This is a genomic window from Streptococcus viridans (assembly GCF_900636365.1).
GTDB lineage: Bacteria > Bacillota > Bacilli > Lactobacillales > Streptococcaceae > Streptococcus > Streptococcus viridans_A.
Genome location: NZ_LR134266.1, coordinates 827,160 through 942,502, shown reverse-complemented (window position 1 = coordinate 942,502; position 115,343 = coordinate 827,160). Strand labels below are relative to the sequence as shown.

General features: G+C 43.4%; 115 protein-coding genes, 4 tRNA genes, 1 pseudogene and 1 other annotated feature (2 of these 121 cut by a window edge). Of the genes and pseudogenes, 22 read left to right on the top strand and 98 right to left on the bottom strand.

Translation table 11 applies throughout. The features are described from left to right. From EL081_RS05065 to EL081_RS05055, 3 genes are all read left to right on the top strand, one after another. Nucleotides 1-508 carry the 3' portion of an ECF transporter S component gene (locus EL081_RS05065; protein ID WP_125329433.1) on the top strand. 65 nt of this gene lie to the left of the window's left edge, so 508 of the gene's 573 nt are visible here — the last part of the coding sequence; its start codon lies off the left edge, out of view; the stop codon is at nucleotides 506-508. Nucleotides 509-662: 154 nt separating this feature from the next. Next, the gene (locus EL081_RS05060) at nucleotides 663-2,381 is read left to right on the top strand and encodes a phospho-sugar mutase (protein WP_126404207.1); all 1,719 of its coding nucleotides are present in this window, start codon (nucleotides 663-665) and stop codon (nucleotides 2,379-2,381) included. 109 nt (nucleotides 2,382-2,490) lie between these two features. Beyond that, a complete protein-coding gene (locus EL081_RS05055; protein ID WP_126404206.1) occupies nucleotides 2,491-2,838 on the top strand; it encodes a PedC/BrcD family bacteriocin maturation disulfide isomerase in 348 nt (115 codons plus the stop codon). A 179-nt stretch (nucleotides 2,839-3,017) separates the two neighbouring features. Here the strand turns inward: EL081_RS05055 and mutY are convergent, their stop codons facing one another. From mutY to EL081_RS05025, 5 genes are all read right to left on the bottom strand, one after another. After that, nucleotides 3,018-4,172: an A/G-specific adenine glycosylase gene (gene mutY / locus EL081_RS05045; protein WP_126404205.1), complete on the bottom strand. Its 1,155-nt coding sequence runs from the start codon at nucleotides 4,170-4,172 to the stop codon at nucleotides 3,018-3,020. 91 nt (nucleotides 4,173-4,263) lie between these two features. Further along, the gene (pta, locus tag EL081_RS05040) at nucleotides 4,264-5,238 is read right to left on the bottom strand and encodes a phosphate acetyltransferase (RefSeq protein WP_126404204.1); all 975 of its coding nucleotides are present in this window, start codon (nucleotides 5,236-5,238) and stop codon (nucleotides 4,264-4,266) included. Between the two features lie 20 nt (nucleotides 5,239-5,258). Then, entirely contained in the window at nucleotides 5,259-6,149 is an 891-nt protein-coding gene (locus tag EL081_RS05035; protein ID WP_126404203.1) for an RluA family pseudouridine synthase, read from the bottom strand. Further along, nucleotides 6,146-6,964, bottom strand: a complete 819-nt coding sequence (locus tag EL081_RS05030; RefSeq protein WP_281281320.1) for an NAD kinase — start codon at nucleotides 6,962-6,964, stop codon at nucleotides 6,146-6,148. Before EL081_RS05030 ends, EL081_RS05035 begins: the two co-directional genes overlap by 4 nt. After that, entirely contained in the window at nucleotides 6,948-7,619 is a 672-nt protein-coding gene (locus EL081_RS05025; protein WP_048690012.1) for a GTP pyrophosphokinase, read from the bottom strand. Before EL081_RS05025 ends, EL081_RS05030 begins: the two co-directional genes overlap by 17 nt. A gap of 95 nt (nucleotides 7,620-7,714) precedes the next feature. On the opposite strand from EL081_RS05025, the gene EL081_RS05020 reads away from it, so the two are divergent. From EL081_RS05020 to EL081_RS04995, 6 genes are all read left to right on the top strand, one after another. Then, entirely contained in the window at nucleotides 7,715-8,281 is a 567-nt protein-coding gene (locus tag EL081_RS05020; RefSeq protein WP_126404202.1) for a CYTH domain-containing protein, read from the top strand. A 62-nt stretch (nucleotides 8,282-8,343) separates the two neighbouring features. After that, entirely contained in the window at nucleotides 8,344-9,300 is a 957-nt protein-coding gene (locus EL081_RS05015) for a ribose-phosphate diphosphokinase (protein ID WP_126404201.1), read from the top strand. 9 nt (nucleotides 9,301-9,309) lie between these two features. Next, nucleotides 9,310-10,437 (top strand): cysteine desulfurase family protein, encoded by a 1,128-nt coding sequence (locus tag EL081_RS05010; RefSeq protein WP_126404200.1) that lies wholly within the window; start codon nucleotides 9,310-9,312, stop codon nucleotides 10,435-10,437. Beyond that, nucleotides 10,427-10,774, top strand: a complete 348-nt coding sequence (locus EL081_RS05005; RefSeq protein WP_126404199.1) for a DUF1831 domain-containing protein — start codon at nucleotides 10,427-10,429, stop codon at nucleotides 10,772-10,774. The genes EL081_RS05010 and EL081_RS05005 overlap by 11 nt, the downstream gene beginning before the upstream one ends. Continuing rightward, the gene (locus EL081_RS05000) at nucleotides 10,774-11,010 is read left to right on the top strand and encodes a DUF4649 family protein (protein ID WP_126404198.1); all 237 of its coding nucleotides are present in this window, start codon (nucleotides 10,774-10,776) and stop codon (nucleotides 11,008-11,010) included. Before EL081_RS05005 ends, EL081_RS05000 begins: the two co-directional genes overlap by 1 nt. A 93-nt stretch (nucleotides 11,011-11,103) precedes the next feature. Then, nucleotides 11,104-11,748, top strand: coding sequence for a redox-sensing transcriptional repressor Rex (locus EL081_RS04995; RefSeq protein WP_126404197.1), 645 nt, complete (start codon nucleotides 11,104-11,106; stop codon nucleotides 11,746-11,748). Between the two features lie 186 nt (nucleotides 11,749-11,934). On the opposite strand, the gene radC is transcribed toward EL081_RS04995, so the two are convergent. From radC to gyrA, 4 genes are all read right to left on the bottom strand, one after another. Further along, the gene (radC, locus tag EL081_RS04985) at nucleotides 11,935-12,618 is read right to left on the bottom strand and encodes a RadC family protein (protein WP_126404196.1); all 684 of its coding nucleotides are present in this window, start codon (nucleotides 12,616-12,618) and stop codon (nucleotides 11,935-11,937) included. Between the two features lie 61 nt (nucleotides 12,619-12,679). After that, entirely contained in the window at nucleotides 12,680-12,958 is a 279-nt protein-coding gene (locus EL081_RS04980) for a hypothetical protein (RefSeq protein ID WP_006596413.1), read from the bottom strand. Between the two features lie 309 nt (nucleotides 12,959-13,267). Next, nucleotides 13,268-14,017: a class A sortase gene (locus EL081_RS04965; protein ID WP_126404195.1), complete on the bottom strand. Its 750-nt coding sequence runs from the start codon at nucleotides 14,015-14,017 to the stop codon at nucleotides 13,268-13,270. An 8-nt stretch (nucleotides 14,018-14,025) separates the two neighbouring features. Beyond that, on the bottom strand, nucleotides 14,026-16,488 hold the full coding sequence (gene gyrA, locus EL081_RS04960; protein WP_126404194.1) for a DNA gyrase subunit A: 2,463 nt from the start codon (nucleotides 16,486-16,488) through the stop codon (nucleotides 14,026-14,028). Between the two features lie 195 nt (nucleotides 16,489-16,683). Here gyrA and EL081_RS04955 point away from each other — a divergent pair, with 195 nt between their 5' ends. After that, on the top strand, nucleotides 16,684-17,670 hold the full coding sequence (locus tag EL081_RS04955; RefSeq protein WP_117744218.1) for an L-lactate dehydrogenase: 987 nt from the start codon (nucleotides 16,684-16,686) through the stop codon (nucleotides 17,668-17,670). Nucleotides 17,671-17,820: 150 nt separating this feature from the next. On the opposite strand, the gene EL081_RS04950 is transcribed toward EL081_RS04955, so the two are convergent. The 9 genes from EL081_RS04950 to parE all read right to left on the bottom strand — a co-directional run bounded on the left by EL081_RS04950 (nucleotide 17,821) and on the right by parE (nucleotide 27,310). After that, nucleotides 17,821-17,892: transfer RNA gene (locus EL081_RS04950), tRNA-Arg, on the bottom strand. A 76-nt stretch (nucleotides 17,893-17,968) separates the two neighbouring features. Next, nucleotides 17,969-19,168: a 30S ribosomal protein S1 gene (gene rpsA / locus EL081_RS04945; protein WP_006596419.1), complete on the bottom strand. Its 1,200-nt coding sequence runs from the start codon at nucleotides 19,166-19,168 to the stop codon at nucleotides 17,969-17,971. 167 nt (nucleotides 19,169-19,335) lie between these two features. Then, a tRNA-Gln gene (locus EL081_RS04940) sits at nucleotides 19,336-19,407 on the bottom strand. Nucleotides 19,408-19,456: 49 nt separating this feature from the next. Next, nucleotides 19,457-19,537 (bottom strand) — tRNA-Tyr (locus EL081_RS04935). A 52-nt stretch (nucleotides 19,538-19,589) separates the two neighbouring features. After that, nucleotides 19,590-19,820, bottom strand: a complete 231-nt coding sequence (locus EL081_RS04930; protein ID WP_126404193.1) for a DUF2969 domain-containing protein — start codon at nucleotides 19,818-19,820, stop codon at nucleotides 19,590-19,592. Between the two features lie 142 nt (nucleotides 19,821-19,962). After that, nucleotides 19,963-20,988 (bottom strand): branched-chain amino acid aminotransferase, encoded by a 1,026-nt coding sequence (locus tag EL081_RS04925; RefSeq protein WP_126404192.1) that lies wholly within the window; start codon nucleotides 20,986-20,988, stop codon nucleotides 19,963-19,965. Nucleotides 20,989-21,162: 174 nt separating this feature from the next. Continuing rightward, nucleotides 21,163-23,616: a DNA topoisomerase IV subunit A gene (gene parC / locus EL081_RS04920; RefSeq protein ID WP_126404191.1), complete on the bottom strand. Its 2,454-nt coding sequence runs from the start codon at nucleotides 23,614-23,616 to the stop codon at nucleotides 21,163-21,165. Nucleotides 23,617-23,941: 325 nt separating this feature from the next. Continuing rightward, entirely contained in the window at nucleotides 23,942-24,760 is an 819-nt protein-coding gene (locus EL081_RS04915) for an aminoglycoside 6-adenylyltransferase (RefSeq protein WP_126404190.1), read from the bottom strand. Between the two features lie 600 nt (nucleotides 24,761-25,360). Then, nucleotides 25,361-27,310: a DNA topoisomerase IV subunit B gene (gene parE / locus EL081_RS04905; protein WP_126404189.1), complete on the bottom strand. Its 1,950-nt coding sequence runs from the start codon at nucleotides 27,308-27,310 to the stop codon at nucleotides 25,361-25,363. A gap of 188 nt (nucleotides 27,311-27,498) precedes the next feature. Between parE and plsY the strand changes: the two genes are divergently transcribed. Next, complete coding sequence (gene plsY, locus EL081_RS04900) at nucleotides 27,499-28,140, top strand: glycerol-3-phosphate 1-O-acyltransferase PlsY (protein WP_185946457.1); 642 nt, start codon at nucleotides 27,499-27,501, stop codon at nucleotides 28,138-28,140. Nucleotides 28,141-28,222: 82 nt separating this feature from the next. Here the strand turns inward: plsY and EL081_RS04895 are convergent, their stop codons facing one another. Genes EL081_RS04895 through EL081_RS04880 form a run of 4 tightly spaced genes read right to left on the bottom strand, consistent with a single transcriptional unit; the run spans nucleotide 28,223 to nucleotide 32,030 of the window. Continuing rightward, entirely contained in the window at nucleotides 28,223-29,506 is a 1,284-nt protein-coding gene (locus EL081_RS04895) for a glycosyltransferase (protein ID WP_126404188.1), read from the bottom strand. After that, nucleotides 29,475-30,122 carry a hypothetical protein gene (locus tag EL081_RS04890; protein WP_126404187.1) on the bottom strand — a complete coding sequence of 216 codons (648 nt, stop codon included), beginning with the start codon at nucleotides 30,120-30,122 and terminating at the stop codon, nucleotides 29,475-29,477. The genes EL081_RS04895 and EL081_RS04890 overlap by 32 nt, the downstream gene beginning before the upstream one ends. Beyond that, entirely contained in the window at nucleotides 30,115-31,257 is a 1,143-nt protein-coding gene (locus EL081_RS04885; protein WP_126404186.1) for a glycosyltransferase, read from the bottom strand. Before EL081_RS04885 ends, EL081_RS04890 begins: the two co-directional genes overlap by 8 nt. Further along, a complete protein-coding gene (locus EL081_RS04880) occupies nucleotides 31,254-32,030 on the bottom strand; it encodes an SDR family NAD(P)-dependent oxidoreductase (RefSeq protein WP_126405048.1) in 777 nt (258 codons plus the stop codon). Before EL081_RS04880 ends, EL081_RS04885 begins: the two co-directional genes overlap by 4 nt. Nucleotides 32,031-32,197: 167 nt before the next feature. Between EL081_RS04880 and EL081_RS04875 the strand changes: the two genes are divergently transcribed. Next, nucleotides 32,198-32,650, top strand: coding sequence for a DUF3290 family protein (locus tag EL081_RS04875; protein WP_126404185.1), 453 nt, complete (start codon nucleotides 32,198-32,200; stop codon nucleotides 32,648-32,650). Next, on the top strand, nucleotides 32,650-33,279 hold the full coding sequence (locus tag EL081_RS04870) for a DUF421 domain-containing protein (RefSeq protein ID WP_414485199.1): 630 nt from the start codon (nucleotides 32,650-32,652) through the stop codon (nucleotides 33,277-33,279). The genes EL081_RS04875 and EL081_RS04870 overlap by 1 nt, the downstream gene beginning before the upstream one ends. Before the next feature lie 695 nt (nucleotides 33,280-33,974). Here EL081_RS04870 and EL081_RS04865 read toward each other — a convergent pair. The 20 genes from EL081_RS04865 to EL081_RS04765 all read right to left on the bottom strand — a co-directional run bounded on the left by EL081_RS04865 (nucleotide 33,975) and on the right by EL081_RS04765 (nucleotide 52,908). Next, nucleotides 33,975-34,439: a hypothetical protein gene (locus tag EL081_RS04865; protein ID WP_232011397.1), complete on the bottom strand. Its 465-nt coding sequence runs from the start codon at nucleotides 34,437-34,439 to the stop codon at nucleotides 33,975-33,977. 175 nt (nucleotides 34,440-34,614) lie between these two features. Further along, the gene (locus EL081_RS10140) at nucleotides 34,615-34,806 is read right to left on the bottom strand and encodes a hypothetical protein (protein WP_232011398.1); all 192 of its coding nucleotides are present in this window, start codon (nucleotides 34,804-34,806) and stop codon (nucleotides 34,615-34,617) included. Nucleotides 34,807-34,905: 99 nt separating this feature from the next. Then, nucleotides 34,906-35,691: an L-threonylcarbamoyladenylate synthase gene (locus EL081_RS04855; protein ID WP_126404183.1), complete on the bottom strand. Its 786-nt coding sequence runs from the start codon at nucleotides 35,689-35,691 to the stop codon at nucleotides 34,906-34,908. Between the two features lie 96 nt (nucleotides 35,692-35,787). Beyond that, nucleotides 35,788-36,378 (bottom strand): 3-isopropylmalate dehydratase small subunit, encoded by a 591-nt coding sequence (gene leuD / locus EL081_RS04850; protein WP_126404182.1) that lies wholly within the window; start codon nucleotides 36,376-36,378, stop codon nucleotides 35,788-35,790. Nucleotides 36,379-36,388: 10 nt separating this feature from the next. Next, entirely contained in the window at nucleotides 36,389-37,771 is a 1,383-nt protein-coding gene (leuC, locus tag EL081_RS04845) for a 3-isopropylmalate dehydratase large subunit (protein ID WP_126404181.1), read from the bottom strand. Nucleotides 37,772-37,773: 2 nt separating this feature from the next. Next, on the bottom strand, nucleotides 37,774-38,043 hold the full coding sequence (locus EL081_RS04840) for a DUF1294 domain-containing protein (RefSeq protein WP_126404180.1): 270 nt from the start codon (nucleotides 38,041-38,043) through the stop codon (nucleotides 37,774-37,776). Continuing rightward, nucleotides 38,040-39,077 carry a 3-isopropylmalate dehydrogenase gene (gene leuB / locus EL081_RS04835; RefSeq protein ID WP_126404179.1) on the bottom strand — a complete coding sequence of 346 codons (1,038 nt, stop codon included), beginning with the start codon at nucleotides 39,075-39,077 and terminating at the stop codon, nucleotides 38,040-38,042. Before leuB ends, EL081_RS04840 begins: the two co-directional genes overlap by 4 nt. An 11-nt stretch (nucleotides 39,078-39,088) precedes the next feature. Then, a complete protein-coding gene (locus tag EL081_RS04830) occupies nucleotides 39,089-40,651 on the bottom strand; it encodes a 2-isopropylmalate synthase (RefSeq protein ID WP_126404178.1) in 1,563 nt (520 codons plus the stop codon). A 314-nt stretch (nucleotides 40,652-40,965) separates the two neighbouring features. Continuing rightward, entirely contained in the window at nucleotides 40,966-41,622 is a 657-nt protein-coding gene (locus EL081_RS04825) for a YpmS family protein (RefSeq protein ID WP_126404177.1), read from the bottom strand. Next, nucleotides 41,594-42,433, bottom strand: coding sequence for an SGNH/GDSL hydrolase family protein (locus tag EL081_RS04820; RefSeq protein WP_126404176.1), 840 nt, complete (start codon nucleotides 42,431-42,433; stop codon nucleotides 41,594-41,596). Before EL081_RS04820 ends, EL081_RS04825 begins: the two co-directional genes overlap by 29 nt. Nucleotides 42,434-42,486: 53 nt before the next feature. Beyond that, a complete protein-coding gene (locus EL081_RS04815) occupies nucleotides 42,487-43,755 on the bottom strand; it encodes a dihydroorotase (protein WP_126404175.1) in 1,269 nt (422 codons plus the stop codon). Between the two features lie 11 nt (nucleotides 43,756-43,766). Next, nucleotides 43,767-44,231: an NUDIX hydrolase gene (locus tag EL081_RS04810; RefSeq protein ID WP_126404174.1), complete on the bottom strand. Its 465-nt coding sequence runs from the start codon at nucleotides 44,229-44,231 to the stop codon at nucleotides 43,767-43,769. Between the two features lie 9 nt (nucleotides 44,232-44,240). After that, a complete protein-coding gene (locus EL081_RS04805; RefSeq protein ID WP_126404173.1) occupies nucleotides 44,241-44,894 on the bottom strand; it encodes a uracil-DNA glycosylase in 654 nt (217 codons plus the stop codon). A 130-nt stretch (nucleotides 44,895-45,024) separates the two neighbouring features. Continuing rightward, nucleotides 45,025-46,530, bottom strand: coding sequence for a glycosyltransferase family 39 protein (locus EL081_RS04800; protein WP_126404172.1), 1,506 nt, complete (start codon nucleotides 46,528-46,530; stop codon nucleotides 45,025-45,027). Nucleotides 46,531-46,798: 268 nt separating this feature from the next. Further along, entirely contained in the window at nucleotides 46,799-47,326 is a 528-nt protein-coding gene (locus tag EL081_RS04795) for a hypothetical protein (RefSeq protein ID WP_126404171.1), read from the bottom strand. A gap of 300 nt (nucleotides 47,327-47,626) precedes the next feature. Continuing rightward, the gene (pyrE, locus tag EL081_RS04785; RefSeq protein ID WP_126404170.1) at nucleotides 47,627-48,259 is read right to left on the bottom strand and encodes an orotate phosphoribosyltransferase; all 633 of its coding nucleotides are present in this window, start codon (nucleotides 48,257-48,259) and stop codon (nucleotides 47,627-47,629) included. Between the two features lie 264 nt (nucleotides 48,260-48,523). Beyond that, nucleotides 48,524-49,216: an orotidine-5'-phosphate decarboxylase gene (gene pyrF / locus EL081_RS04780; RefSeq protein ID WP_126404169.1), complete on the bottom strand. Its 693-nt coding sequence runs from the start codon at nucleotides 49,214-49,216 to the stop codon at nucleotides 48,524-48,526. A 374-nt stretch (nucleotides 49,217-49,590) separates the two neighbouring features. Beyond that, nucleotides 49,591-50,529, bottom strand: coding sequence for a dihydroorotate dehydrogenase (locus tag EL081_RS04775; protein ID WP_126404168.1), 939 nt, complete (start codon nucleotides 50,527-50,529; stop codon nucleotides 49,591-49,593). Nucleotides 50,530-50,539: 10 nt separating this feature from the next. Beyond that, nucleotides 50,540-51,346 carry a dihydroorotate dehydrogenase electron transfer subunit gene (locus EL081_RS04770; RefSeq protein ID WP_126404167.1) on the bottom strand — a complete coding sequence of 269 codons (807 nt, stop codon included), beginning with the start codon at nucleotides 51,344-51,346 and terminating at the stop codon, nucleotides 50,540-50,542. A 191-nt stretch (nucleotides 51,347-51,537) separates the two neighbouring features. After that, the gene (locus tag EL081_RS04765; protein ID WP_126404166.1) at nucleotides 51,538-52,908 is read right to left on the bottom strand and encodes a DUF6688 domain-containing protein; all 1,371 of its coding nucleotides are present in this window, start codon (nucleotides 52,906-52,908) and stop codon (nucleotides 51,538-51,540) included. 142 nt (nucleotides 52,909-53,050) lie between these two features. Here EL081_RS04765 and EL081_RS04760 point away from each other — a divergent pair, with 142 nt between their 5' ends. After that, nucleotides 53,051-53,959: a LysR family transcriptional regulator gene (locus tag EL081_RS04760; RefSeq protein WP_048689847.1), complete on the top strand. Its 909-nt coding sequence runs from the start codon at nucleotides 53,051-53,053 to the stop codon at nucleotides 53,957-53,959. Nucleotides 53,960-54,030: 71 nt separating this feature from the next. Here the strand turns inward: EL081_RS04760 and EL081_RS04755 are convergent, their stop codons facing one another. The 8 genes from EL081_RS04755 to rpiA form a co-directional block, all read right to left on the bottom strand. Then, on the bottom strand, nucleotides 54,031-54,762 hold the full coding sequence (locus EL081_RS04755; protein WP_126404165.1) for an NAD-dependent protein deacylase: 732 nt from the start codon (nucleotides 54,760-54,762) through the stop codon (nucleotides 54,031-54,033). A 10-nt stretch (nucleotides 54,763-54,772) separates the two neighbouring features. Next, complete coding sequence (locus EL081_RS04750; RefSeq protein WP_126404164.1) at nucleotides 54,773-55,531, bottom strand: hypothetical protein; 759 nt, start codon at nucleotides 55,529-55,531, stop codon at nucleotides 54,773-54,775. Continuing rightward, nucleotides 55,531-56,241, bottom strand: coding sequence for a purine-nucleoside phosphorylase (gene deoD / locus EL081_RS04745; protein WP_126404163.1), 711 nt, complete (start codon nucleotides 56,239-56,241; stop codon nucleotides 55,531-55,533). Before deoD ends, EL081_RS04750 begins: the two co-directional genes overlap by 1 nt. A gap of 407 nt (nucleotides 56,242-56,648) precedes the next feature. Beyond that, complete coding sequence (locus EL081_RS04740; protein WP_126404162.1) at nucleotides 56,649-57,914, bottom strand: chloride channel protein; 1,266 nt, start codon at nucleotides 57,912-57,914, stop codon at nucleotides 56,649-56,651. A 5-nt stretch (nucleotides 57,915-57,919) separates the two neighbouring features. Next, on the bottom strand, nucleotides 57,920-58,729 hold the full coding sequence (locus tag EL081_RS04735) for a purine-nucleoside phosphorylase (RefSeq protein WP_126404161.1): 810 nt from the start codon (nucleotides 58,727-58,729) through the stop codon (nucleotides 57,920-57,922). Between the two features lie 13 nt (nucleotides 58,730-58,742). Continuing rightward, complete coding sequence (locus tag EL081_RS04730) at nucleotides 58,743-59,285, bottom strand: DUF1697 domain-containing protein (protein WP_126404160.1); 543 nt, start codon at nucleotides 59,283-59,285, stop codon at nucleotides 58,743-58,745. A 1-nt stretch (nucleotide 59,286) separates the two neighbouring features. Then, a complete protein-coding gene (locus tag EL081_RS04725) occupies nucleotides 59,287-60,498 on the bottom strand; it encodes a phosphopentomutase (protein ID WP_126404159.1) in 1,212 nt (403 codons plus the stop codon). 126 nt (nucleotides 60,499-60,624) lie between these two features. Then, the gene (gene rpiA / locus EL081_RS04720; RefSeq protein WP_126404158.1) at nucleotides 60,625-61,302 is read right to left on the bottom strand and encodes a ribose-5-phosphate isomerase RpiA; all 678 of its coding nucleotides are present in this window, start codon (nucleotides 61,300-61,302) and stop codon (nucleotides 60,625-60,627) included. Nucleotides 61,303-61,464: 162 nt separating this feature from the next. Here rpiA and mnmE point away from each other — a divergent pair, with 162 nt between their 5' ends. After that, a complete protein-coding gene (gene mnmE / locus EL081_RS04715) occupies nucleotides 61,465-62,838 on the top strand; it encodes a tRNA uridine-5-carboxymethylaminomethyl(34) synthesis GTPase MnmE (protein ID WP_126404157.1) in 1,374 nt (457 codons plus the stop codon). 42 nt (nucleotides 62,839-62,880) lie between these two features. Here mnmE and EL081_RS04710 read toward each other — a convergent pair whose 3' ends face one another. The 10 genes from EL081_RS04710 to EL081_RS04660 form a co-directional block, all read right to left on the bottom strand. Next, nucleotides 62,881-63,693, bottom strand: coding sequence for a PrsW family glutamic-type intramembrane protease (locus tag EL081_RS04710; protein ID WP_126404156.1), 813 nt, complete (start codon nucleotides 63,691-63,693; stop codon nucleotides 62,881-62,883). A 239-nt stretch (nucleotides 63,694-63,932) separates the two neighbouring features. Next, the gene (locus EL081_RS04705) at nucleotides 63,933-64,364 is read right to left on the bottom strand and encodes a hypothetical protein (RefSeq protein ID WP_126404155.1); all 432 of its coding nucleotides are present in this window, start codon (nucleotides 64,362-64,364) and stop codon (nucleotides 63,933-63,935) included. A 380-nt stretch (nucleotides 64,365-64,744) separates the two neighbouring features. Then, on the bottom strand, nucleotides 64,745-65,107 hold the full coding sequence (locus EL081_RS04700) for a hypothetical protein (RefSeq protein ID WP_126404154.1): 363 nt from the start codon (nucleotides 65,105-65,107) through the stop codon (nucleotides 64,745-64,747). 11 nt (nucleotides 65,108-65,118) lie between these two features. Continuing rightward, nucleotides 65,119-65,631 (bottom strand): hypothetical protein, encoded by a 513-nt coding sequence (locus tag EL081_RS04695; protein WP_185946458.1) that lies wholly within the window; start codon nucleotides 65,629-65,631, stop codon nucleotides 65,119-65,121. Between the two features lie 250 nt (nucleotides 65,632-65,881). Then, nucleotides 65,882-66,526, bottom strand: coding sequence for a DUF6572 domain-containing protein (locus EL081_RS04690; RefSeq protein ID WP_126404153.1), 645 nt, complete (start codon nucleotides 66,524-66,526; stop codon nucleotides 65,882-65,884). A gap of 345 nt (nucleotides 66,527-66,871) precedes the next feature. Beyond that, nucleotides 66,872-66,943 (bottom strand) — tRNA-Arg (locus tag EL081_RS04680). A gap of 43 nt (nucleotides 66,944-66,986) precedes the next feature. Continuing rightward, entirely contained in the window at nucleotides 66,987-67,334 is a 348-nt protein-coding gene (rplS, locus tag EL081_RS04675; protein WP_003003254.1) for a 50S ribosomal protein L19, read from the bottom strand. Between the two features lie 116 nt (nucleotides 67,335-67,450). After that, a complete protein-coding gene (locus tag EL081_RS04670) occupies nucleotides 67,451-68,662 on the bottom strand; it encodes a chloride channel protein (RefSeq protein WP_126404152.1) in 1,212 nt (403 codons plus the stop codon). A 9-nt stretch (nucleotides 68,663-68,671) separates the two neighbouring features. Next, nucleotides 68,672-68,944 (bottom strand): chorismate mutase, encoded by a 273-nt coding sequence (locus tag EL081_RS04665; RefSeq protein WP_048716815.1) that lies wholly within the window; start codon nucleotides 68,942-68,944, stop codon nucleotides 68,672-68,674. Nucleotides 68,945-69,077: 133 nt separating this feature from the next. Continuing rightward, on the bottom strand, nucleotides 69,078-69,521 hold the full coding sequence (locus EL081_RS04660) for a flavodoxin (protein ID WP_126404151.1): 444 nt from the start codon (nucleotides 69,519-69,521) through the stop codon (nucleotides 69,078-69,080). 176 nt (nucleotides 69,522-69,697) lie between these two features. Here EL081_RS04660 and EL081_RS04655 point away from each other — a divergent pair, with 176 nt between their 5' ends. The 3 genes from EL081_RS04655 to EL081_RS04645 all read left to right on the top strand — a co-directional run bounded on the left by EL081_RS04655 (nucleotide 69,698) and on the right by EL081_RS04645 (nucleotide 72,282). Next, a complete protein-coding gene (locus EL081_RS04655) occupies nucleotides 69,698-70,636 on the top strand; it encodes a DHH family phosphoesterase (protein WP_126405046.1) in 939 nt (312 codons plus the stop codon). A 179-nt stretch (nucleotides 70,637-70,815) separates the two neighbouring features. Next, on the top strand, nucleotides 70,816-71,817 hold the full coding sequence (locus EL081_RS04650; protein WP_126404150.1) for a hypothetical protein: 1,002 nt from the start codon (nucleotides 70,816-70,818) through the stop codon (nucleotides 71,815-71,817). A gap of 222 nt (nucleotides 71,818-72,039) precedes the next feature. Next, entirely contained in the window at nucleotides 72,040-72,282 is a 243-nt protein-coding gene (locus tag EL081_RS04645) for a type B 50S ribosomal protein L31 (protein WP_003016441.1), read from the top strand. A gap of 100 nt (nucleotides 72,283-72,382) precedes the next feature. Here EL081_RS04645 and ldcB read toward each other — a convergent pair whose 3' ends face one another. From ldcB to hemW, 19 genes and pseudogenes are all read right to left on the bottom strand, one after another. Further along, nucleotides 72,383-73,156 carry an LD-carboxypeptidase LdcB/DacB gene (gene ldcB / locus EL081_RS04640; RefSeq protein ID WP_126405045.1) on the bottom strand — a complete coding sequence of 258 codons (774 nt, stop codon included), beginning with the start codon at nucleotides 73,154-73,156 and terminating at the stop codon, nucleotides 72,383-72,385. 10 nt (nucleotides 73,157-73,166) lie between these two features. Next, on the bottom strand, nucleotides 73,167-74,957 hold the full coding sequence (locus EL081_RS10135; RefSeq protein ID WP_232011399.1) for a TcaA second domain-containing protein: 1,791 nt from the start codon (nucleotides 74,955-74,957) through the stop codon (nucleotides 73,167-73,169). An 81-nt stretch (nucleotides 74,958-75,038) separates the two neighbouring features. Beyond that, nucleotides 75,039-76,325, bottom strand: a complete 1,287-nt coding sequence (locus EL081_RS04630) for a DUF6574 domain-containing protein (protein ID WP_126404149.1) — start codon at nucleotides 76,323-76,325, stop codon at nucleotides 75,039-75,041. A 98-nt stretch (nucleotides 76,326-76,423) separates the two neighbouring features. Beyond that, nucleotides 76,424-76,705 carry a rhodanese-like domain-containing protein gene (locus tag EL081_RS04625; protein ID WP_126404148.1) on the bottom strand — a complete coding sequence of 94 codons (282 nt, stop codon included), beginning with the start codon at nucleotides 76,703-76,705 and terminating at the stop codon, nucleotides 76,424-76,426. A gap of 21 nt (nucleotides 76,706-76,726) precedes the next feature. After that, a complete protein-coding gene (locus EL081_RS04620; protein WP_126404147.1) occupies nucleotides 76,727-77,218 on the bottom strand; it encodes a prolyl-tRNA synthetase associated domain-containing protein in 492 nt (163 codons plus the stop codon). A 24-nt stretch (nucleotides 77,219-77,242) separates the two neighbouring features. Then, on the bottom strand, nucleotides 77,243-77,845 hold the full coding sequence (locus EL081_RS04615) for a uracil-DNA glycosylase family protein (protein WP_126404146.1): 603 nt from the start codon (nucleotides 77,843-77,845) through the stop codon (nucleotides 77,243-77,245). 52 nt (nucleotides 77,846-77,897) lie between these two features. Then, complete coding sequence (pepV, locus tag EL081_RS04610) at nucleotides 77,898-79,304, bottom strand: dipeptidase PepV (protein ID WP_126404145.1); 1,407 nt, start codon at nucleotides 79,302-79,304, stop codon at nucleotides 77,898-77,900. Between the two features lie 136 nt (nucleotides 79,305-79,440). After that, nucleotides 79,441-80,010, bottom strand: a complete 570-nt coding sequence (locus EL081_RS04605) for a nitroreductase family protein (protein WP_164555453.1) — start codon at nucleotides 80,008-80,010, stop codon at nucleotides 79,441-79,443. Between the two features lie 161 nt (nucleotides 80,011-80,171). Further along, entirely contained in the window at nucleotides 80,172-81,815 is a 1,644-nt protein-coding gene (locus EL081_RS04600; RefSeq protein ID WP_126404144.1) for a hypothetical protein, read from the bottom strand. A gap of 11 nt (nucleotides 81,816-81,826) precedes the next feature. Continuing rightward, a pseudogene (locus tag EL081_RS04595) lies at nucleotides 81,827-82,674 on the bottom strand (metallophosphoesterase family protein). Between the two features lie 136 nt (nucleotides 82,675-82,810). Continuing rightward, the gene (locus tag EL081_RS04590; RefSeq protein WP_126404143.1) at nucleotides 82,811-83,284 is read right to left on the bottom strand and encodes a hypothetical protein; all 474 of its coding nucleotides are present in this window, start codon (nucleotides 83,282-83,284) and stop codon (nucleotides 82,811-82,813) included. 140 nt (nucleotides 83,285-83,424) lie between these two features. Further along, the gene (gene uvrC / locus EL081_RS04585) at nucleotides 83,425-85,257 is read right to left on the bottom strand and encodes an excinuclease ABC subunit UvrC (RefSeq protein ID WP_126404142.1); all 1,833 of its coding nucleotides are present in this window, start codon (nucleotides 85,255-85,257) and stop codon (nucleotides 83,425-83,427) included. Nucleotides 85,258-85,860: 603 nt separating this feature from the next. Then, entirely contained in the window at nucleotides 85,861-86,304 is a 444-nt protein-coding gene (locus EL081_RS04580; protein WP_126405043.1) for a hypothetical protein, read from the bottom strand. 396 nt (nucleotides 86,305-86,700) lie between these two features. Beyond that, complete coding sequence (locus EL081_RS04570) at nucleotides 86,701-87,660, bottom strand: CPBP family intramembrane glutamic endopeptidase (protein ID WP_126404141.1); 960 nt, start codon at nucleotides 87,658-87,660, stop codon at nucleotides 86,701-86,703. Between the two features lie 12 nt (nucleotides 87,661-87,672). Then, complete coding sequence (locus tag EL081_RS04565; protein WP_126404140.1) at nucleotides 87,673-88,302, bottom strand: TIGR01906 family membrane protein; 630 nt, start codon at nucleotides 88,300-88,302, stop codon at nucleotides 87,673-87,675. Next, nucleotides 88,295-89,065 (bottom strand): TIGR01457 family HAD-type hydrolase, encoded by a 771-nt coding sequence (locus tag EL081_RS04560; RefSeq protein ID WP_126404139.1) that lies wholly within the window; start codon nucleotides 89,063-89,065, stop codon nucleotides 88,295-88,297. Before EL081_RS04560 ends, EL081_RS04565 begins: the two co-directional genes overlap by 8 nt. Beyond that, nucleotides 89,055-89,759: a hypothetical protein gene (locus EL081_RS04555; RefSeq protein ID WP_232011400.1), complete on the bottom strand. Its 705-nt coding sequence runs from the start codon at nucleotides 89,757-89,759 to the stop codon at nucleotides 89,055-89,057. Before EL081_RS04555 ends, EL081_RS04560 begins: the two co-directional genes overlap by 11 nt. Further along, nucleotides 89,741-90,499 (bottom strand): acyl-ACP thioesterase domain-containing protein, encoded by a 759-nt coding sequence (locus tag EL081_RS04550; protein WP_126404138.1) that lies wholly within the window; start codon nucleotides 90,497-90,499, stop codon nucleotides 89,741-89,743. The genes EL081_RS04555 and EL081_RS04550 overlap by 19 nt, the downstream gene beginning before the upstream one ends. Before the next feature lie 3 nt (nucleotides 90,500-90,502). Further along, nucleotides 90,503-91,633, bottom strand: a complete 1,131-nt coding sequence (hemW, locus tag EL081_RS04545; RefSeq protein WP_048716760.1) for a radical SAM family heme chaperone HemW — start codon at nucleotides 91,631-91,633, stop codon at nucleotides 90,503-90,505. Nucleotides 91,634-91,951: 318 nt separating this feature from the next. Between hemW and EL081_RS04540 the strand changes: the two genes are divergently transcribed. After that, the gene (locus EL081_RS04540) at nucleotides 91,952-93,475 is read left to right on the top strand and encodes an ATP-binding cassette domain-containing protein (RefSeq protein ID WP_126404137.1); all 1,524 of its coding nucleotides are present in this window, start codon (nucleotides 91,952-91,954) and stop codon (nucleotides 93,473-93,475) included. Between the two features lie 288 nt (nucleotides 93,476-93,763). Here EL081_RS04540 and proC read toward each other — a convergent pair whose 3' ends face one another. The 12 genes from proC to EL081_RS04480 all read right to left on the bottom strand — a co-directional run bounded on the left by proC (nucleotide 93,764) and on the right by EL081_RS04480 (nucleotide 104,192). Next, nucleotides 93,764-94,579, bottom strand: a complete 816-nt coding sequence (proC, locus tag EL081_RS04535) for a pyrroline-5-carboxylate reductase (protein WP_126404136.1) — start codon at nucleotides 94,577-94,579, stop codon at nucleotides 93,764-93,766. Nucleotides 94,580-94,582: 3 nt separating this feature from the next. Further along, nucleotides 94,583-95,827, bottom strand: a complete 1,245-nt coding sequence (locus tag EL081_RS04530) for a glutamate-5-semialdehyde dehydrogenase (protein ID WP_126404135.1) — start codon at nucleotides 95,825-95,827, stop codon at nucleotides 94,583-94,585. Nucleotides 95,828-95,839: 12 nt separating this feature from the next. Further along, nucleotides 95,840-96,949 (bottom strand): glutamate 5-kinase, encoded by a 1,110-nt coding sequence (gene proB, locus EL081_RS04525; protein WP_126404134.1) that lies wholly within the window; start codon nucleotides 96,947-96,949, stop codon nucleotides 95,840-95,842. Between the two features lie 147 nt (nucleotides 96,950-97,096). Then, nucleotides 97,097-97,987, bottom strand: coding sequence for an RluA family pseudouridine synthase (locus tag EL081_RS04520; protein ID WP_126404133.1), 891 nt, complete (start codon nucleotides 97,985-97,987; stop codon nucleotides 97,097-97,099). Beyond that, nucleotides 97,977-98,438, bottom strand: coding sequence for a signal peptidase II (gene lspA, locus EL081_RS04515; protein WP_126404132.1), 462 nt, complete (start codon nucleotides 98,436-98,438; stop codon nucleotides 97,977-97,979). The genes EL081_RS04520 and lspA overlap by 11 nt, the downstream gene beginning before the upstream one ends. 3 nt (nucleotides 98,439-98,441) lie before the next feature. Beyond that, nucleotides 98,442-99,344, bottom strand: a complete 903-nt coding sequence (locus EL081_RS04510) for a LysR family transcriptional regulator (RefSeq protein ID WP_006596491.1) — start codon at nucleotides 99,342-99,344, stop codon at nucleotides 98,442-98,444. A gap of 124 nt (nucleotides 99,345-99,468) precedes the next feature. Beyond that, the gene (gene rpmA / locus EL081_RS04505; RefSeq protein ID WP_003002805.1) at nucleotides 99,469-99,762 is read right to left on the bottom strand and encodes a 50S ribosomal protein L27; all 294 of its coding nucleotides are present in this window, start codon (nucleotides 99,760-99,762) and stop codon (nucleotides 99,469-99,471) included. A 17-nt stretch (nucleotides 99,763-99,779) separates the two neighbouring features. Beyond that, a complete protein-coding gene (locus tag EL081_RS04500) occupies nucleotides 99,780-100,124 on the bottom strand; it encodes a ribosomal-processing cysteine protease Prp (protein ID WP_126404131.1) in 345 nt (114 codons plus the stop codon). Between the two features lie 15 nt (nucleotides 100,125-100,139). Then, entirely contained in the window at nucleotides 100,140-100,454 is a 315-nt protein-coding gene (gene rplU / locus EL081_RS04495) for a 50S ribosomal protein L21 (protein WP_003007734.1), read from the bottom strand. A gap of 33 nt (nucleotides 100,455-100,487) precedes the next feature. Beyond that, nucleotides 100,488-100,574, bottom strand: a sequence feature (ribosomal protein L21 leader region). A gap of 200 nt (nucleotides 100,575-100,774) precedes the next feature. After that, nucleotides 100,775-102,685 carry a fructose-1,6-bisphosphatase gene (locus tag EL081_RS04490; RefSeq protein WP_126404130.1) on the bottom strand — a complete coding sequence of 637 codons (1,911 nt, stop codon included), beginning with the start codon at nucleotides 102,683-102,685 and terminating at the stop codon, nucleotides 100,775-100,777. Nucleotides 102,686-102,738: 53 nt separating this feature from the next. Next, the gene (locus tag EL081_RS04485) at nucleotides 102,739-103,551 is read right to left on the bottom strand and encodes a pyruvate, water dikinase regulatory protein (protein ID WP_126404129.1); all 813 of its coding nucleotides are present in this window, start codon (nucleotides 103,549-103,551) and stop codon (nucleotides 102,739-102,741) included. Nucleotides 103,552-103,553: 2 nt separating this feature from the next. Further along, nucleotides 103,554-104,192 carry a helix-turn-helix transcriptional regulator gene (locus EL081_RS04480; RefSeq protein WP_123160191.1) on the bottom strand — a complete coding sequence of 213 codons (639 nt, stop codon included), beginning with the start codon at nucleotides 104,190-104,192 and terminating at the stop codon, nucleotides 103,554-103,556. 239 nt (nucleotides 104,193-104,431) lie between these two features. Between EL081_RS04480 and ppdK the strand changes: the two genes are divergently transcribed. After that, entirely contained in the window at nucleotides 104,432-107,053 is a 2,622-nt protein-coding gene (gene ppdK / locus EL081_RS04475; RefSeq protein WP_126404128.1) for a pyruvate, phosphate dikinase, read from the top strand. A gap of 128 nt (nucleotides 107,054-107,181) precedes the next feature. On the opposite strand, the gene thiI is transcribed toward ppdK, so the two are convergent. Both thiI and EL081_RS04465 read right to left on the bottom strand, forming a co-directional pair. After that, the gene (gene thiI, locus EL081_RS04470) at nucleotides 107,182-108,402 is read right to left on the bottom strand and encodes a tRNA uracil 4-sulfurtransferase ThiI (RefSeq protein WP_126404127.1); all 1,221 of its coding nucleotides are present in this window, start codon (nucleotides 108,400-108,402) and stop codon (nucleotides 107,182-107,184) included. Between the two features lie 21 nt (nucleotides 108,403-108,423). After that, nucleotides 108,424-109,566: a cysteine desulfurase family protein gene (locus tag EL081_RS04465; protein WP_126404126.1), complete on the bottom strand. Its 1,143-nt coding sequence runs from the start codon at nucleotides 109,564-109,566 to the stop codon at nucleotides 108,424-108,426. Between the two features lie 240 nt (nucleotides 109,567-109,806). Between EL081_RS04465 and EL081_RS04460 the strand changes: the two genes are divergently transcribed. Together EL081_RS04460 and EL081_RS04455 are read left to right on the top strand one after the other, a co-directional pair. Further along, nucleotides 109,807-110,370 (top strand): hypothetical protein, encoded by a 564-nt coding sequence (locus EL081_RS04460; protein WP_126404125.1) that lies wholly within the window; start codon nucleotides 109,807-109,809, stop codon nucleotides 110,368-110,370. Between the two features lie 102 nt (nucleotides 110,371-110,472). After that, nucleotides 110,473-110,871 (top strand): DUF6556 family protein, encoded by a 399-nt coding sequence (locus EL081_RS04455; protein ID WP_232011401.1) that lies wholly within the window; start codon nucleotides 110,473-110,475, stop codon nucleotides 110,869-110,871. Between the two features lie 83 nt (nucleotides 110,872-110,954). On the opposite strand, the gene rfbB is transcribed toward EL081_RS04455, so the two are convergent. From rfbB to EL081_RS04425, 5 genes are all read right to left on the bottom strand, one after another. Beyond that, nucleotides 110,955-112,001 carry a dTDP-glucose 4,6-dehydratase gene (gene rfbB / locus EL081_RS04450; protein WP_126404123.1) on the bottom strand — a complete coding sequence of 349 codons (1,047 nt, stop codon included), beginning with the start codon at nucleotides 111,999-112,001 and terminating at the stop codon, nucleotides 110,955-110,957. 202 nt (nucleotides 112,002-112,203) lie between these two features. Further along, entirely contained in the window at nucleotides 112,204-112,797 is a 594-nt protein-coding gene (locus EL081_RS04445; protein ID WP_023022979.1) for a dTDP-4-dehydrorhamnose 3,5-epimerase family protein, read from the bottom strand. Then, a complete protein-coding gene (gene rfbA, locus EL081_RS04440) occupies nucleotides 112,797-113,666 on the bottom strand; it encodes a glucose-1-phosphate thymidylyltransferase RfbA (RefSeq protein ID WP_126404122.1) in 870 nt (289 codons plus the stop codon). The genes EL081_RS04445 and rfbA overlap by 1 nt, the downstream gene beginning before the upstream one ends. Before the next feature lie 92 nt (nucleotides 113,667-113,758). After that, nucleotides 113,759-114,040, bottom strand: a complete 282-nt coding sequence (locus EL081_RS04435) for a ZIP family metal transporter (RefSeq protein WP_126404121.1) — start codon at nucleotides 114,038-114,040, stop codon at nucleotides 113,759-113,761. A gap of 224 nt (nucleotides 114,041-114,264) precedes the next feature. Further along, a protein-coding gene (locus EL081_RS04425) for an NAD(P)/FAD-dependent oxidoreductase (protein WP_126404120.1) crosses the window boundary here: on the bottom strand, nucleotides 114,265-115,343 show its 3' portion. 37 nt of this gene lie beyond the right edge of the window; the window shows 1,079 of its 1,116 coding nt (coding positions 38-1,116); the start codon falls outside the window, past its right edge; its stop codon occupies nucleotides 114,265-114,267.

Genomic DNA, 115,343 nt, shown 5'->3' with positions numbered 1-115,343 from the left:
TTTTACATCAACCATGATCTTTCAATTCTTCCCCTTTCTAATTCCACCGACCTTCGTCCATATTCCAGTGGTCATTGCCTCTATTCTTTATGGACCTCGTATTGGTGGGACCTTGGGACTCTTGATGGGACTCTTTAGTCTCACCATCAACACTATCGTTCAGCTACCAAGTAGTTATTTATTCAGTCCCTTTGTTGAAAAAGGAAACATTTACTCTCTGATTATCGTACTGGTTCCCCGTATCCTCATCGGGATCACCCCTTACTTTGTGTACAAGTTGATTCATAATAAATCCGGACTGGCAATCGCTGCAGCGGTTGGATCTTTCACCAACACTTTCTTTGTGCTTTCAGGTATTTTCATCTTCTTTTCAAAAAATTATCCAGGTGGTATCCAAGCCTTCCTCGGTGCTGTTTTAACCACCAACTCATTGATTGAGGTCCTAGCGACAGTCATTCTGACACTAGCTATCATCCCACCTCTCTCAAAAGTTAAGAATTCATTATAAGTCATTTTCGTTTATCACACTTTTCAAATGAAGGTGTGATTTTTTGTGGACACTCAACATATAAATTTGAAAACAATTGCTATTGAATCTAGTTTTTTCAGAAAAAAAATGCTATAATGTAAGCGATTAATTTATAGAAATAAGGAGTTGCACTATGACTTACCAAGAAAACTTCCAAAAATGGGCTGATTTCGCTGACCTACCAGATTATCTTCGTCGTGATTTGGAAAACATGGATGAAAAAACGAAGGAAGATGCCTTCTACACAAACCTTGAATTCGGTACCGCTGGTATGCGCGGATTGATTGGTGCTGGGACTAACCGTATTAATATCTACGTTGTTCGTCAAGCAACTGAAGGTTTGGCTCGTTTGATCGAATCTAAAGGTGGAAATGAAAAAGAACGTGGTGTAGCCATCGCCTACGATAGCCGTCACTTCTCTCCAGAATTTGCCTTTGAATCAGCAGCCGTTCTTGCAAAACACGGTATTAAATCCTATGTCTTTGAAAGTCTCCGTCCAACTCCAGAACTTTCATTTGCTGTTCGTCACCTCAACTGTTTTGCAGGGATCATGATTACAGCTAGCCACAACCCTGCTCCGTTTAACGGATACAAGGTTTACGGTGAAGATGGTGGCCAAATGCCTCCACACGACGCGGACGCTTTGACAACCTACATCCGTGCCATCGACAATCCATTCGCTGTAGAAGTTGCGGATGTTGAAGCTGAAAAAGCAGCTGGTTTGATTGAAGTCATCGGTGAAGCTATTGATGCTGAATACCTCAAAGAAGTCAAAGACGTGAACATCAATCCTGCCTTGATTGAAGAATTCGGTAAAGACATGAAGATTGTCTACACTCCACTTCACGGTACTGGTGAAATGTTGGCTCGTCGTGCTCTTGCTCAAGCAGGATTTGACTCTGTTCAGGTCGTTGAGTCTCAAGCAACTCCAGATCCAGACTTCTCAACAGTAAAATCTCCAAACCCAGAAAGTCAAGCAGCTTTTGCACTTGCTGAAGAACTTGGTCGCCAAGTAGGCGCTGATGTTCTTGTCGCAACTGACCCTGACGCTGACCGTGTTGGTGTTGAAGTCCTTCAAAAAGATGGTAGCTACCTCAACCTTTCAGGTAACCAAATCGGGGCCATCATGGCGAAATACATCTTGGAAGCCCATAAAAATGCTGGTACTCTTCCAGAAAATGCAGCCCTTTGCAAATCGATCGTATCAACTGACTTGGTAACGAAGATTGCTGAAAGCTACGGCGCAACTATGTTCAACGTTTTGACTGGTTTCAAATTCATCGCTGAAAAGATTCAAGAATTTGAAGAAAAACACAATCACACTTACATGATGGGATTTGAAGAAAGCTTTGGTTACTTGATCAAACCATTCGTACGTGATAAAGATGCGATTCAAGCTGTCCTTGTCGTTGCTGAGCTTGCTGCTTACTACCGCTCTCGTGGTTTGACACTTGCTGACGGTATCGAGGAAATCTACAAAGAGTACGGCTACTATGCTGAAAAGACAATCTCTGTTACCCTCTCTGGTGTTGACGGTGCTGAGCAAATCAAGGCGATTATGGCAAAATTCCGTGAAAACGGTCCAAAAGAATTCAATGCAACAGCAGTTTCAATCACTGAAGATTTTAAAGCACAAACATCTACTGCTGCTGATGGCACTGTAACAACCTTGACAACTCCTCCAAGTGATGTATTGAAATACACACTTGCGGATGGTTCTTGGATTGCCGTTCGCCCTTCAGGTACAGAACCAAAAATTAAGTTCTACATTGCCGTTGTTGGTGAAAGCAACGAAGATTCTCAAACTAAAATTGCTAACATCGAAGCTGAAATCAATGCCTTTGTAAAATAAGAAACCACAAAAGATGAGATCAACCAATCTCATCTTTTTTTCGTATCAAAATACAGCATTTTTTCGCCCTTTATGGCATACTAGATTTATAAGAAAGCGAGGTAATCTCATGGAACAATTTTTAGAAGATATTAAAGATCTTGAAGTAACCACTGTTGCGCGTGCGCAAGAAGCCATCGACCAAAAAGAAACAGCAACCTTCTTTATTGGACGTAAGACTTGCCCATATTGCCGTAAGTTCGCTGCTAAATTAGCAACTGTAGTAGCCGAAACTAAAGCTCATATCTACTTCATTAATAGTGAAGAACCAAGTCAACTAGACGCTTTACAAGCCTTCCGTTCAACTTACGGCATCCCAACTGTCCCAGGATTTTTACATGTCAAATCCGGCGAAGTCACTGTTCGTTGCGACTCATCCATGTCTGAAGAAGAAATCAAAGCATTCGCTCATCTATAAAAAATTGAGGCTGGGACAAAAGTCCTAGCCTCTCAATTGTTTTTGGATTGTCGAGCAAGACGCAGTGGTTGAGTGGGCTCTACTACGCTGATTTCATCTGCTTTTAAAGCCCTACTCAACTGTGCGGAGGTGGGACGACGAAATCGAATTCTAACGAATTACCGATTTCTGTCCCACTCTCAATTTTCATTTTCTGTAAAAGTCGTCCAAATCTTTTGCTGGGGTTTGGCAAAAGGATAGGCCGAAAATTCTTCTGGTTGCAACCAAACAGTCGATTCACTGGTTGCTTGTTCTCCTTCTTTTACTAGGCCGTAACGAAGTTGAACCTGCCACTTGCGATGCGAAAAGACATGCTGGACCATGGGATAAGTTCTCTCTTGCCAATCAATGACCAAGTCATAGTCCTGTTCAAAGGAGAGAATCTCTAAATTGTCCTCTGCTTGTTCTTTCTCATCCAGTAGAGACAATTGGCCCAGGTTCTCAGTTAGACTATCCACTTCAATCAAGGGAAAATGCCAGAAGCCTGACAAGAGTCCTTCCCGCTCATTTTTTTCCAGCAGGTAGCGCCCTTGACTATCCTTGATAATAAAGGCTGTAAGATAGACTGGTACTGGTTTCTTCTTAGGAGCCTTGATGGGATAGCGATCCATGGTCCCATGCTGATAGGCCGCGCTAAACTCTTTTACAGGGCTCTCTTCGGGCCGTGGATTGACTGGTGATTCAATATCTGAGCCCAGATCCATCAAAGCCTGATTGAAATCACCCGGGCGGTCTGGATCGATCAAGACTTCCATCATGGCGTGAAAAATCTTGCGATTGGTCGGGACTCCGATATCGTAGTCCACCTCAAACAAACGAGCTAAAACCCGCATGACATTGCCATCCACTGCTGGCTCTGGCAAGCCAAAAGCAATACTCGTAATGGCACCAGCTGTATAAGTTCCAATTCCCTTGAGTTTTGAGATAGCCTCATAGCTTGATGGGAAAACATCCCCATGGTCCTCCATGATTTGCTGAGCAGCTTTCTGCATGTTGCGGACCCGTGAGTAATAGCCCAAGCCCTCCCAAGCTTTTAAGAGCTTTTCTTCTGGAGCCTGAGCCAGATCCGCAATCGTCGGAAACCAGTCTAAAAAACGCTCATAATAGGGAATAACCGTATCGACACGTGTCTGCTGGAGCATAATCTCTGAGATCCATATTTTATAAGGATCCTGTGTCCGTCTCCAGGGGAGATCTCGTTTATTGGCATCATACCAGGCTAATAACTTTTCTCGGAAAGAGGCAATTTTTTCCTCCTCCCACATGATAATCCCGTAATCTTTTAAATCCATCATATTCCTAGTATACCATAGAATGACTTCTACTTTAGAGATTCTGACTCTACCATAAAAAGGCCTAGGAAACACCTAAGCCTTTCAATCATTCTTATCGTTCCACAGCTTGAGCTGCTGTGATCAAGGTCAATTTGTAAACGTCATCTGCATTACATCCGCGAGAAAGGTCGTTAACTGGTTTGTTCAACCCTTGCAAAACTGGTCCTACTGCAGCAAAGCCACCGAGACGTTCTGCCATCTTGTACCCAATGTTACCCGCCTCAATACCTGGGAAGATAAAGACATTGGCTTGTCCTGCCACCTTGCTTCCTGGAGCTTTCAATGCTGCTGTTTCTGGTACAAAGGCAGCGTCAAATTGCAATTCCCCATCAATTTCAAGGTCTGGACGAAGTTCATGAGCGATTTTTGTTGCTTCCACAACTTTATCAACACTTTCACCGAAACCAGAACCTTTGGTTGAATAGCTCAACATGGCGATTTTCGGATCGATGCCAAACATCTTGGCTGTGATAGCAGAGTTGATGGCAATTTCAGCCAAGCCTTCAGCATCTGGATTGATGTTAATCGCACAGTCTCCAAACAAGTAACGTTCAGAACCACGAACCATGAGGAAGGCACCTGAAGTGCGTTTGACATTTGGACGAGTTTTGATAATTTGAAGGGCTGGACGAACAGTTGCAGCTGTTGAGTGAATGGCACCTGATACCATACCATCAACGATTCCCAGATGTACCAACATAACACCAAAGTAGTTGACATCGTCTTGCAAAATTTGACGCGCTTCTTCTTCTGTCATTTTACCCTTCCGACGTTCTACCAAGGAAGCTACCATCTCATCAAAGCCTGCGTAAGAATGCGGGTCGATAACTTCGTATCCTTCCATAACTCCTTCAATTTCAAGGTAAATACGAATTTTATCTGGATTACCAAGCAAGACAGGTGTAACGTCTGTTTCTTTGACAATGCGTTTTGCTGCTTGCAGAATACGAGGCTCTTCCCCTTCAGGTAACACAATACGAGCATTCTTACCAACGAGGTTGGTTTTGAGGCTTTCAAAAACTTCCATGAGTTTCTCCTTTGAAAAAATTAAATATTTGATAACTGTTTTAAGACTTGGCTAAAATCATCTGGCAGAGAGCTTTCAATTCGGAGCTCCTCATCCAAAAAAGGATGATAGAAAGCCAAGGAATGGCAATGCAAGGCTTGTCGAAGAATCCCATCTTCTAACGAACCTCCATAGAGGTCATCTCCCAAAAGTGGAAAACCAATATGAGAAAAATGAACGCGAATCTGATGGGTCCGGCCTGTATGCAACTGGATATCCACCAGATGAATATCACCGAAAGACTGAACAATTTGGTAGCTGGTATGAGCATACTTACCACCTTTTGCTACTTTTCGGGTAATAATGGAGTCTTCATCACGCGCAATGGGAGCAATGATATCCCCTTTACTTTCCAACTCCCCCTTACCCTTTACCAATGCAAAGTAACGTTTTTGAATGGTCTTAGCCTGAAGTTGTTTATCTAAGCGAGCATGGGCATAGCCATGTTTGGCAAAAAGCATGATCCCACTGGTATCCTTGTCTAAACGGGTGACAATATGAACGAGCTGATTTTCATACTGATTGCGAACATAGTAACCCTTGACAAAGTTCGCAATGGTATTGGAATGAAGGGAGCTAGGAATGGATGCCACTCCTGCTGGTTTGTTGATAACCAAGAAATGATCGTCTTCGTACAAGATTTCCAAATCACGATCAATGGCTTCCAAGGCTTCATAACCTTCCTCAGAGGGAATATCAATCGTTACCTTGTCTCCGATATCCAGAAGATAAATGGCATTTTGTTCGACGCCATTGACTAAAATCTGACCTCCAGAAAACTTGATCTTGGCCAATAAGCCTTTTGAAACCTGATGTTTCTTCAGAAAGGTTTTAACCTTGACATGTTCATCTGCAATAAATTCGAACCTCATTCGTCAATATCTCCGATAAAGGCATCCTTGACCCGATTCCAGAAACTGGTATGGCTTGGGCTCGCTACGAAATTGATCTTGTGGTTATCAATCTGGTACTCGATATGGGCGATATTTCGATAGGAATAGGTTGAATTATCAACAGAGAGAATGTGAAAACCTGGCCGGCTAGGAGTGATTTCAATCTTATCTTTTTTGGGAACAATAATCGATGACCCCAAAGTTCGATAGACACGATTATTCAGACTAGCGATTTCAGCAATCTGAAGCGCTTCGATCGTCGGGTGAAGCACAGCTCCTCCCAAAGATTTGTTATAAGCTGTGCTACCTGTAGGGGTCGAAACCGTAATACCATCCCCTCTGAATCGCTCAAAATGAACGCCATTGATGGTTAAATCAGCCACCATAGTTCGATCGCTACGTTTGATTGTCGCTTCGTTAAGGGCTCGCATAATCTTCGTATCCCCATTATCAAAAGTCACTTTGACATTAAGGATTGGGTAAGATACCTTGGCACCTGTATCGAACTTGAGATTTTCTACCAACTTGTCAATCTCATCATCTAAATAGTCCGTATAAAATCCAAGATGCCCCGTATGCACCCCAACAAAACGAACCCGATCCAATTGACTCTCGTACTTATGAAAAGCCGAAAGCAACATGCCATCCCCACCGATAGAGATCACGATATCCGGATGCTTCTCAGTTAAGATAAAATTATTCTTTTTTAATTTATAACGAAGTTGTTGAAAAACCTCTTCGCTCTGGCGTTTTCGATTCCGAATAATCGAAACCTTTTTACCTGTAGTCCTCATCTGTATCATCACTATTTCCGACGCCATCGTTTAATTTACGATGCATTGGATCAAAAAGAGCTTGCGCCTCCTGAATGGCATCACGAATGGCACCCATTTCCTCATCGAGTTGATAAGCCAAATTCGCGGTGACTTCAAGACGCTTCTTAATCTCGTCCGGAAAATCTCCTTTATATTTGTAATTTAATGAGTGTTCAATGGTGGCCCAGAAATTCATAGACAAAGTACGAATCTGAATCTCTGCCAAAATCGTTTCATAGCCATTAATGGTATCTACTGGATACTCTACCACTACATGATAGCTTCGATACCCACTTGATTTCTTGTGACGAATATAGTCTCGTTCTTGAACCACGCGCATATCCTGACGCTTCCGCAAGACTTCTAGGACTTCGTCTACGTCATCTACAAATTGAACCATGATCCTCAGACCAGCAATATCTTGCATATCTTGAGCCAGGTTCTCTTCAGATATACTTCTGCGTTCCATCTTTTCGAGAATACTCTCAATCGGCTTCACACGACCGGTCACAAACTCGATTGGGGAATGCTTTTGTTGTTTGCGATACTGCTTTCTTATCCCACGAAGTTTAATCTTCAACTCCCCAACTGCTTGGATATAGGGATCTAAAAAATTTTCCCAATCAATCGCCATTGAATCACCTTGTCATCTCAAAGTTTTTTGTATAAAATAAACACATCTATTATTATATCATAAAGAGCTTGCAAACGAAAGAAAAGGACGTAGCTATGAATCATTTAGAAATTGAATTTAAAACCTTACTAACCAAAGAAGAGTACCATTCTCTAGAAGACTTTTTCAAGGACCAACCTCCTATCCGACAAACCAATCACTATATTGACACGCCCGACCAAGCTATCCGGAATCATCGGATGGCCTTGCGAATTCGTACCTTAGCTGATCGGGCTGAGCTAACCCTTAAAGTACCGCAAGATGCGGGACATTTTGAATACAATCAAGCCCTTACTTTTGAACAAGTAGAAGCCTTTCTCTCCAAGAAGAAACTCCCTCAAGGTGAGATTGCCAGCTTTCTCACTGATTTAGACATTCCACTAAATTCCTTAGATGTCTGGGGAAGTCTAGAAACAGAGAGACGGGAGAAAAGAATCCCTAAAGGATTATTAGCTTTTGACCGTAGTCGGTATAACTCTATCGAGGACTATGAGTTAGAAATGGAGGTGGATGCTGCTTCAGATGAAACTTATTTTCACGAATTTCTCAAGGAAAAACAAATTGAATACAAGTCAGCAAAAAGTAAAGTAGCAAGATTGGCTCAAAGTTTGCTAAAAAGCTGAAATTACTGAATTTTTTTGCTAAAATAAGACTAGACAAAAATATCTAAATGAGGATCAAATACATGTCAGAAAAAAACAATATGAAGCTCTTCGCACTCAACTCCAACCAAGAAATTGCACAAAAAATTTCGGAAGTTGCTGGCATCCCACTCGGAAAGCTTTCTTCACGTCAATTCTCAGATGGTGAAATCCAAATTAATATCGAAGAAAGTGTGCGTGGATATGATATTTACATCATCCAATCTACTAGCTTCCCAGTGAACAATCACTTAATGGAATTGTTAATCATGGTAGATGCTTGCCAACGAGCAAGTGCCCATACCGTAAACGTGGTCCTTCCATACTTTGGGTATGCTCGTCAAGACCGCACTGCTGCTCCTCGCGAACCAATTACAGCAAAATTAGTTGCCAACATGCTTGTCAAGGCAGGGGTAGACCGTGTTGTAACCCTCGATCTTCATGCGGTTCAAGTACAAGGCTTCTTCGATATCCCAGTAGACAACTTGTTCACGATTCCTCTATTTGCTGATCACTATATCAAACAAGGTTTAACCGGTTCAGATGTAGTGGTTGTCAGCCCTAAAAATTCTGGAGTGAAACGCGCACGCAATCTTGCAGAATATCTAGATGCCCCAATTGCTATCATCGACTACGCCCAAGACGACTCTAGCCGTGACGAGGGCTACATCATCGGGGATGTTAAAGGTAAAAAAGCAATCCTGATCGATGATATTTTGAATACAGGAAAAACCTTCTCTGAGGCTGCAAAAATTGTTCAACGCGACGGCGCTACTGAGATTTATGCCGTTTCTAGTCACGGACTTTTCGTTAAAGGAGCTGCAGAATTACTAGACCAAGCACCGATTAAAGAAATTTTAGTTACAGACTCTGTAGCAACCCAAGAACAAAAACCAAAAAATGTAAAATACATTACTGCAAGTGATTTGATTGGGGATGCCCTTGTACGTATCCAAGAGCGTAAACCAGTTAGTCCACTCTTTGCATACCACAAGAAATAAGGTGATATCGTGATTTATTTTGACAATGCGGCAACCACTCCCCTAAGCCCAGGAGTAATCAAGGTGATGACAGAAACGATGGAGACCAGTTTCGGAAATCCCTCTAGCCTCCACTCCCATGGTCGTCAAGCGAAAAAGATTCTTAGAGATGCTAGGGAATGCGTTGCAACTTGTTTAAAGACCTCTAGTCAACAGATTATCTTCACTTCTGGCGGGACCGAAAGTAATAACACTGTTATAAAGGGCTACTGTCTCAAACATAGACAGCAAGGGAAGCATATTATTACCACGGCTATTGAGCACCATGCCGTTTTGGAACCGATTGAGTACTTGGTCGAGGAGTTTGGGTTTGAAGTGACCGTTATTCAACCCGTTGATCAAAAGATTCGTCCTGAAGATATTCGTGCTGCACTTCGTCCCGATACTATTTTGGTATCCACCATGTATGCCAATAACGAAACAGGCGATCTCTTACCCATCAAGGCCATTTCTGACCTTTTAAAAGACCATCCTGCTGCTTTTCATGTCGATGCTGTCCAGGCCGTTGGTAAACTTTCTATAGCACCAGAAGAGCTAGGAATCGATTTCCTAACCGCATCCGCCCATAAATTTCATGGGCCAAAAGGGGTTGGCATCCTCTATGCTAGAAAGCCTGACTTTTTCAATCTCTTACACGGGGGTGACCAAGAAGACAAGCGTCGGGCTAGTACAGAGAACTTGATTTCAATTGCTGGAATGGCTCAAGCCCTCAAAGAAGCAACTGATCAGTTAGAAGCAAATTATCAGTATATTCAGAGCTTATCTGAACGTATCCTAACTGGTCTAGAAGATCTAGATTTCTATCTGAATAGCACAGACACTAACCTTCCTCATGTCTTAAATATTGGCTTTCCTGGTATCAGCAATGATATCTTACTGCTTCGTTTAGACATGGCAGGTATTTCAGTCTCAACCGGCTCCGCTTGTACAGCAGGAACTGTTCAACCAAGTCATGTCCTTGCAGCTTATTACGGCGAAGATTCGCCTCGCTTGAAGGAATCTATTCGCATTAGTTTATCTGAATTCAATACTTCTGATGAAGTCGATATTTTTATTACAACCATTCACAAAATTTTAGGAGAATTACATGGCATTTGAAACTTCTGTCTCATTAACAGACTGCGATTACACATACGCAATCCATCCAAATATTAAAAAATATACCCTACGCGACAATACCTTTGCCCAAACAAAGGTTGGAAACTACGAATTAAATCGTCTATTAGAAGCTGTTCCAAATAGCGGAGATGGCTTTAAGCTAAAAATTATTATCAATAAGGATTTAACAGGATTTAAAATTAACATTACTGACAAGTCAGGCCTTCGTTTGGTAAATATTTTTAAAAATCCAGAAAACAAAATCATCCAACAAAAATTCTACTTCCTCATGGACAGTTTAGTTGAGCGCGAAATCTTTGAAAGGATTGAAAAGTAATGACCAATGCTCCTCTAGTCCTCACCTATTTGGATGCATACCAAAAGGAACGTCAGATTAGCTACGATAATTTGGATCACTGTCTACTAGCTTTTTCAGGCTGTGTGACCCTTCCAGATTCCTATCAGGTTGTTTCCGTGACCTACAAGGGGCAAATTTTACCTTTCACTGGAAGAATCGGTGACTTCTATCGCTATCTGATTCAGTTTGATCAGAGTTTAAGAAATTCCAACTAACAAAGAAAAGCACCATTTTGGTGTTTTTTTAGTAGAAGATAGTTGCTTTATTCACAAACTTTTTATAAAATAGATTTGAAAGGTTGTGATATTGTGAAACAAGATAAGACTAATCCAATTCCTCGTGCTACTGCCAAACGACTCTCTCTGTATTACCGCATTTTTAAACGCTTTAATGCAGAGAAGATCGAGCGAGCAAATTCAAAACAGATTGCTGAAGCCATCGGTATTGACTCCGCGACTGTTCGTCGCGACTTCTCCTACTTCGGAGAGTTAGGACGACGTGGTTTTGGTTATGATGTCAAAAAGTTAATGAACTTCTTCGCAGATCTCTTAAATGATAACTCCATCACCAATGTTGCTATCGTCGGGATTGGAAATATGGGAAGTGCCCTGCTTCACTATCGCTTCCATGAGCGAAACAAAATGAAGATTGTCATGGCATTTGATACGGATGATCATGACTTAGTAGGTACTAAAAGTAAAGATAACATTCCGATTTACGGCATCTCAACACTAAAAGAAAAACTAGAGGGACAAGAGATTCAAACAGCTATTTTAACCGTTCCAAGTGTAAAATCTCAAGAAGTTGCAGATTTACTGGTTGAAGCTGGTATCAAGGGAATCCTTAGCTTTTCTCCAGTACACCTAACAGTTCCAAAGGATGTGGTTGTCCAATATGTCGATCTAACCAGCGAACTGCAAACCCTTCTCTACTTTATGCGCAAAAATTCATGATAAGCAAGAGAGTGGGACAGAAATTGGTAATTCGTTAGAATTCAATTTCGTCGTCTCACCTCCGCACAGTTGAGTAGGGCTGTAAAAGCTGATGAAATCAGCATAGTAGAGCCCACTCAACAACTGCGTCTTGCTCGATAATCCAAAGACAATTGAGAGGCTAGGACTTTTGTCCCAGCCTCTTTTCTATACCAATAAATCTGTCTCCTCCCGGTAGCTGTAATAATCATCAGTTGAAACAATCAGATGGTCAAGAAAAACAATTCCTAGACAATTGCAGGCTTCAATCATTTGTTGAGTGACGCCATCATCATTCTTGCTCGGATGAATGATTCCGGATGGATGGTTGTGAACTAAGATTAAGGACGTCGCCATATGCTTGATGGCATAGTGCAATATCTCTCGAGGTTCTGCAATGCTACGATTGACTGTACCGATAAAAATCACTTGTTGATGAATAATTTGATTTTGGGTATTCAGATACAATGCCAGTAAATGCTCCTGTTTCTCATGGCCTATTTTTTGTTGCATCATTTTTGCCAGCTTCTGACTACTCATGATTTGTTCCGTTTCAATCACTTGTGAGGTCTGGATTCGTTTCCCAAGTTCCATAGCAGCTAATAGCTCAATGGCCTTAACTTTTCCAATTCCTGGAACTTCCTGTAACTCCTGAAAGCTCATACTAGCCAGTTCCTTTAAACTCTTTAGCGAGCCCAACAAGTCTTGAGCAATCTCGTAGACTGTTTTATTTTTGTTCCCCGTCCGTAATAAGATGGATAGCAATTCTTGATGACTGAGCTTATCAGGGCCTTCTGTTAGCAAACGTTCTCTAGGTAAAAGACCAGATTCTTGAAATACAATATGATACATAAAAACCTCCTCAATTAATAATTCGCAATTGAGGAGGAAAATGGATGATTCTGTATAAAATTTATATAGGACAAACTACTTCCCTTAGGTTTTCAAGGATTCGATTTTCTTCGTTTGAAAAGTTAATTCTATAGCCTTCTTGCACTTGTTCCAAAGTCGCTAGGAATTGACGAATTTCGTATCGAATTAAGTGCTCTTGATTATCAGGAAGGTTTTTAATGGTTTCAAAGACCTGTTCAACCTCGTAGATCCCCTTGGTAATGAGCCCCGTTTTTGGAAAATCATTGACCAGTAAGCCATAGAAGTTTCTTAACAAAGTATAGATATCTTCTGTGTGCATTCGGTTCCTCCAAGCTTCTTTCTATCACTCTTCTATTATAAAATAGAAAGCATGCAAAAATATGTCAGTCAGGTAACATTTTATGACTATCCTCTTACAAGTTGGCAGAAAATTAACAAAAAAAGAGGCTGGGACAAAAGTCCTAGCCTCTCAATTGTCTTTAAATTTTCGAGCAAGACGCAGTGGTTGAGTGGGCTCTACTACGCTGATTTCATCAGCTTTTACAGCCCTACTCAACTGTGCGGAGGTGGGACGACGAAATCGAATTCTAACGAATTACCGATTTCTGTCCCACTCTCTTTTCGTTGATTATAATTGCATTTGATTATAAGATTCTGTGAAAGCTTCTAGTATATCTTTTGGTGCTTTTGAGTAATCTACTGAAGTTTCCAAAGTACCTTTTACAATCGTACGATAAGTTGCTGCAGCATCCTCACAGGTCACCAAGGTAATTTCATTTACCCCTTCTCTATCTGCAATGACATCGACTCGATCTGGCGTCACTGTTTCAACAGAATTGATGACATAGGTATAGACTTTATCCTTATCAGTGATATAGATTTTCATTCCAGCTTTGGCATGTTCTAATGGAGAAAAGAGCATTTCATTTGCCCCGGTCAAACCAAAGACATGGTGACTAGCCAAGGAGTAATTCCTTTGCCCCATAACTTGGTCCTCTTTCATGGTACCTGCCCCATAATAGAGTCCCACATTATCTAAGCCTTTAAAAATCGGAAGGTTCATCTTCAATTCTGGAATGGCTATCCCCCCAATAACAGGCAACTTCTGCGCCTGCCACTGGGCATTGATAACAGATTCTGTAGAAAGCGATTTGACTTCTTTAAAATCAAAGCTAGTCTTGGCATCTTTATTCTTATCGATAGTCTTTTTCGATACCTTGCTAACCTGGTACTGATTGGTATGCCAAACCATGATCATGTTCCGAATCGGAGCATTAAAGATCAGAGCGATAGACAAAAGGATCAGCAAGGTAGCAAAGATATTGATCAAGCGATTGCGTAAGCTTGTTTTCCTCTTTTTTCTTCTTCTTGAAGCCATTTTTTATCCTACCCTTCACTTTCAGTTTCAGTCTCTGACTCATCTTTTTCGTCAGCTTGAACCGTTGTAAAGGTTACGATTTGGGCATCTTGATCCAGACGCATAACTTTCACACCCATGGTCGAACGTCCAGTTTGAGAAATATTGGCAACGCTGGTACGAATCATGACGCCTGTATTGGTGATAATCATCAAATCCTCATCTCCTTTGACAGTCATGAGTCCAGCTAGAGGACCATTTTTATCAGCTACATTAGCAGTTTTAATCCCTTTACCACCACGTCCTTTTGTTGGATACTCATCTGCACGCGTGCGTTTACCGTATCCCTTTTCAGTGATAATCAATACTTCATCTTGATCTGTAATGACGCTTGCACCGACCACTTGGTCTCCTGGACGAAGGTTGACACCTCGAACCCCAGTTGCCGAACGGCCCATGTTCCGAACCACAGACTCTTTGAAGCGGACAGAATAACCAAATTTAGTCCCGATGATCACGTCCGTATTTCCGTCTGTGAGGAAGACATTGATCAGCTCATCCTCGTCTTTGAGGTTTAAAGCTTTCAAGCCATTTTGACGAATATTGGCAAACTCAGCTACACTAGTCCGTTTCACCAAACCTGAACGGGTTGTAAAGAAGAGATAAGCGTCTTCACTACGGTCTTGAGCAACGTTAATAATGGTCTGAATGGATTCTCCATCATCTAACTTAAGCAAGTTGACAATCGGAAGTCCCTTGGCTGTACGACCGTATTCAGGGATTTCATAGCCTTTGAGACGATAAACACGTCCCTTGTTGGTAAAGAAGAGCAAACGATCATGGGTACTGGTAGAAACCAATTCACGGACAAAGTCATCATCCTTGACCCCTGTACCTTGAACACCACGTCCCCCACGTTTTTGAGCAGTAAATTCATCCTGATCCAAGCGTTTGATGTAGCCTTTATTAGACAGCGTAATCAATACATTGGTCTCTTCAATCAAGTCTTCGTCTTCCAGTGAAAGAACTTCTCCCACCATCAACTCCGTGCGACGTGGATCTCCAAACTTGCGTTTTACTTCATCCAGCTCTTCCTTGATGATCGCGACCACACGCTCTGGCTTGGCTAAAATGTCAGCGAGATCAGCAATCAAAGCAATGAGATCATCGTATTCGCTTTGAATCTTGTCACGTTCCAAACCAGTCAAACGACGAAGACGCATATCCAAGATAGCTTGACTTTGACGCTCAGAAAGTTTAAACTTACTCATCAATTCAGCTTGAGCTTCTGCATCTGTCTGGCTATTACGGATGATTTTAATCACTTCATCGATGTGATCAAGAGCGATTAAGAGACCTTCCAAGATATGAGCACGAGCTTCCGCCTTCTCTTTATCAAAAATCGTCCGACGAGTCACTACTTCTTTTTGGTGCTCAATATAAGATCCTAGGATCTCACGAAGAGAGAGAATCTTAGGGACACCGTTTTGGATGGCCAACATGTTAAAACCAAAGTTGGTCTGCATTTGGGTCATCTTGAAGAGGTTGTTCAAGATAACATTGGCTGATGCATCGCGACGGACTTCAATGACGAAACGAACCCCTTCACGGTTGGACTCATCCCGAACTGCCGTAATTCCATCAATCCGTTTTTCTTGAACCAAGCGAACGATGTGTTCATGCACTTTAGTCTTATTGACCATATAAGGGAATTCTGTAACGACAATGCGTTCGCGCCCTGTTTTGGTCTCTTCAATCTCCGTGCGAGAACGTAAGACAATTGAGCCCTTTCCTGTTTCATAGGCCTTATGAATACCTGATTTGCCCATGACCAAGGCCCCAGTAGGGAAATCTGGTCCAGGAAGCACTTCCATCAACTCACGCGTTGTCACATCAGGATTGTCCATCATTAACTTGACAGCATCAATAGACTCACCGAGGTTGTGTGGCGGGATATTTGTCGCCATCCCTACCGCAATCCCTGTCGCACCATTGACTAACAAGTTAGGGAAGCGAGCTGGAAGAACGTTTGGTTCCCTTTCACTGGCATCATAGTTATCTGTGAAATCAACTGTATTTTTGTTGATATCACGAAGCATTTCAAGAGCAATCTTGCTCATACGAGCTTCTGTATACCGTTGGGCAGCGGCTCCATCTCCATCCATAGAACCAAAGTTCCCATGCCCATCTACAAGCATGTAACGATAACTCCACCATTGAGCCATTCGAACCATAGCCTCATAAATAGAGGAGTCCCCATGCGGATGGTATTTACCCATAACATCCCCAGTAATACGGGCAGATTTCTTATGTGGTTTATCTGGCGTAACACCAAGTTCATTCATTCCATATAGGATTCGACGATGAACTGGTTTTAAACCATCTCGAACGTCAGGAAGAGCCCGAGCCACGATAACACTCATAGCGTAATCGATAAAACTGGTCTTCATTTCCGATGTTAAATTAACATCAACTAAGTTATTATCCTGCATTAAAACAATGCCTCTCTTTAATTAATTCACCATACTATTATAACACATTTAGTGCTTTTTTTCTCCTTCGGAACACAAGAGTAAAAACGTTTACATCGTCTAAATTAAGCGTAAAACCGTGACAAAGAATTGTAAAAGTGGTAGAATAAATGCGAATGGGAAAACCCAAAAAAATAGAAGGAGACGTTTAGAATAATGACATTAACTAAACAACATAAAAAAGTTATCCTTGTTGGTGACGGCGCTGTAGGTTCATCATATGCTTTCGCACTCGTTACTCAAGGAATCGCACAAGAATTAGGTATCATTGAAATCCCTCAATTGTTTGAAAAAGCGGTTGGTGATGCTGAAGACCTTAGCCACGCTCTTGCCTTCACTTCTCCTAAGAAGATTTATGCTGCTAAGTACGAAGATTGTGCGGATGCTGACCTCGTTGTTATTACTGCTGGTGCTCCTCAAAAACCAGGTGAAACTCGTCTTGACCTCGTTGGAAAAAACCTTGCCATCAACAAATCAATCGTTGAGCAAGTTGTTGCTTCAGGATTTGACGGTATCTTCCTTGTAGCTGCTAACCCAGTTGACGTCTTGACATACTCTACTTGGAAATTCTCAGGTTTCCCTAAAGAACGCGTTATCGGTTCTGGTACTTCTCTTGACTCAGCTCGTTTCCGTCAAGCTCTTGCTGAAACTATCGGTGTTGATGCACGTTCGGTTCACGCCTACATCATGGGTGAACACGGAGACTCAGAGTTCGCTGTTTGGTCACATGCTAACGTTGCCGGTGTGAAATTGGAACAATGGTTGCAAGCAAACCGTGACTTGAACGAAGCTGACCTTGTAGATCTCTTCATCTCTGTACGTGATGCTGCTTACTCAATCATCAACAAGAAAGGTGCTACTTACTACGGTATCGCCGTTGCCCTTGCTCGTATCACTCGTGCTATCCTTGATGATGAAAATGCAGTACTTCCACTTTCAGTCTTCCAAGAAGGTCAATACGGAGTTGAGAACGTCTTTATCGGTCAACCAGCGATCGTTGGTGCACACGGTATCGTTCGTCCAGTAAACATCCCATTGAACGACGCTGAAACACAAAAAATGCAAGCTTCTGCAAAAGAATTGCAAGCAATTATCGACGAAGCATGGAAGAACCCAGAATTCCAAGCAGCTTCTAAAAACTAAACAAATAATGAAACACCATGTCTTAGGACATGGTGTTTTCTTGATATCATCGAAAAGGGCACTGAGAGTTCGATACTGCTCTTAAAAATTCACAGGTATCTTTCCTATCCAGATACAAAAAAAGAGAGCCTCTCCGCTCTCCTATCCTTATCCACCCTGAGGGAATCGAACCCCCATCTCAAGAACCGGAATCTTACGTGATATCCATTACACTAAGGGTGGCAACTGTTATAGTATATCAAATTCTCGAGAATTTTACAAGTAAAAAAAGCTTACCGAGAGGTAAGCTTTTTGAATATTACAATTCGATATCGCCAAACAAGTCAGCCATTGAGAATCCAGTTTGAGTTTCTGGAAGTTCAAAGTCACGTTTTTCTTGTTTTGGACGACGTGGACGTTGTTGACGTTTTTCTTGTTTTTCGCCTTCTTCTTGAGCTGGACGTTCTTCAAGAGCTTTAATAGAAAGTGATACACGTTCATCAGCAGCATTTACTTCAAGAACTTTAACAGTTACTTCTTGTCCAACTTTAAGCACATCTTTTGGATTTTCAACACGTTTGTGTGAAATTTGTGAGATGTGTACAAGTCCATCGATACCTGGTAATACTTCAACGAATGCACCGAAGTCAGTCAAACGTTTAACAGTACCTTCGATGACATCACCAGCAGCCAATTTTTGTTCAACGCCATCCCATGGTCCAGGTGTTGTAGCTTTCAATGAAAGTGATACGCGACCTTCTTCTTCGTTCAAGTCAAGAACTTTCACTTCGATTTCTTCACCAACAGTTACGACTGATTTAGGTGAAACGTTGCGTTCGTGTGACAATTCAGTCAAGTGAACCAATCCATCAACACCACCAAGGTCGATGAAAGCACCGAAGCTAGTGATACGAGCAACTTTACCAGTTACAACGTCACCAACGTTCAATTTACCGAATACTTCAGCGCGAGCTGCAGCTGATGCAGCTTCAACAACTTCACGACGAGAAAGGATGAAGCGGTTTTCTTTTGCGTCAACTTCTTTGATTTTAGCATCAAATTCTTGACCTACGAAACGTTCAGTGTTACGTACAAAACGAGTATCAAGCATTGAAGCTGGAATAAATCCACGAAGTCCTTCAAATTCTACTGAAAGTCCGCCCTTAACAGCGCGAGTTCCTTTAACAGTAACAACTTCTTCTTCACGTCCGACCAATTTGTCCCATGCTTTGCGAGCTTCCAAACGTTTTTTAGATACAAGGTAAGTTACTGTATCAGTATCTTTACCAACTACTTGACGAAGAACAAGCAATTCAAGTGTTTCACCTGGTTTTACCAAGTCGTTGATGTCCGCATCACGATCGTTTGTCAATTCGCGAAGAGTCAAGACACCTTCGACACCAGTTCCAGAGATTGCAACGTTAGCTTGTGTAGCGTCAACTGTCAAAACTTCAGCAGTAACAACATCACCTGGCTCAACTTGGCTAACACTGTTTAGCAAATCTTCAAATTCATTCATCTAAAAAATCCTCCAACAATCAAGTTTTCTAAACTTGACATACTTATAATTATTTTTCCTAAGCAAGCACTCGCAACGTAATCAAAATGATCTACAACGACATCTTCATATAAAGAAATAAAATACCTGAGTAGATATTTTACCACCTTATCTGATATTACCTAGAACTGGGGTAGCTGGATTCGAACCAACGCATGAGGGAGTCAAAGTCCCTTGCCTTACCGCTTGGCTATACCCCAAAAAGAGCGCTGACCTTAGTCACTTTATCATCGTCACAATGAACACTAATGGAGAGAGAGGGATTCGAACCCCCGAACCCGAAGGAGCGGATTTACAGTCCGCCGCGTTTAGCCTCTTCGCTATCTCTCCAAGCAAATCAACAGTCACAATTATACCATTGATTTTATTAAAATGCAACCCCTTATTTGTGCAAATTATAATTTTCGATGGCACTTTCCACTGCTTTTTCAAGGGATTTATAAAGACTGTCTACAGATGCATTTTTTACGAGGGCAAATTGAGCCCCCATATCAGCAATCTCAGCAATAGCCTTCTTCCCAATCGTTAATTGGTAGCCATCAAAGGTTTCCTTACCTACAACCACTTTACTATCTGCAATTTGAATTTCGATTTTTTTATCTTTTTTACTCATTCTTCTACCTCATTTCAACCCCTTTATTTTACAAAAATTTTCACATGCTTGCAAGCCGAAAATGTTTCATGATTAAATTATTTTATTTTGCTAGTATTTATTCCTATGAAAAAAAGAGGGAGTCCCCCCTCTTATGATTGATTTATTCAGTTACCTTGAAGATCCATCCTTCTGGTGCTTCTATATCACCAAACTGGATGCCCGTTAATTCATCATAAAGCTTGCGGGTAATTGGTCCTACTTCTGTTTCTGAATAGAAGACATGGAAGTTATCTCCGTGCTGAACTCCCCCGATTGGTGAAATAACGGCAGCAGTTCCACAAGCCCCTGCTTCGACAAATCGGTCTAAATTATCGATTGGGACATCACCTTCGATTGGTTTCAAACCAAGACGATGCTCAGCAAGATAGAGCAAGGAATACTTGGTAATAGATGGCAGAATTGATGGGCTAAGTGGAGTCACAAACTCATTATCAGCTGTGATCCCAAAGAAGTTAGCAGATCCCACTTCTTCAATCTTGGTGTGGGTCGCTGGATCCAAGTAAATCACGTCTGAGAAGTTCCGAGACTTAGCTAATTTACCAGGTAAGAGGCTAGCGGCATAGTTTCCACCGACTTTCGCTGCACCCGTCCCATGAGGAGCTGCCCGGTCATATTCGTCTTGGATTAAGAAGTTGGTTGGAACCAAGCCGCCCTTGAAGTAGTTTCCTACTGGCATAGCAAAGATCGTAAAGATGTATTCTTCTGCTGGCTTCACTCCAATGATATCTCCGACTCCAATCAAAAGCGGACGAAGATAGAGGGTTCCACCTGTTCCATACGGTGGGACATATTCTTCATTGGCACGCACTACTGCTTTACAAGCTTCAACAAACATATCCGTTGGAACTTGAGGCATCAAAAGACGATCAGCAGTCCGTTGCAGGCGTTTGGCATTTTCATCTGGACGGAACAATTGAATACTGCCATCTTTTGTACGGTAAGCTTTCAGCCCCTCGAAAGCTTGCTGTCCATAGTGCAAACTTGGAGAAGATTCCGAAATATGAAGTGTAGCATCTTCGGATAGTTCTCCTTTTTCCCAAGCACCATTGCGGTAATAGGCGATATAGCGGTAAGGTAATTTCATATAAGAAAATCCAAGATTTTCCCAATCAAGTGATACTGTCATGTCTGTTATCCTTCTTCCATTCAAGACTTGCTAAATAGCAAGAGCCACCACAAAGGATGACTTTATTCATGTACTCTATTTTACACCATTTCATGAGAATTTCAAGTGAAATTTGCAATTTTCAGAAAATTTATCGAGCAAACAAAATTAGCCATAAACTGGCTAATTTTGTTTTTATTCGATTCTAGCAGTAAAGACTTCTTGATCAGAAATTTGATCATTGACAAAGGAACCATTGCTAGTTCGTTCTGATAAGTTGAGTTGGGTAACATCCACTTCTGTCACCTGACCTGTAGTGGAGGTAATCTGAAGGATTTGATCCTGCTCTGCTACTTCTTCCTGGCTCGTGAAGAGATCAAAATCAACTTGGTCCGTGAAGACTGGACCTGCCTTGAAGACGCGGTGTGGTTTAGACTTCAATTCACGTAAGACTTGAAGTCCGCGTTTAGCCCGGCTGGTCACTGGAATATCGTCCTGGGACATCCGTTTCAAACTGCCTCGCTGGGTCAGAATGTACATGCTTGGAGTCGTTGACTTAAAGACAGCTATCACTTGATCTCCATCTTTCAGGTTAATAGCTTTGACTCCTGCTGCTTTAGCCCCAACTACTGGCACCTCTTCAATATTGAAGCGCAGACCATAGCCATTTTGGGTAATGATCATGATGTCCTCGAGGACAACTGGTGCAACCGCTACGATACGGTCCTCTTGGTCTTTCAGCTTAGCGTACTTCGTTGATTTGGAGCGGTAGGTCCGCCATGGGCTCAATTCCTTGCGTTCAAAGCGCTTGATTTGTCCTTGTTGGGTAGCTGCAAAGTAGGTCACACCCTCAAACTGATCCACAATCTCCGCAAAAAGTATTTCTTCTTCCTGCTCAAAATTGGTCAAGGTCTGACTGAGGTGTTCGCCGATGTCCTTCCACTTGGTATCTGCTAATTCATGAACAGGTCGATAAATGGCATTTCCTAAGTTGGTAAAGAGCAAGAGATGCTGGGTAGTCTTAGCAGGCTCTACGAAAATCAATTCATCGTCGTCCCGCTTACCTACTTCCTCCACTGTAGATGCATTGAAAGAACGAGGAGAGGTCCGTTTGATATAACCAGCACGGGTCACGCTAACGTAGGTTTCTTCTTCGACAATGAGGCTGGCTGTATCAATCTCAATTGTTTTAGCAGTGTCTTGTAGCTCACTACGACGCGGATTGCCAAAGAGCTTCTTGACTTCACGCAATTCCTTCTTCATGAGATTGAACATGGTCCGTTCATCCCCTATGATAGCAGCCAAGGTCGCGATTTGCTCCTTGAGGTTAGCATGCTCTTCTTCCAAGGTGACGATATCTGTATTGGTCAAACGGTACAATTGCAAGGTGACAATGGCTTCTGCTTGCTCTTCTGTGAAATCATAGCTGATCTTAAGGTTTTCCTTAGCATCTGCCTTGTTATCAGAAGCACGGATTAAGGCGATGACTTCATCAAGGATGGAGATGACGCGGATCAATCCCTCTACAATGTGGAGGCGTCGTTCGGCCTTTTCCTTGTCAAAGCGAGAGCGAGCGACAATGATATCTCGACGGTGAGCAATGTAGCTTGATAAAATCGGTAGAATCCCAACTTGACGAGGGGTATAGTTGTCAATTGCCACCATATTGAAGTTGTAGTTGACCTGTAAATCTGTGTACTTGAACAAGTAGTTCAAGATTAGATCTGCATTGGCATCTTTCTTCAACTCAATGGCAATGCGAAGACCATCCCGGTCAGACTCATCCCGAACTTCTGCAATACCGGCCACCTTGTTATTGACACGAACATCGTCGATCTTCTTGACCAAGACGGCCTTGTTGATCTCATAAGGAATCTCAGTGACGACGATTTGCTGCTTGCCACCTTTGAGCTGCTCGATCTCTGTCTTAGAGCGGACAACCACCCGTCCCTTACCAGTTTCATAGGCTTTCTTAATCTCATCGCGCCCTTGGATAATGGCACCGGTCGGGAAATCAGGTCCAGGAAGAAACTCCATGAGTTTGTCTACCTTAGCAGAAGGATGGTCGATCATGTAGACCACCGCATCGATGACTTCAGCAAGGTTATGGGGCGGAATATCTGTCGCATAACCAGCTGAAATCCCTGTAGCCCCATTGACCAAGAGGTTTGGAAAGGCTGCAGGCAAAACAGTTGGCTCTTTTTCTGTATCGTCAAAGTTCCAGGCAAATGGCACTGTGTTCTTTTCGATATCTTGAAGGAGATAACCAGCAATTTCAGATAGACGGGCTTCCGTATAACGCATGGCAGCCGGTGGATCACCGTCCATAGAACCATTGTTACCGTGCATCTCAACAAGAATCTCACGATTCTTCCAGTCTTGAGACATGCGGACCATGGCATCATAGATCGAACTATCCCCGTGAGGGTGGAAATTCCCCATGATATTTCCGACAGACTTGGCCGACTTGCGGTACCCCTTGTCATGGGTATTGCCATCCTTATTCATAGAATAAAGGATCCGCCGCTGAACAGGTTTCAAGCCATCCCGAATATCAGGAAGAGCCCGTTCTTGAATAATGTATTTGGAGTAGCGACCAAAGCGCTCTCCCATGATGTCCTCTAAGGACATATTTTGGATATTACTCATATAAGATACAAAGGGACGTTACGGCTTGCCGAAAATTTCTGTAGAAAAATAGGAAATTGATGCAGGGTTCCATGAACCCAAAGCGATTTATCTTTTTTCCTAAGAAATTAGTCCCGTGTTCAGTTACTACAAGTAACCAAACGATCCTTTCTGTAGTTTTTAATACGTAGTTAAATGTTAGAATCAAGAGTTTCACACAGTATTTAGGGCGTGTTCAACTCCTTTCAAAGAATGTTGAATAGATTTTTAGAAAAAGGAATTCAGTCACTTCAAGTAACCAAAGACTTCTTTCTGTAGTTTAAGATGTTTAAAATAGTTGATTGAATCAATGATTCGACAGATTTTTCTCAGCATAAATCATCATCTTCTCAGCCACTTCCTGATCATAGGCAAATTCCATCTTTTGGGCTAATTCTTGCGCTTCACCATCGAATAACTTCATGGTAGCAAATAAGGATTGGCTGATTCTCTCTAGACTAGATAGATCAAGAAGTGCTGAGAAATCCTTCTCCAGCTCAGCAGGCAAATAGTGAAAAAGGTACTTGTAGTTCTTTCCGATATCAACTATTCCCTTATCACTTGCTACCTGCCAAGCTAGTATCTTGAGGAGTTCTTGCTGGCAAATGCCATAGAGGTGGTCGGTCGCATAGAGGAGCTGATTTCTTCGTATCCCTTTGACGACATAAGCCGATACCCACCAAAATTCATTGCAGGATGCTGCAAATTCCTCTTCGGAAGGTGGAGCGATCCAGTAGCGCTTGGCATTAGGCTGATAGGCTTCAAACAAACCATTTTCGTCTTTTAGCACTCTGAAACCTGCCTCGCTGTCCACCCACTCTTGGATATGTTCTTTAGGACAGAGTGTCAAGTCGATGCGATTGCCATCTTCAAAAAGCATGAGATACAGACGACGGTGTCCAAGGACATTGTGCTGTTCAATCAGACGCGTTCCAAACTGGTCTAGCCAAGATAAATCAGATAACAAGTCGTTCAGATTCTCAACAATATAGACCACATCATAATCTTGGAACTCATCTTCTTGGGTCTGTGAATTGATCCGCGAGCCGGATAAGGCTACTGCTTCCACTCGCAGGGATTCACCTATTTGCAAAATCAGATTCATCATTTCTGTATCAGTTCTCATCTTTTACTCCTTCATCACTTAAAGGTGTTGGATATTTTTTAACAGGTTAGAGCAGTAAACTATTGATCACTTCTGAACTTTCTATACAATCAACGATAAGATATTATTAAGGAAGCGTCCCGTAGCCTACTGATCTTGCTCAAAATAATAGAGATAAAGAGGTGGCAGATAGGAAACCAGAATCATCAGAATAATGACTACAAACATGAACTGATGGAGCTGAAATAGCATTACCACATACAAGCTCAGAAGAGGACCTATAAGATAGGATAGGAAAATCAAAAGTCCCTTCCGCAGATTTTTCTTATAAACAAAGCACAGACGAATCAGTGTGTAGACTAAGGCTCCTATTATCAAGGGAAAGCCATATAAAATCATGAGAATGAACGCCTCAAAAGAACCATATTCTGGGTCACTAATATTGGATTCTAGTACCTTTAGCATGCATAGCGTAAAGACTATCGGCACATACAAGCCTATCAGTCTGATTGTTCGACGATTCATGTAGAATGCAAGAAAGACAGATGGTAAAGAAACTAAGAAAATATAACCAATATAACCAAAATAAGCCAAATCATTCTTAATCACCACTCACACTCCTTAAAACGCTGTCGTTTCTTCCAAGGTAAACTTAACGTTATCTTCGATCCATTGGCGGCGTGGAGCTGCCTTATCGCCCATTAGGACTGAGACACGGCGTTCTGCACGCGCTAGATCATCAATGGTGACACGGATCAAGGTGCGGGTTTCTGGGTTCATAGTTGTTTCCCAAAGCTGATCCGCATTCATCTCTCCCAACCCTTTGTAACGTTGGAGGGTTGCCCCACGACCAAAGGTCCGGCGTAGGTCCTCCAATTCACTGTCTGTCCAGGCATAAGCCACTTCTTCTTTCTTCCCTTTGCCTTTAGACATCTTGTAAAGAGGAGGCATGGCGATATAGACACGTCCTGCTTCGACCAAGGGACGCATATAGCGATAGAAGAAAGTTAGGAGTAAGGTCTGAATGTGAGCACCATCCGTATCCGCATCGGTCATGATGATAATCTTGTCATAGTTGGCATCTTCAATCGTAAAGTCAGCCCCAACTCCAGCACCGATGGTGTAAATCATGGTGTTGATTTCCTCGTTTTTGAGGATATCGCTCATGTTGGCCTTCTCAGTATTGAGAACCTTCCCTCGAAGTGGAAGGATGGCCTGGAACTTACGGTCTCGACCTTGCTTGGCCGATCCACCAGCTGAGTCTCCTTCGACCAGATAGAGTTCATTCTTAGCAGCATTCTTGGACTGGGCCGGGGTCAATTTACCAGATAAAAGTCCCTTATCCTTCTTATTCTTCTTTCCATTACGACTCTCATCACGCGCCTTCCGAGCTGCTTCACGCGCATCCCGAGCCTTGATGGCCTTGCGAATCAGATTGGAAGCTAATTCCCCATTTTCCATGAGGAAGAAGGTCAACTTATCAGCGACAATCCCGTCGACGACTGGTCGTGCAAGTGGACTTCCTAGTTTGTCCTTGGTCTGCCCTTCGAACTGCAAATGGGCTTCTGGAACCAAAATAGAAAGAACAGCTGAAAGACCTTCCCGGTAGTCGGATCCTTCTAGGTTCTTGTCTTTTTCTTTGAGAAGTCCTGTTTTTCTTGCATAGTCGTTCATGGCCTTGGTAATGGCTGTCTTGAGTCCAGTTTCGTGGGTTCCCCCATCTTTGGTCCGGACATTATTGACGAATGACAAGATATTGTCGGAATAGCCATCATTGTACTGGAGAGCGACTTCTACTTGGAATCCTTCTGATTCTCCATTAAAGTAGAGAACCGGCGTCAAGGTTTCCTTATCTTCATTTAAGTACTCAACGAAATCCTGGACCCCATTCTCGTAATGGAAGGCGACGTAGTTGTCTTCTTCCTTACGGAGATCTGTCAACGTCAGCGTCACATCCTTGAGCAAGAAAGCCGACTCCTTGATCCGTTCCGCAATGGTATTAAACTTGAAATCGGTCGTTGAGAAGATGGTTGGATCCGGCATGAAGGTAACCTTGGTCCCAGTCTTAGACTTAGGAGCCGTTCCTATCTTCTCAAGAGTGGTAACTGGTTTCCCACCATCTTCAAAGCGTTGCTTGTAGACTGCTCCATCACGGGTAATCTCAACCTCAAGCCAGCTAGAGAGGGCGTTTACGACCGAAGATCCCACTCCGTGGAGACCACCAGAGGTCTTATACCCCCCTTGACCAAACTTCCCTCCAGCGTGGAGGATCGTAAAGATGACCTCAACGGTTGGTTTACCCATGGCATGCATCCCTGTCGGCATCCCCCGACCTTGGTCCGCTACAGTTAGGGAACCGTCTTTGTTAATCGTAACGTCAATTTGAGAACCAAAACCAGATAGGGCTTCATCGACCGCATTGTCGACAATTTCCCAGACCAAATGGTGGAGACCATTTCCATCTGTCGATCCGATATACATCCCTGGACGTTTACGGACCGCATCCAACCCTTCTAGTACCTGAATGGCATCGTCATTATAATTATTAATGTTGATTTCCTTTTTAGACACAAGGAACCTCCTGTTTGTTCATCTTTTCTATATTACAGTTTTTTAGGAAATTTTGCAAAATTTTTCTTTATTCTCTCCCTTTAATTAGCCCATTTAAGCACGATTAGCTTAAACCGACTATCCGATGTGACAATTATGGACGAAATTTTCTTTTTCATTCAAAGCAATTTTGATATAATGAAACTATGATGAAAACAATTCTTTTACTCGTATTAGCATACTTATTAGGTTCTATCCCTTCTGGTTTGTGGATTGGGAAAGCCTTCTTTAACATCAATCTACGCGAACACGGTTCTGGAAATACAGGGACCACCAATACCTTCCGTATCTTAGGGACGAAGGCAGGTCTTGTCGTCTTTGCAGTTGATTTCCTCAAAGGAACCTTGGCTGTTTTATTGCCGACTATTTTTGGGGTTACAGGGATTTCGCCAATGGTCTTTGGTCTTCTCGCAGTCCTTGGTCATACCTTCCCAATTTTTGCAGGCTTTAAAGGAGGGAAGGCAGTCGCGACCAGTGCAGGAGTCCTCATCGGCTTCTCACCTCTCTTTCTATTAATCTTAGCTATATATTTCTTTGCTAGCCTCTATTTAACTAGCATGATTTCTTTTTCAAGTGTGACAGTCGCAATTTTGGCAAGTATCGGAGTCCTCATCCTCCCACTGACTGGTTGGATCCTCCCAAGCTACGATATCATCTTTACCATTATCGTCCTCGCACTTTCGTCCTTGATTATCATCCGCCACAAGGACAACATCAAACGCATCCTCAATAAGAATGAAAATATCGTCACCTGGGGTAAAAACATCACCCATCAAAAACAAAAAGACTAGAGTCTAAACTCTAGTTTTTTTTATGTTCAATAATAGAAAGTCTTTAGAAGAGAGCAAACAGGAGTCTCCCTCTCCACTTCTTCTATAAGGTCACTGTCAAGAGTCTCTCTATTTCTTGATAAAGAATCTGTGTTGGCTGATAGGCTTTGCTTTTCTGAGCCAGAGCCTTTAGGTGCGACCAATCTTCCCGAGAAACCAATTCATTAAATAAGCGCAAAACTTCGGAATCTGTTTTTTTACGAGAGACCAATCCTATTTGGAATAACTCAGCCCGAACCGCATTGTCAAACTGGTCATAGTCCTGGGGCAAAATCAGACTTGGAATGCCCTGCTCGATACAGCCCATCAGGATCCCTGCACCTGCATGATGAATGGCAAAGTCCATTTGATCCAGAACATCTGAATAAGGGAGGTAATCAAAGATCAGAAGATTTTCCGACAACATCCTTGGTGGATGCTCCAAACCACTAGGGTCGCCTAGGGTTACGTAAAATACATAGTCAGGATATTCTTGGCTCAAAAGCCTTGCCAACTCCACCATCCGCTCTTTTTCCCATTTTAAATGAGTGCCGCAAGTGACGAGGACCCGCTTTTTAGAACTCGTAAAATACTGTTTCTGCTCTTGAGGAAGCCGATCAAAAGATAAACAGCGATAACCAACCCATTTAAGCTGGGATGGAAAATCATCTCGAAACTCCAACTCTTTCATGCCCAGAGCCAAGATTGAATAGGGAGAATAGATGGCTTCTGTCCCATCTTCACGGTACAATTTGAAATTCTCTAGGCTATCGAGATTCTTCTTAACCAGCGCAAGTCCAACTTTCTTTGCCAGACGGATGACTTGCCTACCCAGTGCATCTCTCCACTTGTAGAAGATTCCCTGATGCGGTTTCCAGCCACCTAGATAAGCAGGGGTTGTCGTGCGACTTTCAATCGCTACTGGACTTGGAATGGTCGTAATCCAGGGAATACCCAAACCATATGCTAAAACTCCAGCAGGAACTGCTACAAAATCTGCAATAACCAAGTCTGGTCTTCCCTCAGAGTCCCAAATTCGATTTATTTCGTCAAAAATTTCAGGGACCAGTCTGCTATTGTCCATTAATTGTTGGTACATGATCAATAGATTTGCTTGCTTGGCTGTATTGGCTATATCTTCCATCACTGTCGGTCGGTCAGGAAACAAGGCAAGGCAGTCAAAACCAATCTTCTCAACCAATGCCTTTTTCTGAAAACCTGTAATGACACGGATATGAAAACGAGGATCTTCCAGCAAGGGCTTCACCAGAGTCAAGGTTGGAAATAAATGGCCACTAAAGGGAACGCTTATTACATCAATTTTTATCACTTTTTCTAATCCAGTCATAGATGATTCCTTTCACATCTTCTCTGTATTCATAGCTATAATGATCCGTATCCACTTGAATATCCGCTGAGTGGTGATCCAGGATACGTGAATAAGGATCTTTCTTTCCTTTGATGACCAGTAGTTCTAGCTCCTTTTGACGTAAGAGAAGCTGGGAGACCGGGCCAAGCGCTATCACACGCAATCTTGGAAGGGAGACCTGATTCCCTAAACTTCTGAGCCACTGGGTCAGCATATTGACCCCTGAACTCTTACAAACAAGAACCACTTCCTGCGCTTCCAACAAGGGAGACAAGTGCTTCTGTAACAGCTTTTGGAAACCAGGGTTCAAAATCGTATGCCAATAGTAAATGATATTGGATGCAGAAGCTGACAAGAGGGATACTTGAGGAAACTGTATATGTTCAAAATCTTGATTGAAGGGAAAATTGCTGGCTACTACTGTATAGCCGGATGGACAAATCGCATGAAGGAGGTCTAGCTGCCCAGCTGTCAGCCCGGCACAAGTGACATCACTGCTCCCACTAAGAAAGAGAACCAAGCGATTAGAGTTTAGCATGGTCTGATCAAGAGATAAGGCAGACAAGCGATCAAGATAGGACTTCATCTTACTCATAACGAATCTTTCCGTCCGTCACACGAATCTTCCGTCCCCGCCAATTTATCACAGGTGGAGTCATTAGAACATAGATAAACAGCCAAGGAAGCAGGAGATCATTCAGCACTTCGTAGATGACTTCATCCAAGTGTAGGCGATTAGATAGAATGTTTTGTCGATAGAGGAGCATCCATACTGCCTTGAATACCAGTAAGCCCAAGACTAGAAGAAGGTAAGGCCACCCTAAAAAAAGACTTAGGATCAAAGCTGGAAGAGGCAGAAAACTCGGTAAACCTATGAGGAAAAAGACCTTCCAGTCCAGGTGTTCTTTGAGATAGATAGAGCTAAAGAGAAGCCAACGCTTCGTCTGGAGCAGATATTGCTTGACGTCCTTGATAGTGGTTCGAACATTACAGGTGACCCGTGTTTGGATAATGGATACTCCTTTACTCCTTAAAAAATCTGCCACGGCTAAATCATCACATAGATAATCCTTAATTGCTGTGAAAAGCCCCTGGTCTTTTGCAAGTTCTAGCGGTAGGATATAGAACATCCCGTTGATGGAGTGATTCGCCTCAACTTCTGCCATGGTAAAATAAGTAATAAAAGAATTGCCATTTACAAATGCTGCGACCAGCTTGGACCAGAAATTGCTTCTCTCCTGGTTATAGGGAATACCTGTCAGAATGACCTCTTGACCCAGATAGGCAGTCAGCTCCCCCATCTTAGAAAAATCGATCACACTATCATCGTCCAAAACAATCAGATAAGGCCGAGTCAGCTCCTCTACAACCTGCTCAATCTTGTAACTCTTGGGATTAATCCCTTGAGGGACATCTTCAATGAGAAAGATTCGAATGCGTTGGGCAAAGGAAGCATCTTGGCAAATCTGATTTGCTACTTGCTGGGCTTCTGTATCAGACTGGTCGATCAACCAGTAGAATTCCACTGCTTCTGTTTGCTGGAGATTGGCCCGCAAATCATTCGCTAAACGAGGATCCCCAGAGAGGATGGGTTGGACCACAGTAAAAAGCTCTTCTGGGAAGTCCGCAATATGAGACAGGCCTTTTTTATAATAAATGAAGGACAGCAACCAACGGATGAGAAATAAGAGAAGATAAGCAAGGCCTAAAAATATAAATATAAATTTCATCTATTAAGTCCCTTTCGTAAATACCTTGCAAGGAGACGAATGATCCATCTTTGAGGAAGCAGACGACCTAGCAAAACGAGCAAGCGATAGCGAAGGCCGATAACAGCATAGGAAGTATCTCTTTCTATGAATCGAATCAACTGCTGAGCGACTTTCTCAGGCTTCATCTGCAAGCGACTTCCTCCCAATGCTTCTACTAGTTTAGGAGGAAAAATACCTGTTTGGACTGGTCCAAGAATATAGAGACCTAGCTGGACCGGAGAATCTAATTGACTTAGTTCCTCCTGGAGAGCAAGAGTGTAGGTCTGCAAGGCAGCCTTGCTGGAACTGTAGGCTGCTAGATAGGGATGAGGATAAAGGGCAGCCAGAGATGACAGCTGGACCAGCTGGATCTTCTGATTTTTCTGCACTAACTTCTTGATTAGGTGGACCGGAGAATGGTAATTGACTTGCCAGAGGTCTTGCTCACTGGCTGAATCAAGGTCACTCCCACGGGAAAAATAGGCTAATCCCGCACAATTGACGAGAAGATCTGCATCTAGGTTCTCTACAAAAGCTTCTAGAGCCATTTGATCTAGCATATCTAATGTTAGGATTGACAGTTGCGCCTTGCTCCCAGTTAGTTCCTCTTGGACTTGGGAGAGTTTATCAGCATCTCGACCCACTAAGACCAGATAATCCAGCCTTCTTGCCAGTTCTTTCGCTAGCTGCCGGCCAATCCCTCCTATAGCCCCTAAAATGATCGCTTTTTTAATAGTATCTTCTATCTTCATAGCTCTAGTGTACCAAATTTCGATTAGATAGAAAACTTCTACTGCCATTCTTCAACATTTAATGTACAATATATACCCTAAAAAAATGAGAAATTCACTTTTAATTATTGAAATATGGATTAAAATCATTTATAATACCTTGAATAAAAAATAAGTGAGGAATTTTTATGAAATTCTATTCATATGATTATGTATTGAGTCAGATTAGCCAACAAAATTGGATCATGGTGATCATGTCCATTCTCTTAGTGTTGGTAACGGCTTTTTTCGCCTTTAAGGCATATAAGGATAAACGAGGAAGTAAGTTCCGTGAATTATCAATCATTTCTGTCTTAATCCTAGTGGCCTTTGTTTTGATTGGTATTTCAAATTTCCAAAACAACCAGTCCAACGACAATCAATTTCGCTCTTCCCTACACTTTATCGAAGTCGTTTCAAAAGAGTTAGGCGTTGAAAAGGAAGGTGTCTATGTCAATACTTCAGCGACGACCGATGGAGCTATTATCAAGGTAGACAAGCAATTCTATCGTGCGATTAGCGGAACTGACCCAGATAGCTATTTACTTGAAAAATTGGACTTATATAAATCAGATGTAGAACTGGTGGAGGTAGAAAAATAATGGACTTTTTTATCACAATTGCAATTAAGTTGGCTTTAGGGCTTGTTTCCCTAGTTTTTGTTATTAATATGACCGGTAAAGGAAATCTAGCCCCTAGTTCTGCAACAGACCAAGTTCAAAACTTTGTTCTTGGTGGTATCATCGGTGGGGTCATCTACAATAGCTCGATTACCATCCTTCAATATGCCGTCATCCTCATTATCTGGACCATCTTGATTTTGTCACTCAAATGGCTCAATACCAACGTTTCCTTCATTAAGCATCTAATTGATGGAAAACCAACCATTATCATTAAAAACGGGAAATTAGATCCAGAAGCTTGTCGCTCAAAAGGCCTTTCTGCTTCTGACGTCGCTCTTAAATTGCGCTCTCAAGGGATTTTCCAACTGAAAGAAGTTAAAAGAGCAGTTATTGAGCAAAATGGTCAACTCATTATTGTCCGAATGGGGGATGAAAATCCCAAGTATCCAATCATTACTGATGGTGTGGTCCAAGTGGAGATTTTAGAAACTATCGGTAAAACCGAAGAATGGCTTATGACCGAGCTGAATAAAAAAGGATTTGAAACTGTCGATGACATCTTTATCGCTGAGTACGACAAGGGTGAGATTAATGTGGTGACTTATTAAAAACTTACTTCAACTCCTACTTAATCAAAAGGACTCTATTCGCAAAATAGAGTCCTTTTATTTTTTGTCTATTTCCCGACCGTACTTCGATAACTACTAGCTGTTAAGCAATCAAACAGGAAAGATCGGTTTAATAAAACTATTGCAACTGTGATGATTGCAATTAGTCGCAACATTAAAAAAGTCAGAGCGAACAAGCAAAGGAACACGAGCCTATTTGCAGCTTTGTTAAACTCATTCATCAAAGTCACTAGGCAAATGGAATCAAGCAGAAATAGCTAACTAATAATATTCCTCTTAGAATGGTTCCAAGCCATTTTTTATTTTCAAACACAAGACCGAATTTCAATAAGGAACTGCTCACGTTTTAAGGAAGCTAGCTAAGATATATGGGAGGTAGATCTGCCTCAGATAAAAGATGGAGAAGAAATGTTTAGCCCCTCTACCCTAGTCCTTGTTATAGAGATTCAAAGAAGGATGGAGAAGACCATCATCCACTAAATATTAGATGGATTGGAGTAAATTCCTTTAGGGATGGTAGCAAGTAAAACAACTCCCTCTTTAAGAGGTTTATGACGAATCAAAAACTTTAAGGTTTTAACAAAGAGAAAACCAGCGTCATTTAGCGCTGGCTAGTTATCTAGGCTTTAGCCTAAGTATAAATACCTTGTTTTTTGTTCTGAAATAAGTATTCCTTATAAGGAATCGACTATATCCTTAACAATTTCCATAGGTTTGTTTTTCTTACGACCATTAACGGTTTCAACGATATTATACACTTTTAAGCGATTGTCATTACCGAAGACAAACTCAAAACGAAAAGTACGGCCGTTTGGTGCCGTTGTATCAAATTCCGTTTTATATTTATCATGAATAGGGCTAACTGGAAATTTATTGAAGAGCAATCGGCGTTCCTCCCCGGATTCTCTCAGACAGTTTTCTAACTCCCGACAATAGTTATAAAACATCTGATAGAGGTCTTCTTCCGAAATTCTTCTTCTAAAAACTAATGATTTAAAATCCCAAAAAATTCTGCGCGGGATTTCAATGCTAAATGAAAATCCCTCTTGATTGATTCTTTCTAAAAATTTATCTCTTGTAATCATAGAACCACTTTCTCTTTTATCAATCTGTAGTAAACCTTTATTATTTCTAATCATAGTCTTCCATAATGAAATAAAGCAGATCCATCAAGGTGAGTTTCTTACGACCATTAACGGTCTCAAATAGATTATATACTCTTAGTTGTTGATTCTTTTTGAAAACAAACTCAAACCGAAAATCCCGACCATTTGATTCGACTACATAAAATCCGGTCTTATATTTACTCTTCAGCTATTCTGCTTCCATTTTCCGGTCTTCTATCTCCCTACAAAGTGAAAGAAATATCTGATAGAGTTGCTCTTCAGAGAGCTTTTTTCTTCGAACCAATGACTTGAAGTCATTATAGCCCCACCATGGGATTTGGATATTGAATGAAAAACCTTCCTGATTCACATTATCGATAAATGCTTTTCTAGAAATCATACCAATTCCCCTTCTTTTGGAATAGCTTTTGACTCTATTATACCATCTTTTATCGTTTCACAAAAGAAGCATCCCAAAAGGGTTGCTTTACTCTATTTCTTAATAGTATTCCCCTTGGCGGTAGTTCCAAGAGTTGAAATGATCGGATAAGTGCATCATAATCTTATCGATATCCAATCCCTTACGAATCACAACTGGACAAGTATTGACAGAACGGCTACCTGCTCCTTGTTCTGGGATCAGCTTACCTTCCGCATCGACCATCGAAACCATCACTCCTTGTTCATAACGCGTTTCAATGGTCTTGTCTGGTTGGATAGAGGCTACATAATCATCGGCTTCGATGACCAAGTCCACAGCATCTTCGATCCGCTCACCGATTCCTTCGACCTTACCTCGGTTTCCTTTACCAGATGGGTTAGCAGATGATGCGTAAACCATCTTGCCTTCTTTTTCCCACATTTCTTTGGCGATTTGCTCACCAGCTTTACCAAATTTAATGACAAAACAGCTGGTTCCACGCACATCTGTCATGAGTTCCTCACGTCCATCTCCGAAGGCTTGTAATTTTGCATAGGCATCTTCACGCCAAGGAAGGATACAACCAAGCAAGATATCTTCATCCCAATGTTTTTGGTAGAAGGCTTCGATTTCAGGATTCAATTGAGCAAGGGCACGGAGTTCATCCATGCTTCCACAAAGAACAACACCTGGTTTGTTGCGGTTGCGTTCTTTGGCTTCGAACTTCCGTTCCAAGCCAGCCTTGTCGCTGGTCATGATGATGTAACCCACCTTAGTCGGGCAGACAATACAACCACCCTCTCCTTTCAAAATGTCAAATCCTTCTTGTGAAAGTGTTCCGTCCCATTGAATGTGTTTTGTCATAAATTTCGTCCTCTTCTATTCTTTTTTTCTATTCTATCAGAATTTCCAAAAAGCTTCAATATATTTTCTGAAAATTCTTAATTAACTATACAATTTTTATTGCCAATAGGTGGGCCGTTGCTTTTCATAAGCGGTGATCAAGTCTTCGTACTGAAGTGTAATCCCGATATCATCCAAACCATTGAGCAATTTGTGCTTCCAATCCCCATCGATCTCAAAGCTAAACTCTCCTACAGGCGAAATGATCTTCTGCTCTTCCAAATCCACTGTGACTGGATCTGTCGGCTTCAAGCTTGCCAATTTTTGACGAACATCTAGCGGTTGGACAATCGGAAGCATGCCATTATTGAGCTCATTATTGTAATGAATATCTCCGAAGGATCCGGCGATAACGACCTTAAAACCGTAGTCCGCTAAAGCCCAGGCAGCGTGCTCCCGAGAGGAGCCAGCCCCAAAATTATCACCAGTGATCAAAATGGTTGCCTGACGGTATTCTGGTTTGTTAAAGATGAATGTTGGATCCTCAGTATACTGATCATCCAAATAACGCCAAGCATACATGAGGTACTTACCAAAGCCTTTTTTATCAATCAACTTCAAAAATTGCTTGGGGAGGATTTGGTCGGTATCGATATTATCGTTCATCAAGGGAACGGTTGTCCCTGTATAAATGGTAAATTTCTCCATGATTCCTCCTTTATTGAACTTCAGGCATTTGGCGCACATCAACAAAGCGACCAGCTATTGCTGCTGCAGCGGCCATTGCTGGGCTACAGAGATGGGTCTTGGCCCCAAACCCTTGGCGATCTTCAAAGTTTCGATTGCTAGTTGAAGCACAGTGGACCCCGTCTGGTACCTTGTCTGGGTTCATCCCGAGACACATCGAGCATCCTGGATCACGCCACTCAAAGCCAGCATCCATAAAGATTTGATCCAAGCCCATTTTCTCCGCTGCTCGTTTGACAGGACGGGAACCTGGAACTACGATGGCGGTCAAATTAGGGGCTATTTTCTTCCCTTCTACGAAACGGGCAGCCAGCTGTAAATCACTGAGGCGCGCATTGGTACACGAACCAATAAAGACATAACCTAATTCAATGTCTGCTGGTCTTTGACCAGGTTCTAAATCCATATAATGATAAGCCCGCTCATCATTCATATCTCGAATCTCTGGGAAGGGGGTCTCAAAATCCACTCCCATAGAAGGATTGGTCCCCCAAGTCACCATCGGAGCAAGATCAGATACATCCATGCGGATAACCTTGTCATAAACGGCATCGTCATCACTGACTAGAGTCTTCCAATCGGCTACTGCTGCCTCAAAATCACTTGGAACACATTCGCGTCCTTCTAGGTAATCAAAGGTCTTCTTGTCTGGATTCATGATTCCCATCTTGGAGCCAAATTCAATGGACATGTTGCAGATGGTCATCCGCTCTTCCATGCTGAGGCTATCGACTGCCTCCCCTCTATACTCGACCACATGGCCGACTCCACACGCAACACCATAGCGAGCAATCAAGGCTAAAATGTAGTCCTTGGCATAAATCCCCTTTTGAGGTTTTCCAGTAAACTCGACCAACATCTTCTTTGGTTTGACTTGCCAGAGGGTTTGGGTGGCAAAGACATGCTCCACTTCACTGGTTCCAATTCCAAAAGCTATAGCACCGAAAGCTCCGTGGGTCGCCGTATGACTGTCTCCACAGACAATAAATTTTCCGGGCTGGGTACGACCAGTCTCAGGACCAACCATGTGAACAATCCCCTGTTTTTCAGAACCGTGACCTGCGTGATCGATTCCAAAATCTTTGACGTTTTCAGCTAATTTATCAATCTGTGCCTTGGAAATCACATCCCGAATATCATAGATGTTAACAGTTGGGACATTGTGGTCAAAGGTTCCAAAGGTTAAATCTGGGCGTCGAACCTTTCTCCCTGTATCCCTTAGACCTTGAAAGGCTTGCGGACTCGTCACTTCATGAATATAGTGTTGGTCCACATACATGAGTTGGGGCTGGCCTTCCTCACCGGTCACTATATGCCGTTCCCAGATTTTATCAAAAATTGATTTTCCTGCCATCCTTACCTCCATAGAACGTAGAGTGTGTATAGGGTAAGAAGGGTTCCTAAGAGCCAGGTAACCTTAAAATACCACTTCTGTGTTTTGTGATGAAAGAGTAGCCCTCCTATCCAGGCTCCTAGCCCTCCAACCGCAAAAGCATAAAAGAGCAAGGTCTTTTCTGGTATCCGCCAGGCATTTCTTTTGGCCTTTTCCTTATCAACTCCGTAGAGAATACCTACGAAAAGATTCCATAGAAGGATTAAGCCAGTAATCATTCCTTTTACACTCATAATCGTTTTATAATCTCTTCTGTCATTTCTGTTGTCGAAGCACTTCCCCCTAGGTCTCTCGTAAAGATCCCTACAGCAAGAGTAGCTTCCACTGCCTTTTCAATTCGACTAGCATCTTCTTCTCGATCAAAACTTTCTCGCATCATCATGGCAACAGATAGAATCATAGAGACTGGATTCGCCACGCCCTGACCCGCAATATCTGGAGCCGATCCATGAATGGGCTCATACATGCTTGGTCCTGACTCTGAATGGCTAGCCGATGGCATGACCCCAAGAGTGCCAGACAAGACACTCGACTCATCTGAAAGGATATCACCAAAGAGGTTTTCCGTCACGATCACATCAAAACGTGAAGGATTGGTAATCATGAGCATGGCTGCTGAGTCTACCAACTGGTGCTCCAAGGTCACATCCGGGAAGTCTTGAGACACTCGATCAGCTACTCTTCTCCATAGCTTAGAGGTTGCGAGGACATTTTGCTTATCAATGCTGGTGACTTTCTTGCGACGTCCACGCGCAATCTCAAAAGCCTTACGTACGATACGCTCCACTTCTTCAACGGAGTAGTCGTTGATATCCCGTGCTTGATCTTCTTCTAAGATATGCTCTCCAAAGTAAATCCCGCCTGTGAGCTCGCGAACCACTACGAAGTCCACACCATGGATGCGCTCCTCCTTCAAAGGAGAGAGGTGTTTAAGGGCATCGTAGATTTTGACCGGACGAATGTTGGCATAAAGGTTGAGCTCCTTACGAAGAGCCAACAAACCTTGTTCCGGCCGAATCGGCGCTTGGTCATACTGAGGACTTCCGATAGCTGCTAAGAGAATAGCATCAGCTTCCTTGGTAGCTTCTAGAGTAGAAGCTGGTAGAGGATGGCCAGCCGCATCAATCCCAGCTCCACCAAATGGATGCGCTTGGACTGAATAGTCAAAATTTGTTATTTCTGCCACTGCTTTCAGTACGGACAGGCCAGCCTCCATGATCTCTGGTCCAATCCCGTCTCCAGCTAGGGCGACAATCTTCTTCGTCATAGTGTTCTCCTTTAGGCATCTGGTAGATCGCGATAGGATACAATGTGACCAATCTCTCCAGCATTCTCTTTTTGCACCAAGGCATTGGCATTGATATAGGCAATCGCTGACGCCTTCAATACGTCAAAGTCTAAACCAGAAGCGTTGAAGATGGTATCCGTCGCTTCATTTTCAACAGTAACCAGCACACGCGCCTGGGCGTCAATTCCATCTGTCACCGCATCAATAGTGTAGGAAGTCAGACGAACTTCTTGGTGGAAGAATTGATCAATAGCGTTAAAGATTGCTTCCACTGAACCTTGACCTTTGGCAAGGTATTCAAGAATTTCACCATCTTCATTTTTCAGACTGACTGCTGCAGTAATGCTTTCATCATCATTAGTTGTGAGGCGAAGATCATCAAAGTGGAAGCCTTCTGGATTTTCCACTGCTGTTCCAGCAACTAGGGCACGAATATCAGCATCTGTGATCTCATGTTTCTTATCTGCCAGAGATTTAAACTTAGCAAATAATGGCTGGATGTCTTCTTCTGTGAATTCAAGTCCCAACTCATGCAGTTTTTCGACAAAGGCATGGCGACCAGACAATTTACCAAGTGGAAGACTGTTGCTCTTGACACCCACCAACTCAGGCGTGATGATTTCATAGGTAAGAGGATTTTTAAGGACCCCATCTTGGTGAATCCCTGACTCATGAGAGAAGGCATTGCCTCCAACCACAGCCTTGTTCTTAGGAATGGCAATCCCTGAGTAACGTGATACCAACTCAGAAGTATTGATGGTTTCATTGAGGACAATCGGACTCTCCACTTGGTAATAGTCTTCGCGAATATTGAGGGCAACCGCCACTTCTTCAAGCGCAGCATTTCCGGCCCGTTCCCCGATTCCATTGATGGTCCCTTCGACCCGCCCTGCGCCATTTTTGATAGCGGCGAGGCTATTCACAACAGCCATCCCTAGGTCATCGTGACAATGGGGCGAATAGATGATTTCCCGGTCCGATTGGACATTTGTGATCAAATGGTGGAAGATGGCTCCGTACTCTGCTGGCGTCGTGAAACCAACTGTATCAGGAATATTGATGTAGCTAGCCCCTGCATCGACTGCTGTCTGTACGACTTGCAATAGGAAATCCAATTCCGTTCGGGTTGCATCTTCTGGTGAGAATTCAACAACTTCAAACTTAGAACGAGCGTAAGAAACGTGTTCTTTGATGGCTTCAAGAATCTCTTCTTTTGACTTGTTGAGTTTAAACTCCCGGTGAATAGGACTGGTTGCGATAAAGACATGAATTTGCGGATACTTAGCATCCTTCAATGCTTCATAGCAAGCATCGATATCGGATTTAACAGAACGTGCTAAGCCCGTCACTGCTGTCTTGGTCAGAACCCTTGCAATCTCTTGTACAGCTGTGAAGGAATCAGGACTCGCAGCTGGAAAGCCCGCTTCAATCGCAGATATGCCCCACTTTTCCAATTGCTTAGCAATGGTAATCTTTTCTTTGATAGAAAAATTAACTCCAGGAGTCTGTTCTCCATCCCGAAGACTGGTATCTAAAAATTCAACTTTACGCATAGGGTCTCCTCTTTTCTAAACATAGTGAATAAAATAAAAACATCTCGCCAGTTACCTAAGCGAGATGTTTTGTTACTCCCGCTTGGTAAGCCAAACAGGACTAATGCTTTTGCACTAGCCCGAGTACCTCAACAACAAAGCGAATTGAATAAACTTAGCTGTTTTCATGTTTGACTTTCTCCTTTGATTGATGTCTTGTTTAGTATTTTAGCATAGGGAAAATAGAATGTCAAGAATTTTCTATAATATTCTGAATTTTTTGAATAGAAACAAAATAAAGACGAAAGTCTCTTTCTTGCTTTCGTCTGCTAGTCTTATTTTTTCCTGTAGAGATCAAAGATGATTTGATCATTGTATAGATCAATGGTATTAGCCTTGACATAAAAATCCATTTCGTTTTTAATCTTGGCTAGCTCTATCTTGATCGTCGCTTCTTTGCTATCAATTTTTACAAAGTCAGGTAGATCCTTGTTTGTAGACAGCACCTGCATCACGGTCTTCTTAGGAAGTTTCAAGGTCCCAACTGAAAAATCCTTGAGGGTCAAGAGGATACTTCCATCCTCTAGCTTACTTGGCTGGAAATAGATATAGAGGGGGTATTCCTTTCCTAAAAAGTCCATCTTCCCCTCTAGTAACATCTGTTGATTGTCTGCATACAGTTGATAATCACTCAAATGATAACTTTTAAGCATGACCTTGATGGTTTCATTTAGTTGAGCCCTGGTTGTGGTCATACTACCGATCTTGACGTCTCCTTGTTGGCTAGAAGTCTGTAGTTGGCGGACATCCTCTCGTACCGTTGAGAAGCGAGCCAATATAACTAGACTTGTAGCGAATAAGAAACTGACCAAGCCTAGAAAGAGCCATTTCCAGATGTTGATCGGCGTTTTCTCTCGTCTCTCCTTAAAATGAGGTCCTGTGGTTGGTGGCTTAACCTTCTTTTCACTCGAACCATTTTTTCTCAGTTGCATGTATTTTCTCCAGTACAGCTTCTTTCATGATCTCGTAGCCTGTATTATTGGGATGGAAACTATCCTCATCATACAAGGCATCATTGGTCACAGTTTCTTTTCCTAATTCGCTCTCTGTCACCCCACTCTTGCCATCAATGCCCTTATAGAGGAGGTCATTGATTGGAATAAAGTAGACGCCATGATATGCAGAGAGGGTCTCCTCCGTTCTTTGGTTCCACTGATCAACAAGCGTCTGCAATTCCGTTAGATCGGGGAAGTTGAGATACAAGGGGTTATAGATCCCCACCACGTAAACGGGAAGATCCGGGTTGTCCTTGCGAGCCAATTCGATGATCTGTTTGAGATTTTTCTCATAGGTCTTCGATGCTTTTTCGAAGCGGTCCAGATCTAAGTTACTGGTATCCTCAAGAATGGCCTTTCGCAGATCATTGCCCCCGACAGTAATGGTCAGTAACTGAGCTTGCTTCAGATCCTTTCGAATCTCCTTTTTCTCCTGTATGCGTGACAAAATTTGACTGCTCGTATTGCCAGAGACACCATAGTTGATCGCTTTGAATTCAAGACCGGATTCATTGGTCAAACTCTGAGCAAGAAGGGGAACAAAGCCTCCTTGATTGGTGCTATCTCCTACGCCTTTGGTCAAGGAATCCCCAATCGCTACATAGGTGACTGTCTTTTTTTGGACACTTGTTGACTGTTTGGTCATCACTGGTTCTGCCGAAGGAAGGAGCCAATTGACCAGAAAAAAGCAGACCAGAAAAGTGACCAAACAATACAAGATCATCTCTAGTATTTTTCTACTATTCATATACTCCTCATTCGTCCAGCTTTCAATTTAACTTTCTTATTTTTAAGTCAGGTTTAGGCTTGGTAGACAATCTTGCCCTGACAGATGGTATAAGCCACCTGTCCCTTGAGGGATTCACCGACAAATGGGGAATTGGCTGCCTTGGAAGCAAAATGATCAGACACTAGACGGTCAGCAGTCGGATCAAAGATCACAATATCTGCTGGTCCACCGACTTCCAAATAACCCGCTTCAAAGTTATATAATTTAGCGGGATTATAGGTCATTTTTTCTAAGAGTTCCATCAAGCCGAGCTCTCCTGCATGGACCAAATAGGTCAAACCAAGCGATAGAGAGGTCTCTAATCCTGTCATGCCGGAAGGAGCCTTGGTGATATCGGCTACGTTCTTTTCATCCGCATGATGAGGTGCGTGGTCCGTTGCGATTACGGTAATGACTCCTGACTTCAAGCCTTCGATGACTGCACGACGGTCCTCTTCCCGACGAAGAGGCGGATTCATCTTAGCATTGCTTCCCTTAGACAGCAAGAGGTCTTCCGTCTTAGAAAAATGCTGAGGAGCTACTTCTGCTGTCACAGGAGCGCCGATTGCTTGGGCAAACTCAACTACCTTCACACTCTCAGCTTTAGAAAGGTGTTGGATGTGGAGGTGGCCTCCTGTCGCGTGGGCAATCATAGCATCACGCGCTACCATAGAGTATTCTGCTACGCCAGTCGCACCGCAAACCTTGAAGTGTTCCCGAGCGATGTGCTCATTGAGTCCCAGTATACCGTTCAACTCTGGATCTTCTTCGTGGAGACTAATGAAGGTCCCCAGACGTTTTGCTTCTTCCAAGGCTTGACGGACTACCTTGGTACTTTGCAACGGAATCCCATCATCTGAGAAACCGACAGCCCCAGCTTGTAACAAGCCTTCAAAGTCGGTCAGATGTTGACCATCAAAGTTCTTTGTAACCGTCGCAACGGTCTTGACATGAATGGCTTCCTTAGCAGCAGAATCCAAGACTTCTTTTAAGGTCTCGACATCCGAAATGGTTGGAGTGGTATTGGCCATCATGACGACTGTCGTAAAACCGCCCGCTACAGCTGCCAGAGCCCCAGTGTGAATATCTTCCTTGTGGGTTTGACCTGGTTCCCGGAAGTGAACATGAATATCCACCAAACCTGGTGCAACCACCTTGCCACTCGCATCGACGACTTGGGCTCCTTCATAAGAAAGAGATGGACCCATTTCCACAATTTTCCCCTGATCTACCAAGAGATCACATACTTGGTCCAAACCAGTTTTTGGGTCCATAACCCGACCATTTTTAATGACTAACATCTTCTACTCCTTTATTCATAGAAATCAACATGGGTCTCTAGCAAGCGATCCCCATCATAGCGGAACATAGCTGAAAAGAAGGGTTTATCCTCCAAGAGCCACTCGACAAAGGTGTGGTCCCCCTCCCAAGTTGGCTTACTTAAGACTTGATCATAAGGTACCCACTCCAGTGTCCCTTCATTACACTCGATCAGTTCTCCCTCAAAGTCTGTCACCTTGAAGACATAGGTGTACCAATCCAGATCAGGTGTAAATTCAGGGAAGGTAATGATCCCTTTCAAGACTGGCTTGGCTCTAAGGCCCGTCTCCTCAAAAATTTCACGCGCAGCACACTCCTGTGGTGTTTCTCCAGGTTCTAATTTTCCACCCACTCCGATCCATTTACCTTCATGGACATCATTGGGCTTTTTATTGCGATGAAGCATCAAAAATGCTTCTCCATTATCGATATAACAAATCGTTGCTAATTGTGGCATTTCTTTCTCCTATCTTAACCAATCAATCGGCTTGCGTCCTGCCTCTATCAAAAATTGATTGGTTTTTGAAAAAGGTTGGGAACCAAAGAATCCTCGGTAGGCTGATAAGGGACTTGGGTGAGCAGATTCAAGGACCAAATGTCGATCGTGGGTAATCAGAGGCTTTTTCTTACGAGCATAAGCTCCCCAGAGGATAAAGACTACGGGCTCCTCCAACTCATTGACCACCTTGATCACAGCATCTGTGAACGGCTCCCAAATTTGACCTTCATGGCCATTGGCCTGACCGACAGGAACCGTCAAGCAGGCATTGAGCAAGAGCACCCCTTGCTCTGCCCAAGAGGTCAGATCATGGGAACGCTTCTCTCCAATGTCTGAGTACAATTCTTTGAGAATATTTTGCAAAGAAGGAGGGGCTGGGACATGATCCGGCACAGAAAAACTTAAGCCTTGCGCTTGATCCGGTCCGTGGTAGGGATCTTGGCCTAAAATCAAGACCTTGACCTGATCCATCTCAGTCGTCTGTAAGGCCTTAAAGACCTTGTCACGCGGTGGATAGACCACTCCTTTGCTATAGACCTCATTCATAAAGTCATTAATCTGATGAAAATACCCTTCTGGAAGATGGGATTTGATGGCTTCATGCCAGGGGGAATGTTGCATGGAAACTCTCCGCTATCCAATAAATTCTTACCTTTCATTATACCACATTTGATACAGATCCACTGGATAAAAAAGAGGCTGGACCATTTTATCCAACCTCTGGTTTTGCCTGTTAAACAAGCGAGATTTTTTATGTATTTTCTTTCTTGCTAAATCCTGCTAGACCGATCGAAGCCACTAGCAAAATTTGCGGCAAGAATTGGATGAGGTAGCGGGTCTTCCCACCTTCAAAGATGGTTAAGAAGAGCAAACCGCCAAAGACCGCTAAGGAAAGGAAATTAAAGGCATCTGTATCTCGACGTTTGAGATAAGCCCCAACCAAGCCAGCTGATAGGACGATCCAGATCAACTGTTTCACAAATTCATAATACTTGTACTGTGGGCGATCCGTGCTGAGGAAATAGGTTCGTACCCATTTGGCCAGACTACTATTTTGGGTGAGTGGGGCATAGAGAGGATTAATATAAGGCGTCTTCTCATACTCTACATCTCGGTATAGCCAACCAAGGGTCCCTTCTGCTACCGTCAAGGATTGCTTGTAATAGAGGTGCCCAATCAAACCGAAAGGTCCGTACTCCTTGAGGCGGCGTTTGATTTCTTTAATGACATTTTCCTTCTTAAAAAGCCCATTGTTGTAGTCCGAGCGCTTGTCCTCATCGATATAAGCTAGCAAGCCCTCTTTCATATCTTCTTGGTTATGCCCCATATCCGTCAAGCCTAGATTGATAAACAAGAGTGGTCCTTTGGCCAGCCCTTCCTTTTTCAAAATCGGAACAACCGTTTGATGATTGACCGCTGTGTTCAATCCTGCAAAGACAAATCCCGTCGTCATGACTGTCACCGTAGCAATCTTGCCAAAGGCCTTCCAGTTTCCTCTAAAGAAGAGGACAGCCCAAAAGGCAATCATGACAATAATCGTCGTTGGACGGATCAACATGGTCACGCCAGATAAAATCCCTAAAGCAAACATCTTCTTCCAAGAGACCCCTGCTTTGTTTTCCTCTAAGAAATCCAAGGCCCACCACAATTGAAGAGCAATCAAAGGAAGCGGAGGAATGTCTGTATACATGGAATAGAAATAAGGCGAGTAACAGATCAAGCTGACATAAAAGAGATAAGCTAGATCAGCTGTTTTCTGATTGAAATGCTTCTGGGACAGTTTGTACAAGAGGACGGCACCCAGATTGACATAGAGCATATTGAGAGCCTGCATAACCCACAGACCGCTAGAGCCGAAGAAAACATAGAAAAATTTCTCGTAAAGAAAGAGCGGAATATTATTGGGATTGCGACTGAGGTAGTTGGTGATGGAAGATTGTTTAAGAAGATCAAAAGCACCTTTAAAAACAACCGCGGCATCCCTACGGATCAAAAGCTCCGCACAAACCATAAAGATCAACTGACAGATGATCGCGCCAAGCAAGAAGCCTATTTTATGACGGGTCAACCAAACAATGGCTCTTTTTACCCCATCGCGTTTCAACCAAGCTAGCAGAAATAGCAATCCAGCACCTAAAATGGCTAGCCATGAAATCTCTCTCAGATAGGTCACACTGATCAAGAACCAGTGGACCATCACTAGCAACATGACAACATGAAGCATCCCAAATAGAATACGTTTACTTTTCGATAACATAGGTCCATTATATCAAAAAAACAGCATTTCTGCTGTTTTGGGCTGACACCAAATCATTTAGGTTGAGGAATTTTCTTTATTATTTTCAATCTTCCTTGAAATCAAACTCCATTTCCCTAGACTCTGTAAATTCAAGCCCTCTGTAGAATAGAACAACCAACGAATATAAAATCAATGCCAAAAATAAGCCAAAATGTTGTTCCTGTCACTAATATTTTTATAACCTTTCACACAGACTAGCTACATCCAAATTCCCAAAAAAGACTTCTTACTCGTCTCTTTTCAACCAATTCTCCTTTTGTGCTTTCTCTGCTAAATCTTTCGCTTCATCGATATCCAATGAATTTGAATCAGAGGAAATGTTGGAGTCAATATCTTCTTCCAATTCTTGTAAGATTTGAACATCTTTAGGTGTCAAATTCGAAACTGTAGGGTCTGCTTTTGGTAGAGGACGATAAAACATGAAGAAACCAGTAATGACAATCAGAAGAGCGGCAACCGATATGAGAAAACCTTTCTGAAAATCTTCAACAGGCATTTTAGTACCTTTCGTGGATAATTCCTTCCACTCTGGGTGTTGCTCCTCAGTTGCTTTTTTAGCATTAAACGCAGGTGTAATCAAAACTTGATTCATTAAGGAGATTGCACCAAGGGACATCAGCAAAAACGGAATGTGGCGCGATTTACTAATGATCACTAAAATTCCTCCTGTAATAGCAATCAAGCTGATGATGATATTAACAGTAAACCAAACTATTGCCTGCTTTTTCATTTCCAAATACTTTTCTTTTGTCATGTTCTTCTCCCTTAAGATCGCTTATATCATAAATCTATTAAAACAATTACCATTATCATACAGGATTTTTCTATGTAATTCAAGTTAGCTAACAATTAGTGAAAAGAGGATAAAAAGAGAGGCTGGGACAAAAGTCCTAGCCTCTCAATTGTCTTTGGATTGTCGAGCAAGACGCAGTGGTTGAGTGGACTCTACTACGCTGATTTCATCAGCTTTTACAGCCCTACTCAACTGTGCGGAGGTGGGACGACGAAATCGAATTCTAACGAATTACTGATTTCTGTCCCACTCTCAGTTATATTAGTTATCTTGCCAAGTTTCTTGGTTTTCCTTGAAACGGCGTAACAGTTCCAATCCTTCAGAAGTAATGTAACCCTGTTCTTCAGCCAAATGAATCAATTCAGTGTAGTTAGACAAGGTTTCAAGTTGAACGCCAGCTTCCGCAAATTTCTTATCTGCCTTCTCCAATTGGTAGGTGAAGATCGCTACCACACCAAGGACATCTGCTCCTTCACGTTTCGCAGCTGCAACAGCATCCAAGACAGAGCCACCAGTAGAAATCAAATCTTCAACCACCACCATCTTTTGACCTTGTGGAACACGACCTTCGATTTGGTTTCCGGCTCCATGGTCTTTTGGTTTGCTACGGATGTAGGCAAATGGCAAATTCATCTTGTCCGCAATAATAGCACCATGAGGAATCCCCGCAGTTGCTGTACCAGCAATGACTTCTACTTCTGGGAAGGCTTCCTTGATTTTATCCACGAAGCCATTCTCAATCAGGGTACGAGTTTCAGGATAAGCGAGGGTCACTCGGTTATCCGTATAAATAGGGGACTTGATCCCAGAAGCCCAAGTAAAAGGTTCTTCTGGTTTCAAATAAACGGCTTCAATTTTTAAAAGATGGCTGGCAATATCTTTAGCTAATGACATGATAACTCCTTTTTTACGATTTTAATCGAATACGAATTAAATCAACATATGATTTAAACAACAACAGTACAGGTTAGTAAGTTAGTTAGAGAAGGTCCCATTGGTCTCCCTAGAGCTACAAAAGATCCACTTTTAGTAGCGATTAGTGTTCCGACGATTAGAAGAAAGAAACGATATTTTTCTTTCTTCTAATCTAGTGAATGCGTTAGGGAAGGTCCCATTGGACTTCCCGTAGAGCTACAAAAGTTTCACTTTTAGTAGCTCTTACGCATTCCACTGTCTCTTAATCTCATGGTAAGCATCCCATGGGTTTTCTGCTTGGATGATTGGACGTCCAACGACAATGTAGTCAGATCCAATCGCATGCGCTTCTTGTGGCGTCATGACCCGTTTTTGGTCACCGATTTCTGCTCCTGCAGGACGGATCCCTGGGGTTACACAGACAAAGTCTTCTGCGGTAGCCTTTTTGATCAAATCAACTTCATGGGCTGAACAAACAACGCCGTCTAGGCCTGCTTCTTGCGCCTTACGGGCATAATTAACAACTGACTCTTGGACAGTGGTTTGGATGTTTTGGCAATCACGCATGTCTTCTTCACTGGTAGAAGTCAACTGAGTCACCGCCACCAACTTAGCTCCTGGCCCAAGCGCCTTTTTGGCTTCGCACATCATCTCTACACCACCGGCTGCATGAACTGTCACCATATCCACTCCAAAGGTGCCTAGGACAGACATGGCTGACTTAACCGTATTTGGGATGTCGTGCAATTTTAGGTCCAAGAAAATGCTGTGGCCACGACCTTTCAGATAGTGAACAATTTCTGGGCCGACTGCATAGAAAAATTCCATTCCGATTTTTACAAAGAGTTTTTCATCTTCTGGGAAATGTTCTAAAAAGTTTTTGACATCTTCAAAAGCTGGAAAGTCAAGGGCTATGATGGGACGTTCTTCACGCATGGGTTTCTCCTTTTATGGATGACATTTTTTCCACAAAAAAACCTTGCCCGAGGCAAGGTTACACGAAAATTAGGTAGTATCTACCCTGATTCACCGTCTAGACCTTAGGAGCCTCTCTGGACCACTTTAAAGGTTTTTCTACATTGTAGTACGATATGAAAGAAAAGTCAAGAAATATTCATAAAACGTTCGGATTCAATCTGTTTTTTTCATCTTTCGACTAGGGAAGATTCACAAACATGTCAAATTCTTGACGAAGATCCGATTTTCCTGTAAAATTTTTGTATGCTGAGTAAGGGTTGTTTTAGTTGTAGCTTACTCAGTAGCCTGTTGGGGTTGTAGCCAGCAGGCATTTTTTATTTTCTTGATGATCTTTATAATAGATTTTCTCGGACATGCCGACGCAAACCTTTCAAGCTAGTTATTCCGTACTGATCCATGACCTTTGGTAACTCTTGGATAATAGTCGGACAAGCATATGGATCTGTAAAGTTAGCAGTTCCGACACCAATCGCAGAGGCACCAGCAATCATCATTTCAATCGCTGCTTCTGCTGAATCCACACCGCCCATGCCAATAATTGGAAGTTTGGTCGATTGGGCTACTTGTCGGATGAGTTTCAAAGCCACTGGGAAGATAGCTGGCCCTGACATCCCTCCCGTACCATTGGCAATAATAGGCTTGCCAGTCTTGAGGTCGAAGCGCATCCCGACCAGCGTGTTGATCATGGTCAAGCCAGTAGCTCCTGCATCTTCTGCAGCCTTGGCTACTTGGGTAATATCAGCCACACTAGGAGTCAACTTAACATAGACAGGGACCGACGAAGCTTCTACCGCAGCTTTAACTGCATCATAGGCCAACTCGGGAACCTGACCGATTAAGAGACCATTATTGCCATGGTCCACATTGGGACAGGAGATGTTAAGTTCAATGGCTGTGACATTTGGTGCTTGCGAGATCTTCCGAGATACCGTCGCATACTCTTCGTTAGAAAAACCGGCAACATTGGCAATAATCGGTAAGTCTGGGTAATTCTCAGCCAACCAAGGGAGTTTCTCTGCTAAGACCACGTCTACGCCTGGATTTTGGAGTCCAATGGCGTTGAGCATGCCTGCAGGGGTCTCAGCAACACGTGGTGTAGGATTTCCAAAGCGAGCCTCTGCTGTCGTCGCCTTAATCATGATGGATCCTAATAAGTCCAAGTCATAGTATTTGGCATATTCTTGGCCAAACCCAAAACAGCCAGAAGCTGGAATAATGGGATTTTTCAAGTCTAATCCTGGTAAGGATACAGCTAATCGATTGCTTGTCATACTTTCCTCCCTACATCACAATTGTACCAGTTTCAAAGACCGGTCCGTCTTCACACACGCGCTTATTGGCTGCTTGGCTTGCATTTTCCAGATGCACCACGCAGGCATAGCAAGCTCCCATCCCACAAGCCATACGCGATTCCATAGAAATGTAGGCGCGGGGATGGTTATGGAATTTGGTATTAACATATTTGAGCATGCCAGGTGCCCCACAAGAATAGATAGCATCAAACTCCTGGTCCATCTGATCAATGACCGTAGAAACATAGCCCTCAGTGCCATAAGAGCCATCGTCAGTTGTAATAGTGACTTGGCCATACTGCCTCAATTCTTCCTCAAGGATAACTGCTTCTTTATTTGCAAAGCCAAGGACAGAATGGACTTCTACTCCTTGCTCATGTAGTTGTTTAGCCACTTGGACCAAGGGAGGCACTCCAATCCCGCCACCGATGATCAAAGCACGCGCCCCTTGACTAAGACCTTTTAGGTCAAATCCATTTCCTTGAGGGCCCATGACACTGAGGAAGCTACCGACAGGCAAGTGAGAAAAGATGGCCGTTCCGCCTCCTTCTACCCGATAGATGAGTCGACAGGTCTGGTTGTCTGGATCAATCTCTGAGATAGAAATGGGACGGCGAAGGAGCTTGGAGTCATCCGGTACACGGATATGGAGAAACTGCCCCGGCAACATCTGCTCCACCATTTTCCCCTTCAAGACCATTGAAAAAATCCGTGGCGCAATCTCTTCTTGAGCGATTAACTCCATGTCTTCCATCATGATTTTTCCAAACCGTTTCTTACAGCTGTCACTGACCATTGGTTTCCTCTTCTTTCTTCCAGCAAAAAAGACCTCGCAAAAGCAAGGTCCTACAAATGATCAGCTAGACTTGGTCCGCTGATCTTTTTTCTGTCTTTCCTTGCAGGCCTCTCTGGACCCCTTAAAGGTTAAATTTGTCTCATTATATCGCGCTACTGGTCGCTTGTCAAGTAGAAGTCCGATAGTTCCGCTCATTTCCCATCTGTCTCAGGAGAAAACCCTTCTGGTACAGGAGGGATGTACTGCAGAGCAATCCGATTTTCTGGCTTGTGATCGACCAAGTAGAGGACGAGTAAGAAGAGCCATTCCAGGGGTTTCATTAGATAGTAAATGACATCCATAGCCCATTTCTTCTTGATATGTTTAGCAAAGGGGTAGCCATAACGGTCATAATTACGACGCAGGAATCGATGAAAACGTGGTGTCTTTTCTTCTAAGACCTGCTCAAAGGCATTTGCAATACAGAGCTGGCGATTAACCACAACAGGATGACCATGCCGGACTCCCATCCGCTGGGGCTTGACCACCTTTTCATGACCACCTGCTGCGACTGTACAGAGATAGTGCTCATCAATAATGAGATTCTGAGGAGGGATCTTTTCCGAGAAGGTCCAGTCAGCCGTATTGGTCCAGGCCTTGACCAAGCTATCAGGACGTTGACCAAAGAGCATGAGGACCATGACCAATACCGCTAATAAGGGAAGGGCAAAGATGACTGCCAACCAAGGCCAGTGTTTGGATTGGTGGAGGATCAGGTGAAAGCGCTGGAGAATAGGATTGTCATAGACCCTTTCGAGATCAGACTCCCCCTCCCACTCCTTCATCCTGGTCCGCAAAAGACTAATGGAATAAACCAACAAGAAGACCGTGTGACAACCGATGACTTGTAACTGGATGTCAAATACCACTACTAGCACCAATCCCATCAATATCCCACTGATACAAAAGATATTCAGAAGTGGGGACAAGGAATTGGCATCTCGGTAAGAATAGATGACCAAAGCTAGGAAGGAAATCAGTGCCAAAATAAGGATCGTCGGTAGCGCCTCCGACCAAATCATGGTATGCTTCTGCTCATTGATGAGCTGTTTCGTCCAATCATAACGCGTTAAATCTTTTACCAGATAGATGACGAAGAATTCCAAGATACTACCAAAGACTCCTATCCAAAGGATGACAAAGTACTTGCGATTGTTGACCCTTCGTTTAATTTTTTCCTCTTCTTTCTCATCATAGACGCCAACTAGCTCCTTTTCCAAGGTCTGGGCCTGAATCGTAGACCAGCGAGAAATAACATACAGAATCACAAAGATATTAGGAACAAAATAACTAACCACTAGGGCATGAACAAGAATTGTAACACTGTAAATTCCGACTCCAAAAATAGCATTCCAGAAACCCAAAGATTGGATATTTCCTGGCAAGCTCCTGATAATTAGAAAGACAGACAAACTAAGAAATATCAGGAAGTTGGTCATAAAGTTTATCTTTACTAAACTGGCTAAAAATTTAGTTTCCAGTTCCTGGTTCCATTTTTTGTACCAGTGAGCAATTCTTTTCATAAGTCCTCCAGAGATCATCTTTTCCATCATTCTATCAAGCTACAATCAATCCTTCAATTCTAAACCTGTTTTATAGGCAAAAATCCTTCTAGAGACTGATACTAGCTAGGATTTTCTGTCAAAAGTATGTTAAAATATAAGCATGAGAATCCAACAATTACATTACATTATCAAAATCGTCGAAACAGGCTCTATGAATGAAGCGTCCAAACAACTCTTCATCACCCAGCCAAGTTTGTCCAATGCTGTGCGGGACTTGGAAAAAGAAATGGGAATTGATATCTTCATCCGTAATCCCAAAGGGATCACTCTGACCAAGGATGGGATGGAGTTCCTTTCTTATGCCCGTCAGGTCGTCGAGCAGACCCAACTTTTAGAAGAACGCTATAAAAATCCAGTAGCCAATCGGGAGCTCTTTAGCGTATCCTCCCAGCACTATGCCTTCGTGGTCGAAGCCTTCGTCTCTCTCCTCAAGAAAAGCGATATGGAGAAATACGAGCTCTTTCTACGGGAGACTAGAACCTGGGAAATCATCGACGACGTCAAGAACTTCCGTAGTGAGATTGGTGTCCTCTTCCTCAATGGGTACAACCGGGATGTCCTCTCAAAAATGCTGGATGATAGCCACCTCAAGGCAACCCACCTCTTCACTGCCCAACCTCACATCTTCGTCAGCAAGACCAATCCTCTAGCTAACAAAGAAGTGGTCAAGCTAGAAGACCTAGAAGACTTCCCTTATCTCAGCTATGACCAAGGGACTCACAACTCCTTCTACTTCTCTGAAGAAATCCTCTCCCAAGAGCATCACAAAAAGTCCATTGTCGTCAGTGACCGTGCTACCCTCTTCAATCTCTTGATTGGTCTGGATGGCTACACCATTGCGACCGGGATCCTCAATAGCAACCTCAACGGAGACAATATCGTCTCAATCCCACTAGATATCGATGACCCAATCGAGCTGGTCTACATCCAACACGAGAAAGCAAGCCTCTCTAAGATGGGTGAAAAATTTATCGAATACTTACTTGAGGAAGTCCAATTTGATAAATAACAATTAGCCAGCTACACAAGCACAATAAAACACCTGAAAGAAGTAAACTTCTACTTCCTTCAGGTGTTCTTTTATTGTCTTAATTGAGAAAATACTTGGCCAATCTTCCCTTCGATGACTAGGTCTGCCTGTTTGTCTTGCGGAATATTAGTTTTGTTAATCACGACCAAGTGCTTGCCATGGAAATACTGGATCAGGCTAGCTGCTGGGTAGACGACGAGGGAGGTACCACCGATAATCAGGACATCAGCCTCTTGGATGGCTCGAGCCGCTTGGCTAAAGACGTCCATATCGAGGGCTTCCTCGTAGAGGGTCACATCCGGCTTGACCACCTTGCCACAGTCTAGGCAATACGGAATAGGCCCTTCCAAAGCTAGAAATGCTTCCAAATCATAAAATCTCTGACAGCCCGTACAGTAATTGTGATCGGCACTACCATGGAGTTTCAAGACTTTCTTAGACCCCGCCATTTCATGGAGACTATCAATATTTTGCGTCACCACTGCCTTGAGCTTCCCTGTCTGCTCCAGCCAAGCCAGATAACGATGGGCCGCATTGGGCTTGGCATCGGGATAGATCAGGTATTTTTTATAAAAGTCGAAAAAGTCCTCTGGATAGCGCACAAACATGGTATGAGAGACTAGTTGCTCAGCCGTAAAATGACGCCCCAAGGTGACGCTATAAACGCCATCCGAGCTACGAAAGTCGGGAATATTGGACTCTGTAGAGACACCTGCTCCACCAAAAAAAACAATATTCTGACTGTGGTCAATCACGTCTTGCAAATCTTTTAGTTTATCCATCTCTAACTCCTTACAAGAGTGCCTCGATAAGGGCATTGGCCTGATCGAAATAAAAAGGTTCTCGCTGGTAAACAATCCCCGTCTCCTGAGCCAAACTCACCAAGAGCTCCATAAAATGCTGGGAAGAGAAACCAGTCGTCCGGTGCAATTCTTCCTCATCAAAGGGTTTGATCAAGTGGGCCAAAGGATTGCGAACAGATTTTTCCAACTCCCGCAGTTGCTTGGCTGCATCTTTGGTGGAATCCGGCAAGTCCAAGAGTATGATCAACTCCGTCAAACTGGACGAATTGACTGCACTCTCGCTATGGAAATTCTGCAAAGCTGCATTGTCAGATGACCGGATCTTTTCAAACTTCCAATGGTCATAGCTGGACTCTTTGGAGTTGTGAATGTAGTCTGCAATATCAGGGATCTGCATCTCAATCAAGCGCATAAAAATTCGGTAAATAGCAGGACTCACCGCACGAATAAAGTCGATAATCTGATCGTTGCGGAGCTTGGCCTCTAAATCGTACAGATAGTTAGCCAGTTGCTCCTCTTCTGGGTCCTCATGCCAAAAAAGCTGAAAACCAGTCGCTTCTAGCAAGTCAGTTCTCAACTTTTGGTTCATGATCGGTTGGATATTGAGCTCCCGACGCTCGGTCATTAACTGCAATAAGGTCAAGACCAGCTCCGGAACTTCCTTCTGCTTCTTAGCAGAGCGAAGGACTCGACTATACTGGTAGGTCTGAAGGTCGTAGAGCCACTCATAATGAAGGTATTCTGTCATTAGTCTGCAATCAAGGTTTCAAGACCAACTTTCATCATATCAGTGAAAGTATTTTGACGTTCCTCAGCAGTTGTATCCTCATCTGGATTAACCAAACTGTCTGAAATAGTCATGATAGCAAGGGCATCCACCTGGTGTTGGGCGGCAAGATAGTAAAGAGCTGCTGCTTCCATTTCCACAGCTTTCACACCCCATTTACCAAGCTCTAAGTTCTTTTCAAAGTAGTTTGAATAGAAGACATCAGAAGACAAGACATTGCCGACGTGTGTCGTCATACCGAGGTCTTTGGCAATGTGGTAGGCTTTATCTAGTAAATCAAAGCTTGCGATTTGTGGGAAATCGTATTGAGGCCAATCGTTGCGAATGATGTTTGAGTTGGTTGAGGCAGCTTGCGCCAAGACCAATTCACGGACGTGGACATCGCCGTTTAAAGAACCAGCGGTACCCACACGGATCAATTTCTTCACATCGTAGTCCACGATCAACTCACGCGCATAAATAGAGATCGATGGCATCCCCATCCCAGTACCCATGACAGATACACGATGACCCTTGTAGATACCCGTGTAACCAAACATGTTCCGAACTTCATTGAAGCAAACAGCGTCTTCTAAAAAATTCTCAGCGATAAATTTCGCACGAAGAGGATCCCCAGGAAGGAGAATTTTATCAGCAATTTCACCTTGCTTAGCAGCAATATGGATAGACATAATATAAGATACCAAGGGCGTTAGAGAGGCAAAGTAAAAATAGGAAATCCGACAAAGATGCTTCGCATCTAGGAGGATTTATCTTTTTTACACAGCCTCTAGCCCGGGTTCAATTCAAACCCGAACTGCCCTTCCTTTCATTTTTTTGTTCAGAAAAGCTTTCCGCTCGTGTTCAAATCAGAACACATGCTCTACCTTTCTGTGTGTATTTTGTTTAGAAAACTTTCCGCTCGTGTTCATAGAGAACACACGTTCTAACTTCTTGTTATTTTCTTATAGGTCAGGCCTCAGATTCTATTTGAATCCCAGACTAAACTGCCCTATTGCGTATACATCAATTATACCATAAGAAGATAGGATTCATCTAGCTTGTAGGGTAAATCCCCTCCATAAAAAGCTCCTGAATCTTATCTACTTGAAGACTCCTTTAATTTTCGACCAAACAGACAATCCAATCTTTGGGTCAAACCAACAGTTAGAAAGGCTGTTAGTAATAGGTAAGGCAGAGCATCTAATCCTTGACCTGTAAATCCAATCACTAAACCAGTTGCAGAAAAGGGAGCCTTTAGGGTCACGGTTAAAAAGCAGACAGCTCCAAGAAGTAAGATTGTAGATGGACTCTCAAGTCCAAAAGCTAGAGTGAAAAGTGCTGCTCCTGCCATCCCCAAGGCAAAGGAAGGCGTCAAAGTCCCTCCATAAGCTCCCGCCCAGAGAGTAAGCAAAACAACAAGTGCCTTTAGGACAAACAAGAGGAAGGCCGTCTTCCATGAAATTCCATTAATGACCTCCTGAGCTACCATTCGTCCATTTCCAAGAAGGTGGGGGAGTTTCAGAGATAGGCCAGCTAAGAAAAGAAATGCAAGTGGAAGAGTCAGGAGAATACGCTTGTCTTTAATCCGATGAGCAGTAGCTTGCTTGGTCAATCGCGCAAATCCATAGGCTAGGGGAGTTAAGACCAAGACTAAAATCGGTAGCAGCCACAACCCCTGTAGTGACCAAGTCGTAATCGGCAGCTTGTAGAGTGCATGATCTGAAATCACCCAACCTGCCGTATAAGCAGCCACATAAGTGGAAATCCCTGCCAAGAAAAAGCGTTTAAGTGAAAATGCAATGCCTAAGGTTTCAAAAATAAAAAACACACTCGTTAATGGGACTTGGTAAACCGCAGCCAATCCTGCTCCCGCCCCACAAGCGATCAAGAAAATACGATCTGCCAGCGGCAGGCCAAAACCTTTCGCAAGACGACCTGCCAACAAGGCCCCGATCTCTCGAGGCGCTCCTTCCTTGCCGATCGGTGCTCCTCCTCCAACAGCGATAATTTGCCAGCTAGAATGGAGCAATTGTCTCCAAAAATGAAGGGCGAGACGGGAATCTTCCTCCTTCATCTGACCCTTGATGGAGAGGAGCTTCCCCTTTCGTTGCAAAGAATACCAGACTAAGGCTGAAGTAAGACCTACAATTAGTAAACTGATTCCTATCCGATAAGGGGGAACTCCATCCGTCAAAAAGCTAGACTCATGCTCGGAATGACCAAATACTAGCCCTTCAACAAATTCCAGAAGATCATGAAGAATAATACCTGCAAAACCCGAAACAAGCCCTAGCAGACAAGCTGCTAGGACCATTCTCAATTTATAGGGAATTGCTTGGAGGGTTCTCACAATTCTTTCCATCTTTTTTACAATTCAGCAAGAATCGCTTTCAGCAATCCTTTGAAGTCTCCTTTGACGCGCTCAGTCACTTCCACTACTTCTTCGTGGTTGAGCTCTTCTTGGAAACCTGCAGCATGGTTAGTGATGCATGAAATACCGAGAACTTTCAAGCCTGAGTGAGCGGCCACAATAACTTCTGGCACTGTAGACATCCCAACCGCATCTGCTCCTAAAGTCTTATATGCACGGATTTCAGCTGGAGTTTCATAAGTTGGACCTGTAACACCGATATAAACCCCATCATCCAGTTTAATGCCCAATTTGTCTGCTACTTGATGAGCAGTCTCACGGTATTCTGGAGTGTAAGCTTTCGACATATCAGGGAAACGTGGACCAAAGTCATCCAAGTTTTCACCAATCAATGGGTTTTGACCAGTCATATTGATGTGGTCAGTAATAGCCATCAAGGTACCAGGACCGAAGCCGATACCTCCAGCAGCGTTGGTTACAAGCACACCTTCACATCCCAAAACTTTCATAACACGGACAGGGAAAGTCACAACTTCAAGAGGATTTCCTTCGTAGAAGTGGAAACGACCTTGAAGGGCCAAGACTTTACGACCAGCAAGATCACCATAAACCAATTTACCAGCGTGTCCGACTACTGTGGATTGACCCCAGTTTGGAATGTCAGAGTAGTCTACTACGACTGCATTTTCGATTTCTTCAGCCAATTCTCCAAGACCCGAACCAAGGATCAAACCGAACTCAGGAGCTTCGATTCCTTTGCCCTTCAAAAATGCTGCTGTTTCATTGATTTTTGCTAATAATGTCATTGTGTTTCTCCTTTTATTTCTTAAGTAATCTACCAATTTTGTCAAAGGTGTTAGCGTTGCGAATAGTGATCTGACGATAGAAAGGCATCTTCATCAGATGTTTGTGGTAGGCGGTTTTAGCGTAGCTTGCTTCTGAGAATTTCCCCCAGAAAACAGCTAGCTTGCCAAGGTGAAGCACTTCATCGCCTAGCTTCAAAGCAAGCAACTTCTCTTCTACGGATTCCCTATCTAAGCCCTCGGTGTAAAAGAGCACATCCTTTCGAGGCATCTCCTCTGTCCACCATTGCGGTAGGTTTGCACATTCTGCTTCATAGTCTTCACGACTCAGGAGAGAAAAGCACTGAATGAAGGGATAGTGATTCTCAAAGAAGGTCGACAGGCACTCTACTAACTGAGATCGAGAAAGATCTGTCGTAAAGAAGATATTGCCACTGTTGATGTAGGTTTCCACTTGTTCCAATCCCAGCTCCGTCAATTCTTGACGAAGTTGAGCCATGACCACTTTGTTTTTGCCGCCAACATTGATTCCTCTTACGAGGAGAGCAAAGCGCATCATCTTAAACCAATTTATCTAAGAAGCTTTCTCCGATCATGGCTTTCTCAACACCAAAGTTGTCCGCCACAGTAGCTGAGATATCCGCAAAGTGTCCAACTGGAATCAAGCCGCTACCTTTGAAAGATGGGCTGTAAGCCAAGAATGGGATGTATTCACGAGTATGGTCAGTACCAACGTATGTTGGGTCGTTACCATGGTCAGCCGTAATCATCAAGAGATCATCTTCTTTCATTGCAGCGATGATTTCTGGTAAGCGCTCATCGAACTCATGCAAGCAATCACGGTAACCATGTGGATCACGACGGTGACCGTAAAGAGCATCGAAGTCCACCAAGTTAGTGAATGAGAAACCATGTTTGAATTCTTCAGATTTCATGGCTTTGATCAAGTTGTCAATACCGTGGCTGTTTGATTTGTTGTGGCCCATATCGTGGTTGATACCAGCACCGTTGAAGATATCGTTGATCTTACCAACTGCATAGGTATCGATGCCTGCTTCGTTCAATTTATCCAAAACAGTTGGAGCAAATGGTGAAACAGCCAAGTCACGACGGTTAGCCGTACGAGTGAAGTTTCCAGGCTCACCAACGTAAGGACGAGCAATAATACGTCCGAGAAGAGCTGGACGTTCCAAAGTGATGGAACGAGCATATTCACAGATACGGTAAAGTTCATCCAAAGGAATGATGTCTTCGTGAGCTGCGATTTGAAGAACAGGGTCAGCTGATGTATAGATGATCAACTCGCCAGTTTCCATTTGGCGTGGTCCGAAGTCATCGATAACAGCTGTACCAGAATATGGTTTATTCGCTTCGCGGATGACCTTGCGACCTGAAAATTCTTCGATTTTTGTCAAGATTTCTTCTGGGAATCCATTCCAGAAAGTATCAAAGGGTTCTGTAATATTAAGACCCATGATTTCCCAGTGACCTGTCATGGTATCTTTTCCAAGAGAGACTTCTTCTAACTTCGTAGCGTAACCAGTTGGATTGCTCTCAGCCGGAACAGTCTTCAAGGCTTGTTCACGCGGAATATTTCCAAGACCAAGTTTTGCCATGTTTGGCACATTCAAACCAACCGCTTTTGAGATGTGTCCAAGTGTGTCAGATGCGCCATCTGGTACACCAGCATTGACAAAGTTATTAGCATCTGGAGCTGCTCCGATCCCTACTGAATCCAAAACCACTAAATGCATACGATTAAATTTTGGCATATTGAATGTCTCCTTTATAATTTAAACTGAATACAGTATAACACAAATTTTTGAAAATGTAACGCTTTCATATAAAATTTTATAAATAAGTTTTATATCCTCAGAAAAAAGGACAAAAAGCCCTTTTTAAAGTGATTTGCTAATGATTTTTGGACCTTCTGGTGTCCCTACGATGACTTTTGAAACCATTCCTAAGAAGAGACCATGGTCGACAACGCCGACAGTTCGGTCCAACTCTTCTGCCAAGGCTTCAGCGTCTGGGATCACTTTCAAATCCAAATCAATGATAAAGTTCCCTTGATCGGTCACAAAGCGCTGTCCATCTTTTTCACGGTAAGCTGGTGAATAGCCCTTCTTTTCAAAATGACGGAAAAGATTTTCTGCTCCGTATTGAACCACTTCTACTGGTAGTTTAAAGGCACCAAGCGTCTCCACTTGTTTTGACTCATCAACAATCCAGATGCAGTCTTTTGAGTTGGTCGCAACGATTTTCTCCATCAAGAGGGCACCGCCTCCACCTTTGATGCCGTTCAAAGCAGGGTCTACTTCATCCGCACCATCGACGGTCAAGTCCACCACTTCGACATTATCGATCGCTTTGAGAGGAATTCCCAAGCCTTCTGCCTGTTCATAGGTCACGCTTGAGGTCGTTACAGCTGTAATCTGCAAGCCTTCTTCCTTGATGCGACGTCCCAATTCAGCCACAAAATAATAAGCAGTTGACCCTGTACCAAGACCGACAATCATGCCGTCTGTAACAAACTCAGCCGCCTTAATGCCTACCTGTTCTTTTAGGTTTACCATCTTAGACCTCCATTTCTATTCATATTTAGTATAGCATATCGGCCAGCAGATTTCACTACTTAACTGAAAACCTTTTCAACTTCTCCTTCTAAATGCAAAACCTTGCCCCTCTTGCTAGTTTACGATAGAATAGAAGGGAATACACAGGAAAAGAGAAGATACATGATTACTAGAGAATTTGATACCATCGCTGCGATCTCGACTCCACTTGGTGAGGGAGCGATTGGGATTGTCCGCTTGAGCGGGACAGACAGCTTTAAGATCGCGCAAAAGATTTTTAAAGGAAAAGACTTGACCAGCGTGGCTAGCCATACCCTCAACTACGGCCACATCGTGGATCCGGATAAGGATGAGATTCTGGATGAAGTCATGGTCGGTGCTATGCGCTCTCCTAAGACCTTCACGCGAGAAGATATCATCGAAATCAATACTCACGGTGGGATTGCTGTGACCAACGAAATCCTGCAATTGGTCATCCGCGAAGGCGCTCGTCTGGCTGAGCCTGGTGAATTTACCAAGCGGGCCTTCCTGAATGGTCGTGTCGATTTGACCCAGGCCGAGGCGGTCATGGATATTATCCGCGCCAAGACCGACAAGGCTATGAACATCGCCGTCAAACAGTTGGACGGATCCCTATCTGATCTCATCAACAATACCCGTCAAGAAATCCTCAATACTTTAGCTCAAGTCGAAGTCAACATCGACTATCCTGAGTACGATGATGTCGAGGAAGCAACCACCGAGATCATCCGCGAAAAGAGCACCGAATTCGAAGCCCTCTTGACCAATCTCCTCAAGACAGCTCGCCGTGGAAAGATCCTTCGCGAAGGGATCTCTACTGCTATCATCGGGCGACCAAACGTCGGTAAATCTAGCCTTCTGAACAACCTCCTGCGCGAGGAAAAAGCTATCGTGACCGATATCGAAGGGACGACCCGAGACGTCATAGAGGAATACGTCAATATCAACGGTGTTCCCCTCAAGCTCTTCGACACGGCTGGGATCCGGGAGACAGAAGACATCGTTGAACGCATCGGGGTGGAACGCTCTCGCAAAGCCCTCAAAGAAGCCGACCTGGTCCTTCTGGTCCTCAATGCTAGTGAACCACTGACTGATCAGGATCGTCAGTTGCTGGAAATCTCACAAGACAGCAACCGCATCATCCTCCTCAACAAGGTCGATCTCCCGCAACAAATCGAGTTAGATGAGATCCCTGCAGATCACATCAAGATCTCTGTCCTTAAAAACCAAAATATCAACGAAATCGAAGACCGTATCAACGCCCTCTTCTTTGAAAATGCTGGCTTAGTGGAGCAAGATGCTACCTACCTCTCCAATGCCCGCCATATCTCTCTTATCGAAAAAGCCGTTGAAAGCCTCCAAGCTGTCAACGAAGGCCTAGCCATGGGTATGCCAGTTGACCTTCTTCAAGTCGATCTGACCCGCACTTGGGAAATCCTTGGAGAAATCACAGGGGATGCTGCACCAGACGAGCTCATTACCCAACTCTTCAGCCAGTTCTGTCTTGGTAAATAAAGTTCAAAAAAATCGTATGTTTGAAACATACGATTTTTTTAATTAATTTCCTTGGTCCAGACTTTGGACGGTGAGGTAGGCTTGGTAGATCAAGAAGAGTCCTACTGCTGTCAAGAAGGGAATAGCAAGAGGGAGTTCTGTTTCGATTTGGCCAAATGGTGAATTGCCGACAAAGTGAAGGCCAAAGCCAGCTACAAAATAGAACCAACCCGTCAGCATCAACTCCTTGCGACCTTTTGTCGCTTGAAGGATCAAGTAGAGACCCACCATGAAAAGAGCTGTGTAGGTCCAGTGAGATACGACCCCGTTCATGATCCGACCTAGGATACCAGATACTGCATAAGAGAAACCTTCTGGCATATCTTGACGGATATAAGCAAAGTCCTCCACAATCTGGAAACCAAGACCAGAAGCAATCGCTAAAAGGAAGATGGATTTGATCCGACGCACATTGAACAAGTAGAGGACAAAGAAGATCGGAATCAATTTGAAGGGTTCCTCAAAGAGAGGCCCTGCGATCGCACTCTCATACTGGTTCCAAAAATCGCTATTAGGCGCTACTGCTTGAATCATCTCATGGAAATAGGTATTGGTAAAACTAGACAACCAACCTGCGATAAAGCCCCCACCTAGAAGAGAAAAGAGAACCGGAATCCAGGACAACTTCCACTTCTTGGCAAAATGAAAGAGAGCCCAAACAGCAGGAATCGCATAAACTAGGAGCAAGAGGAAAGAGACACCAATGATCCCATACTGACTGCCTGTCATCCAACCAGCAGTGATAGACTGCGTCTCATAGGCCAGACCGATCGCGAGCAAGAATAAAAATAGAAACAAAATCGATTTGCGTTTCATAAAAAACCTTTCTTAAGAACAATTAAAAAGGCTGGAATCCCAGTCTTTTTGTCTATATGGATATTGTAACAATAAAAGCTTAAAAAAACAATAAATGGCTACGGTAATAGCGACTGCTGATTGCTGCTAATTATTTATGACATTTTGGACCATTCGAAATAACAGAGCTCTTAGTGATTGGTTGCTTTTTATTGTAAAACTAACTGATTTCATCATAGACTACTTTCTTACTATCTTAACTATATAGGGAGATTTTTTCTAGTTCGAATTAGAGAAAACTTTTCAGCCTCGATTGGTAGAGAGCAATAATACAAATGTCCATACCTACTTTCAACTAAATTCTCCTTCTTCCATAGTCCGTTTCTTTTTAAAAATTGTATATCGTCAGAAACAATAGTTACCCATGAATTAGGCTTATCTAAATTATCGTCACTTCGTTGAAAAATATCCCATTTCTGTTCATTGAACCAAATATGATCTATAATTTTATACTTTTTTTCAATCTGTTTTTCTGTCAAGTATTCTCTATATTGTTTCAATTCTGAATCAAATAATTTATAACCATTATTCTCTGATAAAGGATCATAGGAAATCAAATAATATCCTGTACTATCACAATCAAAGTATTGATGTTCAATTCCATCAACAACTATGTATAATTTATCCATCATCCCTCCACGTAATACATTTTACCATTTTTATTGACTCTACCACCAAAGTCTTCCAAACCTTGTTTATATAGAGGTAATTTCCCATCATAAATGCCTTTGATCAAAAAGCCGTAATTGATATAGAAAGACTTCTCAAAGTTAGATTTTTAAAAGCCAATAAATACCTTTAAATCAGTATTTTCAAATGTATAATATTTATTTTCATAAGCAAAACCTTGTGATTTCAAAGTTTCGCCAACAATTTTTTTGAATTCTGTGTTATTCATTAATTACTATAACCTCAGATACCTAAATTTTTATAGTTTACTTCGTTTCTTGGTAGTCTTCAAAAATCTTTTCCAATAGAGTTAATCAATTTTTCGTATGACTTTCACTGAGCATTAATAAATATCAATCCTTCTAACACGAAATTCAACAAATTCACCATTCTCAAGATCATTTGGAATTCCTCCACCTATATTAATCAAAAATTCTCCTACCTGAGCGATATTTCTTGTTTTATCAATTATTTTAGCAATTATAAAATATTCAAAACTATTCAGGTGCTTTACTAGAAATAATTTATCTTCGCTTTTATATACGTCTCCATCAACAATAGCATATAGCATGTCATCAAACTTTCCCCCAATCTTTCCAAAAAATTCATCTGAAAAGCAAACTAATTCATATTGATTATCCGATAAAGTGACCTCCGCTTCTTTGGTATCAATATCTATCCATTCTATTTTTTTTACAAAAATCATTAAATTTCTCCTTAACGTTGAAATCCTAGACTAGGTCCCTTTTTGATAAGATAATCAACAGTTTTTGCATGATATGTCGTTATATTTCCAGTATTTAGATCTAATCCGACAAAGGCGTACAAAGTATTTTTGCCTTCATATTCTATAAATTTTACATATGCATTTAATTCTGGTACATAAGTACCCGTTTCAATTACAAAATTTGCGTCTTTTAAATATTGTTCTATTGAGTAATCCGTTCTTTTCAATGCGTGAGCAACCTCTGCACTGTGTTTATCAAAATGATTCACTAATTTTTGCTTACTATTAAACTGTAAATTTGCATTCTGTGCTTTTCCTACAGATGGTACTGAATTGTTCTCGAATTCTACCCTTGACACCACTGAAGAATTTCCAGAACTTGGTTGAAAAGTTGGTTTTGGAAAACTGGCATCCCCAGAGCTATGTATATCCTTCACCTTCGGTACATCAACATCACTTGGCTCGACTCCGCCGACAACTCCAGCTACACTTTCTGCTGCCACCTGGCAAATCAACTGCTAGGTCTGGTGTACCACCACGACCAAACTTCGTATTCATATAATCGCTCGCCTTGCCGAAACCAAAGCCCATCACTTGGCTCAACACCAAATTCTGAAGCGCAAGGTACTAGTCGGAAAGAGTTTCCTTTTCCCATTATACCAGATTAAAATCAAGTACAGAAAGGATGGGAAAGTCTCATTAATAATGAAAAAGAAAAGACAAACGTCTCTTCTTATATTCACTTCCCTGAACTCACTCCGGCAATTCTACCTTCAAGCTCATATCCGTTGGTTGCAATACCTTCTGAACAGCTGTGAGAAAGGCTAGTCCATTATCCGATGGAGAATACTGGAATGTGATATGGATGACTTTTTTATCAAAGCTATCGCCATATCTCTCTACATATTGCTTGCTTTCAAGGAAATGAATATAATTGTTAATTTTTTCTTGCAGAATTTCAAGATGGACTGCTTCTATTTCTTCCTCCCAGCCGATTGAATCCACCAGAAGAAGCTCTAAATGATAATCAACTTTACCAATAGCGTCAAGTTCAGTTGGTTTTAGTTCTGAACTAATAGCTTTTCGTATCAGTTTTTCAAATTCTTGAATAGAAAACAACTGTTTAATGGATGATGGATTTACCAAAATACGAACCGGTGAGGATCTAAAGTAATTTTGCCTAGCTACTTCTTTACTCTCCTTTGTCACCCATTCTCCAGTTTGTAAGAATAGCTCAACCTCATAAGCATCCTGTTCTGACCTTAAAGCCTTGTCCACTAATTCTTTACTAACTGGATAAGTAACTTCTATATCTTGAAAACCTCCTGTCATCCAGGACATTGTATATTTGCCATTTTCTTCAGTTATAATAAACCCATTTTCTTTTATAATTCTCATATCGTCTTATTCCTTCACAGGAATCTAGTTCCTAACACTTAATCCAATCTCATTATAAGGAGAGAAATCCCAATCAAATTAGTACCTATACTTTCTCCTATTATACCACACCATGGATATCTTATGAACTTGTTCAAAATTTGGTCAAAAAAAAGAGAGTGGGACAGAAATCGGTAATTCGTTAGAATTCGATTTCGTCGTCCCACCTCCGCACAGTTGAGTAGGGCTGTAAAAGCTGATGAAATCAGCGTAGTAGAGCCCACTCAACCACTGCGTCTTGCTCGACAATCCAAAGACAATTGAGAGGCTAGGACTTTTGTCCCAGCCTCTTTGTGATTGAATTATTGTCCCCTGCCGGAATCGAACCAGCAACTACTCCTTAGGAGGGAGTTGTTATATCCATTGAACTAAGGGGACCGATAAAAAAAGAAGCGAGATCACTCCCGCCTCCTTATTCGTCTTAACGACGGATTTCTTTAATACGAGCTGCTTTACCTTGCAATGCACGAAGGTAGTACAATTTCGCACGACGTACTTTACCGTAACGTACTACTTCAATCTTTTCTACACGTGGAGTGTGTACTGGGAATGTACGTTCAACACCGACACCGTTAGAAATTTTACGAACAGTGTACATTTCAGTGTGTCCTTGACCTTTACGAGCGATAACAACGCCTTCAAAGATCTGGATACGTTCACGAGATCCTTCGACAACTTTCGCGTGTACACGAACAGTGTCACCAGGACGGAATGCAGGGATATCAGTACGAAGTTGACCTTCAGTCAAGCTTTGGATTAATGGATTCATTTTATTCTCCTATCTTCGTCAATCTTGAGGGACCTCCCTCAGCGGATAAACTGTATTTTTGTGCTTCCATTACGCACAAAGTTTATAATACCAAAAGAATGTCCGTTTGTAAAGGATTATTGCAACTTTTTCGCAACTTTTTGTCCACCATAGATAGACAAGGCTGGAAAGAGACGCGTAGCGACCAGACAGACCAAGAGAAAGGCTGGCCAATGCTGGAATCCAAAGACCTCACACCCGATCAAGATAGGGCCAATCGTCGTCGAGGTAGCCCCTGCAAAGACAGCCGCATAGCCCAAGGCTGCTACCAGATAAACCGGCAATCCAAAGAAAGGAGCTAGCCAGACACCTAGACTTGCCCCGATAGAAAAGAGCGGGGTCACTTCTCCTCCCTTATAGCCTGCAGCAATGGTCGTTACCGTAAAGAGAAGCTTGAGGATCCAGTCTGCCCCAGTGATCAAGCTCTTGCTATCAGCTCCCGCAAAGCTTTGAGAGATCAGGTTGGTCCCCAGTCCTGTATAGCGACCTGTTCCAATCAGATACAAGAGAATACTCAGACCGAGACCGACCACTCCGATCCGCACATAAGGATTGACAAAGGCCTTGGCAAAGCTAGTTTTTAACTGCCCCAAAAGATAGGCAAAGAGCTTACCTGTCAGACCAAAGATGACTCCTAAGACCAGCAACTGCAAGAATACGTGAGGCGATAGGGAGAGCTTATCTGAAATGACCTGAGTGAACTTCTCTAGCCCCAAGGTGTGAGATGTCCAGCTAGCGACAAAGGCTGCAATGGTCGCAGGATAGAGAGCCCGCCACTCCAATCTCCCAACCACTAGGACCTCCATAGCAAAGAAGATGGCAGCTAGAGGCGTCTGAAAGAGGCCACCAAAGCCAGCAGCCATCCCAGTGACCAAATAGATCCGTGAAGCGTTTGGGCCAAGTCCCTCTCTTCGTAGAGCATGGGCGACCGTCCCACCGAGCTGGACCGCCACTCCTTCGCGACCAGCAGATCCACCAAAGAGATGCGTCATCCAGGTAGAGAGGATAGTCAAGGGGATCAAGCGCTTGGGAATGTTTTTCTCCTTTCCCTCACCCACTTCAAAGAGGAGCTCCATCCCTTTTTGACTCTTGCCCCCATAGTTGCGATTGAGATAGGTAATCAAGATACCTGCTAGAGCCAGAAAGGGCAAGAGATAGAGTAGATAATCTGTACGAACTTCTCCAATCCCGATCAAGACACGGCCAAAGAGGGTATCAATCACCCCAACGATCGCACCGATCATGAGGGCATCTAGGGTATACACTAAGGTTCTTTTACTCATCGTCATCTCAGCACCCTAGTCCGCATCTAACTGATCGGCCTGATAGCCTCTGGAGCGCTTCATCAAATCCCGATAAGTGGCAAGGATGGTTTCCTCATAGCGTTTTTCCTGGACCAAGCCGGCTACATTGGCTAAGACCTCATCCTCTCTAGCCCGGTCCAAGACAGGGTTTTGATGGGTTTCTTTGTAACGAATGACATCTTCCACACAGTGCATCCGGCGTTCTAATAGACGGACCAATTCTTTATCAATACTGTCAATCTCTTGGCGAATCTTCTCTAGTTCCATACACTGGCCTCCTTACTTTTTGCTACCCATTTTATCAAAAATCGGGCAATCTTACTAGCCCTATCCAGCTATTGAAGGTTTTCATCCATAAAAAAAGTGCTTGCCACATGCAAACACCTTTCTTAGCTATGGATTAGCCCACTTTTGCTACGACTTCTTCTGCAAAAGCTTCTAATTTTTCAATATCCTCATCTTCAGCTGACAAGTCTACCTTGACGCACTCAGAACCTTTAACCGCACCAGTCGCTGCAAAGACACGATCAAAGTCATCGACTGCCTTACAGAACTCGTCGTAGAAGGTATCACCGGATCCAACAACACCGTAAATCTTACCATTCAAGTCAAGACCCGCTAAGTCTTCATAAAAGTCTACGATTTCGTCAGGAAGCTCACCATCACCGTAGGTATAGGTCGCTACGACTGCAATATCAGCCTCAAGAAAGTCCTCTGCGTCTACTGTTGTACATTCGTCGACATCTACTTCGACACCAAGATCACGAAACTTATCTGCTACGATATCAGCAATCTCTTCTGTATTTCCTGTCATACTTGCAAAAACAATCTTTGCTAATGTCATAATTCCCTCCAAATAATAATCTTATGACATTATACCACTTTCGCGCGCATTTTGCATAGGGAAGTACTGGAAGCCTGGCATTGTTCGGAAATTGTCCACCTGAGGCTAGACAACCTTTTTCTTTTCCAAATGCCCTCCTTATGCTAAAATTGAAAGAGAATTAAATGAGGTACTATATGCAGATCACACAGGACATTTTAGAGAAAATCAACCACTACGATACCATTATCCTTCACCGTCATATGAATCCGGATCCAGACGCGATCGGAAGCCAGGTCGGTTTGAAAGAAATCATCCAGACCAACTTCCCAGATAAAAGAGTCCTAGCTACCGGCTATGACGAACCGACTCTTGCTTGGATGGCTAGCATGGATACTGTAACTGATGAGGACTATGCAGGTGCCCTGGTCATTGTCTGCGATACTGCCAACACCCCTCGCATCGATGACAAACGCTACACAAGTGGCGATTTTCTGATCAAGATCGACCATCATCCAAACGACGATGCCTACGGAGATCTCCTCTGGGTAGATACAGATTCAAGCTCTACGAGCGAGCTTATCACCCTCTTCGCTCTTGAACAAGAGCTTGAGATCAGTCCAGAAGCAGCCCGTCTCCTCTATGCTGGTATTGTCGGAGACACTGGACGCTTCCTCTATCCTTCGACGACCAGCCGGACTTTCGAGATGGTTGCCCACCTTCGTAGTTTTGACTTTGACTTTGCAGGTCTTTCTCGTCAGATGGACAGCATGAGTTCTAAGATCGCCAAGCTTCAAGGCTATGTCTATGACCATCTCGAAATCGATGAAAATGGAGCTAGTCGCGTGACCCTGACTCAAGATCTTCTCAAACACTACCAAATCACAGATGCCGAGACTGCTGCGATCGTCTCAGCACCTGGTCGGATCGAAGACGTCAGCGTCTGGGCTATCTTTGTCGAGCAAGCTGATGGCCACTACCGCGTCCGTATGAGAAGTAAGGCTCTGGTGATCAATGAGATTGCAAAACGCCACGATGGTGGAGGCCACCCACTCGCCAGTGGAGCCAATTCTTATTCTTTAGAAGAAAACGAGCAAATCTATCGAGAACTACAGGAAGTTGCCAAGGCAAAATAGATAGTGAAAATCAAGCAAGCAGGTCAGTCGTTTCTAGTGGAGACGATTGGCCTTTTTTCATTTTACACAAAAACGAATGAATTTTAATAACATTTAGAAAAATGTGAACGATTTCTTACATTTCCATTCCAGTTTGAGCTTATTTATGCTATAATAATCACAAAAAAAGGAGACGTTTTATGCATAAACATCGTATTTTTATCATCGTCGCAGCAGCTCTTACTGCCATTTCTACCTTTTTGCCATGGAGTACATTCAATGGTGGATCCTACGGAAGTTATTCTTTCAGTGGAATTCGAGGTGAATTTGGATGGGTCATCGTTGTCCTAGCTATTGGTGCCATCGTTCTAGCTTGCCTTCCAAACATTGCTCCACCAATGAACAAGAATTTTTCCATTGGTGTCATTGCTATCGGTATTCTTGAAAGCTTAATTACGATCATCACTATGTTTAGAGTTTTGGGTGCTTCATCTGAATTCGGTGATGGCTTTTCTATTGGTTTTGGTTTGATTATTGCAGTCATTGCAAGTATTGCTATTGTGGTCACAGGACTTCTTGCGATGTCTGGTGGTAAAATCACTAAAGGAACATTCCAAGAACTTGCATCAACAAGTAGAGGATTCGCACAGTCTGTTGCATCATCTGTCCAATCACCACAACAACCGGGTCAACAACAATGGCAACAACCACAACAAGGGTTTGGTCAGCCTGCTCCAGGACAAGGATTCCAACAAGCGCCTCAACAAGGATTTGGTCAACCTGCTCCAGGACAAGGGTTCCAACAAGCACCTCAACAAGGACTTGGTCAGCCTGCCCCAGGACAAGGGTTCCAACAAGCACCTCAACAAGGGTTTGGTCAACCTGCCCCAGGACAAGGATTCCAACAACCGCAACAAGGGTTTGGTCAACCTGCCCCAGGACAAGGGTTCCAACAAGCACCTCAACAAGGGTTTGGTCAACCTAATCAACAACAATGGCAACAACCGCAACAAGGGTTTGGTCAACCTGCTCCAGGACAAGGGTTCCAACAAGCGCCTCAACAACCTCAACCAGGGTTCCAACAAGCACCTCAACAGCCTCAACAAGGTTTCCAACAAGCACCTCAACAAGCTTGGCAACCACAAGAGCAACAGCAACCTCAACAACCAGAACAGCCAACTACTGAACCTGGTCAAGAATAAATAGATTTCTATTAATCATGCATGTCCAACATTTCCTTACTAGGGGTGTTGGTCAGAGTGGGAAAAGCTTGCCTAATAGGATGAGCTTCTCCCACTTTTTTTCTTTATAAAATGCGAAAAATTTGGTAAAAATCCTTGCCAAACTCTTTTGTTTTTGATACACTAGCTTAGTAACAATCTATGGCTCGGAAAGAGACCATGGCAGAAAGGAAATATTGCAAAATGAAAAAAGATATCCATCCAGAATATCGCCCTGTTGTCTTCATGGACACTACTACTGGTTACAAGTTCCTTAGTGGTTCAACTAAGTACTCTAGCGAGACTGTTGAATTCGAAGGTGAAACTTACCCATTGATCCGTGTTGAAATTTCATCAGACTCACACCCATTCTACACTGGACGTCAAAAGTTCACTCAAGCAGATGGACGTGTGGATCGTTTCAACAAAAAATACGGTCTCAAATAAGAAACCCATCAAAACCACTTCCACTTGGCAGTGGTTTTTTCTTGTTCTGCCCAACATAAAAACACCGCTCCTTCAGGTTCCTGAAAGAGCGGTTTTCTTGTTATTCGTAGTCGCCACCGGTAAAGTTGAAGTATTCTTCTAAGCTTTTTCCTGATGCTGCGACATCTTTTGCGTCTTCTCCGATATAGCGAAGGTGCCAGCTTTCCGGCATGTAGCCCGTGCTCGCTTCTTTTCCTTCTTGATAACGGACGATAAAGCCATACTTGGCAGCGTTCTTGAGCAACCATTTGTTTGCGCCTTGTTCTTGAACGAGATTGCCACTGGTATCGATGAGGTCAAATGCTAGACCTGTCTGGTGCTCGCTATAGCCAGGACGAGCTGAGTAGCGATCTGCTGCAGCGGCACCGTCTTGATTGACATAGCTTTGGTAGAGATCTACTTGGGTCTCATAACTACGGAAACCACTGTACTGATCGCTGATAGCATACCCTTCAGCCTGCATGGCCGTGATCAACTCGTGCAAGGCCGCAACAGCTACTGGATCCTCACCTGGATTGTAGTCTGCAACTAAGGGGTAGTGCTTGTTAGCAATGACGATATCTCCAGACTTTCCTTGGACACTGTAATAAGAGCCATTAAAGGAAACACCTTGGTCCACCGTTACTTCGCCTGCCTTCTTCGTTGACTTTTTGTTATCGTCAGATGAAGTTGCTTCAGAAGCACTGGTTTCTTTGCTGGCTGACGACTGAGCGACTTGCTTACTGGAAGCAGGCTCTTTTTGAGATGAGCTCTTTGACTCCTTCTGTTGGCCACAAGCACCTAGGCTCAACAGAACCAGGCCAGCAAGAGTCCATTTTGTCATGCTTAATTTCATCATAAACCTCCTAATTACCAGCTGTGACCGCAATAGCCGTAATCACGTAAGTATCCCCTACAGGTTTCAGGGTGTAGGTCTTGTCCTTGCTACTCTGGCTATCTTTTCGGCTGGTCACATAGTGCACAGTATATTCTTCATGGGTTTTCACGATCACCATTCCATTCTCTTCGGTAACGCTGAGAACGTTGAAAACACCTGGTGTATAGTAGTCGATTTCAGCCTTCTTGACTCCGCCACCTGTTGTCCACTCCACCATTTCCTTATAGGCATCACTTGAAGTGTCATAGTACTTGGAGTAGGTGTTGGATCTACTTGAGACAGATGAGAAGATTTCTGTCCGGTAGTCTTGGAGGAAGGAGGTGATAGCAGTTTTCTTCTCTTCTGCCTTCTTGGCTTCTTCTTCCTTGGCTTTACGAGCTGTTTCTGCATCTTTTAATCGTTTGGCTACATCCTTAGAAAGCTTCAAAGTGATGACTTCATCGTCATCCGGAGTTTCACCAATCGTAACTTTGGCCTTTTCAGTTGTATAGCTCTCATTGTTGAGACTAAAGACTGCATGGACCTCGATTTCTTGATGGGCTACGACATCGACTTCAAATAGGGTACTTGTGCCGACTTCCTTGCCATTCACGGCTACCTTGATATCCGTTGGATTGCTGACTTCCTCTGGGAATTCAATTTCAAGAAGACGTTTCTCAGAATTGAAGGTCAAGTCCAGCTTATTCTTCGAAGCTTGAGCTGGATCTAGCTTGACCTCACTAGAAATCTTTCCAACTTCGGTCTTACCGTCTAGTTGCATATCTCGTGGTGCAAAGTGAACCTTACCAAGTTTGGTCGTTTGGTTTTTCTTGAGCACAGTCGACTCTTTTTCACTGGTCTTAAGCTTGGCATCATCCAGATTCGTAGTCGCTGTGACTTCAAGTGGATAGGTCTCGATGCGGTATTCTTGGAAGATACCGAATTTCTTATCCGCCTTCTCGATTCCAATCAGTAGATTCTGATTTTTATCCTTGACGATTCCTGTTTTTGAAGACTGGGCGATATGATCTAATTCGTAAATGGCATCAATCTTCTGAGCAGTCATATAGTCTAGCAAGCCTTGAGCTTCTTCTTTGGTCCACTTATCCTTATCATTTGAAAGGATGCTAGCCACTTCCCGGTAATCTTTTTGTTCAATGGCTGTGACTAATTTGTCCACTGTCACCTGTGGGCCTGTAGTTGATGAGAAGTAATAGCCTAGACCAGACAAGGTCAAGACCAACAAAGTCAAAATACTGAAGAAGAAGACTTTCTTTTTCTTGCCCTTTTTCTCTTTTTTGACTTTCTTTTCTTTCTTTTTCTTGCCTTTCTTGACAGCTTCTTCTTGGTCTGGTAGTTCTGCTGCCGCTACGGCTTCAACTGGCTGGGACAGGCTTTCTGGTGCCTCTGAAGGGCTTTCCACTGGTGCGAAGACCTGTGTTGTTTGATTGGTCTCATCAAAGTTAATCGCCGGAGCAGGTCCTTCCACGATTTCAAAGTTCTGACTACGAGCTGATTCGATCTCTTCTGGAAGTGGCGCACGTCCATAAAGGGCGAAGAAACGCTCTTCCCAGAGCTGTTGAAGAGGATTTACAAGGTCTTCTACTGGTTCCTGCCCTCCTAGTCTTGGCGCTTCTGACGCCACTTGGTCGATCGCTACTCCAGCAATCGATTTGATTGCCTTAAAATCAAAGCCGGAATCTCTTCCGGCAATGAATTCTTCAGGAGTAGGTTTGCGACCGATCACTTTTTCAAATAATTCTACCCATTTTTTGTTCATCGGCATGTTCTCCTAAAACCTAAAATATTTTTTATCCGATATCTATATGAACAAGAATTTTATGACAAGGTTCCTACCCGATTAAAAGAAGGAAGCGATATAGACGGATACTTGTTCTAAAATGCGTCTGTCAACGATGCCAACAATTGTGAAGATGACTAGAATGACCGCTGTTGAAGCAAGGAGCAACAAGAATTTGTCAGCCTTGATTTTTGTTCTGTTCAAACCTTGGTAAACAGTGTATAGCAAGCCTAAGAAATAGAGAACGAAGATTAACGATCGAAGGAAGCTAAATCCTTCAAAGTACTTAACTAGAGAAAAAATTAAGACAATGAGGGATGCTGGCAAGGCATAGATAGACAAGCGAGCAAACTCATCGAATGAACGTTTGTAGGTGTATTCTTTATCTTGCAAGACAAGGTTACGAACCAAGAAACCAGTTAATTGAGTGGCGTAAATTGTAAAGAAAGTTACAATGACAATCAATAGGTAAGCCGTAAATCCTACTTCAGCGTAAGGGAAGGCACTCGCCACGAAGAAAAGTGAGAGGCTAAGGATAAATGCAGTTAAGACATAATGAAGAATACCATTCAATACTCTTGGTTGATTTTCTACTGTTGGTCGAACCAAAGCAGAAACAAACCATGACCAGAATCCTTTCATTGCTTGACCAAAGGCATTTGGTTGAGCAGGTTGTGCATAATAGGCTTGACCTGGTTGAGGTTGTCCTGGATAAGGTGCTTGCTGGAAGCCTTGACCTGGGGCTGGTTGACCAAATCCTGGTTGTGGCTGTTGTTGAGGCGCTTGTTGGAAGCTATTTGGTTGAGCGCCAAATGCTGGTGCTTCTGGCGCAGTATTAAACTGTGGTGCTTCTTGTACTGGTGCTTCTGGCGCAGCAGTGTATTGTGGTGCCTCTTGTACTGGTGCTTCTGGCGCAGTAGCGAATTGTGGCGCTTCTTGTACTGGTGCTTCTGGAGCGGCAGTGTATTGTGGCGCTTCTTGTACTGGTGCTTCTGGCGCAGCAGCGAATTGTGGTGCTTCTTGAGCTGGTGCTTCTGGTGCAGCAGTGTATTGTGGTGCCTCTTGTACTGGTGCTTCTGGCGCAGCAGCGAATTGTGGTGCTTCTTGAGTTGGTGCTTCTGGCGCAGCAGCGAATTGAGAAGTCACTTCTTCTGGTGCTGCTGGAGCAGAAACGAAACCAGCGTTTATTTGGTCTGGAGCTACTGGAGCCCCAACAAATTGTGAAGCTTCTTGGGCTACCTGCTCTTCTTGGAACTCACCTGCAGCCAACGCTTGAGCGATCTCTTCTTCAGTTGCTGAACGACCGTTCACAGCTTCAAAGTAATCAAGCCAATCCTGTTTGATCATAAAATAATCTCCTTATAAAACAAAATACAGATATATTATATAAAAATTTCCACTAGAATTCAATATTCTACCGGAATTCACAAGCTGGGCCATCCCAACTAATCAAATGCATCCATGCCTCCTTGGACGTTGGTTACATCATAGCCCACTTCTTCCAAAAATTGACAGGCGCGGGCTGAGCGCCGACCAGACTTGCAGATGATATAATAGGCTTGGTCTTTGTTCAGCTCTGAATAGCGTTCTGCCAACACTGATAAGGGAAGTAAGGTCACTCCGTCCAGATGAAGAGCATCATATTCCTCTTGCTCGCGAACATCGACGACGTTAATTTCTCCTGCTTGGTACTTTGCTAAAAAGTCATTAAATGGAATTTCTTTCATGATTTCTCCTTTTTGATGCCACTATGGCAAGGTTAGTATTTCATATTTATAATCAATGGATTCTAAAAAGCGGAATAGGTCTTGGGTTTTGATAAAGATCGTCTTTTCATTCGTGTTAGGATGGAAGGTCATGATTTCCTCTGACACAATGTCCTGATCAAAATAGACGAGAATATCCTTATCTTCATTGTTTAACAAGCCAAAGGGAGATACTGTCCCAGCTGGTAATTGCATTTTTTCTGCCAGAGATTCAATTGAAGCCATACGGATCCGATTGGCTCCTACTTGGTCTTTGAAATCCTCCATATCCAAGGGTTTCTGGTCATCCATGATGAGCAGATAGTACTGGGTTTTCTTTTTGTTGGTCAAAAACATGGACTTTGTCCGGACCCCTTCGAGACCTTCAATATAGGAATCGGCCTGTTCAGTGGTCAATACCGGTGGGTGTTCCACCACATCAAAATTAATCCCGAGTTGGTCTAATCTGTCTTTGACTTTTTGATATGCATCCATGGGAATTCCTCCTATTGGTGGTTATCACTCATTATTCTTTTTGTACTCTCTTAATATCTGCTGAACCCGAGCCTGAAGAGCCGGCACCACTTCTGCCTCAAACCAGGGATTCTTGGCCATCCAGATCTGATTGCGGGGCGAAGGGTGGACCAGAGGGAAATAGTCGGGCAGATAGTCCTTGTATCGGCGCACCCGCTCGGTCACCTTGCCACTGACTCTCTCATGGAGATAGTATGCTTGGGCGTACTGGCCAATCAAGAGAGTCAACTCAATATCCGGACACTCCTTAAGGAGCAGAGGGTGCCACTTTTCCGCAAAACCCTTGCGAGGTGGCAGATCTCCTGACTTGCCATGCCCTGGGAAATAAAAGTCCATGGGAATGACCGCAAATAGACCCGAGTGGTAAAAGGTCTCTTCATCGACTCCCAACCATTGCCTTAAGCGGTCCCCACTCTTGTCCTTCCAATAGAGGCCAGCTTCTTGTGTTTTCAGTCCAGGTGCCTGTCCGATGATATTGATCCGAGCAGTCTTTGGTGCCGCAAACAAGGGCTCAATCCCCTTATCCGTATAGTCTTTGTTTTGTGGATCGGCCATGATGGCCTCTTTGATCCGCTCTAGTTGCTCCATTTCTCCTCCTCTAAGCAAAAACTCAGCCAGCAAGTGCCGACTGAGTAGCGTCTTATTTGATGAGTTCGTAGATGGCTTCTGCGTAGATTGCAGCTGCACGATAGAGATCTTCTACATCCGTAAATTCATTGGCTTGGTGCATCGTGTTCACATAGTCTGGGAACATAGCACCGAAGGCAACCCCACGTTTTAATAGACGACCAAAGGTTCCGCCACCGATTACTTGCTCATGACCTTTCAGTCCGGTTTGTTTTTCATAGACACGCAAAAGCGTTGAGACCAATTCATCTTCCATAGGAACATAGTGAGGTGTGTGGCCGTGGGCAGACAAGCTGACGGACGCCACTCCTTCTACTCTTTCAAGACCAGCTTTGATGGTTTCTGGATCTGTTCCTTTAGGGTAACGAATGTTCAAGGCGATGGTGTTATCTGAGCTATTTTCGTCAAAGTTGAAGACACCCGCATTCATGCTGAGAGCCCCCATCTTTTCATCCGTATGGGCAATGCCAAGCTTCTCACCAGCAAAGTCTTCATGAAGAAGAGATGCTGACACTTGCAAGTATGCTTTGGAATCTCCACCGAAGTCAAACTGGTTCAAGAAGAGAGCCAAGTAAGTTGCTCCATTGATCCCAGCTTCTGGAGTAGAGCCGTGGGCAGATTTCCCGATAATGGTGATGTTGAATTTACCGTCATCTTCTGTTGCAACTTCATAACGAAGTTGGTGTTCATTGGCAAAGGCCTCCAAAAGACTAGCTAGATCAGGTAATTGACCAGAAACAACTGCAGTTGCTGACTCAGGCACCATGTTTTCACGAAGGCCACCGGTGAAGCTATGAAGATGCGCTTGACCTGTGTTTGAACCACCGAAGTGTAGGTACTCGGTGATATTTCCTTTTTCCCCGTTGATGATGGGGAATTCGGCATCTGGAGAGAAACCAAAGTCTGGATCAGGAAGGCCGACATGTTTGAAATAGTAGTCCATATCGCCCCAACCAGATTCTTCATCTGTACCAACCACAAAGCGCACGCGCTTAGATACTGGTAATCCCAGATCCTTGATAATCTTCAAACCGTAGTAACACGCTACTGTAGGTCCCTTGTCATCAGATGAACCACGCGCATAGAGCTTGCCATCGATAATCTCAGGTTTGTAAGGGTCTGTATTCCAGCCACTACCAGCAGGTACCACGTCCATGTGAGCAAAGATTCCGAGCTCTTCTTCCCCTTGTCCAAAGATGAAGTGTCCAGCATAGTTATCCACGTTAGTTGTTTCGTAGCCATCACGCTCAGCGATTTCCAAGAATTTCTCAAGGGCTTTGACTGGTCCAGGTCCATAAGGGTGAGTCGCATCCGCCTGGCTGTCATCCCGTTCTGAGTTGATTTCCAAGAGGCTGAAAAGGTCAGCCATCAATTCTTCGCGGCGTTTTTCTACTTCTGCTTTAAAGTCAATTGTTGTCATGCATTCCTCCGTTATTTCGATTTAAATTGAATTCTCTAGAACCCCATCAGCGACTGTCCATCAGTCCACCAAAGGATTCTAGAAAACCGGACTTGTATCGTACGAGACGAGGACCATCCGGTTCTTTCAGTTTCTATTAGCGTTTTTCAATGATTTCGTCTACTGGCAAGCGGTAGCTAGGTTCTACCTTCTCAGCTGGATAGCCGACAGTAATCAAGAGTTCTGGACGGAAACGCTCTTCGATTTCCAAGACTTCATTGACTTTTGATTTGTCAAAGCCAAGGATGATGTTTGAGCCGATCCCTTGGTCCGTCAAGGCCAATACCAAGTTCATCGCGACCAATCCAGCATTCAATGCCAAGTAATCGCTAATCTGTTGTTCATTGTAGCGAGCATATTCTGCAGGAAGGTTTTGCATAAAGTATTGCAACTGCTCCTCTGTGAAGTTTTTGACCCCACCGACACGCGCAATCTTCCGAGCCCGACGTTGCAAATCGGTATCTGTAAAGAGAGCGATGGTCACAGGTGCTTCCATGACTTGGTCATAGTTCCCACCATAGGCTAGTTTAGCCAATTCCGCATTTTTCTGACGAACGACCACGAATTTCCATGGTTGGCTATTGTGCGCACTTGGAGCCAATGTCGCAATTTCAATAGCTGTCCGTACATCCTTTGGATCGACCGGCTGGTCTGTAAAATGCTTGATCGCATGACGTTTTTTGTTGAGTTATAGGAATTTCATAGTCAACTTCCTTTTCTAATTCTATTACCTCTATTTTAACACAAAATGAAAGAGCTTGCAGAGTTTTTTCATTAAAGAGCCGGTTTCCTTTTCAACTAGGCTACTGGCCCTTCTACGAGATCAGATCATTCCGATGCAGGACCTTCTTTTTCAAAGATCTGACCACTAGAATCCTGGATTTTGTTGAAGATATCGTCGTAGTGAGACTTTCTTTCTTCCTCATAGAGCTTGTTGATCTCTTGGTAGTTCAACGGATTTTCAACCTTTGGTTCCGGCTTGCGACTGAGGAAATCAAGCGTCCCTAGAAGAAACATGATCAGGATCACTAAACAGGTCCAGCCAGTTTCCTTCTTAGGCAGACGAACTCCCTTGGTCGAATGAGATTTCCAACTAGGGGATTGAGGTAAGAGCTCATAGATACGCTTTTGAGTCGGGAAGAGGGTCAACAATGCATACAAGGTCAGAAAGATAAATGAAAAACTATGGACAGAAATCCAACTATACTTAATTTTCATCTTAAAGGCCTTATAACCAGCTCCCCCCATATACACTTCTAGGGCGAATACGGCAATCATTAACAGACAGAAAATCAGGATCTGGACTTTCCAGAGTTTTCTTAATCCTAAATACTCTTTTTTGAGCAATTCTTCTTTGTCCTTAGCTTGGTCTACTTCTACCAGAGCTTGGATGCTTGGTTTTGCTTTACTATTGCTTTCAGTTGACTCAGCTGGAGTTTCAACTGGTTCTAGCTGTCTAGCAAAATAGGCCTCCGCTTCCCTGATGAGTTTGCTAAGGTTTTCCTCCGTCAGCAGATAAGGAAAGCCATTGATCATCCAATTGTCTTTCTTATCTGGTTTATCCGGCTCCACCACTTTAAGACAAAAGTATCGCCCAATCAAGCTTATTGAAAATATAGCTCCATAAAAATCAGATGCAACCGAAAAATCAACTCCATAAAATGTCTTAGACTTAACCAATTTGTTCGCTTCCATAAAGGAAACATCCTTTGTAAATGTCGATCGGATTATCTCTTGTACTTGAGAAATATTCTCTTCAACTGTAGCAGGATCAAGGGGGAGAGTTAAACCAGAAAGCGTATCGGTGGAAGTATTCTTTTCTAGATTCCCTTCTAGACTATCTTTAAACCATTCCAAGAAAGAAGTCATATTGGATACAGTTAGATCAATGGGCTGATGAAGTGGGAATGCTTGGTCCTCTACAGCAGACACTGTTGGATCTATCTCTTCTAGGACAAACTGCTGACTCGCTATCTCAAGGCTAAAAAAAGCTGGATAATGAGGCAACAGACAAGTAAAGACAACCCTAAAGGGTTCATTCTTTTCGAAGGGTCTTCTCCAGAAGTCTATTATTGCTATTCCCTCAAAGGTCGATTCTATCATTCTTTTAAGGAGGAAACGCTTTTTTAAGAGATTATCAGGAGTCAGTGTTTCAGAAAACATAAGGCCAGGTTGATCCAGATAAGCTTTGATCTTTCCAAAGCTATCCCTAAAACGATCTCGATCATACAAAAACTCCATTCCGAATCTTTCAGGCCCCCAAAGGAGTGATACATCGTTACCTTCAACCAACATATTTATTGTTGTCTTATATTCTTCAAGATGAATCTCAAGAATAAAAGTCGGACCATAAGCACTCCGGGCTGTCGTTTCTATGTCTACAATTTCGAAATGCTCACCAAAAACATGTTGAAGGGCTTGTCGGATATCATTTACCACAAGCTCTCTATGCTGATCAACAGTTAATCCCATTTCTTTATTACTTACCCCTTATGCGTTTTTATAGACTCAAGGAAAGCATTAGCCTCCTTTAGATAGTCGTGTTGTTCAATCAAAGAAGTTAGAAGCTCGATGTTATGACCCCGATAGTTATCCTCGCGTCTCAATTCTTCGTACATCTCAATAAATGGAAGGCCCTTGTTCTTGGCATCTTGGAGCTCTGATTCATAGTCATAGGCTACCTTCCGGAATTGCAGGTTGGTCACCCCATCTTCTTCGACATCGATCAGAGCATACTGAGCTCTGTGGTTTTGAATTGGTTCCCAGTCAAAATAAGGCATGCCAATAGTCCCCGGATTGAGGATCTGTTGGCCCTGGCTGCCGTAGCGAAGCAACTGCTTGTGGACATGACCGTAGATCGCCATATCCGTCTGGTCATCCAGCAATTGGTCAAAGTTCTCCGTCACATTTGCTGGACGCAAGTCTCCACCGTAATTCTTTTCTGGCAAATTGTGGGTCAGTGAAAAACGAATACCATTGACCTCCTTCTTCTCTACCAATGGAAGCGAACGAAGCCAATCGATCCGCTTAGGATCTAGTCCTTCCATGAGGTACTGAGTGAGACGAAGAAGCTGGATCTCCTGCGGATCCTCAAGTCCGTACTCGCCATCCAAGGCCTCTAGAACACAATCGTCCCAATTTCCTCGAACAGCTACTGTAATGGGAATCGCATCCAGCAACTCAAAAAGGTCCTCTCTTCCAGCCCCGGTAACAAAATGTCCCCTAAAAGCCAGTATTCCTTCACGCCTAGAGCACGCGCATCCGCAATCACTGCCTCCAGGGCTGTCGTATCCCCGTGAATATCAGATAAAATGGCAATTCGATGGTTCATAACTACTCCTTTTGGGATTGAAAAATCTGTTTGCCTTAAGTATAACAAAAACGAGTATAAAAATAAAAAATGTGATAATACTTGGTTATCACATTTTGGTAACGAACGAGCCTCATGGCCAATTGAGATTTTTAAATTATTGATTTTTAGCAATCTTTAAAAATTCTTGCTTAAAATCGTCATACATTTCAAAAGCGATTTTCATGACATCTCGAAAATCAATATAATCAGAAATAACTGGCTGTTTTATAATATAGTTTCGTGAAATCATTAGCCTAGCATATATGGTCCAAGGAGAACCTAGAAGTACTTTATCTCCTTCATATATGACCCAAATCAATTCTAATCGGCCAAACTCAAAAGCAAAATGAAAACCAAAACGAAAATTCTCAACTTGTTGCAAGTTAATATGGAAAAATCGTTCTCGCTTATCATACTGAACATCATAGCCCAATGATTCTACGATTTCCATTAAAAAATCACCGTCAAAATAATCAAGCTCTTGACCCTCTGGTGTCCTATCTTTACTGTAATAGTTGGAAAGTTGCTCGTATCGTTCAACAAAATTTATCGCTTGCAAAGCTTGTTCAACTCTAATATCTAATTTCATCTACTCATCCTGCTTATATTTAATTGATACAATAACTTTATAAAATATGATATGCTCAGCTCTCAAAATAAGGCGATTAGCTAGAATCTGTTTCATCTGCTCTATACCTGATTCCTCATTTTTCCCAAAAAACAAACCCTTTACTGTAAGTCTTTTACCGGCTCCGCCACTTCCATCAAGGGGCTTGCTTCTTTCTGCTTTCCTTGATGGAGCTTGGCTTGCACTGCCTCCGCGACTGCTCGTGGGATACCGACTGTGACGATCTCATCCACAGTAGCTTCTTTGATCTTGGTCAGTGACTTGAAGTGCTTCATCAGCAACTGCTTGCGTTTTGGTCCCAAACCTTCGATGCCATCCAGCTGAGAGGAGAAGGAATTCTTGGACCGGAGCTGGCGGTGGAAGGTGATGGCGAAACGGTGGACTTCATCCTGGATTCGTTGCAGGAGGAAAAATTCCTGCGAGGTTCGAGAGAGTTCGATGACTTGGAGAGGGTCACCGAAGAGCAATTCATGGGTTTGGTGCTTGTCATTCTTTTGTAGGCCCGCAATAGGAATATCCAGCCCTAACTCGTCTTGGATGACTTGCTTAGCGATATTAACCTGGCCCTGACCCCCATCGATAACGATTAGGTCTGGTGGCGTCAGACCATCCCGCATAACCCGGCTGTAGCGTCTGCGAATGACCTCCCGCATGCTGGCATAGTCATCTGGCCCAACGACGGTCTTGATCTTGTACTTGCGGTAGTCCTTTTTGCTTGGCTTCCCATTGACAAAGACCACCATGGCAGAGACCGGACTGGTCCCCATGATGTTGGAGTTGTCAAAAGACTCAATGCGCACAGGGATTGGAATTTGCAGGAGTTTTCCTAGGTTTTCAATAGCACCTTGGGTCTTCTCCATCGATTTTTCAAGGAGATTGAACTTCTGCTCCAGACTGACACGCGCATTCTTGATGGCCAGATTGACCAACTGCTTCTTCTCCCCACGCTGGGGCTTGAGGACCTTGGTATCCACTAGGACCTTGACCGCTTCCTCATCGATATCTTGGGGAATCAGGATTTCATTGGGGATCAGGTGAGATTTCTCCTGGTAAAACTGCCCCACATAGGTCAAGAAATCCTCGTCCGGATCGTTGTAGTATGGGAAGAGGTTGACATCGCGCTCGATCAGCTTGCCCTGACGGACAAAGAAGACCTGTACACACATCCAGCCCTTGTCCACGTAGTAGCCAAAGACATCCCGATTCTGCAAATCCTTGGCCATGACCCGCTGTTTTGTCCGCAGGGTACCGATGGCCTGGATCAGATCCCGATATTCGGCCGCCCGTTCGAATTCCATGTTTTGCGAAGCGGTAGTCATCTTGATCTTGAGCTCATCGATAATCTTGTCATCCTGCCCCTTGAGGAAATCAGAAACCTCCTGAGCCATGCCCTTGAAATAGGCCTCGTCCTTGTGGCAGACTGTGTGAGCCATGCATTGCCCTAAATGGTAGTAAAAACAGACCTTGGAAGGCGGATTAGTACACTTGCGGAAAGGAAAAATCCGATCCAAAAGCCGTTTGATCTCATTGGCAGCTCCCACATCCGGATAGGGACCGAAATAGAGACCGCCATCCTTTTTGACCTGGCGCGTGATGATGAGACGGGGGTAGCGCTCATTGGTAATCTTGATGAAGGGATAGGACTTATCGTCCTTGAGCATGATATTGTACTTGGGCTTGTTCTCCTTGATGAGGTTGATCTCAAGAAGTAAGGCCTCAATATTGGACTCAGTGACAATAAACTCAAAATCTACAATCTCAGATACCAGGGCTTCGGTCTTGGTATCGTGGCTCCCTCTGAAATAGGACCGCACCCGATTGCGAAGATTCTTGGCCTTCCCCACATAGATGATGGTACCGTTCTTATCTTTGTGAATGTAACAGCCCGGACTCGTCGGTAGAAGCTCGAGCTTGGATTTAATCAAGTTGTTCATACTCTCTATTATAGCAAAAAGGGAGGTCTAGCACTTAGCCAACCTCTCTATAATCTATTAAATTGGTTGATTTTTAACAAAAATAACATCTAAAAAATGACCGATCCAAATTGAACTTGTATTCTTCATTTTTCTTATAAAACCTTATTATATTACGTTCACTTTAATATTGTCAAAATAAAGTAGAGGTGGATAACTAGCTCTACCTCTTACTATAAAAACTCAAAGCTATATTGAAACAATAGGCAATGATTATTGAGTAAAATATAAGCTTTAAAAAAAGGGGACATGTTAATTTATTGCTAAAATAAGCTATTGAGGTCAGGATTAGAAGAGAGAGACAAAATAATAATAGTTTAATTTTATAGCCACGCATTTATACTTCTCCTTTCTAACCTAAACGAACTATTTTTGCTTTCATTGTAGCATAAAACGTAATGGAAAGCTCAAAAATATCATTACGATTTTTTTTCGTTCACTGCTCTATATCATCATTTTTAATGGCGGTATTATATCAAAGATAGCATCAATATTTATAACTTCATTAATCAGTTGGCAAGGGATAGATCATTACTTGATCTTGTTGGGTCATATCTTCTTCTCCTACAGTTGCTTGTTTTTTACTTCCTCAAACCATTTTTCAAATTCTAGACGTGGAATCAATTCCTCATCCTTGTCATAACGCCCTTCATAGCTATAGCGACTATCAAGACTGTTTTTCTGAGCATCATAAATCAACCACATTTCAGTTGGATGTTCGCGATTGTATTCTTGGCACAGCTTGACCATTCTTTCTATATTTTGTGCACCAATTCTTAATAGACTAAACTGAATTTCATCCGAACTATCTATTCTATTAGGTAGGTGATCCGAAATCTCATCTCTATCTAGATAATGATTATTAGTTTTAAAAAATACATCAAATCTATAAAAACCATCAGCAACGCAATAAATAAATATTTTATCTGCTTGATTTTGGACATATTCCATTGCTAACGAAACCATATCAACCTGGATTTCCATAAATTTATCTTCAAAATTCATTATATCCTTCACCCTTATCTTTCATCTCACATTGTGCCATTGTTCAAAAATAAAATCATTTCTATCACTGATATAGTCGCTTTAATTGTACGTCAACTTTTGTAAAAAATCTAGTAAGTTCGCATTCCATTCCATCAATTTATCCTCAAGTAAGCTGCCCTTGTATTATAGTAACAGAGATTCTGTATTATTATTACTACCTCTATTATAGCAAAAAAGAGAGTGGGACAGAAATCGGTAATTCGTTAGAATTCGATTTCGTCGTCCCACCTCAGCACAGTTGAGTAGGGCTGTAAAAGCTGATAAAACCAGCGTAGTAGAGCCCACTCAACCACTGCGTATTGCTCGACAATCCAAAAAAAATTGAGAGGCTAGGACTTTTGTCCCAGCCTCTTGATATTAATAGCCTCTTAGGTAAGGAAGTAAGGACATAAGAGTTGTCCCAAGGACCAAGACCCAGAACCAGAAGGAATACATGCTTCTTTGGAAGACGCCTGGTGCTGGTCGGTTTTCTTGAATGTAGTAAAAAATAGCTTTTCTTTTTAAAATCAAGACGATGGTAAAGGCGATAGTTCCACCTAAAAAGACGAGAATTTGAACCCACTCGGCTACATTCATACTCACATGCGTGCCGAGGTAATGAAGCCCTTGAGAGAGGACCAGGTTGTTAAAGATATGGTAGAAAATAGCCCACCAGATCGAATACTCGAAGGTCAAGTAGCCAAAACCAAAGCCGATAATCGTCGCAAAGAACAACTGATCAAAATTGGCATGGAACATTCCAAAAGCCAAGGCTGTCATGACAATCGCAAAGACTTTTCCATACTTTTCTAAGGCTCTCAAGCCAGCCGCCCGGAATACCAATTCCTCAGTGATGGGACCGATCAGGGTCGCATAGAGCAAGAGGCTCCAAGATTGGCTGAGTTGCTCAGACATGTCCTCTTGGGGCTTGAAAAAGCCCAGGGTTTCCATCATGTGGTCTAAGAGCTGTGATAAGGCACTAGAAGCCAATTGGGCAAACCCCAAGAAGGCAATGAATACCAAGAAAGTCTGCCAGGTCATCTTACGTCCCTTTTGTCTCACATCTCCTTTAAAGAGTGATCCTTGCCGATAGAGGGCAAATAGGAGGACACCTATACTGACAGATATCAGGTAGCTAATCCCATTTCCATTGATGATTGAAGCGACTTCCTCCTGCTTCTCTGCCATCTCCAATCCATACCGTCCAAACATAAAGAGGGTAATGGCAAAGGTCGAAATGATGCTGACAAAGACCATGACCAAGAGATAGAGGCAAACCATCCCTGAAAAGCTTCCCAAATCCTTTTTGGGATCTATAAATCGATTGAACTGTTTCATCCATTCACTCCACTAATCTACTGTTTTTCTTTTCCGACTCCACCCGTAGCACCATCCAAAAGCCCCTTCATACAATACAAAGAAAATCAGAAAGGCATGTAGGAAATAGTCCTCCGGTAAAGCTAGAATAATCGGATCCCGATAAGGATCAAAGAGCCAGGTAGCATCTCCGACAAAGAGGACTTGGTGAAAGAGGGTAAAGAATTGATCAAAACCAATAAAGAGGGTCACTCCTCCTATAACGATAGGCAAGAGAACCATCCCACCAAATAAAGGGCGATAGAGGCCTGCGTAGCCCTTACGCATCACTGTTCGAATAAATCGTATAGCTACTGGCAACAAGACAAGGAACAGGGCTTGGGTCAGGTGAAAGAGGTATTTGACTGCTTGGAAATGATGGAGACCATCCGGAGAAGATGGAAAATCCGGCATGTCCAGCTTCCAGGTAAAAGGACTGGTCAAATACTGCATAAGGATCTGAAAATTCTTCTGGATGACTGCAGGAGCCAAACCGGTCCGATTCTGAATTCGTAACCAGCTAATCTCCATGGGATAGATCAACCAGGCTAGTAGAATGGTCCCCAAAATCACCGTTGCTAAGAGCCAGAGGACAAAGCCCGTTACTTTCAACCGATCACGCATCGAAATCCCACTCCGCTAAGCTCGATAGGACGTGCGTTGGTGGCAAGGGTAGGTCTGGCACTTCTTCTGGCTTGGTAAAGCCAGTGGTCACCAGCAAAGTAGGGATGCCATTGTCAATCCCTGCTCGGATGTCGGTCAGGTAATTGTCACCCACCATGACCACTTCTTCGCGCTCTAGTCCCAGGTGAGCGATTGCCTTATCCATGATGATGGCATTGGGCTTCCCGATAAAGGTTGGCTTCACGCGCGTCGCCGCTTCAATCAGGGCATTTAGAGCACCAGCCCCTGGCATCATTCCCCGCTCTGTCGGGATATTGAGGTCTGGATTTGTCCCGATGAAATGGGCTCCCTTTTGAATAGCCAAGGTCGCAATGGAGAATTTCTCATAGTCTACTTCCCAGTCGAGACCCACCACGACATAGGCTGGATTTACCGTATCTTCGACAAAGCCTGCCTCAGCAATGGCCTGTTTCAAACCCACATCTCCAATGACATAGGCAGTTTTCCCAAGATTCATGTCCACCATATAATCAATGGTTGCTAGTGTCGCTGTATAGATGCTATCCAGTGGCGTTTCGATATTGAACTGGCCTGCTAGCATCTCTTGGACCATTTCCGGCGTCCGGGTAGTATTGTTGGTCACAAAGAGATAGGGGATCTGACGCTCTTGCAATTGGTGGACAAAGGCTTCCCCAGCTGGGATCCGCTCCTTGCCCTTGTAGATGGTTCCGTCTAAGTCAATTAAATAACCCTTATAAGTCATGGGATTCTTGGTCTCCTTTTTCACTTGCTTCCTCTGCTACTTTCTCCTGACCTTGAAACTGGCCTCCTGCTCCATACAGAAGTAAGCAAGCCCCATATAAGGCAAATTGAAGGACCAGACCGAAGAAATTGATACTTGCTTTTCCAGCCTGAGTAAAGAGGAAGGAGGAAATCATCAAGATGACGATGGTCACCATTAAACCACCAATCTTAGCCTGATCAATGGTAATAGTATAGACGCCGCTCTCTTTTTTCTCATTGCTTTCTTTCCCGGCCTGGATAGGCTTCATGGTCTCAATGAAATCTGTCATTAAGGTCGCTGCGAGGCTGATAGTCGTACTGAAGAGGACACCTTGGGAGAGCTTGTCAAAGAAGTTACTCCAGAAGCTTCCTGATTGACTGGTTATACTCAAAGAAAAGACGACAACAGGCAGGATAAAGGCCAAAATCAAATGAATCCAGACACGATACCAGCGGACATCTTCCTTGAGAAAACGAAGAAAGGCTACAAAACTTAAACGATAGCGTACAAAACGAATCGCTTCCTCAATAAAGATATAAAAGGCTGCAACTAAGGTTAAGAAACCATCCCCCAATACATAGAGGGGATTTTTCTTACGACGAGCATAGGCAACAACCCGCCGTTGAACCTCAATCAAGTCTTCTTTTTTTTGTTTTAATCTTCGTTTTTCCATAATGTTTCCTTTTCTATTTCTTCCCAAGTGATGAGGGCTTGTGCGTGGATTTGGCCTTCCGATGAGATGAGATGATTGCTGACCATTCCTTCTCGCTCGACGCTAGAGGTGATCATGCCCCCAGGCAAGACCTCCTTGACATACTTGAGATGGACCCGTTTAGGGATATGCTGGCTTAGAAATTCTGCTCCCATTACTTCAAAGACCCAGTCTAGGTATTTGCTGTTGTTGACATGGCCGTTCATATCTAAATCATAGAAACGCACATGGTAGTCCTGCTCCATGGCCCCATTCAGTTCTGGATAGCGTGGACCACGGCGGATCTTCTTCTCAAATGGGGAGTCATATGGCTCTGTGATCTCTTCCGGTACGGATTGGACCTTACGACTGTCCCGATCCATCAAGACAAAGGTCGCCACCATCTCGACGATAGCTTGACCCTTCTGGTCTCTAACGACAAAGGAACGGTAGCAAAAGAGACGATTGTGGGCCAGGGCCTGGGTCTCAATGGTAATCTGTTCATCAAAGACCGGTAGGCGGTGAACCGTGATGTCATAGTCGGTGATGATCCACACCAGATTGCGCTGTTCGAGCAGGTCCCTGTCACTGACACCCAGCTCCATGGACTGCATGCCTGAGACCTGCAAAGATAAGAGGATGAGCTGTGGCATCTTGATGAAGCCATTCACATCGCTCATATCAAAGGGAACCTTCATGTCATACTGATAAATTTTAGCCATCGTTTACTCCAATATAAATTTCTCTGCTACGGTATCTCCAAGGAACAAGCCTCTCTTAGTCATCCGAACTTGCTTGTCATCTGGAACCAGAAGTCCCTGCTCCGTCAGACTGGCCACCACTTGTCCATAGCGTTGGTCAAAGGAGACACCGAATTTTTCTTCAAAACGTGCCTTGGACACACCTGTCTTTTTCCGTAGACCGAGGAACAACTCCTCTTCCATCTTCTCTTCCAGTGTCAGGTGCTCTTCTGTGATCCGAGCCTTACCTGCCTCAACAGCCTCCAGATAATGCCGGATAGGCCCGTGATTCTTGTAGCGAATTCCATCGACATAGCCAGAAGCTCCTGCTCCTAGGCCATAGTATTCTGCATTATCCCAATAGACCAGATTGTGCCGACTTTCAAAGCCAGGCTTGGAGAAATTGGAAATCTCATAATGCTCAAAGCCTGCTTTTTCCAACTCCTCAATGATGTACTCGAACATCTCTGCTTCCAGCTCTTCTTTGGGCAGAGGAAGCTTGCCTCGTCTCATCCGATTCATAAAGACCGTGTGGTTCTCCAGAATCAAGCTATAAAGACTCATGTGGGGAATGTCCAGATCGATCGCCTTAGCGACATTTTCCTTGACCTGGTCCATGGTCTGACCGGGCAGAGCATAGATCAAGTCGATCGAAATATTATTAAAGCCAGCCTGCTTGAGGTGACGGATATTGTCATAGATATCCTGCTCCTGGTGGCTCCGACCAATCTTCTTCAGCATTTTATTATCAAAGGTTTGGACTCCCAGAGAGACCCGATTGACCTGAGAGTCCTTGAGGACTGCGATCTTATCTGGATCCAGATCTCCAGGATTGGCCTCGATGGTAAACTCCTCTACCTCCGATAGGTCCATGACCTTGGGCAATTCTGTCAAGAGATAGGCCAGTTGCTGGGCAGATAGAGCTGTCGGGGTCCCACCACCGATGTAAAGGGTCCGGAGTTTGCCAATCTCATAAGACCGCGTCTCCTGGATTAGGTGTTCCAGATAGGCATCGACCGGCTGATTCTTGATAAAAACCTTCGAAAAGTCACAATAATAACAAATCTGGGTACAAAATGGAATATGCACATAGGCAGAGGACGGTTTAGCTTGCATAACCTTTATTATACCACATTTCGCACCAAAGCCCGAGTAGAAAAGAGAAGGTAAAGCAAGGATTTCCTTGACAAGAAGAAATGAAAGGAATAAAATAAAGCTAATCACATTCGGAGGTAAGGAGATATGAACAACTAAGTTTCGTTAAATAAGATACTTTATTTAGTGGACTGCTTGTTCTATCTCTTTTTGTGTACCCTCTTGCCTATTCTCCAACTTCTTGTTGGCTATATTAGGTCTTTTTCTGCTTGGGTTCCACTTGAAAACAGCTCTACTAAATAAGTAGAGCTGTTTTTTGTCCCAATAGAAAGGAATCTTATGCTAAAACTATCCCACCTCACCATCCGCCATACAAAAGATTTACGTGATTTGGTTCGCAATCTGTCCCTAACCATTCATGAAGGAGAAAAAGTTGCCATTATTGGCGAAGAAGGAAATGGAAAATCTTCCTTACTTCAAGTCCTTATGTCCCCAAAATCCCTACCAGATTATCTGACCATAGAAGGCGAAATCACCACTTCTTTTCATTCCTATGCCTATATTCCCCAGACTTTGCCAGAAGCATTGAAGGGAAAAACATTGGAAGAATATTTTTTTGGAGAAGACGAGTTAGACTATGCAGCCCTATACAGACTGGCTGATCAATTGCAATTTGATAGCAACCGCTTTGCGAGCGACCAAGTTATTGGAAGTCTATCTGGAGGAGAAGCCCTCAAAGTCCAACTGCTTCACGAACTTTGTCGTCCTCATGAATTACTATTTTTAGATGAACCTTCAAACGATCTGGATTTGGAAACCCTGGACTGGCTCCAGCAGATGATCCAAACAAGTCCCCAAACCATCCTATTTATTTCCCATCATGAAGATTTTTTGACTCAGACGGCGGATACGATCATCCACCTAAGACAGATCAAACACCGCAAGGAGGCTGAAACCATTGTAGAGCACCTAGGCTATCAAGACTACAGTAGCCAGAGGGAGCAACAATTCAAGCAGCAGTCCCAGCAAGCTGCCAACGATCAACGAACCTACCGAAAAACAATGGAGAAGCATCGCCTCGTCCGTCAGCAAGTTGAAACATCCTTACGAAACACTAAGGATAGCACTGCTGGACGTCTCCTGGCAAAGAAAATGAAGTCCCTCCTCTCACAAGAAAAGCGCTATGAGCGAGAATTCCAATCCATGACTTCCCAACCCTATGATGAGGAAGTCATCAATCTGCATTTCCCTCCCCTCACTCCCTTGTCTCCTCAAAAACGAGTCCTTCTCTTAGATCAGGAAGAGCTCGCAATTGGTGACCGGATCCTGGTCAAGAACCTCTCCCTTACTCTTCAAGGGCAGGACAAGATAGGAATTATCGGTTCAAACGGTGTGGGGAAATCCACTTTCCTAAAAATGATATGGGAAAGTCTACAGAAGAATGAAAGTATCCGTACTGCCTATATGCCTCAAGATTACACTGAACTTCTCCCTTTGACTCAGACACCCGTTCAATTTCTACAGCATTCAGGCGATCGAGAAGAAATCAATACCATTCAATTGCATTTAGCCTCTCTCAATTTTACCTATTCTGAAATGCATCATCCGATCTCTGAACTTTCTGGTGGTCAGCAAGGCAAACTCTTTCTCCTTCAACTAGTGCACACAAGCCCCCAGTTTCTACTCTTGGACGAGCCTACTCGCAATTTTTCCCCCACTTCCCAACCAGAAATTCGACGCCTATTCGTAGACTACCCAGGCGGACTAGTTACAGTCTCCCATGACCGGACCTTCCTCAAAGAAGTCTGCCAAAAAATCTATCGTCTGACCGAAAATGGTTTGGTAGAAATAGAATCGCTCTAACGTAAAAAAGATTGGCTAAAAAACCAATCTTAGAGAACGAAGAAAAAATGTTCTATTATACAAATCTAACAAATCAAGAATTATCCAAGCCTCTATTGAAACTTTTCCGCCGTGAGAAAAGTGAATGAAACGTAATAGTTTCAGGTACTTGGAATTATTGAGACCTTAGGCTAAATAATTAGTCATGGAACTTCGAGGAAGTTCGCTGACGTCCGATCTCACCTAAGGAAAGTTTCTAAGAGGAATTTATTTTCAATTTGAAAGATTGGCCAAAACCAATCTTTTTTTCTATTTCTTCGCTGCCTCTTGTCCCATTTCCTGGGTGCGTTTGTAGGCTGCTTCCACTCCTGCAATAATGTCGCCCCGTAAGCCGACTTGTTCTAAGCGATTGACTCCTGCGATGGTAGACCCACCAGGGCTACAAACTGCATCTCGCAAGCAGGCTGGATGCTCGCCTGTCTCTAGGACCATTTGACTAGCGCCTTGGAAGGTCTGGGCCACCATTTGCAAGGCTTGCTCTCGAGTAAGCCCTAAGCTTACTCCTGCATCTGCCATGGCTTCAATCATCTGATAGACAAAGGCTGGACCACAGCCTGCAACAGCCGTTGCAGGATCCATTAATGTTTCCTCGATTTCGTAGAGAGCCCCTGCTCCTGCTAAGAGCTGGTTGACTTGGGCTACTTGCTGATCTGTCACTGCTTGGGAGCGAGCCAGACTGATAACCCCTTGACCAATGGCTACGGGCGTATTGGGCATGATGCGGATGAGACCCACCTGGTCATTCTGGATCACATCAGCCATTTTTTCTAGCTCCAGGCCTGCAGCCATGGACACCAGCAAGAGATTGGAGCGTTGAGACAGGACAGTTTGGTACTCTTCTAGGAGAGGACAGATTTGATAGGGTTTGACTCCTAGGAAGATGACCTCCGCCTCTTTAAAGGCCTGATCAAGATCAGACGCTGTTCCCCCATACTGGCTGATGAATTCTTCTACCTTTTGAGGGGAACGGTTGATCAAGAGCAGATCTTTCGCAGCCACTTCTTTTGCGACCGCTTTGGCCAGACTAGCTCCCATATTCCCAAGACCGATAAATGCTACTTTCATGTCTTACCTCACTTGACCGTTTCCAGTGACCAGATACTTATAGCTGGTCAGCTCACGCAAGCCCATGGGACCACGCGCATGCAACTTCTGGGTCGAGATCCCCATCTCACAGCCTAGGCCAAACTCTCCGCCATCTGTGAAGCGGGTCGAGGCATTAACGTAAACGGCTGCCGAGTCTACCTGGTTGCTGAAGACTTCAACGGCTCTTGGATCTTCAGAGACAATGGCATCTGAATGGTGGGTACTGTGGGCTTCAATATGAGCAATCGCCTCTTCTACAGAAGGGACCACCTTGACAGCCATGACATAATCCAAGAATTCCGTATCAAAGTCAGTCACAGAAGCTAGTGTCCCCGCAATGATTTGCTGGGCTTGAGCATCCAAGCGCATCTCCACTGGTGCCGGAGCCTCTTCTACCAAGACTTTCTTCACTAGTGGCAGAAAGTCACCAGCAATAGCTTCATGCACCAAGAGAACTTCCATGGCATTACAGACGGATGGTCGGCTGGTCTTGGCATTCTGGATGATATTGAGAGCCTTGTCTAAATCTGCCACTTGATCGACATAGACGTGGACAATACCTGTTCCTGTCTCAATCACAGGGACAATTGCTTGCTCTACAACTGCCTGGATCAAGCCAGCTCCCCCACGTGGAATGAGAAGGTCTAGATCCCCCTTGGCCTTCATCATGACCAGACTGCTCTCCCGACTGGTATCTTCGACCAACTGGAGGACAGCGGGATCAATGGTGGTTGCTTGCAAACCTGTTTTTAAGGCGCTAACGATGGCATGGGCTGTCTGATAGGCATCCTTGCCACTGCGCAGAACAACAGCACTCCCGCTTTTCAGGGCCAAGGCTGCTGCATCAGAGGTCACGTTTGGACGACTTTCATAGATAATCCCAATAACCCCCATGGCCACTCGTTTCTTCTGAATGACCAAACCGTTCTCCAGGGTCCGCTCCTCCAAGAGTTCTCCGACTGGATCGGGTAGGGCAGCCACTTGGAGAATCCCATCGGCCATGGCTTGAATGCGCTCTTCTGTCAAGAGCAGGCGATCCAGCATTACCTCCGAAATCCGGCCCTGAGCTGCTTCCATATCCAATTGATTAGCAGCCAAAATATCAGCTGTTGCGTCAACCAAGGCGTCGGCCATCGCTCTTAAGGCTTTATTTTTCTCATCACTTGTTGCAGTATTAATACTTTTTTTGGCCTGTTTAGCCAGGCGAATCTGGTCAATCGTCTCCATCTAATCCCTCCTTTAAAATTCTGTAAATAAGAGTTCTACCTCAGGTGTGATGGTAATCCAATCATCCCGGTGAATGACAATACCCTTTGGCTTTTGACCATGGAGCAAATCCTTAATGGCCGCAGCCCCTAAGCGGGTACGCCCTTTCCCAATGACCTGTCCAGTCTCTCCATCATGAACCGTGATAATATCGAAGAAAGAGAAAGCTCCCTCAACCTTTACCACACCAGACACAAGGATACTCTTGCCCTCTTCTTTGACAGCCTTAACCGCCCCTTGGTCCAGCCATACAGACCCTTGGCTAGGGGCATAGAAGGCCAGCCACTGTTTCTGATTGCGCAAAAACTTGTCCTGAGCTGTAAAATAGCTACCATCCTGAGTCTTCTCTGCTGCTTCTAGAAGAGCGTCTTCCTTCAAGGACGAGCAAATGTAAACAGGAACTCCTGACTCGGTGGCAATGGTGGCTGCTTTGATTTTTGTCAGCATGCCACCTGTCCCATTACTTGAGCCTGCTCCACCGGCCATATCGATAATCTCCTTGCTGATTGAATCGATTCGATCCAAGCGTTTGGCAGTCGGATCTTTTTGAGGATGTCCTGTATAAAGACCATCGACATCTGTCAGTAAGACCAAGAGATCCGCCTGGACCATAGCCGCCACTTGGGCACTTAGGGTATCGTTGTCTCCGACCTTGAGTTCTTCAATCGAAACTGTATCGTTCTCATTGATAATCGGAATAGCCCCTCTTTGCAAGAGGACAGACAGTGCCTGGTGGGCATTTTTATAGCGACGTTGGTCGACAAAGTCATCCTGGGTCAAGAGGACCTGGGCAGATACGATGTCGCGGACCAGTAGATTAGAGGTATATTCTTCTAACAGCAGACCTTGGCCAACTGCTGCAGAAGCCTGCTTGTCTGCGATTTTGGTCGGGCGTTTTTTGAAGCCAAGCGCACCAAAACCAGCCGCAATCGCCCCCGAAGAGACCAAAATCAATTCATGCTCTTGCTCATGTAAGAGAGCTAGTTGCTGGGTGATGGCCTTGACCTTGCTCCGAGACAAGCTTCCATCTTGATTAGTTAGGGAAGAGGTCCCCACTTTAAACACAATTCGCTTATTCTTCATCCATTCATTCTCCAGAGTATTCGATTGTAACATTATACCATGAAAGCCTTAAAAAATACTAAGAGCGGACCAGGGAGAACCTTCATTTGCCCACAAAAAAAAAGAGTTTGAACCTCAAGAGTCAAACTCGTTTTTATGATTGAATGCTTATCCTTGACGAAGCTGCTCCAAGGTTTTTTGGAAAATCTCCGGAACCTCCACTGAAAATTCCATGACCTCTCCCGTCCGAGGATGGGTAAAGCCCAGTGTCTTAGCATGGAGGAATTGCCCATGGCCTTTCAAAGTCCTGCGAGGTCCATAGACTTCATCACCAGCGACCGGATGGCCAATATAGGCCATGTGAACCCGGATCTGGTGGGTTCGCCCGGTCTCCAATTGCAGCTCGACCAAGCTATAATCCCCAAAACGTTCCAAGACATGGAAACGGGTCAGGGCTGGTTTCCCTTTGGCTGTCACAGCCTGCTTCTTGCGGTCCTTGTCACTCCGCCCAATCGGCGCCTCAATGACACCTCGATCGTTAGGCAAATTGCCATGAACAATGGCACAATATTTACGCAGGGACTTCTTAGCCTTGAGCTCATCTGCTAAGGCTACATGGGCCGCATCGTTCTTGGCCACCATAAGGAGGCCAGAGGTGTCCTTGTCGATTCGATGGACAATCCCCGGACGAAGCTCCCCATTGATCCCTGACAAGTCCTTGATGTGATACATAAGGGCATTGACCAGCGTCCCACTGGTGTGACCGGCACTAGGATGGACCACCATGCCCTGGGGCTTGTTGACCACTGCGACATCCGCATCCTGATAGACAATCTCTAAGGGGATATCTTCCGCCTCGTAGGTCACTTCTTCCACTTGAGGGACTTCATAGCTGATGACATCCCCTTCTTTTACGGTATATTTGGCCTTTTTGACTTGACCGTTGACGAGGATCTTTCCTTCCTTGATCTGCTCGTTGGCCAAGCCACGTGAGAGTTCAGTCAACTCTGAGACAGCCTTATCTAGTCGCGCTCCAGCGACTTCTACTCTAACTTCCATGGCTCTCCTCTCTTAAAATATAGATCAATAACAAGCCCACACCGACGGTTAAATAAATATCTGCTACATTAAAAATGGCAAAATTCATAAAATCCAAGTGAAACATATCGACGACAAAGCCCTGACGAACCCGGTCAATAAAGTTGCCGATTCCCCCTGAGATAATCAGCGTCAACCCCAACAAAAGCCAGAGTGAACCTTTGATGTGACGATAAAGGTAGACAAAGGCTGCTCCCATCGCAATCAGGGTAATGATGGCAAAGAACCACTGTTGGTTTTCTAACATGGAGAAGGCTGCGCCAGAATTCTTTAGGTAGGTCAGACTGACTACTTTGGGAATGAAGCGACGCATACCCCCTAGCGGGATCTCCTTAACAACATACCCCTTCACCGCTTGATCCATAAGGATTAAGAGGAGGATACTGATAAAAATACTTACTTTTCTCTTCATTGCCTACCTCTTCTCATCAAAGTAGGCTTCCATGACTTGGACAAACTTCTCAGCTACAGGTGAGAGATCCACCTCTTCCCGCTTGACATAGACCATTTTATTATTCAGATCATCGATCAAGGGGATAACGGTAATACCGTTCACCGACTGGCTATCCAAGAAGCCAGACCCAGTCGCATAGGCATCGGTCCGCTCTAAGATCCCATTCAAGGTCGCTCGGTCTGTCACATTGAAGAGTTGGGAACTGCTACTAGTATCGACGAAGTTCTCCGAATAGTAGAGATACTCATCCTTTTCCTGGGTAAAGCGAACGGTCGGTAGGTGTGCCAAGTCCTCCATCACTAAGAATTCTTTCTTGGCTAATGGATGACCCTTGCGCAAATAAATATGGGTCTGGAAAGGAATGAGATCAACGACTTCCAAGCCCAGTTTATCCACTCGTTGCATGATTCCCTTGGTATTTTGCTTATTGAGGTAGATAATCCCTAATTCACTATGCCCTTGAGCCACTTCATCCAAGATTTGAACTGTCGTCGACTCAAATATCCGGAAGTCTTTATTCTCCGGATAAAGGACAGAGAATTGGGTAATCAATGGAGGAAGGAAATCATAGTGCTGGCTCGAGATCGAGAATTCCTTCTTTTCTTCCTCAGGATTAGCATACTGGTTTTGAAAAACATCAAAGCCCTTGACCAATTCTTGGGCCTTTTCATAAAATTCCATCCCGCGGCGGGTCAAGAAAGTCCCTGAACTAGTCCGACGGAAAATTTTAAAGCCAAGTTCCTTCTCCAAGTCTCTCACAGAGATGGACAGACTCGGTTGACTAACGTACATTTTTTCAGCTGCTTCACGAAAAGTACCACTATTAGCAATCGCGACAACATAGCGTAATTGTTGAATATTCATGTCTTCTTCCTTCTAACAATATCACTCCATTATACCATAATCTAGAGGATGAAAAAAGATGGGGGCATCAATCGAAAGAGCACAAAAAAACTCTCTGACCAATCAGAGAGTTTTTGAATACAAATTATTTAGCGATTGGGTAAACAGAAACTTGTTTCTTATCGCGACCTTTGCGTTCGAAGCGTACTACGCCTTCAACTTTAGCGAACAAAGTATCGTCTCCACCACGTCCAACGTTCACACCTGGGTAGATGTGAGTACCGCGTTGACGGTAAAGGATAGATCCACCTGTTACAGTTTGTCCATCAGCTGCTTTAGCTCCAAGACGTTTTGCTTGTGAATCACGTCCGTTTGATGTAGAACCTCCACCTTTTTTGTGGGCGAAAAGTTGCAAGTTAGCAAGATTCAATTTCAACATAATTGTTTTCCTCCATGTTAGTTTTCTGTGATAACTCTTGTTTGGACGAACTCCGATGAGTTCTCCGATAAGTTTGCCATCCCTAAGAAAAATGATTCAAAGAATAGTTGGGTCATTTCTCTTTGATGAGGTGGAATGTCTGTCGGGATTGTCACCCGCATGAAGCCACCCTCATCTTCGTTTAATTCTAGTTCCGGTTCATAGCCTGCAAATTTCTCAACTGAGTTGACAAAGTTAATGGCAAGCGTAGAAACCGATGCACACACGACATCTAAGCCGTATTCGCCACTTTCGGCGTGACCAGTAATTTCTGCACTCCTCAGCTCGCCATCTTCGGCTCGTTCAAAGACTGCTTGTATCATGTGTTCTCCTAAAAATTAAGCGTTGATTGCGTTGATGACAACTTTAGTGTAAGGTTGACGGTGACCTTGTTTACGGTGGCTACCTTTTTTAGGTTTGTACTTGTAAGTAACAACTTTCTTTTGTTTTCCTTGTTTTTCAACAGTTCCAACAACAGTAGCTCCTGAAACAAGTGGAGTTCCGACAACAGTGTTTTCACCACCAACAAGAACAACTTCGTTAAATGTAACTTCTTGACCAGCTTCAACGTTCAATTTTTCAACGTAGACTGCTTGACCAACTTCAACTTTAACTTGTTTTCCGCCAGTTTTAATGATTGCGTATGTGCTCATTATGCACCTCCTATGTATTTTTGGGTTTCCCCGTATTTTGTGAAGACTCGCCTAGCATCGTGGGACGAACCACTTAAGCTCAATGGATGAGCGACGATGATCGAGCGGTTGCACAGGCATGTGCATAGTCAACTCTCTAAGTATATCACTTCTATCAGACAAAGACAAGCATTTTTGTTCCTTGAAAACGGATTTTCTTTTAAAAATTCTTTTAAGTGTTTAAAAAAATTAAATGGCTACTTAAGGCTCTTGGCTATCTTTATAAAAAAGCTATTTAGGATTCTTTTCTGTTCTTTTGTTTGTTCCTTTGGTTTATGATGTCAACCATCATAAAATTCATGGAGCAATTGGATCAGTAACTGCTGTTGTTCTAGTAAGTTTTGACCAATGGTGGTTGATTGGATGAGGGTCCGGTCCTCCAGGTCTTCAATCACCTTCTTCAAGGAAGTTTGCTCAAATGGAGAATCTACAACCTTTTGAATATCTTGGAAGGGCTGATGGGTTACAAGTTGAAAACCATAGGAATTGTTAAGGAGTGAGTAGCCTGCTGTACCTGTCTTCTTTTGATATGCTTCACAAAGCCCCCCATCAATGACAAAGAGTAGTCCTTCACCTCGAATGGGAGATTCCCCTTTTCCTGTTTTAACAGGTGTATGCCCATTCACAATACGAGATAGATTGGTTTCAAGACCAAATTCTTCTAAAATGAATTGGCAAATCTTTTTTGAATTGCGATAGCTAAAATACTCATTTTCTACTTCTTTATGCGTTTCTGCCTCCTCAATAAAATACCGTTCAAAGGTCGTCATCTTATTCTTCCCAAAGAGGGGAGATAATGGCCCTCGCCAGCAATACCACACTAAATCCGTTGAAAGGTCGTCCCCAACTTCTTTGTTTTTTGCTGCAAGTCGAATATGATATTCGAAAAAGTCTAGTAATTCTTTCCCAGCATAATGAGCTTGATGAAGAACTAGAGGTTGAAAGTCCCCAGAAGGTTTCAAGGGAATACAGCCATGAAAAAGCAGGTGGTGGTTGTAAACCTTATACATGGATCCTTTTTTCATTAACAGTTCCATATGTTTAGCCATTTTGGGAGATCCTTGGAAGGAAGCCAGCATGCTATCCACTATTTGATCTTCCTCTACACTTAATTCAGAAGGATTTGCCCGATCTATGGTTTGGAAACAAGTATTTTGCAAGGAATAGCTCTTCCCGTCAATAGTAATTGTATTCTTCCAATAATCAATGTTATCCAGCAGGATTTGATTGTCCATCTGAAATTCTGGGCGTCTCTTCATCAATTGAGTTTCTATCTTAAATTGAAGAATGGCTAGCGCTTGATGGACCTTTTCCAGCTGTAATATTTCTTCGGCTGTAAATTCCTCCGCTCTTGTCCCCAGGATGGGTCTAAACTTAGGATTGGCTTTATAGGTTTTATCCGCAAATAAGGTTAAGGATCGAATGTTTAAGCCATAAGCTTTTTCAATATCCCACAAGTAACCATAACGTGCTGCAATGCGCAATACATTCAATAAACACGCCTTGGATCCAAAGAAAGCTCCCATCCAAATGATATCGTGATTGCCCCATTGAATATCTAAAGAATGAAAATGAAGGAGCTCATCCATTACCTGGGCACTAGCAGCCCCCCTATCAAAAATATCTCCTACCACATGCAGGTGATCAATCAATAAGCGACGGATACTGCTGGCAATTCCCAAGATAAAGGGATCCGCTTCTCTTAGTTCAATAACATAACTTAAGATAGTATGGAAATAGGAATGTTTATCAGCTAGCGTAAGATCACTATAGATCAGTTCTTCTATGATATAGGCATATTCCTGGGGCAAGGCCTTCCTAAGTTTGGAACGGCTGTATTTAGCTGCTACAAAACTCAATAGAGTTAAGAGCTGAGAAATCGTTGATTTGTACCACTCTTTCTCCTTATTCACTTGTTCCAAAACCCGTTCTGGATAAGATACTAGAGCTGACAGTGTATTCTTTTCCTCTTGTGTCAAGGAAGCTCCAAAACAGTCATTGATTTTCTCATTTAAAATTCCAGCACAACTCCTCAAAATATAATCAAAAGCTGCAAATTCTCCATGAATATCACTAATATAGAGCTCTGTCCCTTTTGGTAGGTTTAAAATAGCTTTAAGATTAGTCAATTCAGTAATGACTTTTTGACGAGAATCAAATTTCTCTAGTAAAATACGCTTATATTGCTCCATATCAACTCTCCAAAAATTCTCTATTTACAACCTCATCTACGCTGATTCAAATATCAGTTCATCTTCTTTACTTGCTCCTCAATTAAGAAAGCTGTCTCTTCAATCGATTTATCCGTCATATTAATGACTTGTGCACCAAATTGTTTAAAGACCTTCTTGGAATAATCCAATTCTTGATAGATTTTTTCTAAATCCGTATAACTTGTTTCTTGCGTTAATCCTAAAGAATCTAAGCGATGGCTTCGAACTTTCATTAATTTTTCAGGCTCACAGATCAGCCCAATCAAGCGACGAGAATCAACCTTATCTAGGACCTGAGGTAAAGGAACTTCTGGGATCAAAGGTAGATTTGCAACCTTGTAGCCCTTATTGGCCAGGTAAATACTCAGGGGAGTTTTTGAGGTACGGGAAACACCAAGCAGGACCAAATCGGCTTCTAAAAACCCCTGGGGTGCCTTACCGTCATCATATTTCACAGCAAATTCAATGGCTGATATTTTCTTAAAATAATCACTGTCCAAGCGGTGCAAGGTTCCTGGAACTTCTATTGGTCTGGTACCAGTCTTTTCTTCGATAATTTCAAAAAATGGATGCATGAGATCCAAATAAGCCAAACCATTTTTTTGGCTAAATTCTCTAGCTACTGATGCTAACTGACTATTGACCAGGGTGCTGATGACAAGTGCATTATCCTTCAAGGCATCATATAAGATATCCAAGAGTTCCTCTTCTTGATTGATAAAAGGAAAACGATAACTATTATTAAAAATGATATCTGGATATTGTGCGGTAACTGCTGACAATAATTTTTGGGAAGTCCCACCCAAAGAATCTGAAATACTATATACAATGATCTCTTTTTTCATATTTATTCCTCTTCACTCTTCAGTTCAGCATTTCTTGCTTGTAGGATAATGTAATCGAGCAAGGCTGATTTGGTCACCGTTCCCACAATTTTTCGGTCATTCTCCTCATCGACTACTGGTAAGGAATCGATGGCATGATCTTGCAGTAGGGCAGCCGCTTCTAAGATGTTCATATCTTTAGTACAGGTAATGATATGTGGCATTCGAGTCATACAAACTGCTACAGGGGTCGTCTGGATACTCGAATTAAGAGATGCCCTCAATAAATCTTTACGGGACATAATTCCAAGTAAGAGCTTACCTTCATCGATAACATAGAGGACATCAGCATCATACATAAATAGGGTGATAATAGCATCCTGAATATAGGAATCATGGGTGACTAAAACTGGAGAGGTCATAATCTCTGCCACTTCTTTTTGAAAAGTATCAAAAAAGAAAAGCGTTTCGAGATCTAATCCAGAGTAGGTATAACCAATTTTTGGTGTAGCTTTCAAAATACCAACCAAGGTCAGAAAGGACAAATCCGGGCGAAGGGTCGCTCTTGAAATATCCAATAACTCAGAAATCTTCTCTCCGCTTAAGGGCTGATGCAATTTTACAATTTCAACTATTTTTTTTTGACGTTCACTTAATTTCAAAATTTCCTAGCCTTTCTATTTCTATCTCTACGATGGTTATATAAGACATACCCAATGAAATATTGGTAATATATCCAATCCCCACTTTTAAATAATCATCATTTTTACTGAATATTATAGCAGAATGATCTAAATAGTCAACAAAAAAAGATGCATGTTTTATTTGACAAATATATGTGATGTATATTACAATGATTTTGTCTTAATTATGACACATATTTAGTTTTTTGGAGGCTTATATGACAAAATGGATTTATTCCTTCGAAGAAGGAAGCGCAAATGACAAAGATCTCCTAGGTGGAAAAGGGGCCAATCTGGCAGAGATGAGCAATTTGGGCTTACCTGTCCCTCCTGGCTTCACCATCACGACTCAAAGTTGTATCGAATATCTCGATAACCCTGATTTCTTTGATTCCACTTTAAAAGAGGAGGTTTTGAAAGCGCTTGCTTTATTGGAGATAAAGACGGATAAATATTTTAGCGGAGAAGATCCTCACTTGCTCTTAGTCTCTGTGCGTAGCGGGGCCAAGTTTTCCATGCCAGGAATGATGGACACCATCCTCAATCTTGGTCTCAATGATCAACGGACTCAATTACTGGCCAAAGAAACCAATCTTGATTTCGCCTACAACTGCTATCGCCGTCTACTCCAGATGTATGCTGATGTGGTCTATAGTATCGATAAGGGACTTTTTGATGACCAACTAGCAGCATTTGAACAAAAACAGAATAAAAAGGTACATGATTTTGACCTGGCCCAGCAACAAGAATTGATCCAACACTATAAAGCTCTCTACTCCACACACAAAAAGCAATTTCCTGAGAACCCGAATGAGCAACTTTATGCTGCCATCCAAGCAGTCTTTAAATCCTGGAATAACAAGCGGGCTAGAATTTACCGGGAGCTTCATCAGATCCCTCATGATTTAGGAACAGCTGTCAATGTCCAGGCCATGGTCTTTGGAAATAGTGACCAAGCCAGTGGAACAGGGGTTTGCTTCACTAGAAACCCTGCAACTGGGGAGGAGGAACTTTTTGGTGAATTTTTGCTAAATGCTCAAGGGGAAGATGTGGTCGCTGGCATCCGTACGCCCGAGCCGATTGCAACCTTAAAAGAGATCCAACCCGAAACCTATCAAGCTTTCAGAGACTACGCTAAGATTCTTGAAAACCACTATAAGGATATGCAGGATATTGAATTTACCATTGAGAAAGGCAAGCTCTACATCCTCCAAACCCGAAATGGAAAACGAACAGCCAAAGCTTCTTTAAAGATTGCTCTAGATATGGTAGACCAAGGTCTGATTAGTAAGGAAGAAGCTCTCCTCAGAGTTGCTCCTGCTTCCATCAGTCAACTAATCCATCCTGTCTTTGAGGAAGTGGCCTTAGAGCAAGCACCATTCTTAGCTCAAGGCCTACCAGCCAGCCCAGGTGCAGCTACTGGCCAAATCGTCTTTACTGCCGACCGAGCTAAAGAAATCCATCAAGAAGGGAAAAAAGTCATCCTTGTTCGACAAGAAACTTCTCCTGAAGATATTGAAGGGATGATTGTCAGCCAAGCCATTGTCACCAGCCAAGGGGGTATGACTTCTCACGCTGCTGTTGTAGCGCGTGGCATGGGAACTTGCTGTGTCGCTGGTTGCGGAGAATTGACCATCAGTGAAGAAAATAAAAGCCTTTCCTGTGGCAGTTTAGTCCTAAGGGAGGGAGATCTGATTTCCGTTGACGGCTATTCTGGCCGCATTTATCGCGGCGAACTTCCAACTGTTCTAGTAGAAAATAACCAAGACCTCCAGCGCTTGCTTGCTTGGGCAGATGAAGTCGCCCTCCTTCAAGTTCGAGCCAATGCAGAAACTGTCAAAGACTTGACGACCGCTATGAATTTTGGGGCCAAAGGAGTCGGACTGGCCCGTACGGAACACATGTTCTTTGGACAAGAACGGATTCTCGAAATGCGTCGCCTCATCTTAGCGGATACCGAAGAGGAAACAAAAGAAGCCCTCACTAGACTCCTAGCTTTCCAAGAAGAAGACTTTTATCAAATGTTCCAAACCGTCAAAGATAAACCAATGATTGTCCGCCTGCTCGATCCACCCATGCATGAATTCCTTCCAAAGGATTCCCAAGAAATTGCATTATTAGCAAGCAAACTAAAAAAATCTCCTGAAAAACTTGCCGAGCGCATTGAAAGTCTACAGGAAAGTAATCCGATGTTGGGACACCGGGGTTGCCGTCTCGGCATAACTAAGCCAGAAATCTACAAGATGCAGACAGAAGCTATATTTAGAAGTGCTATCAAATTGCATCAAGAAGGACAAAAGATCAAGCCAGAAATCATGGTTCCTTTAATTGCTGATCAAAAAGAATTAGAATGTATCAAAGAGTATCTCATTCAGCATATTGAACATCTTTTCGAGCAGCATGGTCAAAAGCCATTCCCTTATGAAATTGGTACCATGATTGAACTGCCCCGCGCCTGCCTAACCGCAGATAAACTGGCTCAAGAGGCTGATTTCTTCAGCTTTGGCACCAATGACTTAACTCAGATGACCTATGGCTTCTCTCGGGATGATATTGGAAAATTCATTGGCCAGTACAAGGATAAGGATATTCTTTCTTTCGACCCTTTCCAAAAAATTGATAAGGATGGCGTCGGTGAATTAATGAGAATTGCTATCAGCAAGGCTCGTCAGGTAAAACCAAACCTCGCTATCGGGATCTGTGGAGAAGTTGGCGGAGATCCTTCTTCAATTTCCTTCTTCCAAGACATTCAAGTAACCTACGTTTCCTGCTCTCCTTACCGGGTTCCTGCTGCTAGACTAGCTGTCGCTCAAGCAGCACTCCAAGAAGGACGAAATTAAGTCCACCATGTATTAGAAAAGCACCCTTGAAGCTAGAGCAGAGCATCTAGATTCAAGGGTGCTTTTATTCTTTATCAAATTCATGCCAGTAGTCAGGGCTCTTAGTGAGAACCGATTACAGTCATCTTTTATAACAAATCCTCAATCAGTTCATCGACTTCATCCGCTTCAGCTTGAGGTGTAATTTCCGTTACGACGATGCCTGCTACAGCACGCTTGACCAAAGCTTCCACATCCAACCGTTGCTCATACTGCTCCGCATTTTTGAGTTTCGGATTAGTCTTTGGACGATCCGGCGCAAAGATCGTACAGCAATCTTCGAAAGGTTGGATGGAGATTTCAAAGGTATCGATGGCTTGGGCGATATCGATAATCTCCAACTTATCCATGGTTACCACTGGACGGATGACTGGCGTATTGGTCACTGCATTGATGGCCTGCATACTCTCTAGCGTTTGGCTAGCTACCTGACCGAGGCTTTCCCCATTGATGATGACCAAGCCACCACGGATTTGACGAATGCGATCAGTGATCCGCATCATAAAGCGACGAGTCAAGGTCATGAGATAAGCTTCTGGCGCCTTGGCTTTAATCTCTTCTTGAATCTCAGTAAAAGGCACTTCGATAAACTGGATATTGCCCCCAAACTTGGTTAACTTACGAGTTAAATCGTGGGCTTTTTTAAGAGCTCCTGGGCTAGTATAAGGTGGGCTAGCAAAGTGAACCGCTTCGATATCCACCCCCCGCTTCAAAGCTAGGTAACCAGCTACTGGAGAGTCAATCCCTCCAGATAGCATGAGCATGCCTTTACCAGATGTCCCAACTGGCAGACCACCTGCTCCCTTAATGGTTTCGTAAGAGATATAGGCTGCTTCTTCCCGGATTTCGACTTGTAGATTGATATCTGGCTTTTTCATCTGTGCCTGGATACTTGGGATCGCTTCAAAGACAGCTCCACCCAAGGTTTGATTGAGTTCGCGGCTATCGAGTTCAAAAGAGTGGTCACTCCGTCTGCTGGAAATCTTGAAGGTCATCCCTTCCTGGTAGATTTCCTGCATGATTTCTTGAACGGCTGAAATCAAGGCTGGGACAGACTTTTCAATCTTGTAGACTGGTGAAAAGTTTTGAATCCCGAAGACCTGTTTAAGAGATTCAGCCACTGGTTCGTAATCCGTTCCATTTAGATAAGCATGAGCCCGGTCCCGATCGGCTGTCACTTTGACAGCTGGGTAAATGGACAAAACATCTGAGATATTATTGCGCAATTTATTGATGAAGCGCATCCGGTTCTTTCCTTTAGTAGAAAGCTCCCCGTAGCGGATCATAATTTCTGAATAAGTTAATGGCATAGTTACTTCCTTTTCTTTTCCTTAACGCACCTTTCGCGTCTTTTCATAGATCAGTTTGAATTTGGTCAAAAATTGCTCGACTTGACTCATATCATTTTCGAGATCAAGACTGAGGCGGACAGCTGTTTGCGCCAGAGCCTTGTCGACTCCCATGGCGATCAAGGTTCCAGCAGGTTTACCAGCCTTGGAAGAACATGCAGAGGTTGTCGATATGTAAATCTCATACTCTTCAAAAGCATGGACGATGACTTCTCCTCGCACTCCCTTAATACCAAAAGTTAAGATATGGGGTGCAAAGCCCTCATCTCCAGAGAAGACCGTCACATCTGGATAGTGGGCTAATTCCTCACGAATGACTTCTTTTAACTGATGGCACTTGTGCTCAAAGTCCTCTTGACGCTCCATCGCCAAGCGCAAGGCCTTGGCAGTCGCAGCAATTCCAGCTAAGTTCTCCGTTGTCGAACGAAGGTCCTTTTCTTGTCCGCCACCGGTTAATAGGGGACTGATCTTTTTACCTTCTTTGAGGTAGAGAAAACCAACTCCTCGAACTCCATGGAACTTGTGACTGGAGAAGGTCGCTAAATCCACCCGATCTGGTAAGTAGAGAGCAGTTGAAATCTTAGCAAGAGCCTGAACCCCATCGACGTGGAAGGTGATGGTCGGACGATTCGCCAATAGAGCCGCAATGGCTTGAATAGGCTGGATAGAACCTACTTCGTTATTCACTGCCATGATCGAAACGAGGGTTGTATCCGGACGCAAGAGTTTTTCCAACTCTTCTACTTGAACAAAGCCACGCGCATCAACTGGCGCAATATCCACCTCAAATCCTTGACCTTGTAACCAAAGGGCTGATTCCTTCACAGCCGGATGCTCAATAGCTGAGACAATAATATGCTTCCCGTAAGGAGCTTTTTCAAAAGCAACTCCTTTGATCGCCCAGTTGTCCCCTTCAGTCCCACCTGAAGTGAAATAGATTTCTTCTACTTTCTTGCCTAGGAGGGAAGCTATCTGCTTACGAGATGCCTCCAAAATCCGAGTCGCTTGACTTCCCAGGTTGTGCAAGCTAGATGGATTTCCCCAAATTTTGCTTGCGACTTCCGTGTAGGTAGCCAAGGCCTCTGGATAAGGTTTGGTTGTTGCTGAATTATCAAAGTAAATCATCTTCCACTCTCTCCTAGTCAATTTTCAATCATCTTATTGTAACATTTATAGGTTGGAGGGACAAGGATTTGGCAGGCTTCATTTTGTTCCTAGTTTCAGACAGAAAACTTGTAAATTTCTCAAAATAGCTTATGATGAAGATGGAGAGTTTTGTCAAGCGCTTACAAAACTAAGTTCTGGCTTTTAAAACATTTGTTCAACCACTGAACTGGTCTTGAAAGATGATAAAAGGAGACAAACATGAAACGACCAATCTATCTTTCCATTGCCCTAGCTGGAAGTCTTGCTCTTGGAGGACTGCTCGCTGTCCTACCACCACTTCCATTTTCCCTCCCCTCTGCTCAACTAGCCTGTCACGGTAAAGGACAGTGTGACTTGCAACAGCCCTTGGAGAAGCCACCTTACTTTAGGGAAGATGAAGGTAGCCTCCGTGAAATGAGTCTTATTCAACCAATCCCTGGCGAATCCGATAGTCACATCGAATTCAAATGCTTGGTCGAATACAATGGATGGTTCCGTCGTATCATCCGCGTGAAAGATGTAAAAGTGATTTCAAAAACCAAGGAATTCAAGGGTAAGATTGACTACTCTATCCCGGATCCAAACAAGATAGAGATTCAGGCGAATGGCCAGTTTATCTCTCCTAATGACTCCTCTAGTTTTAGTAACCATGAAATCATCAGCCAACCTAGTCAAACAAGCCAACCGATTTCAGTCTCTGAAAAAGGACAGGCAAACTTTGAAACGTCCTCTGAAGCAAGCGAGACTCAAAGCGTCCAGTTTGAAAGCAATTTGAAATTTTAAAAACCTCTTTCATTTCTTCTTAGACATTTTCATAAAAATAACGTATAATGACTAAAGTGTTCACATAAAAGAACCAAATATGAAATGAAGAGGAAACAGCTTATGTCACAATACTCACGAAAAGAAAAACACCAAGATAGCAACAGACCATCTAGAAGCGAAAAAGTGAAACAGAGTCTTTCTTTATTCCAGATGATTGTCGCAACGATTGCTAGTCTTCTCGGTATTATCGTTACTTCCTTTACTATTTACAGTATCATGAAACCGACGACTAAGACAGAGGAGAAAAAAGATGGCTCCACTAGCGTTGTTGTTGTCCATGAAAAGGATGGATCTGCTACTGATTCAAGCGCTACGGGAACGGATACCAGTGCTAGTAGCAGCCAAGCATCCGAAGCAAGCTCTGAACAAACTGATTCATCACAGGTAGAAACCAGTGACAGTGAAGCTCCTGCAGACACAACACCATCTGCTACTGATACCGAATCATCTGCTAATTAACAAAAAGACCATTTGGTCTTTTTTTGTTTCTAAAATATAAAAGCCTCCGTCGACCAGAAATCCTGATCAACAGAGGCTTATTTTTATTTGATGACTTCTTGTGTTTTTGCGTAGTTGGCTTCGACAGCTTCTTTTTCAGCTTTCCACCAGTCTTGGTGGTCTGTATACCACTTGATGGTTTCTTCTAAACCTGCTTCGAAGTTTGTGAATTGTGGTTCCCAACCCAATTCTTCACGCAATTTTGTTGAATCGATGGCGTAACGCAAATCGTGACCAGCACGGTCTGTTACACGGTCGTAGGCATCTTTTGGTTGACCCATTTTTTCAAGGATGAGTTCAAGCACTTCCTTGTTGTTCTTTTCACCATCAGCACCGATCAAGTAAGTTTCACCGATACGACCCTTGGTAAGAATAGCCCAAACACCAGTTGAGTGGTCGTTGGTGTGGATCCAGTCACGGACGTTCTTCCCTTCACCATAAAGTTTTGGTTTGATACCAGACAAGATATTGGTGATTTGACGTGGGATGAACTTCTCGATGTGTTGGTATGGTCCATAGTTGTTTGAACAGTTTGAAATGGTTGCCTTAACACCGAAGGAACGAACCCAAGCCTTCACGATCAAGTCTGAAGCAGCCTTGGTTGATGAATAAGGGGATGATGGGTTGTATTTGGTTTCAGCAGTGAATTTTTCACCAGGACCTTCACCATGTCCAGGAAGATCTTCACGCAATGGAAGGTCCCCATAGACTTCGTCTGTTGACACGTGGTGGAAACGGATATCGTACTTGCGAGCCGCTTCCAAAAGTGTGTATGTACCAATGAAGTTGGTGTGGATAAATGGTGATGGGTCATTCAATGAATTGTCATTGTGGCTTTCAGCTGCATAGTGAACAATCGCATCAGCCTTAGCAGCTAATTGGTCCACCAAGGCTGCATCAGCAATGTCACCCACAACCAATTCAACACGATCCCCAAGGATTTCTTCAATGTTGGCACGGTTACCAGCGTAAGTGAGTTTGTCAAGGACAGTCACATGTACATCTGGATGGTTGTTGTAGACATAGTGTACGAAGTTTGAACCGATGAAACCAGCGCCACCGGTTACGATGATGTTTTTGTATTCAGTCATTTTTTCTCCAAATAGTTTTTAGTTTTGATTGTTGCTTTAGCTAGTGAGGGACGCCAGCAACCCTTCGGTTTCATGGCTAAATCCGAAGCCGAAGTCTCCGGATTTCCCTACAAGATTCCCTCAGGGAATCTTGTTTTCACTAGGGCAGGAACAATCTTATAACGATCCTTGCAGTCGCGATACTGCTATGCAGGGTTCATTTTTACAAATCTTCTGCTTTTAGGGGTTTGACGTCTTTGAGCAATGGGTGATTCTTGTCAGCTTCTGAAACTTCTGCTTCTTCCAAGTTTTCCCACTGGATGTCTAGACTTGGGTCTGCATAATTAACAAATGCATATTTTGGCTTGAGTTCCAATGCCCAGTAATCATTGACCAAATAGCTGTAGGCTACTTTGTCAGACAAGACTTGGAAACCATTAGCAACGCCACGTGGGACGAAGATTCCTTTAGAAGCATCGATCACAGTTTGGTAAGTGTTCCCAAAGGTCTCACCTTCACGAAGGTCCACCCAAGTTCCGAGAACCTTGCCTTCATCTGCTACAGAGATGTACTTATCCCAAGGTTCTGCATGCAAACCACGCAAGACATGCTTGCGAGAGAAAGACACATTGTTTTGCAACTTGCCTTCCGCAAAGAAGCTCTCAGGAAATCCAAGGGGAAGCATCTTCTCTTTTTGAAAGTTTTCTTTGAACCAACCACGGTTATCTCCATGAACTGGAATATCAAATTCCATCAAACCTGGGATAGCTTCAATCTTACGGGCTGCTAATTCTTTTCCGAAAAATTGTTCTGTCATTAAGCTTCTCCAATCAAACGGAGCAAATATTGTCCGTATTCGTTTTTCTTCAGAGGTTGAGCCAATTCATAGACTTGCTCTTTAGTAATATAGCCCATACGATAGGCAATTTCCTCAAGGTTGGCTACTTGGACATTTTGCAAACGTTGAACCGTCTCGATATATTGAGAAGCCTGCAAGAGACTTTCATGAGTTCCTGTATCCAACCAAGCAAAGCCACGGCCCATGAGCTCAACAGAGAGATCTCCACGCTCCAAATATGCCTTGTTGACATCGGTGATTTCGAGCTCTCCACGAGGACTTGGTTTGATGTTTTTGGCAATCTCTACCACATCATTGTCATAGAAGTAAAGCCCAGTCACCGCAAAATTCGATTTTGGATGTTCTGGTTTTTCTTCGATTGAGACGGCATTCATATCCGCATCAAACTCTACCACACCAAAACGTTCTGGATCTTTGACTTGGTAACCAAAGACAGTCGCGCCTTTTTCTTTGGCTTCCGCCCGTTGCAACATCTTGGTTAAGCCATTTCCGTGGAAGATATTATCTCCAAGAACGAGGGCAACATGATCATCACCAATAAAGTCCTCTCCAATGATGAAGGCTTGCGCCAAGCCATCTGGACTTGGTTGCTCTGCATAAGAAAGGGAAATTCCTAGTTCAGAACCATCTCCAAGAAGTTCTTCAAAACGAGGAAGATCCTGCGGAGTTGAGATGATTAAGATTTCTTTGATCCCTGCCAACATAAGGGTTGACAGTGGATAGTAGATCATTGGTTTGTCATAAATGGGCATCAACTGTTTGGAAGCGGCACGGGTCAAAGGATACAAACGAGTCCCCGAACCACCAGCTAAAATAATACCTTTCATAATGTTAGGCCTTTCTACGTAGTCATTACCCTTATTTTATCATGTTTATATAAAAAAGTCACCTTGCATTTGTGTTGCAAGGTGATGACACTTTATCCCAAAGCGACGTCTAGGATCATCATAATGACAAAGCCAACCATGAGACCGAGGGTCGCAACATCTGTGTTGCCATTAGTCTGCGAGTCTGGGATCAACTCTTCGACCACTACAAAGATCATAGCGCCTGCCGCGAAGCCCATCATGATGTCCAATAGTTTTCGACTAATATGCTTGAAGAAAAAGAAGATGGCTGACCCTACGATGGTACAACCCCATGTAAACAATCTTGCGAGAAAGGCCTGTAAGACCACGGATTGTGATTGAAACCAATTCATAACAACTCCCATTTTCTTGTTGATTCACTTGTTCTATTCTACTATTTCTATCCGAATTAAGGAAGGTCTTTCGAAAATAAGAGGCTGGGACAAAAGTCCTAGCCTCTCAATTATCTTTGGATTGTCGAGCAAAACGCAGTGGTTGAGTGGGCTCTACTACGCTGATTTCGTCAGCTTTTACAGCCCTACTCAACTGTGTGGAGGTAGGACGACGAAATCGAATTCTAACGAATTTCCGATTTCTGTCCCACTCTCTTCTTCACATATTGTTCAATTGGATAATCTGCTGGGTCTAGGCGCACCTTTCCTCCTATTACTAGTTGGGCCAGGTGCCACCCAATAAGGGGACCAGTTGTGAGGCCAGACGAACCTAGGCCACTGGCGACATAAATACCAGCTTGATCGGGAAGAGCTCCCCAAAAGGGTGAGAAGTCACTGGTGTAAGCTCGGGTACCTACGCGCTCACCGACAACTGTCGCTTGAGCTAGTTCTTGATAGTAGGTCAAGGCTTCTGTTTCCATTTGATTCAGTAAAGCTTGATCCACTGTTAGGTCAAAGCCTAGCTCATTCTCATGGGTAGCGCCCATACTGATCTTGCCTTGCTGGAAGGGAATGATATCCATTTCTCCTTCTGGCATAACCACAGGATAATTATCCGTATCTAGGTCTAGCTGATAATCCCTCAACTGTCCTTTTTGCGGACGGACATCCACTTGGTAGCCAAGTGGCTCAAGGATTTGCCCCAACCAGGCTCCTGTCGCTAGGATGGCTTGGTCATAGCTCTCTCCTGCTATCTGAAAACCATCATCCGTGACGGAGAGAGCAACCTCTTCCTTGATCACTCTTGCACCACTTGCTTTGAGAAGAGTTTCCGTTAGAAGGGCTCCCTCTACATGGGCCCCACCTGAGGCATAAAGGAGCTGTTCAAAGCCTTCCAGACCTGGGAACTGGTGACCTACTTCTTCTTTGGTTAAAACCGCCAATTCCCCAATCAAGGGAGATTCTTCCCGTCGACTCAGCGCCAACTGATAGAGTTCATCTAATTTCTCTTCCTTTTTCTTAAGGAGATAGACCCCTGTCTGCTGGTAAAAGTCTGTTTCGATTCCGTCTTTGGCCAGGTCCTCTACTAATTCTTGGTAGAAATCAGCTCCTAACCGAGCGAGACGATACCAGGCCTTGTTTCGACGCTTAGAAAACCAAGGGCTAATAATGCCAGCCGCTGCCTTGGTTGCTTGGCCAACTCCGTGATCATAGACGGTGACATCTATCTGTGCTTCCTTGGATAAATAATAGGCTGCAGTGG

Bases quoted from the DNA above. Each gene is read 5' to 3' on its own strand.
- EL081_RS05060 (WP_126404207.1), top strand. From the start codon at position 663: ATGACTTACCAAGAAAACTTCCAAAAATGGGCTGATTTCGCTGACCTA.
- EL081_RS05055 (WP_126404206.1), top strand. From the start codon at position 2,491: ATGGAACAATTTTTAGAAGATATTAAAGATCTTGAAGTAACCACTGTT.
- mutY (WP_126404205.1), bottom strand. From the start codon at position 4,172: ATGATGGATTTAAAAGATTACGGGATTATCATGTGGGAGGAGGAAAAA.
- pta (WP_126404204.1), bottom strand. From the start codon at position 5,238: ATGGAAGTTTTTGAAAGCCTCAAAACCAACCTCGTTGGTAAGAATGCT.
- EL081_RS05035 (WP_126404203.1), bottom strand. From the start codon at position 6,149: ATGAGGTTCGAATTTATTGCAGATGAACATGTCAAGGTTAAAACCTTT.
- EL081_RS05030 (WP_281281320.1), bottom strand. From the start codon at position 6,964: ATGAGGACTACAGGTAAAAAGGTTTCGATTATTCGGAATCGAAAACGC.
- EL081_RS05025 (WP_048690012.1), bottom strand. From the start codon at position 7,619: ATGGCGATTGATTGGGAAAATTTTTTAGATCCCTATATCCAAGCAGTT.
- EL081_RS05020 (WP_126404202.1), top strand. From the start codon at position 7,715: ATGAATCATTTAGAAATTGAATTTAAAACCTTACTAACCAAAGAAGAG.
- EL081_RS05015 (WP_126404201.1), top strand. From the start codon at position 8,344: ATGTCAGAAAAAAACAATATGAAGCTCTTCGCACTCAACTCCAACCAA.
- EL081_RS05005 (WP_126404199.1), top strand. From the start codon at position 10,427: ATGGCATTTGAAACTTCTGTCTCATTAACAGACTGCGATTACACATAC.
- EL081_RS05000 (WP_126404198.1), top strand. From the start codon at position 10,774: ATGACCAATGCTCCTCTAGTCCTCACCTATTTGGATGCATACCAAAAG.
- radC (WP_126404196.1), bottom strand. From the start codon at position 12,618: ATGTATCATATTGTATTTCAAGAATCTGGTCTTTTACCTAGAGAACGT.
- EL081_RS04980 (WP_006596413.1), bottom strand. From the start codon at position 12,958: ATGCACACAGAAGATATCTATACTTTGTTAAGAAACTTCTATGGCTTA.
- EL081_RS04965 (WP_126404195.1), bottom strand. From the start codon at position 14,017: ATGGCTTCAAGAAGAAGAAAAAAGAGGAAAACAAGCTTACGCAATCGC.
- gyrA (WP_126404194.1), bottom strand. From the start codon at position 16,488: ATGCAGGATAATAACTTAGTTGATGTTAATTTAACATCGGAAATGAAG.
- EL081_RS04955 (WP_117744218.1), top strand. From the start codon at position 16,684: ATGACATTAACTAAACAACATAAAAAAGTTATCCTTGTTGGTGACGGC.
- rpsA (WP_006596419.1), bottom strand. From the start codon at position 19,168: ATGAATGAATTTGAAGATTTGCTAAACAGTGTTAGCCAAGTTGAGCCA.
- EL081_RS04930 (WP_126404193.1), bottom strand. From the start codon at position 19,820: ATGAGTAAAAAAGATAAAAAAATCGAAATTCAAATTGCAGATAGTAAA.
- EL081_RS04925 (WP_126404192.1), bottom strand. From the start codon at position 20,988: ATGACAGTATCACTTGATTGGGAAAATCTTGGATTTTCTTATATGAAA.
- parC (WP_126404191.1), bottom strand. From the start codon at position 23,616: ATGAGTAATATCCAAAATATGTCCTTAGAGGACATCATGGGAGAGCGC.
- EL081_RS04915 (WP_126404190.1), bottom strand. From the start codon at position 24,760: ATGAGAACTGATACAGAAATGATGAATCTGATTTTGCAAATAGGTGAA.
- plsY (WP_185946457.1), top strand. From the start codon at position 27,499: ATGAAAACAATTCTTTTACTCGTATTAGCATACTTATTAGGTTCTATC.
- EL081_RS04895 (WP_126404188.1), bottom strand. From the start codon at position 29,506: ATGACTGGATTAGAAAAAGTGATAAAAATTGATGTAATAAGCGTTCCC.
- EL081_RS04890 (WP_126404187.1), bottom strand. From the start codon at position 30,122: ATGAGTAAGATGAAGTCCTATCTTGATCGCTTGTCTGCCTTATCTCTT.
- EL081_RS04885 (WP_126404186.1), bottom strand. From the start codon at position 31,257: ATGAAATTTATATTTATATTTTTAGGCCTTGCTTATCTTCTCTTATTT.
- EL081_RS04880 (WP_126405048.1), bottom strand. From the start codon at position 32,030: ATGAAGATAGAAGATACTATTAAAAAAGCGATCATTTTAGGGGCTATA.
- EL081_RS04875 (WP_126404185.1), top strand. From the start codon at position 32,198: ATGAAATTCTATTCATATGATTATGTATTGAGTCAGATTAGCCAACAA.
- EL081_RS04870 (WP_414485199.1), top strand. From the start codon at position 32,650: ATGGACTTTTTTATCACAATTGCAATTAAGTTGGCTTTAGGGCTTGTT.
- EL081_RS04865 (WP_232011397.1), bottom strand. From the start codon at position 34,439: ATGATTAGAAATAATAAAGGTTTACTACAGATTGATAAAAGAGAAAGT.
- EL081_RS10140 (WP_232011398.1), bottom strand. From the start codon at position 34,806: ATGATTTCTAGAAAAGCATTTATCGATAATGTGAATCAGGAAGGTTTT.
- EL081_RS04855 (WP_126404183.1), bottom strand. From the start codon at position 35,691: ATGACAAAACACATTCAATGGGACGGAACACTTTCACAAGAAGGATTT.
- leuD (WP_126404182.1), bottom strand. From the start codon at position 36,378: ATGGAGAAATTTACCATTTATACAGGGACAACCGTTCCCTTGATGAAC.
- leuC (WP_126404181.1), bottom strand. From the start codon at position 37,771: ATGGCAGGAAAATCAATTTTTGATAAAATCTGGGAACGGCATATAGTG.
- EL081_RS04840 (WP_126404180.1), bottom strand. From the start codon at position 38,043: ATGAGTGTAAAAGGAATGATTACTGGCTTAATCCTTCTATGGAATCTT.
- leuB (WP_126404179.1), bottom strand. From the start codon at position 39,077: ATGACGAAGAAGATTGTCGCCCTAGCTGGAGACGGGATTGGACCAGAG.
- EL081_RS04830 (WP_126404178.1), bottom strand. From the start codon at position 40,651: ATGCGTAAAGTTGAATTTTTAGATACCAGTCTTCGGGATGGAGAACAG.
- EL081_RS04825 (WP_126404177.1), bottom strand. From the start codon at position 41,622: ATGCAACTGAGAAAAAATGGTTCGAGTGAAAAGAAGGTTAAGCCACCA.
- EL081_RS04820 (WP_126404176.1), bottom strand. From the start codon at position 42,433: ATGAATAGTAGAAAAATACTAGAGATGATCTTGTATTGTTTGGTCACT.
- EL081_RS04815 (WP_126404175.1), bottom strand. From the start codon at position 43,755: ATGTTAGTCATTAAAAATGGTCGGGTTATGGACCCAAAAACTGGTTTG.
- EL081_RS04810 (WP_126404174.1), bottom strand. From the start codon at position 44,231: ATGCCACAATTAGCAACGATTTGTTATATCGATAATGGAGAAGCATTT.
- EL081_RS04805 (WP_126404173.1), bottom strand. From the start codon at position 44,894: ATGCAACATTCCCCCTGGCATGAAGCCATCAAATCCCATCTTCCAGAA.
- EL081_RS04800 (WP_126404172.1), bottom strand. From the start codon at position 46,530: ATGTTATCGAAAAGTAAACGTATTCTATTTGGGATGCTTCATGTTGTC.
- EL081_RS04795 (WP_126404171.1), bottom strand. From the start codon at position 47,326: ATGACAAAAGAAAAGTATTTGGAAATGAAAAAGCAGGCAATAGTTTGG.
- pyrE (WP_126404170.1), bottom strand. From the start codon at position 48,259: ATGTCATTAGCTAAAGATATTGCCAGCCATCTTTTAAAAATTGAAGCC.
- pyrF (WP_126404169.1), bottom strand. From the start codon at position 49,216: ATGCGTGAAGAACGTCCCATCATAGCCCTTGACTTTCCAGCTTTTGAA.
- EL081_RS04775 (WP_126404168.1), bottom strand. From the start codon at position 50,529: ATGACAAGCAATCGATTAGCTGTATCCTTACCAGGATTAGACTTGAAA.
- EL081_RS04770 (WP_126404167.1), bottom strand. From the start codon at position 51,346: ATGGTCAGTGACAGCTGTAAGAAACGGTTTGGAAAAATCATGATGGAA.
- EL081_RS04765 (WP_126404166.1), bottom strand. From the start codon at position 52,908: ATGAAAAGAATTGCTCACTGGTACAAAAAATGGAACCAGGAACTGGAA.
- EL081_RS04760 (WP_048689847.1), top strand. From the start codon at position 53,051: ATGAGAATCCAACAATTACATTACATTATCAAAATCGTCGAAACAGGC.
- EL081_RS04755 (WP_126404165.1), bottom strand. From the start codon at position 54,762: ATGGATAAACTAAAAGATTTGCAAGACGTGATTGACCACAGTCAGAAT.
- EL081_RS04750 (WP_126404164.1), bottom strand. From the start codon at position 55,531: ATGACAGAATACCTTCATTATGAGTGGCTCTACGACCTTCAGACCTAC.
- deoD (WP_126404163.1), bottom strand. From the start codon at position 56,241: ATGTCTATCCATATTGCTGCTAAGCAAGGTGAAATTGCTGATAAAATT.
- EL081_RS04740 (WP_126404162.1), bottom strand. From the start codon at position 57,914: ATGGAAAGAATTGTGAGAACCCTCCAAGCAATTCCCTATAAATTGAGA.
- EL081_RS04735 (WP_126404161.1), bottom strand. From the start codon at position 58,729: ATGACATTATTAGCAAAAATCAATGAAACAGCAGCATTTTTGAAGGGC.
- EL081_RS04730 (WP_126404160.1), bottom strand. From the start codon at position 59,285: ATGATGCGCTTTGCTCTCCTCGTAAGAGGAATCAATGTTGGCGGCAAA.
- EL081_RS04725 (WP_126404159.1), bottom strand. From the start codon at position 60,498: ATGCCAAAATTTAATCGTATGCATTTAGTGGTTTTGGATTCAGTAGGG.
- rpiA (WP_126404158.1), bottom strand. From the start codon at position 61,302: ATGGTAAACCTAAAAGAACAGGTAGGCATTAAGGCGGCTGAGTTTGTT.
- mnmE (WP_126404157.1), top strand. From the start codon at position 61,465: ATGATTACTAGAGAATTTGATACCATCGCTGCGATCTCGACTCCACTT.
- EL081_RS04710 (WP_126404156.1), bottom strand. From the start codon at position 63,693: ATGAAACGCAAATCGATTTTGTTTCTATTTTTATTCTTGCTCGCGATC.
- EL081_RS04705 (WP_126404155.1), bottom strand. From the start codon at position 64,364: ATGATGGATAAATTATACATAGTTGTTGATGGAATTGAACATCAATAC.
- EL081_RS04700 (WP_126404154.1), bottom strand. From the start codon at position 65,107: ATGATTTTTGTAAAAAAAATAGAATGGATAGATATTGATACCAAAGAA.
- EL081_RS04690 (WP_126404153.1), bottom strand. From the start codon at position 66,526: ATGAGAATTATAAAAGAAAATGGGTTTATTATAACTGAAGAAAATGGC.
- rplS (WP_003003254.1), bottom strand. From the start codon at position 67,334: ATGAATCCATTAATCCAAAGCTTGACTGAAGGTCAACTTCGTACTGAT.
- EL081_RS04670 (WP_126404152.1), bottom strand. From the start codon at position 68,662: ATGACGATGAGTAAAAGAACCTTAGTGTATACCCTAGATGCCCTCATG.
- EL081_RS04665 (WP_048716815.1), bottom strand. From the start codon at position 68,944: ATGGAACTAGAGAAGATTCGCCAAGAGATTGACAGTATTGATAAAGAA.
- EL081_RS04660 (WP_126404151.1), bottom strand. From the start codon at position 69,521: ATGACATTAGCAAAGATTGTTTTTGCAAGTATGACAGGAAATACAGAA.
- EL081_RS04655 (WP_126405046.1), top strand. From the start codon at position 69,698: ATGCAGATCACACAGGACATTTTAGAGAAAATCAACCACTACGATACC.
- EL081_RS04650 (WP_126404150.1), top strand. From the start codon at position 70,816: ATGCATAAACATCGTATTTTTATCATCGTCGCAGCAGCTCTTACTGCC.
- EL081_RS04645 (WP_003016441.1), top strand. From the start codon at position 72,040: ATGAAAAAAGATATCCATCCAGAATATCGCCCTGTTGTCTTCATGGAC.
- ldcB (WP_126405045.1), bottom strand. From the start codon at position 73,156: ATGAAATTAAGCATGACAAAATGGACTCTTGCTGGCCTGGTTCTGTTG.
- EL081_RS10135 (WP_232011399.1), bottom strand. From the start codon at position 74,957: ATGAACAAAAAATGGGTAGAATTATTTGAAAAAGTGATCGGTCGCAAA.
- EL081_RS04630 (WP_126404149.1), bottom strand. From the start codon at position 76,325: ATGATCAAACAGGATTGGCTTGATTACTTTGAAGCTGTGAACGGTCGT.
- EL081_RS04625 (WP_126404148.1), bottom strand. From the start codon at position 76,705: ATGAAAGAAATTCCATTTAATGACTTTTTAGCAAAGTACCAAGCAGGA.
- EL081_RS04620 (WP_126404147.1), bottom strand. From the start codon at position 77,218: ATGGATGCATATCAAAAAGTCAAAGACAGATTAGACCAACTCGGGATT.
- EL081_RS04615 (WP_126404146.1), bottom strand. From the start codon at position 77,845: ATGGAGCAACTAGAGCGGATCAAAGAGGCCATCATGGCCGATCCACAA.
- pepV (WP_126404145.1), bottom strand. From the start codon at position 79,304: ATGACAACAATTGACTTTAAAGCAGAAGTAGAAAAACGCCGCGAAGAA.
- EL081_RS04600 (WP_126404144.1), bottom strand. From the start codon at position 81,815: ATGGGATTAACTGTTGATCAGCATAGAGAGCTTGTGGTAAATGATATC.
- EL081_RS04590 (WP_126404143.1), bottom strand. From the start codon at position 83,284: ATGAAATTAGATATTAGAGTTGAACAAGCTTTGCAAGCGATAAATTTT.
- uvrC (WP_126404142.1), bottom strand. From the start codon at position 85,257: ATGAACAACTTGATTAAATCCAAGCTCGAGCTTCTACCGACGAGTCCG.
- EL081_RS04570 (WP_126404141.1), bottom strand. From the start codon at position 87,660: ATGAAACAGTTCAATCGATTTATAGATCCCAAAAAGGATTTGGGAAGC.
- EL081_RS04565 (WP_126404140.1), bottom strand. From the start codon at position 88,302: ATGCGTGATCGGTTGAAAGTAACGGGCTTTGTCCTCTGGCTCTTAGCA.
- EL081_RS04560 (WP_126404139.1), bottom strand. From the start codon at position 89,065: ATGACTTATAAGGGTTATTTAATTGACTTAGACGGAACCATCTACAAG.
- EL081_RS04555 (WP_232011400.1), bottom strand. From the start codon at position 89,759: ATGGAAAAACGAAGATTAAAACAAAAAAAAGAAGACTTGATTGAGGTT.
- EL081_RS04550 (WP_126404138.1), bottom strand. From the start codon at position 90,499: ATGGCTAAAATTTATCAGTATGACATGAAGGTTCCCTTTGATATGAGC.
- hemW (WP_048716760.1), bottom strand. From the start codon at position 91,633: ATGCAAGCTAAACCGTCCTCTGCCTATGTGCATATTCCATTTTGTACC.
- EL081_RS04540 (WP_126404137.1), top strand. From the start codon at position 91,952: ATGCTAAAACTATCCCACCTCACCATCCGCCATACAAAAGATTTACGT.
- proC (WP_126404136.1), bottom strand. From the start codon at position 94,579: ATGAAAGTAGCATTTATCGGTCTTGGGAATATGGGAGCTAGTCTGGCC.
- EL081_RS04530 (WP_126404135.1), bottom strand. From the start codon at position 95,827: ATGGAGACGATTGACCAGATTCGCCTGGCTAAACAGGCCAAAAAAAGT.
- proB (WP_126404134.1), bottom strand. From the start codon at position 96,949: ATGAAGAATAAGCGAATTGTGTTTAAAGTGGGGACCTCTTCCCTAACT.
- EL081_RS04520 (WP_126404133.1), bottom strand. From the start codon at position 97,987: ATGGAAGTTAGAGTAGAAGTCGCTGGAGCGCGACTAGATAAGGCTGTC.
- lspA (WP_126404132.1), bottom strand. From the start codon at position 98,438: ATGAAGAGAAAAGTAAGTATTTTTATCAGTATCCTCCTCTTAATCCTT.
- EL081_RS04510 (WP_006596491.1), bottom strand. From the start codon at position 99,344: ATGAATATTCAACAATTACGCTATGTTGTCGCGATTGCTAATAGTGGT.
- rpmA (WP_003002805.1), bottom strand. From the start codon at position 99,762: ATGTTGAAATTGAATCTTGCTAACTTGCAACTTTTCGCCCACAAAAAA.
- EL081_RS04500 (WP_126404131.1), bottom strand. From the start codon at position 100,124: ATGATACAAGCAGTCTTTGAACGAGCCGAAGATGGCGAGCTGAGGAGT.
- rplU (WP_003007734.1), bottom strand. From the start codon at position 100,454: ATGAGCACATACGCAATCATTAAAACTGGCGGAAAACAAGTTAAAGTT.
- EL081_RS04490 (WP_126404130.1), bottom strand. From the start codon at position 102,685: ATGGAGCAATATAAGCGTATTTTACTAGAGAAATTTGATTCTCGTCAA.
- EL081_RS04485 (WP_126404129.1), bottom strand. From the start codon at position 103,551: ATGAAAAAAGAGATCATTGTATATAGTATTTCAGATTCTTTGGGTGGG.
- ppdK (WP_126404128.1), top strand. From the start codon at position 104,432: ATGACAAAATGGATTTATTCCTTCGAAGAAGGAAGCGCAAATGACAAA.
- thiI (WP_126404127.1), bottom strand. From the start codon at position 108,402: ATGCCATTAACTTATTCAGAAATTATGATCCGCTACGGGGAGCTTTCT.
- EL081_RS04465 (WP_126404126.1), bottom strand. From the start codon at position 109,566: ATGATTTACTTTGATAATTCAGCAACAACCAAACCTTATCCAGAGGCC.
- EL081_RS04460 (WP_126404125.1), top strand. From the start codon at position 109,807: ATGAAACGACCAATCTATCTTTCCATTGCCCTAGCTGGAAGTCTTGCT.
- EL081_RS04455 (WP_232011401.1), top strand. From the start codon at position 110,473: ATGTCACAATACTCACGAAAAGAAAAACACCAAGATAGCAACAGACCA.
- rfbB (WP_126404123.1), bottom strand. From the start codon at position 112,001: ATGACTGAATACAAAAACATCATCGTAACCGGTGGCGCTGGTTTCATC.
- EL081_RS04445 (WP_023022979.1), bottom strand. From the start codon at position 112,797: ATGACAGAACAATTTTTCGGAAAAGAATTAGCAGCCCGTAAGATTGAA.
- rfbA (WP_126404122.1), bottom strand. From the start codon at position 113,666: ATGAAAGGTATTATTTTAGCTGGTGGTTCGGGGACTCGTTTGTATCCT.
- EL081_RS04435 (WP_126404121.1), bottom strand. From the start codon at position 114,040: ATGAATTGGTTTCAATCACAATCCGTGGTCTTACAGGCCTTTCTCGCA.